At 57.0% G+C, this 115,343-nt stretch carries 99 protein-coding genes, 7 tRNA genes and 1 pseudogene (2 of these 107 cut by a window edge); 74 read left to right on the forward strand and 33 right to left on the reverse strand.

What is annotated here, in order from left to right:
• Together tcuB and IAE27_RS10710 are read left to right on the forward strand one after the other, a co-directional pair.
• Positions 1-382: the 3' end of a tricarballylate utilization 4Fe-4S protein TcuB gene (gene tcuB / locus IAE27_RS10705; protein ID WP_023320572.1), read on the forward strand. 758 nt of this gene lie to the left of the window's left edge; only the last 382 of its 1,140 coding nucleotides appear in the window; its start codon lies off the left edge, out of view; the stop codon is at positions 380-382.
• Positions 383-436: 54 nt separating this feature from the next.
• Entirely contained in the window at positions 437-1,732 is a 1,296-nt protein-coding gene (locus IAE27_RS10710; RefSeq protein WP_070557477.1) for an MFS transporter, read from the forward strand.
• A gap of 53 nt (positions 1,733-1,785) precedes the next feature.
• On the opposite strand, the gene chiQ is transcribed toward IAE27_RS10710, so the two are convergent.
• From chiQ to nagE, 4 genes are all read right to left on the reverse strand, one after another.
• Positions 1,786-2,118 carry a ChiQ/YbfN family lipoprotein gene (gene chiQ / locus IAE27_RS10715; protein ID WP_004100227.1) on the reverse strand — a complete coding sequence of 111 codons (333 nt, stop codon included), beginning with the start codon at positions 2,116-2,118 and terminating at the stop codon, positions 1,786-1,788.
• Between the two features lie 47 nt (positions 2,119-2,165).
• On the reverse strand, positions 2,166-3,569 hold the full coding sequence (gene chiP, locus IAE27_RS10720; RefSeq protein WP_004100225.1) for a chitoporin ChiP: 1,404 nt from the start codon (positions 3,567-3,569) through the stop codon (positions 2,166-2,168).
• A gap of 437 nt (positions 3,570-4,006) precedes the next feature.
• The gene (gene glnS / locus IAE27_RS10725) at positions 4,007-5,674 is read right to left on the reverse strand and encodes a glutamine--tRNA ligase (protein ID WP_017146347.1); all 1,668 of its coding nucleotides are present in this window, start codon (positions 5,672-5,674) and stop codon (positions 4,007-4,009) included.
• A gap of 178 nt (positions 5,675-5,852) precedes the next feature.
• Positions 5,853-7,805 carry a PTS N-acetyl glucosamine transporter subunit IIABC gene (gene nagE / locus IAE27_RS10730; RefSeq protein WP_004100222.1) on the reverse strand — a complete coding sequence of 651 codons (1,953 nt, stop codon included), beginning with the start codon at positions 7,803-7,805 and terminating at the stop codon, positions 5,853-5,855.
• Between the two features lie 312 nt (positions 7,806-8,117).
• Here nagE and nagB point away from each other — a divergent pair, with 312 nt between their 5' ends.
• From nagB to IAE27_RS10790, 12 genes are all read left to right on the forward strand, one after another.
• Positions 8,118-8,918, forward strand: a complete 801-nt coding sequence (gene nagB / locus IAE27_RS10735) for a glucosamine-6-phosphate deaminase (RefSeq protein WP_004100220.1) — start codon at positions 8,118-8,120, stop codon at positions 8,916-8,918.
• Between the two features lie 60 nt (positions 8,919-8,978).
• The gene (gene nagA / locus IAE27_RS10740) at positions 8,979-10,127 is read left to right on the forward strand and encodes an N-acetylglucosamine-6-phosphate deacetylase (RefSeq protein WP_154022721.1); all 1,149 of its coding nucleotides are present in this window, start codon (positions 8,979-8,981) and stop codon (positions 10,125-10,127) included.
• Between the two features lie 7 nt (positions 10,128-10,134).
• Positions 10,135-11,355, forward strand: a complete 1,221-nt coding sequence (gene nagC, locus IAE27_RS10745) for a DNA-binding transcriptional regulator NagC (protein ID WP_004100216.1) — start codon at positions 10,135-10,137, stop codon at positions 11,353-11,355.
• A 45-nt stretch (positions 11,356-11,400) separates the two neighbouring features.
• A complete protein-coding gene (locus tag IAE27_RS10750) occupies positions 11,401-12,153 on the forward strand; it encodes an HAD-IIA family hydrolase (RefSeq protein WP_004100215.1) in 753 nt (250 codons plus the stop codon).
• 278 nt (positions 12,154-12,431) lie between these two features.
• A complete protein-coding gene (gene asnB / locus IAE27_RS10755) occupies positions 12,432-14,093 on the forward strand; it encodes an asparagine synthase B (RefSeq protein ID WP_004100213.1) in 1,662 nt (553 codons plus the stop codon).
• Positions 14,094-14,324: 231 nt separating this feature from the next.
• A tRNA-Met gene (locus tag IAE27_RS10760) sits at positions 14,325-14,401 on the forward strand.
• A gap of 8 nt (positions 14,402-14,409) precedes the next feature.
• Positions 14,410-14,494: transfer RNA gene (locus IAE27_RS10765), tRNA-Leu, on the forward strand.
• A 35-nt stretch (positions 14,495-14,529) separates the two neighbouring features.
• Positions 14,530-14,604: transfer RNA gene (locus tag IAE27_RS10770), tRNA-Gln, on the forward strand.
• Positions 14,605-14,638: 34 nt separating this feature from the next.
• Positions 14,639-14,713 (forward strand) — tRNA-Gln (locus tag IAE27_RS10775).
• 21 nt (positions 14,714-14,734) lie between these two features.
• Positions 14,735-14,811 (forward strand) — tRNA-Met (locus tag IAE27_RS10780).
• 44 nt (positions 14,812-14,855) lie between these two features.
• Positions 14,856-14,930, forward strand: a tRNA-Gln gene (locus tag IAE27_RS10785).
• A gap of 94 nt (positions 14,931-15,024) precedes the next feature.
• A tRNA-Gln gene (locus IAE27_RS10790) sits at positions 15,025-15,099 on the forward strand.
• Between the two features lie 108 nt (positions 15,100-15,207).
• Here the strand turns inward: IAE27_RS10790 and ubiF are convergent.
• Complete coding sequence (gene ubiF / locus IAE27_RS10795) at positions 15,208-16,383, reverse strand: 3-demethoxyubiquinol 3-hydroxylase (RefSeq protein ID WP_105889917.1); 1,176 nt, start codon at positions 16,381-16,383, stop codon at positions 15,208-15,210.
• Positions 16,384-16,591: 208 nt separating this feature from the next.
• Between ubiF and miaB the strand changes: the two genes are divergently transcribed.
• The 11 genes from miaB to IAE27_RS10850 all read left to right on the forward strand — a co-directional run bounded on the left by miaB (position 16,592) and on the right by IAE27_RS10850 (position 29,597).
• Entirely contained in the window at positions 16,592-18,016 is a 1,425-nt protein-coding gene (gene miaB / locus IAE27_RS10800; protein WP_154022723.1) for a tRNA (N6-isopentenyl adenosine(37)-C2)-methylthiotransferase MiaB, read from the forward strand.
• A gap of 143 nt (positions 18,017-18,159) precedes the next feature.
• A complete protein-coding gene (locus IAE27_RS10805; protein ID WP_004100205.1) occupies positions 18,160-19,206 on the forward strand; it encodes a PhoH family protein in 1,047 nt (348 codons plus the stop codon).
• A complete protein-coding gene (gene ybeY, locus IAE27_RS10810; protein WP_004100202.1) occupies positions 19,203-19,670 on the forward strand; it encodes an rRNA maturation RNase YbeY in 468 nt (155 codons plus the stop codon). Before IAE27_RS10805 ends, ybeY begins: the two co-directional genes overlap by 4 nt.
• A 98-nt stretch (positions 19,671-19,768) precedes the next feature.
• Positions 19,769-20,647 carry a CNNM family magnesium/cobalt transport protein CorC gene (gene corC / locus IAE27_RS10815; protein WP_017146349.1) on the forward strand — a complete coding sequence of 293 codons (879 nt, stop codon included), beginning with the start codon at positions 19,769-19,771 and terminating at the stop codon, positions 20,645-20,647.
• A gap of 22 nt (positions 20,648-20,669) precedes the next feature.
• Complete coding sequence (gene lnt / locus IAE27_RS10820) at positions 20,670-22,208, forward strand: apolipoprotein N-acyltransferase (RefSeq protein ID WP_070557474.1); 1,539 nt, start codon at positions 20,670-20,672, stop codon at positions 22,206-22,208.
• A 366-nt stretch (positions 22,209-22,574) separates the two neighbouring features.
• Complete coding sequence (locus tag IAE27_RS10825) at positions 22,575-23,486, forward strand: amino acid ABC transporter substrate-binding protein (RefSeq protein ID WP_004100196.1); 912 nt, start codon at positions 22,575-22,577, stop codon at positions 23,484-23,486.
• Positions 23,487-23,648: 162 nt separating this feature from the next.
• Positions 23,649-24,389, forward strand: a complete 741-nt coding sequence (locus IAE27_RS10830; RefSeq protein WP_004111387.1) for an amino acid ABC transporter permease — start codon at positions 23,649-23,651, stop codon at positions 24,387-24,389.
• Positions 24,389-25,063 carry a glutamate/aspartate ABC transporter permease GltK gene (gltK, locus tag IAE27_RS10835; protein WP_004100190.1) on the forward strand — a complete coding sequence of 225 codons (675 nt, stop codon included), beginning with the start codon at positions 24,389-24,391 and terminating at the stop codon, positions 25,061-25,063. The genes IAE27_RS10830 and gltK overlap by 1 nt, the downstream gene beginning before the upstream one ends.
• On the forward strand, positions 25,063-25,788 hold the full coding sequence (locus IAE27_RS10840; protein WP_004100186.1) for an amino acid ABC transporter ATP-binding protein: 726 nt from the start codon (positions 25,063-25,065) through the stop codon (positions 25,786-25,788). Before gltK ends, IAE27_RS10840 begins: the two co-directional genes overlap by 1 nt.
• 296 nt (positions 25,789-26,084) lie before the next feature.
• On the forward strand, positions 26,085-27,755 hold the full coding sequence (locus IAE27_RS10845) for a ShlB/FhaC/HecB family hemolysin secretion/activation protein (RefSeq protein WP_047720152.1): 1,671 nt from the start codon (positions 26,085-26,087) through the stop codon (positions 27,753-27,755).
• Between the two features lie 63 nt (positions 27,756-27,818).
• Entirely contained in the window at positions 27,819-29,597 is a 1,779-nt protein-coding gene (locus IAE27_RS10850; protein ID WP_200092411.1) for a filamentous hemagglutinin N-terminal domain-containing protein, read from the forward strand.
• 358 nt (positions 29,598-29,955) lie between these two features.
• Here IAE27_RS10850 and IAE27_RS10855 read toward each other — a convergent pair whose 3' ends face one another.
• Positions 29,956-30,438 (reverse strand): zinc ribbon-containing protein, encoded by a 483-nt coding sequence (locus IAE27_RS10855; RefSeq protein WP_004100180.1) that lies wholly within the window; start codon positions 30,436-30,438, stop codon positions 29,956-29,958.
• A gap of 226 nt (positions 30,439-30,664) precedes the next feature.
• Between IAE27_RS10855 and leuS the strand changes: the two genes are divergently transcribed.
• The 15 genes from leuS (at position 30,665) to lipA (ending at position 46,055) form a co-directional block, all read left to right on the forward strand.
• Positions 30,665-33,247: a leucine--tRNA ligase gene (leuS, locus tag IAE27_RS10860; protein ID WP_108704074.1), complete on the forward strand. Its 2,583-nt coding sequence runs from the start codon at positions 30,665-30,667 to the stop codon at positions 33,245-33,247.
• Positions 33,248-33,261: 14 nt separating this feature from the next.
• Complete coding sequence (gene lptE / locus IAE27_RS10865; RefSeq protein WP_004100169.1) at positions 33,262-33,843, forward strand: LPS assembly lipoprotein LptE; 582 nt, start codon at positions 33,262-33,264, stop codon at positions 33,841-33,843.
• On the forward strand, positions 33,843-34,874 hold the full coding sequence (holA, locus tag IAE27_RS10870; RefSeq protein ID WP_023320564.1) for a DNA polymerase III subunit delta: 1,032 nt from the start codon (positions 33,843-33,845) through the stop codon (positions 34,872-34,874). Before lptE ends, holA begins: the two co-directional genes overlap by 1 nt.
• Positions 34,867-35,517 (forward strand): nicotinate-nucleotide adenylyltransferase, encoded by a 651-nt coding sequence (nadD, locus tag IAE27_RS10875; protein ID WP_004111375.1) that lies wholly within the window; start codon positions 34,867-34,869, stop codon positions 35,515-35,517. The genes holA and nadD overlap by 8 nt, the downstream gene beginning before the upstream one ends.
• A gap of 46 nt (positions 35,518-35,563) precedes the next feature.
• Positions 35,564-36,193, forward strand: coding sequence for an adenosylcobalamin/alpha-ribazole phosphatase (locus tag IAE27_RS10880; protein ID WP_154022725.1), 630 nt, complete (start codon positions 35,564-35,566; stop codon positions 36,191-36,193).
• A 222-nt stretch (positions 36,194-36,415) separates the two neighbouring features.
• The gene (gene rsfS, locus IAE27_RS10885) at positions 36,416-36,733 is read left to right on the forward strand and encodes a ribosome silencing factor (RefSeq protein WP_004100162.1); all 318 of its coding nucleotides are present in this window, start codon (positions 36,416-36,418) and stop codon (positions 36,731-36,733) included.
• Between the two features lie 3 nt (positions 36,734-36,736).
• Positions 36,737-37,204, forward strand: a complete 468-nt coding sequence (gene rlmH / locus IAE27_RS10890; RefSeq protein WP_004100160.1) for a 23S rRNA (pseudouridine(1915)-N(3))-methyltransferase RlmH — start codon at positions 36,737-36,739, stop codon at positions 37,202-37,204.
• Positions 37,205-37,231: 27 nt separating this feature from the next.
• Positions 37,232-39,133, forward strand: coding sequence for a peptidoglycan DD-transpeptidase MrdA (mrdA, locus tag IAE27_RS10895; protein ID WP_004100158.1), 1,902 nt, complete (start codon positions 37,232-37,234; stop codon positions 39,131-39,133).
• Positions 39,133-40,245, forward strand: a complete 1,113-nt coding sequence (gene mrdB / locus IAE27_RS10900; protein ID WP_004100156.1) for a peptidoglycan glycosyltransferase MrdB — start codon at positions 39,133-39,135, stop codon at positions 40,243-40,245. Before mrdA ends, mrdB begins: the two co-directional genes overlap by 1 nt.
• Positions 40,246-40,255: 10 nt before the next feature.
• Positions 40,256-41,356 carry an endolytic peptidoglycan transglycosylase RlpA gene (rlpA, locus tag IAE27_RS10905; RefSeq protein WP_004100155.1) on the forward strand — a complete coding sequence of 367 codons (1,101 nt, stop codon included), beginning with the start codon at positions 40,256-40,258 and terminating at the stop codon, positions 41,354-41,356.
• 142 nt (positions 41,357-41,498) lie between these two features.
• A complete protein-coding gene (gene dacA / locus IAE27_RS10910) occupies positions 41,499-42,698 on the forward strand; it encodes a D-alanyl-D-alanine carboxypeptidase DacA (RefSeq protein ID WP_004100154.1) in 1,200 nt (399 codons plus the stop codon).
• Between the two features lie 106 nt (positions 42,699-42,804).
• The gene (gene ybeD / locus IAE27_RS10915; RefSeq protein ID WP_004100153.1) at positions 42,805-43,068 is read left to right on the forward strand and encodes a DUF493 family protein YbeD; all 264 of its coding nucleotides are present in this window, start codon (positions 42,805-42,807) and stop codon (positions 43,066-43,068) included.
• 100 nt (positions 43,069-43,168) lie between these two features.
• A complete protein-coding gene (gene lipB, locus IAE27_RS10920; protein ID WP_004100152.1) occupies positions 43,169-43,813 on the forward strand; it encodes a lipoyl(octanoyl) transferase LipB in 645 nt (214 codons plus the stop codon).
• A 135-nt stretch (positions 43,814-43,948) separates the two neighbouring features.
• Positions 43,949-44,902 (forward strand): YbeF family transcriptional regulator, encoded by a 954-nt coding sequence (locus IAE27_RS10925; RefSeq protein ID WP_032727949.1) that lies wholly within the window; start codon positions 43,949-43,951, stop codon positions 44,900-44,902.
• Between the two features lie 187 nt (positions 44,903-45,089).
• Positions 45,090-46,055 carry a lipoyl synthase gene (gene lipA / locus IAE27_RS10930; RefSeq protein ID WP_004100150.1) on the forward strand — a complete coding sequence of 322 codons (966 nt, stop codon included), beginning with the start codon at positions 45,090-45,092 and terminating at the stop codon, positions 46,053-46,055.
• A gap of 224 nt (positions 46,056-46,279) precedes the next feature.
• Here lipA and tatE read toward each other — a convergent pair whose 3' ends face one another.
• Both tatE and IAE27_RS10940 read right to left on the reverse strand, forming a co-directional pair.
• Positions 46,280-46,483, reverse strand: a complete 204-nt coding sequence (gene tatE / locus IAE27_RS10935; RefSeq protein WP_004100149.1) for a twin-arginine translocase subunit TatE — start codon at positions 46,481-46,483, stop codon at positions 46,280-46,282.
• A gap of 127 nt (positions 46,484-46,610) precedes the next feature.
• A complete protein-coding gene (locus IAE27_RS10940; protein WP_004100148.1) occupies positions 46,611-47,399 on the reverse strand; it encodes a deaminated glutathione amidase in 789 nt (262 codons plus the stop codon).
• Positions 47,400-47,490: 91 nt separating this feature from the next.
• On the opposite strand from IAE27_RS10940, the gene crcB reads away from it, so the two are divergent.
• Positions 47,491-47,874, forward strand: coding sequence for a fluoride efflux transporter CrcB (crcB, locus tag IAE27_RS10945; protein ID WP_004100147.1), 384 nt, complete (start codon positions 47,491-47,493; stop codon positions 47,872-47,874).
• A 57-nt stretch (positions 47,875-47,931) separates the two neighbouring features.
• Here crcB and cspE read toward each other — a convergent pair whose 3' ends face one another.
• Positions 47,932-48,141 carry a transcription antiterminator/RNA stability regulator CspE gene (gene cspE, locus IAE27_RS10950; RefSeq protein ID WP_004100146.1) on the reverse strand — a complete coding sequence of 70 codons (210 nt, stop codon included), beginning with the start codon at positions 48,139-48,141 and terminating at the stop codon, positions 47,932-47,934.
• Positions 48,142-48,336: 195 nt separating this feature from the next.
• Positions 48,337-48,912: a lipid IV(A) palmitoyltransferase PagP gene (gene pagP, locus IAE27_RS10955; protein ID WP_200092412.1), complete on the reverse strand. Its 576-nt coding sequence runs from the start codon at positions 48,910-48,912 to the stop codon at positions 48,337-48,339.
• Between the two features lie 292 nt (positions 48,913-49,204).
• On the opposite strand from pagP, the gene dcuC reads away from it, so the two are divergent.
• The 4 genes from dcuC (at position 49,205) to uspG (ending at position 52,659) form a co-directional block, all read left to right on the forward strand.
• Positions 49,205-50,578 (forward strand): anaerobic C4-dicarboxylate transporter DcuC, encoded by a 1,374-nt coding sequence (gene dcuC / locus IAE27_RS10960; RefSeq protein ID WP_004100144.1) that lies wholly within the window; start codon positions 49,205-49,207, stop codon positions 50,576-50,578.
• A 92-nt stretch (positions 50,579-50,670) separates the two neighbouring features.
• On the forward strand, positions 50,671-51,465 hold the full coding sequence (gene rna, locus IAE27_RS10965) for a ribonuclease I (protein WP_032727948.1): 795 nt from the start codon (positions 50,671-50,673) through the stop codon (positions 51,463-51,465).
• A 155-nt stretch (positions 51,466-51,620) separates the two neighbouring features.
• The gene (gene rnk / locus IAE27_RS10970) at positions 51,621-52,031 is read left to right on the forward strand and encodes a nucleoside diphosphate kinase regulator (RefSeq protein ID WP_070557469.1); all 411 of its coding nucleotides are present in this window, start codon (positions 51,621-51,623) and stop codon (positions 52,029-52,031) included.
• A gap of 199 nt (positions 52,032-52,230) precedes the next feature.
• Entirely contained in the window at positions 52,231-52,659 is a 429-nt protein-coding gene (uspG, locus tag IAE27_RS10975) for a universal stress protein UspG (RefSeq protein WP_004100140.1), read from the forward strand.
• A 76-nt stretch (positions 52,660-52,735) separates the two neighbouring features.
• On the opposite strand, the gene ahpF is transcribed toward uspG, so the two are convergent.
• On the reverse strand, positions 52,736-54,301 hold the full coding sequence (gene ahpF, locus IAE27_RS10980) for an alkyl hydroperoxide reductase subunit F (protein ID WP_154022726.1): 1,566 nt from the start codon (positions 54,299-54,301) through the stop codon (positions 52,736-52,738).
• Between the two features lie 244 nt (positions 54,302-54,545).
• Positions 54,546-55,109: an alkyl hydroperoxide reductase subunit C gene (ahpC, locus tag IAE27_RS10985; RefSeq protein WP_002894394.1), complete on the reverse strand. Its 564-nt coding sequence runs from the start codon at positions 55,107-55,109 to the stop codon at positions 54,546-54,548.
• A gap of 403 nt (positions 55,110-55,512) precedes the next feature.
• Here ahpC and dsbG point away from each other — a divergent pair, with 403 nt between their 5' ends.
• The 4 genes from dsbG (at position 55,513) to IAE27_RS11005 (ending at position 59,310) form a co-directional block, all read left to right on the forward strand.
• On the forward strand, positions 55,513-56,259 hold the full coding sequence (gene dsbG, locus IAE27_RS10990; RefSeq protein WP_049127428.1) for a thiol:disulfide interchange protein DsbG: 747 nt from the start codon (positions 55,513-55,515) through the stop codon (positions 56,257-56,259).
• A gap of 198 nt (positions 56,260-56,457) precedes the next feature.
• Positions 56,458-57,369 carry a DNA-binding transcriptional repressor CitR gene (gene citR / locus IAE27_RS10995; protein WP_070557468.1) on the forward strand — a complete coding sequence of 304 codons (912 nt, stop codon included), beginning with the start codon at positions 56,458-56,460 and terminating at the stop codon, positions 57,367-57,369.
• A 103-nt stretch (positions 57,370-57,472) separates the two neighbouring features.
• On the forward strand, positions 57,473-58,696 hold the full coding sequence (locus IAE27_RS11000; protein ID WP_032704826.1) for a phosphoadenosine phosphosulfate reductase: 1,224 nt from the start codon (positions 57,473-57,475) through the stop codon (positions 58,694-58,696).
• Positions 58,681-59,310: an IbrB-like domain-containing protein gene (locus tag IAE27_RS11005; RefSeq protein ID WP_004100133.1), complete on the forward strand. Its 630-nt coding sequence runs from the start codon at positions 58,681-58,683 to the stop codon at positions 59,308-59,310. Before IAE27_RS11000 ends, IAE27_RS11005 begins: the two co-directional genes overlap by 16 nt.
• On the opposite strand, the gene IAE27_RS11010 is transcribed toward IAE27_RS11005, so the two are convergent.
• The gene (locus tag IAE27_RS11010) at positions 59,311-60,456 is read right to left on the reverse strand and encodes a pyridoxal phosphate-dependent aminotransferase (protein WP_162556139.1); all 1,146 of its coding nucleotides are present in this window, start codon (positions 60,454-60,456) and stop codon (positions 59,311-59,313) included. It lies immediately after the preceding gene.
• A gap of 188 nt (positions 60,457-60,644) precedes the next feature.
• On the opposite strand from IAE27_RS11010, the gene mtnC reads away from it, so the two are divergent.
• Both mtnC and IAE27_RS11020 read left to right on the forward strand, forming a co-directional pair.
• On the forward strand, positions 60,645-61,334 hold the full coding sequence (gene mtnC, locus IAE27_RS11015; RefSeq protein ID WP_004100131.1) for an acireductone synthase: 690 nt from the start codon (positions 60,645-60,647) through the stop codon (positions 61,332-61,334).
• The gene (locus IAE27_RS11020; RefSeq protein ID WP_004111302.1) at positions 61,331-61,873 is read left to right on the forward strand and encodes a 1,2-dihydroxy-3-keto-5-methylthiopentene dioxygenase; all 543 of its coding nucleotides are present in this window, start codon (positions 61,331-61,333) and stop codon (positions 61,871-61,873) included. Before mtnC ends, IAE27_RS11020 begins: the two co-directional genes overlap by 4 nt.
• Before the next feature lie 184 nt (positions 61,874-62,057).
• Here IAE27_RS11020 and IAE27_RS11025 read toward each other — a convergent pair whose 3' ends face one another.
• Positions 62,058-64,367 carry a molybdopterin-dependent oxidoreductase gene (locus IAE27_RS11025; RefSeq protein ID WP_154022727.1) on the reverse strand — a complete coding sequence of 770 codons (2,310 nt, stop codon included), beginning with the start codon at positions 64,365-64,367 and terminating at the stop codon, positions 62,058-62,060.
• A gap of 410 nt (positions 64,368-64,777) precedes the next feature.
• On the opposite strand from IAE27_RS11025, the gene IAE27_RS11030 reads away from it, so the two are divergent.
• From IAE27_RS11030 to IAE27_RS11050, 5 genes are read left to right on the forward strand one after another with little or no spacing between them, the layout of a single operon-like run.
• Positions 64,778-65,758: a sugar ABC transporter substrate-binding protein gene (locus IAE27_RS11030; RefSeq protein ID WP_004111301.1), complete on the forward strand. Its 981-nt coding sequence runs from the start codon at positions 64,778-64,780 to the stop codon at positions 65,756-65,758.
• Between the two features lie 44 nt (positions 65,759-65,802).
• Complete coding sequence (locus IAE27_RS11035; RefSeq protein WP_187326135.1) at positions 65,803-67,308, forward strand: sugar ABC transporter ATP-binding protein; 1,506 nt, start codon at positions 65,803-65,805, stop codon at positions 67,306-67,308.
• Positions 67,305-68,291, forward strand: a complete 987-nt coding sequence (locus IAE27_RS11040; protein WP_135800766.1) for an ABC transporter permease — start codon at positions 67,305-67,307, stop codon at positions 68,289-68,291. The genes IAE27_RS11035 and IAE27_RS11040 overlap by 4 nt, the downstream gene beginning before the upstream one ends.
• Entirely contained in the window at positions 68,291-69,292 is a 1,002-nt protein-coding gene (locus IAE27_RS11045) for an ABC transporter permease (protein ID WP_200092414.1), read from the forward strand. Before IAE27_RS11040 ends, IAE27_RS11045 begins: the two co-directional genes overlap by 1 nt.
• 11 nt (positions 69,293-69,303) lie before the next feature.
• Positions 69,304-70,248, forward strand: a complete 945-nt coding sequence (locus IAE27_RS11050) for a carbohydrate kinase family protein (protein ID WP_200092416.1) — start codon at positions 69,304-69,306, stop codon at positions 70,246-70,248.
• Between the two features lie 38 nt (positions 70,249-70,286).
• On the opposite strand, the gene IAE27_RS11055 is transcribed toward IAE27_RS11050, so the two are convergent.
• Genes IAE27_RS11055 through IAE27_RS11065 form a run of 3 tightly spaced genes read right to left on the reverse strand, consistent with a single transcriptional unit; the run spans position 70,287 to position 73,445 of the window.
• Positions 70,287-71,315 carry a 2-hydroxyacid dehydrogenase gene (locus tag IAE27_RS11055; RefSeq protein ID WP_004100117.1) on the reverse strand — a complete coding sequence of 343 codons (1,029 nt, stop codon included), beginning with the start codon at positions 71,313-71,315 and terminating at the stop codon, positions 70,287-70,289.
• Positions 71,312-72,808 carry an FGGY-family carbohydrate kinase gene (locus IAE27_RS11060; protein ID WP_070557459.1) on the reverse strand — a complete coding sequence of 499 codons (1,497 nt, stop codon included), beginning with the start codon at positions 72,806-72,808 and terminating at the stop codon, positions 71,312-71,314. The genes IAE27_RS11055 and IAE27_RS11060 overlap by 4 nt, the downstream gene beginning before the upstream one ends.
• Before the next feature lie 25 nt (positions 72,809-72,833).
• Positions 72,834-73,445 (reverse strand): methylthioribulose 1-phosphate dehydratase, encoded by a 612-nt coding sequence (locus IAE27_RS11065; protein WP_004111298.1) that lies wholly within the window; start codon positions 73,443-73,445, stop codon positions 72,834-72,836.
• Between the two features lie 518 nt (positions 73,446-73,963).
• Here IAE27_RS11065 and codB point away from each other — a divergent pair.
• The 7 genes from codB to IAE27_RS11100 all read left to right on the forward strand — a co-directional run bounded on the left by codB (position 73,964) and on the right by IAE27_RS11100 (position 82,528).
• Positions 73,964-75,226, forward strand: coding sequence for a cytosine permease (gene codB / locus IAE27_RS11070; protein WP_070557458.1), 1,263 nt, complete (start codon positions 73,964-73,966; stop codon positions 75,224-75,226).
• A 2-nt stretch (positions 75,227-75,228) separates the two neighbouring features.
• Entirely contained in the window at positions 75,229-76,464 is a 1,236-nt protein-coding gene (locus IAE27_RS11075) for a PucR family transcriptional regulator (protein WP_004100108.1), read from the forward strand.
• The gene (gene codA / locus IAE27_RS11080) at positions 76,461-77,699 is read left to right on the forward strand and encodes a cytosine deaminase (protein ID WP_004100106.1); all 1,239 of its coding nucleotides are present in this window, start codon (positions 76,461-76,463) and stop codon (positions 77,697-77,699) included. The genes IAE27_RS11075 and codA overlap by 4 nt, the downstream gene beginning before the upstream one ends.
• Before the next feature lie 145 nt (positions 77,700-77,844).
• On the forward strand, positions 77,845-78,834 hold the full coding sequence (locus IAE27_RS11085) for a LacI family DNA-binding transcriptional regulator (RefSeq protein WP_024273902.1): 990 nt from the start codon (positions 77,845-77,847) through the stop codon (positions 78,832-78,834).
• Positions 78,835-78,955: 121 nt separating this feature from the next.
• The gene (locus IAE27_RS11090; protein ID WP_154022730.1) at positions 78,956-79,765 is read left to right on the forward strand and encodes an inositol monophosphatase family protein; all 810 of its coding nucleotides are present in this window, start codon (positions 78,956-78,958) and stop codon (positions 79,763-79,765) included.
• A gap of 107 nt (positions 79,766-79,872) precedes the next feature.
• Positions 79,873-81,234, forward strand: a complete 1,362-nt coding sequence (locus tag IAE27_RS11095) for an MFS transporter (RefSeq protein ID WP_004100101.1) — start codon at positions 79,873-79,875, stop codon at positions 81,232-81,234.
• 25 nt (positions 81,235-81,259) lie between these two features.
• Complete coding sequence (locus IAE27_RS11100; protein WP_154022731.1) at positions 81,260-82,528, forward strand: histidine-type phosphatase; 1,269 nt, start codon at positions 81,260-81,262, stop codon at positions 82,526-82,528.
• Between the two features lie 49 nt (positions 82,529-82,577).
• Here IAE27_RS11100 and mtnA read toward each other — a convergent pair whose 3' ends face one another.
• Complete coding sequence (mtnA, locus tag IAE27_RS11105; RefSeq protein WP_200092418.1) at positions 82,578-83,606, reverse strand: S-methyl-5-thioribose-1-phosphate isomerase; 1,029 nt, start codon at positions 83,604-83,606, stop codon at positions 82,578-82,580.
• A 102-nt stretch (positions 83,607-83,708) separates the two neighbouring features.
• On the opposite strand from mtnA, the gene mtnK reads away from it, so the two are divergent.
• Complete coding sequence (mtnK, locus tag IAE27_RS11110) at positions 83,709-84,908, forward strand: S-methyl-5-thioribose kinase (protein ID WP_154022733.1); 1,200 nt, start codon at positions 83,709-83,711, stop codon at positions 84,906-84,908.
• A 227-nt stretch (positions 84,909-85,135) separates the two neighbouring features.
• Here the strand turns inward: mtnK and IAE27_RS11115 are convergent, their stop codons facing one another.
• From IAE27_RS11115 to IAE27_RS11130, 4 genes are all read right to left on the reverse strand, one after another.
• On the reverse strand, positions 85,136-86,377 hold the full coding sequence (locus IAE27_RS11115) for an LVIVD repeat-containing protein (protein WP_004100095.1): 1,242 nt from the start codon (positions 86,375-86,377) through the stop codon (positions 85,136-85,138).
• A 75-nt stretch (positions 86,378-86,452) separates the two neighbouring features.
• Positions 86,453-87,517, reverse strand: coding sequence for a sugar ABC transporter substrate-binding protein (locus IAE27_RS11120; protein WP_004100093.1), 1,065 nt, complete (start codon positions 87,515-87,517; stop codon positions 86,453-86,455).
• 20 nt (positions 87,518-87,537) lie between these two features.
• Positions 87,538-88,536, reverse strand: a complete 999-nt coding sequence (locus IAE27_RS11125; RefSeq protein WP_004100091.1) for an ABC transporter permease — start codon at positions 88,534-88,536, stop codon at positions 87,538-87,540.
• Positions 88,533-90,035 carry a sugar ABC transporter ATP-binding protein gene (locus tag IAE27_RS11130; RefSeq protein ID WP_004100089.1) on the reverse strand — a complete coding sequence of 501 codons (1,503 nt, stop codon included), beginning with the start codon at positions 90,033-90,035 and terminating at the stop codon, positions 88,533-88,535. Before IAE27_RS11130 ends, IAE27_RS11125 begins: the two co-directional genes overlap by 4 nt.
• 160 nt (positions 90,036-90,195) lie before the next feature.
• On the opposite strand from IAE27_RS11130, the gene IAE27_RS11135 reads away from it, so the two are divergent.
• From IAE27_RS11135 to IAE27_RS11140, 3 genes and pseudogenes are all read left to right on the forward strand, one after another.
• Positions 90,196-91,284, forward strand: coding sequence for an oxidoreductase (locus tag IAE27_RS11135; protein WP_070557454.1), 1,089 nt, complete (start codon positions 90,196-90,198; stop codon positions 91,282-91,284).
• 187 nt (positions 91,285-91,471) lie between these two features.
• Positions 91,472-91,763: pseudogene (locus tag IAE27_RS29595) on the forward strand (type II toxin-antitoxin system RelE family toxin).
• Positions 91,744-92,148, forward strand: a complete 405-nt coding sequence (locus tag IAE27_RS11140; RefSeq protein ID WP_004100084.1) for a helix-turn-helix domain-containing protein — start codon at positions 91,744-91,746, stop codon at positions 92,146-92,148. Before IAE27_RS29595 ends, IAE27_RS11140 begins: the two are co-directional and overlap by 20 nt.
• On the opposite strand, the gene IAE27_RS11145 is transcribed toward IAE27_RS11140, so the two are convergent.
• Both IAE27_RS11145 and cstA read right to left on the reverse strand, forming a co-directional pair.
• Positions 92,145-92,342 carry a YbdD/YjiX family protein gene (locus IAE27_RS11145; RefSeq protein WP_004100083.1) on the reverse strand — a complete coding sequence of 66 codons (198 nt, stop codon included), beginning with the start codon at positions 92,340-92,342 and terminating at the stop codon, positions 92,145-92,147. The genes IAE27_RS11140 and IAE27_RS11145 overlap by 4 nt on opposite strands.
• A gap of 55 nt (positions 92,343-92,397) precedes the next feature.
• Positions 92,398-94,503: a pyruvate/proton symporter CstA gene (gene cstA / locus IAE27_RS11150; RefSeq protein ID WP_016809302.1), complete on the reverse strand. Its 2,106-nt coding sequence runs from the start codon at positions 94,501-94,503 to the stop codon at positions 92,398-92,400.
• Between the two features lie 39 nt (positions 94,504-94,542).
• Between cstA and IAE27_RS11155 the strand changes: the two genes are divergently transcribed.
• Complete coding sequence (locus IAE27_RS11155; protein ID WP_049594335.1) at positions 94,543-94,764, forward strand: hypothetical protein; 222 nt, start codon at positions 94,543-94,545, stop codon at positions 94,762-94,764.
• A 103-nt stretch (positions 94,765-94,867) separates the two neighbouring features.
• On the opposite strand, the gene entH is transcribed toward IAE27_RS11155, so the two are convergent.
• From entH to entC, 5 genes are read right to left on the reverse strand one after another with little or no spacing between them, the layout of a single operon-like run.
• Complete coding sequence (entH, locus tag IAE27_RS11160; protein WP_023329428.1) at positions 94,868-95,281, reverse strand: proofreading thioesterase EntH; 414 nt, start codon at positions 95,279-95,281, stop codon at positions 94,868-94,870.
• Positions 95,282-96,037 carry a 2,3-dihydro-2,3-dihydroxybenzoate dehydrogenase EntA gene (entA, locus tag IAE27_RS11165; protein WP_070557452.1) on the reverse strand — a complete coding sequence of 252 codons (756 nt, stop codon included), beginning with the start codon at positions 96,035-96,037 and terminating at the stop codon, positions 95,282-95,284.
• The gene (gene entB / locus IAE27_RS11170) at positions 96,037-96,888 is read right to left on the reverse strand and encodes an enterobactin biosynthesis bifunctional isochorismatase/aryl carrier protein EntB (RefSeq protein WP_064345022.1); all 852 of its coding nucleotides are present in this window, start codon (positions 96,886-96,888) and stop codon (positions 96,037-96,039) included. Before entB ends, entA begins: the two co-directional genes overlap by 1 nt.
• Before the next feature lie 13 nt (positions 96,889-96,901).
• Positions 96,902-98,509 (reverse strand): (2,3-dihydroxybenzoyl)adenylate synthase EntE, encoded by a 1,608-nt coding sequence (gene entE / locus IAE27_RS11175; protein ID WP_070557451.1) that lies wholly within the window; start codon positions 98,507-98,509, stop codon positions 96,902-96,904.
• Positions 98,510-98,518: 9 nt separating this feature from the next.
• Positions 98,519-99,694: an isochorismate synthase EntC gene (entC, locus tag IAE27_RS11180; protein WP_004100073.1), complete on the reverse strand. Its 1,176-nt coding sequence runs from the start codon at positions 99,692-99,694 to the stop codon at positions 98,519-98,521.
• A gap of 333 nt (positions 99,695-100,027) precedes the next feature.
• Here entC and fepB point away from each other — a divergent pair, with 333 nt between their 5' ends.
• Positions 100,028-100,987, forward strand: coding sequence for a Fe2+-enterobactin ABC transporter substrate-binding protein (fepB, locus tag IAE27_RS11185; RefSeq protein ID WP_023320536.1), 960 nt, complete (start codon positions 100,028-100,030; stop codon positions 100,985-100,987).
• Between the two features lie 230 nt (positions 100,988-101,217).
• Positions 101,218-103,359: a glycosyl hydrolase family 18 protein gene (locus IAE27_RS11190; RefSeq protein WP_115239834.1), complete on the forward strand. Its 2,142-nt coding sequence runs from the start codon at positions 101,218-101,220 to the stop codon at positions 103,357-103,359.
• Positions 103,360-103,818: 459 nt separating this feature from the next.
• Here IAE27_RS11190 and entS read toward each other — a convergent pair whose 3' ends face one another.
• Positions 103,819-105,060, reverse strand: coding sequence for an enterobactin transporter EntS (entS, locus tag IAE27_RS11195; protein ID WP_004100070.1), 1,242 nt, complete (start codon positions 105,058-105,060; stop codon positions 103,819-103,821).
• 112 nt (positions 105,061-105,172) lie between these two features.
• Here entS and fepD point away from each other — a divergent pair, with 112 nt between their 5' ends.
• Genes fepD through fepC form a run of 3 tightly spaced genes read left to right on the forward strand, consistent with a single transcriptional unit; the run spans position 105,173 to position 107,960 of the window.
• The gene (gene fepD / locus IAE27_RS11200) at positions 105,173-106,180 is read left to right on the forward strand and encodes a Fe(3+)-siderophore ABC transporter permease (RefSeq protein ID WP_017146382.1); all 1,008 of its coding nucleotides are present in this window, start codon (positions 105,173-105,175) and stop codon (positions 106,178-106,180) included.
• A complete protein-coding gene (fepG, locus tag IAE27_RS11205; RefSeq protein WP_162556090.1) occupies positions 106,177-107,169 on the forward strand; it encodes an iron-enterobactin ABC transporter permease in 993 nt (330 codons plus the stop codon). Before fepD ends, fepG begins: the two co-directional genes overlap by 4 nt.
• Complete coding sequence (gene fepC / locus IAE27_RS11210) at positions 107,166-107,960, forward strand: iron-enterobactin ABC transporter ATP-binding protein (protein WP_016807587.1); 795 nt, start codon at positions 107,166-107,168, stop codon at positions 107,958-107,960. Before fepG ends, fepC begins: the two co-directional genes overlap by 4 nt.
• 97 nt (positions 107,961-108,057) lie before the next feature.
• On the opposite strand, the gene entF is transcribed toward fepC, so the two are convergent.
• Genes entF through fes form a run of 3 tightly spaced genes read right to left on the reverse strand, consistent with a single transcriptional unit; the run spans position 108,058 to position 113,380 of the window.
• Positions 108,058-111,939: an enterobactin non-ribosomal peptide synthetase EntF gene (gene entF / locus IAE27_RS11215; protein WP_154022141.1), complete on the reverse strand. Its 3,882-nt coding sequence runs from the start codon at positions 111,937-111,939 to the stop codon at positions 108,058-108,060.
• Between the two features lie 10 nt (positions 111,940-111,949).
• The gene (locus tag IAE27_RS11220) at positions 111,950-112,153 is read right to left on the reverse strand and encodes an MbtH family protein (protein ID WP_017146385.1); all 204 of its coding nucleotides are present in this window, start codon (positions 112,151-112,153) and stop codon (positions 111,950-111,952) included.
• Positions 112,154-112,180: 27 nt separating this feature from the next.
• Positions 112,181-113,380, reverse strand: a complete 1,200-nt coding sequence (gene fes, locus IAE27_RS11225; protein ID WP_004111260.1) for an enterochelin esterase — start codon at positions 113,378-113,380, stop codon at positions 112,181-112,183.
• A 318-nt stretch (positions 113,381-113,698) separates the two neighbouring features.
• Between fes and IAE27_RS11230 the strand changes: the two genes are divergently transcribed.
• Positions 113,699-115,343: the 5' portion of a TonB-dependent siderophore receptor gene (locus IAE27_RS11230; protein ID WP_004111258.1), read on the forward strand. 605 nt of this gene lie beyond the right edge of the window; only the first 1,645 of its 2,250 coding nucleotides appear in the window; it begins with the start codon at positions 113,699-113,701; its stop codon lies beyond the right edge, outside the window.

Consider the following 115,343-nt stretch of genomic DNA (forward strand, 5'->3'; position numbering starts at 1 on the left):
CTGGGAGGCCCCCTACCCTTTCTTCAGCGTACCGGTTGTACTGGGCACGCTCGGCGGTATCGGCCTGCTGGTCGGCCCGGCGGGTTTGCTATGGCTAAACCTGCGCCGCTCGCCGCTGCACGGCGATGCGCGGCAAAAGCCGATGGATCGCGGCTTTATTCTGCTGCTGTTTTTGACCAGCCTGACCGGACTGGCCCTGCTGGCAGGGCGCGATACCTCGTGGATGGGCGTCCTGCTCGCCATTCATCTCGGCGTTGTGATGGCGCTGTTTTTAACCCTGCCATACGGAAAATTTGCCCACGGATTTTATCGCTGTGCGGCGTTACTCAAGTGGGCAATTGAGAAACGGCGCGGAAAACAGGCGGCAGTCGCAGGCGACTAGTCCGCTCATCTTACCTCTATAAAAACAAGATAAAGACAATGGAGAGCAACCCCTATGACGCAATCATCATCGCGCGCCGGTACCTTCGGCGCTATTCTCCGCGTGACCAGCGGTAATTTTCTCGAGCAATTCGACTTTTTTCTGTTCGGTTTTTACGCCACCTACATCGCCAGAACGTTCTTTCCGGCGGAAAGTGAGTTTGCGGCGTTAATGCTCACCTTCGCCGTGTTTGGTTCGGGCTTCCTGATGCGCCCTATCGGGGCGATAGTGCTGGGGGCCTATATCGACAGAATCGGGCGGCGTAAAGGGCTGATGGTGACGCTGGCGATTATGGGCTGCGGGACGCTGCTGATAGCACTGGTCCCCGGCTATCACACCATCGGCGTTCTCGCCCCCATTCTGGTATTAGTCGGCCGTCTGCTGCAGGGATTCTCAGCGGGCGTAGAGCTCGGCGGCGTGTCGGTCTACCTGTCGGAAATCGCCACCCCGGGGAAAAAGGGGTTCTATACCAGCTGGCAATCCGCCAGCCAGCAGGTGGCTATCGTGGTCGCGGCGCTGATTGGCTACGCGCTAAACGAAACGCTTGGCCATGATGAGATCGCCGAATGGGGCTGGCGTATCCCCTTCTTTATTGGTTGTCTGATCATTCCGCTGATTTTTGTACTGCGGCGTTCGCTACAGGAAACCGAAGCTTTCCTGCAGCGTAAACATCGTCCTGATACCCGAGAAATCCTGAGCACGATTGTAAAAAACTGGCGCATCATCTCGGCGGGCACCTTACTGGTGGCGATGACCACGACCACTTTTTACTTTATTACCGTTTATACCCCAACCTACGGGAGAGCCGTGCTGCATCTGAGCGCTCGCGATAGCCTGCTGGTCACCATGCTGGTCGGTATCTCTAACTTTATCTGGTTACCGATTGGCGGGACAATTTCTGACAGAATAGGCCGTCGTCCGGTGCTGATGGGCATCACCCTGCTGGCGCTGCTTACCACCTGGCCGGTGATGCACTGGCTCACCGCCGCGCCGGATTTTACCCGTATGACGCTGGTCCTGCTCTGGTTCTCGTTTTTCTTCGGTATGTATAACGGCGCGATGGTCGCGGCGCTGACCGAAGTGATGCCGGTCTACGTCCGCACCGTGGGCTTTTCGCTGGCCTTTAGCCTCGCCACCGCTATCTTTGGCGGCCTGACGCCGGCTATTTCCACCGCGCTGGTCGAGATCACCGGGGATAAAAGCTCGCCGGGCTGGTGGCTGATGTGCGCTGCGCTATGCGGACTTGCCGCAACCGCCATGCTCTTTACTCGCCTGAGCCGCAGCTATCAGCCAGCAGAAATACCCCGCTAAAATAGCCGCGGGCGGAGTTTACGCTCCGCCCGCTTTGCCTATCTCCGCCTGGATTAACGGGGCGTATTGTTGCTGCGGATCTCTTTCCAGAGCTGGTCGCAGCGCGCCTGCACGGCCTGATCGTTACCGGTTTTGCGCGCCTGGATACACTGTTGATAGTCCAGCACCCGCACGCTTTCCTGGGTGGCGAACTGCTGGTGCTGTTTCTCTTGCTTAAGCACGTTCAGTACGCTCTGACAGGCTTCAACCTTATCCGGGTTCCCCTCCGCGCTAGTAATGCAGGCGCTGTAGGCGTCTCTCAACTTTGAGTCTTCTTTCGGCGCTGGCGACTGCGTACAGGCAACCAGACCTGTTGCCATAATGGCGACAAGCAGTAACTTCTTCATAATCAACCTCGGGATATTGCGGCAGGCTCACGCCCGCCGCTCAGGCATCAGAAAATGGTGAACGGTGCGATAACCATGAACTTCACGTCGCGCTCATCCTGGAAGATGTTACCGTAACCGCCGCTCCAGCTCGGGATATCGGAGTGGTTGTCGTATTGCGTAAAGTGGAGTTTGAACAGCGTGCCCTTCGCGCGCCCTTCCTGAACGGTATACATGGCGTCCAGGCTATAGGCGGACTCTTCCAGGCGTTTATCCGGGTTGTAGTAGGCATCAGGCGAGGACATTCTGCCCGGCTTCGCATCCCAGGCATATACATAGGATGCGCCAAAGGCCCAGCCCGGCATGTTCCAGTTCTTCATGTCATACATCGCGCCGAAGAACACCGCTTTTTCACCGTTGGCGTTGAAGTCCGAGCGGTTATCCCACCAGATATCCAGCCGACCGTTAGAAGAGGCGTAGGTTGGCGTCATACGCTGCAGGAAGTAGCCCTGCTGGCCGTCAGCTTTAACCCAGGTTCCTTCCAGACGCAGGTCCAGCACGTCGGCCACCTTATAGCCAAAGGTCAATGCCTGCAGCCACGCGGTGCCGTCATAAATATCGTTAGCCCCGCCGTTGCTGACTTTATCGCGGGTGCCGTAGAACTGATAGCTGGTGGTTAACGGCGTGCCTGCAACATCAAATTTATAGCTGGCTTTGGCAAAATACTGGTCGATGTAACCCTGGGCCTGACCAAATGCTGCTTCCAGCACCAGGTCGTTTTTAAAATCATATTTGGCGCCGAGAGAGTGAAGGTAATCCACCTTGGTTTTCTTATCGTTCTGGTAAAACTCATCCATCTCAATATGCCACGGCGCTTTATACTCGTTCGTCCACATATAGGAGAAACTCAGCGCGCCCGCGTCGCCATAGTCAAAATTAGCGCCGGCTTCCGCGCCCTGATAGGTGCCGGGCATAAAGCTCCAGTGCGGAGCCAACAGCGTTTGGCCGGTTGGCTGAATATAGCCCGCGCGCGCCCACGCCGGACCAAATTTAAATTTTGCGGCAGCTTTATACAGGCTGATCCCGCTCTTATCGCCGGAATAGTCTTCGTCGTAGGTTTTATTGCGCGAGGAGAAAGCGATTTCGTTCGGGTGACCGCTCTCGCTGCTTTCGCCCATTTCGATGGCGGTAAAGGCAGCAACGTCAATGCCGAACATATCGGCGGCGTAGCCGGACTGGAAGTCGAGGTTGGCGTTCCAGGTAGAGTGCGACAGGTTAGTTTTATATTTGTCGCCGTCGGTCACATCTTTACGGTCGCGTTCACGTTGCCAGTAATAGATGCCGCCGGTTAACGTTGAATCATCAATGAACCCTTCTGCTTTTGCATCCGGCACCATTGCAAATCCTGACAGGGCTGTGACACCGGCAATAGCCAGCGCCAGCGTACTACGTTTGCCACTAAACGTACGCATATGCATATCCTCTTTGACGTTTTAAAAGTGCGGTTACCAGGGGCAACACGCAAAAAATAAAATAAAAATACTTTAAAAGTGGTGCGGTAAAAATTCGCATAACCACTGGCTATAGACTATTTTTCGTGACGCGAATTATCAATCTCTTTCGCCGACCAAAGATGAAGATTATGACAAAGCGCACATAATTTATGTCTTTTTGTTTCAGTCTTAGAAGTCACACATTTAGCGGGGGAAGTGCTTGCAAAAACTGACAAAATTAAGAGAAATGAAAGCGATTACATATTTCCAGGGGATAAAGAGAAAGGGTTAAAAATCGCGTTTATTACAATCTGTAAACAAGATTAATTCGCATCGCGAAAATATGAGATTTTAATTCTCTGATTCTGAATAAAAAAAACGCCGCTGTAAGCGGCGTTGTCCTTCGCGGCGGAGAATTACGCGCCGGCTTTTGCCCATGTATCGCGCAGACCGACGGTGCGGTTAAACACCAGATTGGTTGCGGTTGCATAGCGGCTATCCAGGCAGAAATACCCTTCGCGCTCGAACTGATACGCTTTTTCCGGCTGCGCCTGCGCCAGGCTTGGCTCGGCAAAACCCTGTTTGATAACCAGCGATTCCGGGTTCATCACCGAGAGGAAATCCTCCGCCGCGCCCGGGTTCGGTACGCTGAACAGGCGATCGTACAGACGGATTTCGACCGGCAGCGCGTGCGCCGCGCTCACCCAGTGAATCACGCCCTTCACCTTGCGGCCGTCGGCCGGATCTTTGCTCAGGGTGTCGGCATCATAGGTACAGAAAATCGTGGTGATATTGCCTTCCGCATCTTTCTCCACGCGCTCCGCTTTGATGACGTAAGCATTGCGCAGGCGAACTTCTTTGCCCAGCACCAGACGCTTGTACTGCTTGTTCGCTTCCTCGCGGAAGTCGGCGCGATCGATCCAGATTTCGCCGCTGAACGGCACCTCGCGGCTACCCATCTCCGGTTTATTGGGATGATTCGGCATAGTGACGATTTCGCTGCCGCCCTGCGGATAGTTTTCGATCACCAGCTTAACCGGGTCGATAACGGCCATGGCACGCGGAGCATTTTCGTTCAAATCTTCGCGGATGCAGGATTCCAGGGCAGCGATTTCGATAGTGTTGTCCTGCTTGGTCACGCCGATGCGTTTGCAGAACTCACGGATAGACTCTGCGGTATAGCCGCGACGGCGCAGGCCGGAAATGGTCGGCATACGCGGGTCATCCCAGCCTTCGACGTGTTTTTCCGTCACCAGCTGATTCAACTTACGCTTGGACATCACGGTGTATTCAAGGTTGAGGCGCGAGAATTCATACTGACGCGGATGCACGGGAATGCTGATGTTATCCAGCACCCAATCGTACAGGCGGCGGTTATCCTGAAACTCGAGAGTACACAGAGAGTGGGTAATTCCTTCCAGCGCATCGCTGATGCAGTGGGTAAAGTCGTACATCGGGTAGATGCACCACTTGCTTCCGGTCTGATGGTGATCGGCAAACTTAATACGGTACAGTACCGGATCGCGCATCACGATAAACGGCGAAGCCATATCGATTTTCGCGCGCAGGCAGGCTTTACCCTCGGCAAATCCACCGCTACGCATTTTTTCAAACAGCGCCAGGTTCTCTTCCACGCTGCGATCGCGATACGGGCTATTTTTACCCGGCTCTTTCAGGGTGCCGCGGTACTCACGGATCTCATCTGCTGACAGTTCATCAACGTAGGCCAGGCCTTTATTGATTAATTCAACCGCATACTGGTGCAGCTGATCGAAATAATCAGACGAGTAGCAAACATCCCCGGACCAGTGGAAACCTAACCACTGCACGTCGTTTTTAATCGACTCAACGTATTCGATATCTTCTTTCACCGGGTTGGTGTCATCGAAACGCAGGTTGCATTGGCCCTGGTAATCCTGAGCGATACCAAAGTTCAGGCAAATGGATTTTGCGTGGCCAATGTGCAGATAGCCGTTCGGTTCCGGTGGAAAACGGGTATGAACGGTGGTGTGCTTACCAGTAGCCAGATCTTCATCAATGATCTGACGAATAAAGTTAGTCGGGCGGGCTTCTGCCTCACTCATCGTGGGTTCCTCAAAGCGTAAACAACGTATAACGGCACATGATCTTACAAGCAGGGCGTAGAGACAACTATTAGTTACGCAAAATACGTATCAGAAGGAGATTATGGGGTTGTTTGCGGTAAAAAAAAGCGGCGCAGGTTTCGCTGCGCCGCCGAGGCATAAACGCCACTCAGGAGTCTTATTTGCCTTTAATTTCGTACAACGGCGTCTGGCCCGCTACAACCTTGCCGGTTGCCTGGATAACCAGCGCGCTGTAGTCGTCGCTGTTGCTGCATACGACCGGGCTAATCATCGAACGTGCGTTAGCGTTCAGGAACTCAAGATCCAGTTCCAGAATCGGCTGACCCGCTTTCACTTCCGCGCCCTCTTCCACCAGGCGTTTAAAGCCCTGGCCGTTAAGCGCAACGGTATCGATACCCATATGGACGACGATTTCCGCGCCGTTTTCCGTCTCCAGACAGAAAGCATGGTTAGTGTTGAAAATCTTCACTACGGTGCCCGCTGCCGGCGCAACAACAATCTTATCGGTCGGTTTCACCGCCACGCCGTCGCCGACGGCTTTGCTGGCGAAGGCTTCATCCGGCACCTGCTCCAGGGCCACAATGTCGCCAGTAATCGGCGAAACCAGCGCTTCGACGGTTTTCGCGTTAGCGACGGCCTGCGGTTTAGCGGCCGGAGCGGCTGCGGGCGCGCTGTTTGAAGTCGCTGCTGCTGCGGCAACCGGGCCGCGGGCAACCACTTTCTTCATTTCATCACCGACGGATTCGGCTTTCGCACCGACGATAACCTGGATGGTCTGCTTGTTCAGTTTAACCACACCGGAAGCACCGAGGCGCTTACAGGCCGCATCGTTTACCAGCGCGGAGTCCGCAACGGTCAGGCGCAGGCGGGTAATGCAGGCATCGATCGCTTTCAGGTTATCGGTACCGCCAACCGCCGCAATGTAGTTGGTCGCCAACTGGGTTAAGCCCTCTTCGGTATTGCTGTTGGCTTCTTCAGTGACCACATCATCCACTTTATCTTCACGACCCGGCGTTTTCAGATTGAACATGCGGATTACCGCGCTGAACAGCAGGAAGTAGATAACGAAGAAGACAACACCCATCACAATCAGCATCCAGACGTTCTTGCTGGCTGCCGGCAGGCTGTACATCAGAACATAGTCGATAGCGCCTGCAGAGAAAGAGAAGCCCGCATGGATACCCAGCGCCGTCGCAACGAACAGGCTGATGCCGGTCAGGATAGCGTGCAGGAGATACAGCAGCGGCGCCAGGAACATGAACAGGAATTCCAGCGGCTCAGTCACACCGGTCAGGAATGCGGTGATGGCAACCGACAGCAGCATACCGCCGACCATAGGACGACGCTCTTTAGGCGCCGCGAAGTACATCGCCAGCGCCGCGCCCGGCAGACCGAACATCATGATCGGGAAGAAGCCGGACATGAACATCCCCGCGGTGCCGTCACCGGCATAGAAGCGGTTGATATCACCGTGGAATACCGCGCCAGCAGCGTTAGTGAACTCACCAATCTGGAACCAGGCGATGGTGTTCAGCACCTGGTGCAGACCCGTCGGGATCAGCAGACGGTTGATGAAACCAAAGATACCGGAGCCGAGCGCGCCCGCGCCGACAATCCATTCACCACCAGCATGGATGGCGTTCTGCACCGGCGGCCAGACGTAGCCGAAGATGGCTGCCAGTACCAGACAGAAGAAGCCGGTTGCGATCGGCACAAAGCGTTTGCCGCCGAAGAAGCTCAGGAAGTCAGGCAGTTTGATGCCCGACCAGCGGTTATACACGGCGCCGCCGACCAGACCGGTAATGATACCTGCCAGGACGCCCATGTTGATGGCCGGGTTGATGGTGACCATCGCTTTAGTCAATACGAAGTAACCTACCGCCCCCGCCAGCGCTGCGGCACCGGCGCTGTCTTTCGACCAGCTGGATGCAACACCGATAGCGAAAATCAGCGCCAGGTTATCAAAGATTGCCCCGCCCGCCTGCGCGATAAACGAAATGTTAAGCAGATCGGGTTGCCCGAATCGCAGCAGCAGCGCCGCGACCGGCAGCACTGCGATAGGGAGCTGTAACGCCCTACCGAGTCGCTGGAAAAAACCTAAAATATTCATCTTATTCCCCCTATGAGACCCCGTTGAGGCTCATTAAAGCCACTTTATTATTGTGTAACCTGGTTAAATTTTTAACTTACCTGCAAAGTGTCTGAAAAATTAATTCGTCTCGCAAATTAAATGGCTATTTTTTGTGACAATAGTCACCAAATATCGTATTCACCTCCGCCTTTGACTGGCTAACAACGAAAACTTATTTTATCATTCAAAAAATCAACACGGATTGACCCCGGTCGGCGCAGTAACTGCAATACTCTTACTAGTATGCTGGCGCCAATCCGCCAGGTTCTAATTTAACTATTGAGGTGAACAATGAGACTGATCCCCCTGGTAACTGCTGAACAAGTCGGTAAATGGGCTGCCCGGCATATCGTTAACCGCATCAACGCGTTCAAACCGACTGCAGACCGTCCGTTTGTCCTCGGTCTGCCTACCGGCGGTACGCCTCTGACCGCTTATAAAGCGCTGGTTGAGATGCACAAAGCAGGCCAGGTTAGTTTTAAGCATGTTGTGACCTTCAACATGGATGAGTACGTTGGTCTGCCGAAAGATCACCCGGAAAGCTATCATAGCTTTATGCACCGCAACTTCTTTGATCACGTTGATATCCCGGCGGAAAATATTAATCTGCTGAATGGTAACGCGCCGGATATTGATGCAGAATGCCGTCGTTATGAAGAAAAAATTCGTTCTTACGGTAAAATCCACCTGTTTATGGGCGGCGTGGGTAACGATGGCCACATCGCTTTTAACGAACCAGCCTCTTCTCTGGCTTCACGCACGCGTATTAAAACCCTGACCCACGATACTCGCGTAGCGAACTCCCGCTTCTTCGACGGCGACGTTGATCAGGTGCCGAAGTACGCGCTGACCGTTGGCGTGGGCACCCTGCTGGACGCGGAAGAAGTGATGATTCTGGTACTGGGCCATCAGAAAGCGCTGGCGCTGCAGGCGGCGGTTGAAGGCAACGTTAACCATATGTGGACTATTACCTGTCTGCAGCTGCATCCGAAAGCCGTTGTGGTCTGCGATGAGCCGTCCACCATGGAACTAAAAGTTAAGACCCTGAAATATTTCAACGAATTAGAAGCTGAAAACATCAAAGGTCTGTAATGTAGTCTCGTCCCGCGGCTGCCCCCGCGGGACAATCATTTTTGATAACCGGGGGTCGTAATGTATGCATTAACCCAAGGCCGGATTTATACCGGTCATGAAATTCTGGATGACCATGCGATTGTTATCGCCAATGGCCTTATCGAACGTATCTGTCCTCAAACAGAGCTGCCAACCGGTATCGAACAGCGCTCGGTTGATGGTGCAATCCTTGCCCCCGGTTTTATCGACATCCAGCTTAACGGCTGCGGCGGCGTGCAGTTTAACGACACGGCGGACGCGGTGACCGTTGAAACGCTGGAAATTATGCAGAAAGCCAATGAACGCTCCGGCTGCACCAGCTATCTGCCCACCCTGATTACCGCCAGCGATGATCTGATGAAGCAGGGCGTGCGCGTGATGCGTGAATACCTGCAAAAACATCCTCACCAGGCGCTGGGTCTGCATCTTGAAGGCCCGTGGCTGAATATTGTTAAAAAAGGCACCCACAATCCGGACTACGTACGTAAGCCGGATGCCGCGCTGGTCGATTTCCTGTGTCAAAACGCGGATGTCATCACCAAAATCACCCTGGCGCCGGAACGCGTGGAACCAGAAGTTATCCGTAAACTGGTCGCGGCAGGCATCATCGTTTCCGCCGGTCACTCCAACGCGACGCTCAAAGAAGCAAAAGTCGGCTTCCGCTCCGGCATCACTTTCGCTACCCATCTGTTTAACGCCATGCCGTATATCACCGGCCGCGAACCGGGTCTCGCCGGCGCGATTTTCGACGAGCCGGATGTCTACTGCGGTATTATCGTCGATGGTATGCATGTCGATTACGCTAACGTTCGCCTCGCTAAACGCCTGAAAGGCGATAAGCTGTGTCTCGTTACTGATGCAACGGCTCCGGCAGGCGCCAATATTGAGCAGTTCATTTTTGCTGGTAAAACAATATACTACCGGAACGGCCTGTGCGTAGATGAGAACGGTACCCTCAGCGGGTCTTCATTGACCATGATTGAAGGGGTGCGTAACCTCGTTGAGCATTGCGGCATCGCGCTGGACGAAGCGTTACGTATGGCAACGCTCTACCCTTCCCGTGCGATTGGCGTAGACAAACATTTGGGCTGCATTGCCCCGGGGATGGTCGCTAACCTGACCGCATTTACCCGCGACTATAAAATCACCAAGACCATCGTTAATGGTAACGAGGTCGTCACTGAGTAAGTAAAGTATGACAGCAGGCGGACAGGCTCAAATTGGTAACGTCGATCTCGTAAAACAGCTGAACAGCGCGGCCGTTTATCGGCTCATCGATCAGCACGGCCCCATCTCGCGTATCCAGATTGCGGAACAAAGCCAGCTTGCCCCTGCCAGCGTAACGAAAATTACGCGTCAGCTTATTGAACGCGGGCTGATCAAAGAAGTCGATCAGCAGGCCTCCACCGGGGGCCGCCGCGCTATCTCCATCGTTGCTGAAACCCGCAGCTTCCACGCCATCGGCGTACGCCTGGGCCGCTATGACGCCACCCTGACGCTCTATGATTTGAGCAGCAAAACGCTTGAAGAAGAGCACTACCCGCTGCCGGAAAGAACCCAGGAAACCCTGGAACACGCGCTGCTAAATATCATTGCCGCCTTTATGGAGCGCTGCCAGCGTAAAATCCGCGAACTGATCGCCATCTCGGTGATCCTGCCGGGACTGGTCGATCCGGAAAGCGGCGTCATTCGCTACATGCCGCACATCCAGGTTGAAAACTGGGGTCTGGTCGAAGCGCTGGAAAAAAAGTTTAAGGTCACCTGTTTTGTCGGTCACGATATCCGTAGCCTCGCGCTGGCGGAGCACTACTTCGGTGCGAGCCACGACTGCGAAGACTCCATTCTGGTGCGCGTACACCGCGGAACCGGCGCGGGGATCATCTCCAACGGGCGGATTTTTATTGGCCGTAACGGTAACGTCGGCGAAATCGGCCATATTCAGGTCGACCCCTTAGGCGAGCGCTGCCACTGCGGTAACTTCGGTTGTCTGGAGACCGTCGCCGCCAACGCGGCAATTGAACATCGCGTTCGTCATCTGCTGGAACAGGGTTATCAGAGCAAAATCTCCCTCGATGACTGTACGATCAAAACAATCTGTAAAGCCGCGAATAAAGGCGATGCGCTGGCCTGCGAGGTGATCGAGCACGTTGGCCGTCATCTGGGTAAAACTATCGCCATCGCCATTAACCTGTTTAATCCGCAAAAAGTGGTGATTGCCGGTGAGATCGTCGAAGCGGAAAAAGTGCTGTTGCCGGCTATTGAAGGCTGCATTAACACCCAGGCGCTGAAGGCATTTCGTAAAAATCTGCCGGTGGTCCGTTCTACGCTCGATCATCGTTCTGCCATCGGTGCTTTTGCTCTGGTCAAGCGCGCGATGCTTAACGGGATCCTGCTCCAGCGTTTGCTGGAAAGCTAAAGCCGCTTTATAGTTTCGCCTTTCTTTAACGATGTCGGACAGTCCATGACCATTCAAAACGTAATTTGTGATATTGACGGCGTGCTGATGCACGACAATGTGGCCGTACCGGGCGCCGCCGAATTCATCAAGCGCATTCTCGAAAAAGAGATGCCGCTGGTGATGCTGACTAACTACCCTTCGCAGACTGGCCAGGACCTGGCGAACCGCTTTGCGACCGCCGGAATTGATGTCCCTGATACCGCCTTTTATACCTCAGCGATGGCCACGGCGGATTTTCTGCGCCGTCAGGAAGGTAAAAAAGCCTATGTGGTCGGCGAAGGCGCGCTGATTCACGAACTGTACAAAGCCGGCTTTACCATCACTGACGTCAATCCTGATTTCGTTATCGTCGGTGAGACCCGATCCTTTAACTGGGAGATGATGCATAAAGCGGCGTTTTTTGTCGCCAACGGCGCGCGCTTTATCGCCACTAACCCTGATACGCACGGCCGCGGCTACTATCCGGCCTGCGGCGCGCTGTGCGCCGGCATCGAGAAAATCTCCGGGCGTAAGCCGTTCTATGTCGGTAAACCAAGCCCGTGGATCATCCGCTCCGCGCTGAATAAAATGCAGGCGCATTCGGAACAAACGGTTATCGTCGGCGATAATCTGCGCACGGATATTCTGGCGGGCTTCCAGGCCGGTCTGGAAACTATCCTGGTGCTTTCGGGCGTTGCCACGCTCGATGATATCGACAGCATGCCGTTCCGCCCCTCATGGATTTACCCTTCCGTTGCGGAAATTGATATTTTCTGAATAAAACCACGTCTCATGACGTGGTTTTTCTCTTTTAAAGCCCCAAAAAAGCCCTTCATCTAATAAAAAAGCCTCATTATTAAATATCATTCAATGAAAGCGCTTAAAACATGCTCTTTTTTCACTATTCAGCAATCGTCATTGCATTATTTCCTTTTCCAGCCGTAAAACCCTTGCGCCCTCCGCCCCTTTGCGGCATTTTCTTAAGCACGCACCAGGGCTTCGCAACGAGACGAAGCCTGCACAACATCAAATAAGACAGGGTAACGGAGAAGGCTATGTGTTCGATTTTTGGCGTACTGGATATTAAAACTGACGCAGGCGAGCTGCGTAAAAAGGCACTGGAACTCTCCCGCCTGATGCGCCACCGCGGCCCGGACTGGTCCGGCGTCTATGCCTGCGATAAAGCCATTCTGGCGCATGAACGCCTGTCAATCGTTGACGTGAACGCCGGCGCACAGCCGCTGTATAATGCCGCAAAAACGCACGCGCTCGCCGTCAACGGGGAAATCTACAACCATCAGGCGCTGCGCGCGGAATACGGCGATCGCTATGCCTTCCAGACCGGTTCCGACTGCGAAGTCATCCTCGCGCTGTATCAGGAAAAAGGTCCGGACTTCCTCGACGATCTGCAGGGAATGTTTGCTTTCGCGCTCTACGACAGTGAAAAAGACGCGTACCTGATTGGTCGCGACCACATCGGGATTATCCCGCTGTATATGGGCCACGACGAACACGGCAACTTCTACGTCGCTTCAGAAATGAAAGCGCTGGTACCGGTCTGCCGCACGATTAAAGAGTTCCCCGCAGGCAGCTACCTGTGGAGCAAAGATGGCGAAATTCGCCAGTACTATCAGCGCGACTGGTTCGACTATGACGCGGTGAAAGACAACGTCACGGACAAAAACGAGCTGCGTCAGGCGCTGGAAGAGTCGGTGAAAAGCCACCTGATGTCCGATGTTCCGTACGGCGTACTGCTCTCCGGCGGCCTGGACTCATCGGTAATTTCCGCTATCACCAAGAAATTTGCCGCCCGCCGCGTCGAGGATCAGGAAAAATCCGAAGCCTGGTGGCCGCAGTTGCACTCCTTCGCCGTTGGGCTGGAAGGCGCCCCCGACCTGAAAGCCGCGCAGGAAGTGGCTAACCATCTGGGTACCGTGCATCACGAGATCCACTTTACGGTCCAGGAAGGGCTGGACGCGATTCGCGATGTTATCTATCACATTGAAACTTACGATGTCACCACCATCCGCGCTTCGACGCCGATGTATCTGATGTCGCGTAAAATCAAAGCGATGGGCATCAAAATGGTGCTCTCTGGCGAGGGTTCTGATGAAGTGTTCGGCGGCTATCTCTATTTCCATAAAGCGCCAAACGCCAAAGAGCTGCACGAAGAGACGGTACGCAAACTGCAGGCGCTGCACATGTTCGACTGCGCCCGTGCGAACAAGGCGATGTCCGCCTGGGGCGTTGAAGCCCGCGTGCCGTTCCTCGATAAGAAGTTCCTTGATGTGGCAATGCGTATCAACCCGCAGGATAAAATGTGCGGCAACGGTAAAATGGAAAAACATATTCTGCGCGAATGTTTTGAATCTTATCTGCCAGCAAGCGTCGCCTGGCGGCAGAAAGAGCAGTTCTCTGACGGCGTCGGTTACAGCTGGATCGACACCTTAAAAGAGGTGGCCGCTGAACAAATTTCCGATCAGCAGTTGGAAACGGCCAGCTTCCGCTTCCCGTACAACACGCCATCGTCGAAAGAAGCCTATCTGTATCGTGAGATCTTTGAAGAGCTCTTCCCGGTACCGAGCGCCGCAGAATGCGTGCCTGGCGGCCCGTCCGTCGCCTGCTCCTCCGCAAAAGCGATCGAGTGGGATGAATCTTTCAAAAAAATGAACGATCCGTCCGGACGCGCGGTGGGCGTACACCAGTCGGCCTACTAAGCCTCGTTTTTTGCCAAACGGACTCTTCGGAGTCCGTTTTTACTTTGAGCCTTATTTAAGCCGCTAAAAACGATAAATAACCAATAATTGCCGATTATTGCGCCACGCTGTTCGCAACCTAACCAAACAGTTACTTTCAGCCCATTTTCAATGAAAAAGAGGTTGACGCTTCAAAGCTCAATACGCATAATGCGCCCCGCAACGCCGATAAGGTAACGCGAAAAAAAAGATGGCTACGTAGCTCAGCTGGTTAGAGCACATCACTCATAATGATGGGGTCACAGGTTCGAATCCCGTCGTAGCCACCATCTTTTTTGCGGGAGTGGCGAAATTGGTAGACGCACCAGATTTAGGTTCTGGCGCCGCAAGGTGTGCGAGTTCAAGTCTCGCCTCCCGCACCATTTACTCGTTCGCGTTGTAAGTAAAAGTTTTTTGTTGGGGTATCGCCAAGCGGTAAGGCACCGGTTTTTGATACCGGCATTCCCTGGTTCGAATCCAGGTACCCCAGCCATATTTTCGATGTTTGCGGTTCACCGCGACGGTATTGGGGTATCGCCAAGCGGTAAGGCACCGGTTTTTGATACCGGCATTCCCTGGTTCGAATCCAGGTACCCCAGCCATCGAAAATAGAATACGTATCTGGCTACGTAGCTCAGCTGGTTAGAGCACATCACTCATAATGATGGGGTCACAGGTTCGAATCCCGTCGTAGCCACCATATCAAGGAATTATTGATTCAGTTCGATAAATCCAGAAAGAAATTGGGGTATCGCCAAGCGGTAAGGCACCGGATTCTGATTCCGGCATTCCGAGGTTCGAATCCTCGTACCCCAGCCAATTTCAAAAGACGCTCGCTTCAGAGGAGCGCTTGTTGAAGTCTCTCCAGGCTGTGATTAAGTCTGACTTCAGCACAAGATAGCCAAAATAAAATTGGGGTATCGCCAAGCGGTAAGGCACCGGATTCTGATTCCGGCATTCCGAGGTTCGAATCCTCGTACCCCAGCCAATAAACAGCAAAAAGCTCGCTTCGGCGAGCTTTTTGCGTTCTGGTATTTCGGTGATACCGGCGGAACTTCCCGACCCGGCCGCATCTACGGCAGCCGGGCCGCTAACGTTACAACCCCAACGCGTATTTCAACGCCTGACGCTTCAGTCCGCCAGCGCGCTCGGCCGCCATCAGCCCAATATTTCTCAGTATCCGCACCGGTGGCAAATCGTTGCTAAATCCGGCGTAAAACAGATCCATCCCCGACTGCATAATAAAGTTGTCCGCCTGACGGCGCGTCTGGTAGCGCTTGAGCACCGGTAGGCTGGCCCACTCTTCGCCGTGGGCTTTTGCCCTGGCCAGGACATCCAGCAGCGCATCGACATCGCGATAGCCCAAATTGACCCCCTGCCCCGCCAGCGGATGAATGGTGTGCGCAGCATCGCCCACCAGCGCCAGCCCAGGTTTGACATACTGCAATGCATGGCGACGGGTCAACGGAAACGCGCCCGCGCTTAGCGGCGTCATCTCTCCCAGCCGCGCCGGGAAGTGGCGAATAATTTCCTGCTGTAGCTGAGCCATGCTCATGCCCTGCAGCTGGCGAATCCTCGCCGGCGTGTCGTACCACACCAGCGAAGCCCAATGGTCGAACAGCGGTAAAAACGCCCGTGGCCCCGCAGGGGTGAACTGCTGCCAGGTACTATCTCCGGGATCCTCCGCGCACTGCACGCTGATTAACATACAGGATTGTTGGTACTGCCAGGCATGGATACCGATTCCTGCCAGCTGCCGCACCTGTGAACTGGCGCCGTCCGCGCCCACCACCAGCCGTGCATCAAGCTGGCTGCCATCGGTCAGCGTGACCGAAGCGTGCGTCTCTGCGCGACGCATCTCCTGAAGCGATGTGCCCACCCGCAGGGAGATGTTCTCGTGGGTCTCCAGCGCCTGCCATAGGGCACGCTGCAGGACGTTATTCTCTACCATATAGCCCAGTTCCGGCAGCTTCAGCTCCGCGGCGTTAAACACCACATGCGCGCTTTCCCACTCCCAGGTCTCGAGCTGGCGATAGGCATGGGCGCGCATGGACCGCACGCTATCCCAGACGCCCAGGCCTCTCAGCAGCCCTACCGATGAGGCGCCGATCGCCGAAATACGCACGTCAGGCGTGGAAGAAGCGTCAAAAGCCGGCGGCGCGTTTTTTTCAATGACCGTCACCGTAAAGCCCTGCTGCGCCAGGCCTAGCGCCAGGGCGCCGCCGACCATCCCGCCGCCAACGATAACGACATCTGTTGCATGAATTGTCATGGCTATTATCCTTAAACCCGAATCTCCTCAGTTTACCGGATTTTTATTCGGCTTGCGGTGATTACGGTCGTACTGGTCAGGGCGCGGTCAAAGCATTACAATACGCGCCCTGCAATCCTGGCTTTATATCCGTCACCCTTCACATTGCAGAGCAACATCCGGTGAAGACGCTGACTTTGGGTATACCTAATTAAGCATGAGCAAGTCGATGACAAAAAAACTCCATATTAAAACCTGGGGCTGTCAGATGAACGAATACGATTCATCAAAGATGGCCGATCTGCTGGATGCCACCCACGGGTATCAACTCACCGAAGTGGCGGAAGAAGCGGATGTGCTGCTGCTCAATACCTGCTCAATCCGTGAGAAGGCTCAGGAAAAAGTTTTCCATCAGCTAGGACGCTGGAAGCTGTTAAAAGAGAAGAACCCCAACCTGATCATTGGCGTTGGCGGCTGCGTGGCTTCTCAGGAAGGCGATCATATTCGCCAGCGCGCCCACTATGTCGATATTATTTTTGGGCCGCAGACCCTGCACCGTCTGCCGGAAATGATCAACTCGGTACGAGGCAACCGCAGCCCGGTCGTCGATATCAGCTTCCCGGAAATCGAAAAGTTCGACCGCCTGCCGGAACCGCGCGCCGAAGGCCCAAGCGCCTTTGTTTCCATCATGGAAGGCTGCAATAAGTACTGCACCTACTGCGTGGTGCCTTACACCCGCGGTGAGGAAGTGAGCCGCCCAAGCGACGATATCCTGTTTGAAATCGCCCAGCTTGCGGCTCAGGGCGTACGTGAAGTCAACCTGCTCGGGCAGAACGTGAACGCCTGGCGCGGGGAAAACTACGACGGCACCACCGGTAGCTTTGCCGATCTCCTGCGTCTGGTTGCGGCGATCGACGGTATCGACCGGATCCGCTTTACCACCAGCCACCCCATCGAGTTCACCGACGATATCATCGAGGTTTACCGCGATACGCCGGAGCTGGTCAGCTTCCTGCACCTGCCGGTACAGAGCGGTTCCGACCGCGTGCTGAACCTGATGGGCAGAACCCATACGGCGCTGGAATATAAAGCGATTATCCGTAAACTGCGCGCGGCGCGTCCGGATATTCAGATCAGCTCCGACTTCATCGTCGGCTTCCCTGGCGAAACCACCCAGGATTTCGAGCAGACCATGAAGCTGATTGCCGATGTGAATTTCGACATGAGCTACAGCTTCATCTTCTCCGCGCGTCCGGGAACGCCGGCGGCCGATATGGTCGACGATGTACCGGAAGAGGATAAGAAGCAGCGTCTGTATATTCTGCAGGAGCGCATCAACCAGCAGGCGATGGCCTGGAGCCGCCGTATGCTCGGCACCGTGCAGCGCATTCTGGTGGAAGGTACCTCACGCAAGAGCATCATGGAGCTGTCTGGCCGCACCGAGAATAGCCGCGTGGTGAACTTCGAAGGCTCGCCTGAGATGATCGGTAAGTTTGTTGATGTCGAGATCACCGACGTCTGGACAAACTCCCTGCGCGGTAAAGTGGTGCGCACAGAGGACGAAATGGGTCTGCGTATCGCGGAAACCCCGGAGTCGGTGATTGCCCGTACCCGTAAAGAAAACGATTTGGGCGTCGGTATCTACCAGCCATAATCCGTTCAGGCCTGCCGCTCCGGCAGGCCTTGTATTTCCTCTCCTGAACCCAATATCTACAGCGATGCTTGCGCCATATTCCGATGACGTGAATAATTTCCTGACCGGCTACCCTCCGGCTATCAATGTATAAGAGGAACAGTTTGAATACAGACACTCGCGAAATCACCCTTGAGCCCGCGGACAACGCCCGTCTGCTGAGCCTGTGCGGCCCGTTTGATGACAACATTAAACAGCTGGAACGCCGTCTCGGCATCGAGATTAACCGTCGTGACAACCACTTTAAACTGACCGGCCGGCCGATTTGCGTCACCGCAGCGGCGGATATCCTGCGCAGTCTGTACGTTGATACCGCGCCGATGCGCGGCGAAATTCAGGATATTGAACCGGAACAAATTCATCTGGCGATCAAAGAAGCCCGCGTGCTGGAGCAGAGCGCCGAAAGCGTGCCGGATTACGGCAAGGCCGTGAATATCAAAACCAAGCGTGGCGTGATTAAGCCGCGTACGCCGAATCAGGCTCAGTACATCGCCAATATTCTTGACCATGATATTACCTTCGGCGTCGGCCCTGCCGGGACCGGGAAAACCTACCTGGCGGTCGCCGCAGCGGTAGACGCGCTGGAGCGCCAGGAGATCCGCCGTATTCTTCTGACCCGTCCGGCGGTTGAGGCCGGCGAAAAACTGGGCTTCCTGCCCGGCGATCTGAGCCAGAAAGTGGACCCGTACCTGCGGCCGCTGTACGACGCGCTGTTTGAGATGCTCGGCTTCGAGAAAGTTGAAAAGCTGATTGAGCGCAACGTGATTGAAGTCGCGCCGCTGGCCTATATGCGCGGCCGTACGCTGAACGATGCGTTCATCATTCTTGATGAAAGCCAGAACACCACCATCGAACAGATGAAAATGTTCCTGACTCGTATCGGCTTTAACTCTAAGGCGGTCATTACCGGCGACGTCACGCAGATTGACCTGCCGCGCAGCACCAAATCGGGCCTGCGCCACGCAATTGAAGTGCTGGCAGAAGTCGATGAGATTAGCTTCAACTTCTTCCATAGCGAAGACGTGGTGCGCCATCCGGTGGTTGCCCGTATCGTTAACGCCTATGAAGCCTGGGAAGAAGCAGACCAGAAACGTAAAGCAGAGCTGGCCGCCGAGCGCAAACGCGAAGCCCAGGAACAGGAGCATAAATGAGTCAGGTCATTCTCGATTTACAGCTGGCTTGCGAAGATAACAGCGGAATGCCGGATGAAGCCCTGTTTCAGCGCTGGGTCGATAGCGTTATTCCGCAGTTCCAGGAGGAGTCGGAACTCACGATTCGGCTGGTTGATGAAGCGGAAAGCCACGAGCTGAATCTGACCTATCGTGGGAAAGATAAACCGACTAACGTGCTCTCTTTCCCCTTCGAAGCGCCGCCCGGCATCGAAATGCCGCTGCTTGGCGATCTGGTCATCTGTCGTCAGGTGGTCGAGCAGGAAGCGCAAGAGCAAGGTAAACCGCTGGAGGCGCACTGGGCGCATATGGTCGTCCACGGTAGCCTGCATCTTTTGGGCTATGACCATATTATTGATGAAGAAGCGGAAGAGATGGAATCCCTCGAAACGGAGATAATGCTTGCTCTGGGCTATGAGGATCCGTACATTGCCGAGAAGGAATAACCTGTTGCCGGCTTTGCCGGCGACTGGCCGCTATGCCGGGCGCTGAGTATACGCGTGACGAGCGACTATTTAACCAACATGAGAACCCATACGACGCCATGAGCGACGACAATTCACACAGTAGCGACACAGTAAACAGCAAAAAGGGATTCTTCTCCCTGTTACTCAGCCAGCTTTTTCACGGGGAACCGAAAAACCGTGATGAACTGCTGGCGCTGATCCGTGATTCCGGGCAAAACGACCTTATCGACGAAGATACGCGCGATATGCTCGAAGGGGTAATGGATATCGCCGACCAGCGCGTCCGCGACATCATGATCCCCCGCTCGCAGATGATTACCCTGAAACGCAACCAGACGCTGGACGAGTGCCTCGATGTGATCATCGAATCCGCCCACTCGCGTTTCCCGGTGATCAGCGAAGACAAAGATCACATCGAAGGGATTCTGATGGCCAAAGATCTGCTGCCGTTTATGCGCAGCGATGCTGAAGCCTTCAGCATGGAAAAAGTGTTGCGCCCGGCGGTTGTCGTGCCCGAAAGCAAGCGGGTTGACCGCATGCTGAAGGAGTTCCGCTCCCAGCGTTATCATATGGCTATCGTTATCGATGAGTTTGGCGGCGTCTCGGGTCTGGTGACCATTGAAGATATCCTTGAGCTGATCGTCGGTGAGATAGAAGACGAATATGACGAAGAAGAAGATATCGATTTCCGTCAGCTGAGCCGCCATACGTGGACGGTACGCGCGCTGGCCTCAATCGAAGACTTCAACGAAGCCTTCAGCACCCACTTCAGCGATGAAGAGGTTGATACCATCGGTGGTCTGGTGATGCAGGCCTTTGGCCATCTGCCCGCCCGCGGCGAGTCTATCGACATTGATGGTTACCAATTCAAGGTCGCAATGGCCGACAGCCGACGTATTATTCAGGTACACGTAAAGCTTCCTGATGATGCCCCGCAGCCGAAGCTGGAAGACTAATCCAACGGGACGATTAACCTAAATGGTATTTGCCTCTCTCATTGAACGCCAGCGCGTACGCCTGCTGCTGGCGCTTTTATTCGGAGCCAGCGGAACGCTGGCTTTTTCACCTTATGACATCTGGCCGGCGGCGATTATTTCGTTAATCGGCCTGCAGGGCTTAACCCTCAACCGCCGTCCAGTGCAAAGCGCCGCGATCGGCTATTTCTGGGGCTTAGGGCTGTTCGGCTCCGGTATTAACTGGGTCTACGTGAGTATCGCGCAGTTCGGCGGTATGCCCGGGCCGGTCAACGTTTTCCTGGTCGTTCTGCTGGCCGCCTATCTCTCTCTGTACACCGGATTATTTGCCGGTATTCTTTCGCGCCTGTGGCCAAAAACCAGCTGGGTACGCGTTGCCATCGCCGCCCCGGTGATATGGCAGGTTACCGAGTTTCTGCGCGGCTGGGTGCTGACCGGCTTTCCGTGGTTACAGTTTGGCTACAGCCAGATCGACGGTCCGCTCAAAGGGCTGGCGCCCGTTATGGGCGTCGAGGCGATTAACTTCCTGCTGATGATCGTCAGCGGTTTGCTGATACTGGCTATCGTGCAGCGCAGCTGGAAGCCGCTGGTCGCTGCCGGCGTGCTGTTCGCCCTGCCCTTCCCGCTGCGCTATATTCAGTGGTATCAGCTGCTGCCGGAGCGCGCGACCACGGTTTCGCTGGTACAGGGAGATATCCCCCAGGCGATGAAATGGGACCAGGATCAGCTACTCAATACCCTGAAAACCTATCTGGATCTCACCCAGCCGCATATGGGCAAATCGCAGCTGATCGTCTGGCCGGAGTCGGCGATACCGGATCTGGAAATTAATCAGCAGCGCTTCCTCAGTATGATGGATGACCTGATGCGGTCGAAAAACAGCTCGCTGATTACCGGCATCGTCGACGCGCGCCTGAACGCACGTAATCGCTACGATACTTACAACACCATTATTACGCTGGGCAAAGATAACCCGTACAGCTACGACTCAAAGAATCGCTACAACAAGAACCATCTGGTGCCGTTTGGCGAGTTTGTGCCGCTGGAATCGATTCTGCGTCCGCTGGCGCCATTCTTTGATCTGCCAATGTCCTCTTTCAGCCGCGGTCCGTACGTGCAGCCGCAGCTGGTGGCGCATAACATGCGACTGACGGCGGCTATCTGCTACGAGATCATCCTTGGCGAGCAGGTGCGGGATAACTTCCGCCCGGACACGGATTTTCTGCTAACCATCTCTAACGACGCGTGGTTCGGTAAATCTATCGGCCCGTGGCAGCATTTCCAGATGGCGCGTATGCGCGCGCTGGAGCTGGCCCGTCCGCTACTGCGTAGCACCAATAACGGCATTACCGCGGTCATCGGCCCGCGTGGTGAAATTCAGGCAATGATCCCGCAGTTCACCCGCGCCGTGTTAACCAGCAAAGTGACCCCAACGACAGGACTGACGCCGTACGCTCGTACGGGAAACTGGCCGCTGTGGGCGTTAACTATCCTGTTCGGTTTTGGCGCCCTGCTGATGAGTCTGCGCCAGCGCCGTCAATAATTCCTCCTTTCTCTTCTACCGCGGCGGCTTTCGTCGCCGCGGGCATCTCTTCCTTTCGTTGCATATTGGCACGGCCATTGCTTAATAAATTCCTGTAGCAACGCGATCCTGAGGGGTACAACCCGGTTGCACCACCACAGATCATCAGGCAGCGCTATTTTGGTGCAATGGGGGATTTTTGCCTTTAAATGGTGCGGTGCGCCTCGCAAAAACCAACAATATAGCAGCAAAATCTTTACATTAAGCCAAACTAAATGCTAACAAACACATACAAATGCTGCACGCAAAGACGGCAGCCATAAAAAGCACACACATTCACAATGGGTATCAATAGCGTTTAACGACGCTGAGGATAAGGAGTCGGATATGCAATTACGTAAACTGGCCGCAGCGATGCTGGTCATGGGACTGACCGCCGGCGCGGCGCAGGCAGAAGACGCAGCAGCAACCACCGGCCAGAGCACTCTGGATAAAATCGCCAAAAACGGCGTCATCGTCGTTGGTCACCGTGAATCATCCGTTCCATTTTCTTACTATGACAACAAGCAGCAGGTCGTAGGCTACTCCCAGGACTACTCAAATGCGATCGTTGATGCCATCAAGAAAAAGCTGAACAAACCGGATCTGCAGGTGAAGCTGATCCCGGTTACGTCTCAAAACCGTATCCCGCTGCTGCAAAACGGTACCTATGATTTCGAATGCGGTTCCACCACCAACAACCTTGAACGTCAGAAACAGGCGGCCTTCTCCGACACCATTTTCGTTGTCGGTACCCGTCTGCTGGTGAAAAAAGGCGGCGCGATTAAGGACTTTCCGGACCTGAAGGATAAAGCCGTCGTCGTCACCTCCGGAACTACCTCCGAAATTCTGCTGCATAAGCTGAATGACGAGAAAAAAATGAACATGCGCATTATCAGTGCTAAAGATCATGGCGACTCTTTCCGTACCCTGGAAAGCGGACGCGCGGTGGCCTTTATGATGGATGACGCGCTGCTGGCGGGCGAACGGGCGAAGGCGAAGAAGCCGGATAACTGGGAGATCGTCGGCACGGCGCAATCCCAGGAAGCTTACGGCTGTATGCTGCGTAAAGACGATCCGCAGTTCAAAACGCTGGTCGATGAGACGGTAGCCCAGGCGCAAACCTCCGGTGAAGCCGAAAAATGGTTCGACAAGTGGTTTAAAAATCCTATTCCGCCAAAGAACCTGAATATGAATTTTGAACTCTCTGACGAAATGAAAGCGCTGTTCAAATCACCTAACGACAAAGCTCTTAACTAATTAAAAAAACAAGGGGCAGGAACTCCTGCCCTCCCGATTGTTGCTACGGCGCGGACAGACTATACGGCGGCTGGTCGTTCCCCAGCGGCCGCGAATACCGAAACAGGCTGAGCAACAATCTTCGAGGGTAGCGCTGCTACCCTTTTTTTCCAGGAGTCATGTATGTCAATAGACTGGAACTGGGGGATATTCCTGCAACAGGCCCCGTTCGGCAATACTACCTATTTAGGCTGGCTATGGAGTGGTTTTCAGGTCACCGTTACGCTGTCAGTCACGGCCTGGATTATCGCCTTCTTCGTAGGCTCGCTATTCGGTATTCTCCGTACCGTCCCTAATCGTCTACTCTCGACTATCGGTACCTGTTACGTTGAGCTGTTCCGTAACGTTCCGCTTATCGTGCAGTTTTTCACCTGGTATCTGGTGGTGCCTGAACTGCTGCCGGAAAATATCGGCATGTGGTTTAAGTCCGAGCTGGACCCTAATATTCAGTTTTTCGTTTCTTCGATGCTGTGTCTGGGATTATTTACCGCCGCTCGCGTCTGCGAACAGGTTCGTTCCGGCATCCAGTCCCTGCCGCGCGGCCAGAAAAATGCCGGGCTGGCGATGGGGCTGACGCTACCGCAAACCTATCGTTACGTGCTGCTGCCCAACGCCTATCGCGTTATCGTGCCGCCAATGACCTCTGAAATGATGAACCTGGTAAAAAACTCGGCCATCGCTTCCACCATCGGACTTGCCGATATGGCCGCGCAAGCGGGTAAGCTGCTGGACTACTCGGCCCATGCCTGGGAATCGTTTACCGCCATCACCCTCGCCTACGTCTTTATCAACGCCGTCATCATGCTGATCATGTACGTGGTCGAACGTAAGGTCCGCCTGCCGGGCAATATGGGGGGTAAATAATGTACGATTTTGACTGGAGTTCTATTATCCCTTCCATGCCATACCTGCTGGCTGGACTGGTCATCACGTTAAAAATCACCGTGACCGCGATTGTTATCGGGATTGTCTGGGGGACGATTCTGGCCGTGATGCGCCTGTCGAGTTTCCTGCCGCTGGCGTGGTTTGCCAAAACTTACGTTAACGTCTTCCGTTCTATTCCGCTGGTAATGGTACTGCTGTGGTTTTATCTGATTGTCCCGGGCTTCCTGCAGAACGTGCTTGGCCTGTCGCCGAAAACCGATATCCGGCTGATTTCGGCGATGATCGCCTTTTCCATGTTTGAAGCGGCTTACTACTCGGAAATCATTCGTGCCGGTATTCAGAGTATCTCCCGCGGCCAGTCCAGCGCTGCGCTGGCGCTGGGCATGACCCACTGGCAATCTATGAAGCTGGTGATCCTGCCGCAGGCGTTTCGCGCCATGGTACCGCTGCTGCTGACTCAGGGCATCGTCCTGTTCCAGGATACCTCGCTGGTTTATGTCCTGAGCCTGGCCGACTTTTTCCGCACCGCCTCGACGATTGGCGAACGTGACGGAACCCAGGTGGAGATGGTGCTGTTCGCAGGCGCCGTATATTTTGTTATTAGCCTCAGCGCATCGCTGTTGGTCAGCTGGTTGAAGAAAAGGACTGTGTAATGATTACCCTGAAAAATGTTTCAAAATGGTATGGTCACTTTCAGGTGCTGACCGATTGCTCCACGGAAGTGAAAAAAGGCGAAGTGGTGGTGGTCTGCGGGCCTTCGGGTTCGGGTAAATCAACGCTGATTAAAACCGTCAACGGCCTGGAGCCCATCCAGCAAGGTCAAATCATCGTCGACGGCACCACCGTCAACGATAAAAAGACCAATCTCGCCAAACTGCGCTCGCGGGTCGGGATGGTATTCCAGCATTTCGAGCTGTTCCCGCACTTATCGATTATTGATAACCTCACCCTGGCGCAGGTTAAGGTGCTCAATCGCGATAAAGCAGCTTCTCGAGCAAAAGGGCTAAAGCTGCTGGAACGCGTGGGGCTTTCCGCCCATGCTGAAAAATTCCCCGCTCAGCTCTCGGGCGGCCAACAGCAGCGCGTGGCCATCGCTCGCGCGCTGTGCATGGACCCCATCGCCATGCTGTTTGATGAACCCACTTCCGCGCTTGACCCTGAGATGATTAACGAAGTGCTGGACGTTATGGTTGAACTGGCGAATGAAGGGATGACCATGATGGTGGTTACCCATGAAATGGGCTTTGCGCGTAAGGTCGCCAACCGGGTCATCTTTATGGATGAAGGTAAAATAGTCGAAGACGCCGATAAAGAAGCGTTTTTTGCTAACCCGCAATCAGAACGCGCCAAAGACTTCCTCGCCAAAATTCTGCACTAGGTTCTGCGGCGCGCACGATATCACCGTGCGCGCCTGCTGCCCTTCTCCTTTCAATCGCTCCATCTCAAGGCGTCAGCTTCACAACGTGAAGTAAATATTTCACAAAGAATTCAGGGGCGGGTGAATGGATAAACCGCCACGGCATCGTTAGCATACAGCCTCTTGTAATAATCCCCCGGAGTATGAATTATTTAAAAATAATATTTCAATCGACTTGCTATACGTCGCTGGCTATTTCCGACCGCGCATAGCTATTAATAATAATCTCACTCAATGAAACAAACGGATATTGCTTCATGTGGACTAATACCAACAGCCTGGCCATTATTTTGTGTTTAAATCTGCTCACCTGTTTTACTGCCCGCGCGGGTATTGAGGCCGCAACGGTAAACCAGGTTGAACAGGATAAAGCCCGTGAAAGCGCATTAATGCCCCATCAGCAGCAATACCAATCCTCTCGTAGCCATGTAAAAACGCAAACTTTAATATTTCCCGAAGAAGCGACCTGCAGATATATCACGCAAGTTGATATTGCCTCCGAGGACAAAGCAAAAACCACCGCCCTCCTCGGAAAGATCGCCTCCCAGGCGATTGGCCATTGTTTAGGTGTGGAAGGAATTCGTCTGCTGACGACCGCTTTGCAAAATGAGCTGATAACGCAAGGGTATATCACTTCCCTGATCGATGTTCCGTCCCAGTCATTAGAAGGCGGCATTCTGAAGATAACGCTTGTTTATGGCAAAACGGGGCATATTGCTTTTGCGCCGAATAGCGCCACGACGAACCTGTGGACCTCGATGCCCACGCATACCGGTAAGATCCTGCGCCTTAGCGATCTTGAACAAGGGATGGCTAACCTGCAACGCCAGCCTGGCGCCAGCGCCCATATGAAACTGCGGCCGGGGGAACATATCGGCGAGAGCGATATTGAAATCGCCCGCGTAACGGATAAACAGTGGCAGGTTGGCGCCTGGCTTGATGATGCCGGTAGCCGCGCCAGCGGGCGCTATCAGGGCGGCGGCGCGCTGTACCTGTACGATTTATCCTCACTGAACGATATTCTGTCCATCTCGGCAGGCGGCGACGTTGAATTCAACCAGCATAACGACGGCAACCATAACGGCAACCTTTACTACTCCGTACCTTTTGGTTACTGGTCATTGAGCATGTACGGCTCCTACAGCCAGTACCGCCAGCTGTTTAAAGGAAGATGGTCAAGCATCGATTATAAAAGTAAAAACCGTTATTACAGCGCGACCCTTAGCCGCCTGCTTTCACACACCCGACAGCAAAAAACGACCGCCGATCTGCGCATAGCGAAAAGCAGTTCACACTACTTTTTTGGCGGCGATGAGCTTTACGTTATGCGCAAACAGAATCCGGTCTGGGAATTTACCCTGCGCCACCAGCGCTATTTTAACAATAAAATTGTCGACGCCAGCGTGGGTATTCAGCGCAGCCTTCCGTGGCTCAGCTCCGTGCCTACGCCAGAGGAAAAAGCCGGTTTATACAGCCGCCATTCGCGCGTCGTGCATGCCGATATTCAGGCATTAATGCAGTTTGCCGCAACCGGCGATAAATTTAGCTGGATGCCGCGTTTCCATGCCCAGTTCAGCCCGGATATATTATCTTCGGACAACCAGTTTAATATCGGCAATCGCTGGACGATTCGCGGTTTTGACGGCGAAAATACGCTATCGGCCAATCAGGGCTGGTACTGGCGTAACGATTTTAGCTGGAATATACCTACTGCCGACCGGCAGCTATATCTTGGCCTCGATTTCGGCAGAATCATCGGCAACGAGCGCGCGCAGCAAGGGAAAAGCCTTTCTGGCGCAGTCGGCGGGATCCGTGGAGAAATAGCATCAACGCAATATGACTTTTTTATCGGCACGCCTATCAGTAAACCTGATGACTTTCATAGCGATGCCATGAATATGGGTTTTTCATTACAGTGGAGGTATTAGTTTTCATCCGCGCATTACTGCTATTTACTGATTCATCTTTTTATATTTAAAGGAATAAATTACATGTTTAAATTCAAGGTTTCATATGTTGCGCTGGCGGCAGCGCTAAGCTCATCCGTTGTTTATGCCGACCCGTCAAGCTATACGCATAGGTCAGGGGCAAATGTTATTGATATTGAAGCGCCTAATGCCGCAGGCGTCTCGCATAACTTATATCGCGAATTCAACGTCGGCCCTAACGGCACTATTTTAAACAACAGCGCCAGCGACGTGAACCACAGCACTCACGGTAATATCGCAAAGAATAATAATCTGACCAACGGCAGCGCTTCCGTTATTTTGAATGAAGTGACCTCCAATAAAATGAGTAACCTGCAGGGCTTTATCGAAGTTAACGGGCAAAAAGCCGATGTCGTGATCGCCAACTCCAACGGCATCACCTGCTCCGGGTGCAGTTTTATCAACACCAACAAAGCGGTACTCACCACGGGCCAGGTCAACCTGAGCGATACCGGGGCGATTGATAGCTATACGGTCACACAAGGGAAAATCACCATCGGTGATAAAGGTATGGATGCCTCTACTAACTATGCCGCCCTGCTTGCGGATGCCATTGCGATTAACGGCAGCGTAACTGCCGCCAATGCTACATTGGGTGCGGGTAACTTCACGTTTGACAATAAGACCGGGAAAATAGCTACCCTTGGGAGAACAGCAACGGTTATGCAAATGATCTTTCCGGAATACAGCATCGATATCAGTAACCTGGGTGGAATCAAGGCCAATAGTATTAGCATGGTGGGTAATACCTTAGGTCTTGGCGTGCGTAATAAAGGCACTATTACCGCAAATGCCGCGCTCGCCATGACCAGCTATGGTTCTCTGGTTAATGAAGGGGCCATCAACGGGAATGGTCTTATGACAAATATTGTTTCAGCATTGGATATGAAAAATACGGGTACGATTAAAAGTACCGCTTACGTTACACAACTCAGTAGCATGGATACCCTAACCAATGATGGCACTATTTCCAGCAGCCAGGGGTTAGCGATTAGCTCGACGGGTAACCTGGTTAATACAGGTACCATTAGCGGAACTAAAGCATTATCCGTAGCCAGCAATGGCGATATCACTACTCGCTATGGCTCATATATCCTATCCGATGGCCAGTTAGACGTGTCCGCCAAAAATATCAACAACGGCGGTTCAATCCGGGGTAATGTCACGAACGTTGCCTTCAGCGGCGATAACCTCAACGTTACCGGCAATATCTGGGGCTACTCCAGCCTCAACGTGAAATCTGTAAAGGATGACCAAATCAATTCCGGGAAAATATATAATTCAGGACGGATTTCAGGCAATGACGTAACGATTACCACTAATGGAAATTTGGATCAGGAGGGTAATGTTGTTGGTCAAAACTCGTTATCGATTAAAAGTAATGCTATAGATAATGTTTATTATATTTATGGAAAGTCATTAAATATAGAAAGTAATTATGTTCGCAACAGAGCAACAATCGATGGCTATAATAACAATATCGCCGCTGCCAACGGCATACTTAATGAAGGTCAGCTTTCTGCGAGTGGAGATTTATCTTTAAAAACGCTAAATCATGCTAACATTACCAATTACAATACTATCAAAGCCAACGGCAACCTGACGATATCCACAGGAACAGTCAAAAATGGCGGCTATCGCTGCGGATTTTTTTATCTGGCAACCTGCGGTAAGGGCTCTATTTCCGCTAACAAACTGGTCCTTAATTCTTCTCATAACTACGCCTATGAAATGGGCGGGCAACAGCAGTATAAATATGCTGAAATAAATACTATTCGTTAAAAAATAAGCGATGCGCTGGTAACGGCGCATCGCCAATAATTAACCACAACAGGCCACGCCTTGCATCAGGCAAAGCCCATCCACCTTTAGCAAGCGATCGCCATCATCATCTCGTGCATCGAGCATCTTATTGCAAACTAATTTGGTCAAAAGAATATGCGGTGATACCTGCGATGGGCTGCACGATAATCTGTAGCTGGCTAAGTGAAAAAATGAGTGGCACACCAGTTGAGATAAAAAAGATGAACGACGTATTCTTAAAACGGAAGCCAATATATAACTGATATTGGCTAAAAAATTTACAATTAATCATTTTTAATCGGGCCCGATGCAATAATTATGCACCAGACCCGATCGATCAGGGCTCGAACGGGCGACGCTGGAACTGATCGTGCCCGCATTTTGGACAACGCGGCAGCACGTCCGGCGTATAAACCGGCAGATGGTAATGACACTTCTCACAGACCAGATTGCCGAGCCCAACCACTTCGCCGCTGTGATAAACGCCGTGGTGGCTGAGATCCTGGAACACTTCGCGCCACTCAAGCTGGGTTTTGTCGGTGATATCCGCCAGCTCCTGCCACAGACTCTCCTTAATCACGCGCATAAAGACGCTATCGGTGAGCTCCTCCTGACTCTCTTCATAGCTGAGCGCAAACTCTTCCAGATCGCGTCTGACGGCGCGAATAACGTTGTCGATTTCACTCTGCGTTAACTCACCGGACTGGCTAATCCTTACCCTGGCCTGCTCCACCAGCGCGTCGATATCGCGTTCTCCATTGCGTAAACGCTCGCTGAGCGTCGACACCAGCTCTCGGTAAAACTGAGCTACCTTGTTCATCTTTTCGCCTCCGGTGTGGTTAACTTCTTCTAATGATAGACGTTATCTGCACATAGCTCTGCCCGTCATGCCACAGAGTCGTGAAATATTCTCTGGCGCTTTCCTCGCGGTAAGTGTGTGAAAGGCTGTTTTGACGTTGGCGTTTGGGCTATGCTATGCCGATCTGAAATAACACATCCATTGGCTACATTTTGTAGCTGTATTGAAAACAGGACCACTGGCTGCCATGCAAGAGCAATACCGCCCGGAAGAGATAGAATCAAAAGTCCAGCAACACTGGGACGAGAAGCGCACCTTTGAAGTTACCGAAGACGAGAGTAAAGAGAAGTATTACTGCCTGTCGATGCTTCCCTATCCTTCTGGTCGACTACACATGGGCCACGTGCGCAACTACACCATTGGCGACGTAATTTCCCGTTACCAGCGCATGTTAGGCAAGAACGTGCTGCAGCCTATCGGCTGGGATGCGTTTGGCCTGCCTGCGGAAGGCGCGGCGGTGAAAAACAACACAGCTCCGGCACCGTGGACATACGACAATATCGCCTACATGAAGAATCAGCTGAAAAAGCTGGGCTTTGGCTATGACTGGAGCCGCGAAGTGGCGACCTGCACCCCGGAATACTACCGCTGGGAGCAGAAGTTCTTCACCGAGCTGTATAAAAAAGGCCTGGTCTACAAAAAAACCTCCGCGGTGAACTGGTGCCCGAACGACCAGACCGTTCTGGCGAACGAGCAGGTTATCGACGGCTGCTGCTGGCGCTGCGATACCAAAGTTGAGCGTAAAGAGATCCCGCAGTGGTTTATTAAAATCACCGCTTACGCTGACGAGCTGCTGAACGATCTTGATAACCTGGATCACTGGCCGGATACCGTGAAGACCATGCAGCGTAACTGGATTGGCCGCTCCGAAGGCGTCGAAATCTCCTTCGATGTTAATGACTACGCCGACAAGCTGACCGTCTACACCACCCGCCCGGACACCTTTATGGGCTGCACGTATCTGGCCGTGGCGGCGGGTCACCCGCTGGCGCAGCAGGCTGCGGCGAACAACCCTGCACTGGCATCATTTATCGACGAATGCCGCAATACCAAAGTTGCCGAGGCCGAAATGGCAACTATGGAGAAAAAAGGCGTCGATACCGGTTTTAAAGCGATTCATCCGCTGACCGGCGAAGCGATCCCGGTCTGGGCGGCAAACTTTGTCCTGATGGAGTACGGCACCGGCGCGGTAATGGCCGTTCCGGGTCACGATCAGCGCGACTACGAGTTTGCCAGTAAATACGGTCTGAAGATCAAGCCGGTCATTCTGGCCGCCGACGGTTCCGAACCGGATCTCTCCGAACAGGCGCTGACCGAAAAAGGCGTGCTGTTCAACTCTGGCGAATTCGACGGTCTGGATCACGAAGCTGGCTTTAACGCCATCGCCGATAAGCTGGCTTCACTTGGCGTCGGCGAACGTAAAGTGAATTACCGCCTGCGCGACTGGGGCGTTTCCCGTCAGCGCTACTGGGGCGCGCCGATTCCAATGGTGACGCTGGAAGACGGTACCGTAATGCCGACTCCGGAAGATCAGCTGCCGGTAATTCTGCCGGAAGATGTGGTCATGGACGGCATCACCAGCCCCATTAAAGCCGATCCTGAGTGGGCGAAAACCACCGTAAACGGCCAGCCGGCGCTGCGTGAAACCGATACCTTTGATACCTTCATGGAATCCTCCTGGTACTACGCGCGCTATACCTGCCCGCAGTACGACCAGGGCATGCTGGACCCGGAAGCGGCGAACTACTGGCTGCCGGTGGATATTTATATCGGCGGTATCGAACACGCCATCATGCACCTGCTGTACTTCCGCTTCTTCCACAAGCTGATGCGCGACGCGGGCATGGTTAACTCTGACGAACCGGCAAAACAGCTGCTTTGCCAGGGCATGGTGCTGGCGGATGCCTTCTACTACGTTGGCGCGAACGGGGAACGTAACTGGGTCTCTCCGGTTGACGCGATCGTTGAGCGCGATGAGAAAGGCCGCATTGCGAAGGCGAGAGATGCTGAAGGCCATGAGCTGGTCTATACCGGCATGAGCAAGATGTCCAAGTCGAAAAACAACGGCATCGACCCGCAGGTCATGGTTCAACGTTACGGCGCCGATACCGTGCGTCTGTTTATGATGTTCGCCTCGCCGGCTGACATGACGCTGGAGTGGCAGGAGTCCGGCGTGGAAGGAGCCAACCGCTTCCTGAAACGCGTCTGGAAACTGGTTTACGAGCATACCACGCAGGGTGAAGTTGCCGCGCTGGATGTTGCCAGCCTCAGCGAAGATCAAAAAGCGCTGCGCCGCGACGTACACAAAACGATCGCTAAAGTGACCGATGATATCGGCCGCCGTCAGACCTTCAATACCGCGATCGCGGCGATTATGGAGCTGATGAACAAGCTGGCGAAAGCGCCGCAGGAAAGCGAACAGGATCGCGCGCTGATGCGTGAGGCTCTGCTGGCGGTCGTTCGCATGCTCAACCCGTTCACCCCGCACGCCAGCTTTACCCTGTGGCAGGAGCTGGGCGGCGAAGGCGATATTGACAACACGCCGTGGCCGGTTGCGGACGAAAGCGCTATGGTTGAAGACACCACGCTGGTTGTCGTCCAGGTAAATGGTAAAGTTCGTGGTAAAATTACCGTTGCGGTAGATGCAACCGAAGAGCAGGTGCGCGAGCGTGCGGCTCAGGAGCATCTGGTCGCGAAATATCTCGACGGTGTGACCGTGCGTAAAGTGATCTACGTTCCGGGTAAACTGCTCAATCTGGTAGTTGGCTAAGCGCGGGAGGAAGCGTGCGATATCTGGCAACATTGTTGTTAACTCTGGCGGTGTTAATCACCGCCGGTTGTGGCTGGCACCTGCGTAGCACTACGCAGGTTCCGACCGCAATGAAAACCATGATCTTCCAGTCGGGCGATCCAAATGGTCCATTAAGTCGCGCTGTCCGTAATCAGCTGCGCCTGAACGGCGTCGAGCTGGTTGATGCCAGTACGCTGCGCAAGGATATCCCTTCCCTGCGTCTGGAGTCATCGTCCATTCAGAAAGACACGGCATCTATTTTCCAGGATGGCCGTACTGCTGAATATCAGATGGTGATGACGGTGAATGCCAGCGTCCTGATCCCTGGTCATGATATCTATCCCATCACGACCAAAGTCTACCGTTCGTTCTTCGATAACCCGCAGGCGGCGTTAGCGAAAGATGCCGAGCAGGACATGATCATTCAGGAAATGTACGACAAAGCAGCCGAACAGCTGATCCGTAAGCTGCCGAGCGTACACGTTGCGGATGTCGAAGCTACCAAAGAGGATGAGAAGCCGGTGAACGCCGCTTCCACCTCCGGCAATCGCGTCTCCACCACGCTGGGTAACTGATGATTCGGTTGTACCCGGAACAGCTCCGCGCGCAGCTCACTGAAGGGCTGCGCGCGGCCTATCTGCTGCTTGGCAACGACCCGCTGCTGTTGCAGGAAAGCCAGGACGCCATCCGCGAAGCCGCTGCCGCCCAGGGCTTTATCGAACACCATACCGCCAGCATTGATGCCAGCACCGACTGGTCTGCCCTTTTCTCCCTCAGTCAGGCGATGAGCCTGTTTGCCAGCCGCCAGACGCTGCTGCTGATCCTGCCGGAGAACGGCCCCAATGCGGCAATCAACGAACAGCTCGCCACGCTTGTCAGCATGCTGCATGACGATCTTCTGCTGATCGTGCGCGGCAATAAGCTGACGAAAGCGCAGGAGAACGCCGCGTGGATCGCCGCTCTTGCCAGCCGTGCCGTTCAGGTTAGCTGTCAGACGCCGGAATATGCCCAGCTGCCGCGCTGGCTTGCCGCGCGCGCAAAGCAGCATCATCTGCAGCTTGATGACGCAGCCAGCCAGCTGCTGTGCTACTGCTATGAAGGCAATCTGCTGGCGCTGGCGCAGGCTCTGGAGCGCCTCTCGCTACTGTGGCCGGACGGTAAACTGACCCTGCCGCGCGTTGAGCAGGCAGTCAACGACGCCGCGCATTTCACGCCTTATCATTGGGTTGATGCGCTGCTGGCGGGTAAAAGCAAACGCGTCCTGCACGTTTTGCAACAGCTGCGGCTGGAAGGCAGTGAACCGGCTATCCTGCTGCGCACCCTACAGCGTGAACTGCTGCTGCTGGTCAACCTGAAGCGGCAATCAGCCCATACGCCGCTGCGTACCCTGTTTGACAAGCATCGGGTGTGGCAAAACCGACGCCAGCTGGTCAGCGACGCGCTGGCCCGCCTGAGCGCCGACCAGCTGCGCCAGGCCGTCACGTTGTTGACCCGCGCCGAGCTCACCTTTAAGCAGGATTACGGGCACTCCGTCTGGCCCGAGCTGGAAAGTCTCTCTTTGTTGCTCTGCCATAAAGCGCTGGCAGACGTTTTTATTGATGGTTGATATGACTCAGTTACAGGCGATGTACGGCGGCACCTTCGATCCGGTGCATTACGGTCACCTCAAACCGGTGGAAATTCTGGCCAACCAAATCGGCCTCAATCGCGTCACCATTGTGCCTAACAACGTGCCACCGCATCGCCCGCAGCCCGAAGCGACCAGCGACCAGCGACGGCATATGCTGGAACTGGCTATCGCCGATAAGCCGCTGTTTATCCTCGACGATCGTGAACTTAGGCGCGATACGCCGTCCTATTCTGCGCAGACCCTGCGCGAGTGGCGCCAGGAGCAGGGGCCGGGACGGCCGCTGGCGTTTATCATAGGCCAGGATTCGCTGCTGACTTTTACCTCCTGGCACGACTATGCCAGCATCCTTGATAACGTTCATTTGATCGTCTGCCGACGCCCCGGCTACCCGCTGACGATGGCGTGCGAGCAGGATCAGCAGTGGCTGGACAAGCATCTCACCCATGACGTCGAGCGGCTGCATAGCGCCCCGGCAGGCGTTATCTACCTGGCCGAAACGCCGTGGTTTGATATCTCAGCAACCCTTATTCGCCAGCGTCTGGAAGCAGGCGAGTCCTGCGCGGACATGATGCCGGAAAGCGTGCTTGAGTATATCCACCAGCAAAAGCTTTACTGCTAGCCTGGCAGCCAGGACGGTCTCAGAGACGCCTTTCGAGAGGGTCATCATGAAATTATGGTTAGTTCGGCATGGCGAAACCGAGGCCAACGTCGCAGGTCTCTACAGCGGGCATGCCCCCACTGCGTTAACGGAACGTGGAATCAGACAGGCCCAAACGCTCGGACAGCGTCTGCATGCCGTTCCGTTTGAGCGCGTGTTTTGTAGTGATCTTGAGCGCACCCAGCGCACGGCCAGCCTGCTGCTGGGGGAACGGAGCATCCCCCGCCATACCTTCGCTGAGCTCAATGAAATGTTCTTCGGCGACTGGGAAATGCGCCACCATCGCGATTTGCAGCATGAAGATGCTGAAAACTACGCCGCCTGGTGCGCCGACTGGCAGCATGCGGCGCCTACCAACGGAGAGGGCTTTCAGGCCTTTTCCGAGCGCGTTTGCCGCTTTACTGCCACCCTCTCTCAGTATCAGGAACTTAATCATCTGCTGATCGTCGGTCACCAGGGGGTTCTGAGCCTGTTAATCGCTCATCTTCTGCACATGCCGGCTTCGGCGATGTGGCACTTTCCCATCGAGCATGGCGCGTGGAGCCTGATCGATCTCCTGCCTGAATTCACCACGCTGCGGGTGCTAAATAGCCGGGCCGTTTGGCTGGCGGAAGAAGAATTGCGCGCAGACCATTGACAGTGCAAAGCAGGCTGCTATTCTCCGCAGCCAGGCTGTATCCGCCATTTGAACTTTGCAGAAATTGTTTTACAAAAATGGCGATGCAATCATCGGCGATGGATGGGATGATAGCCGCCTTCACCGCCCGTTTATCGACATTTATCCCGACTTTGCCAACAGTTCGGGTATACTGTCAGGCTGTTTATTGTTTTTCACTCTTCACACACCCAGGGGGAACTCTTGCAGGGTAAAGCACTCCAGGATTTTGTTATCGACAAAATTGATGACCTGAAAGGTCAGGACATCGTTGCCATTGACGTTCATGGCAAATCCAGCATTACAGATTGCATGGTCATCTGCACAGGCACTTCCACGCGCCATGTTATGTCCATCGCTGACCACGTCGTGCAGGAGTCTCGCGCCGCCGGGATGCTGCCGCTGGGCGTTGAAGGCGAAGCCGCCGCGGACTGGATCGTGGTCGATCTCGGCGACGTTATGGTTCACGTCATGCAGGAAGAGAGCCGTCGTCTGTACGAGCTGGAAAAACTCTGGAGTTAACGCGTGAAGCTGCACCTGGTAGCCGTTGGCACCAAAATGCCGGACTGGGTTCAGACCGGCTTTAGTGAATATCTGCGCCGTTTTCCAAAGGATATGCCGTTCGAACTGGTGGAAATCCCCGCCGGTAAACGCGGCAAAAACGCCGACATCAAACGCATTCTTGAAAAAGAGGGCGAAATGATGCTGGCGGCAGCAGGCAAAAACCGCATCGTCACCCTGGATATTCCGGGGAAACCGTGGGATACGCCGCAGCTGGCGCGCGAACTGGAACGCTGGAAACAGGATGGCCGCGACGTCAGCCTGCTTATCGGCGGCCCGGAAGGCCTTTCACCCGCCTGCAAAGCGGCGGCGGAACAAAGTTGGTCGCTCTCAACGCTCACCCTACCTCACCCGCTGGTTCGCGTACTGGTGGCCGAGAGTCTGTATCGGGCGTGGAGCATTACCACCAACCACCCTTACCACCGTGAGTAATGATGACCAGGGTAGACTAAGCAGCGAATGAAATTACAGAATTCTTTCCGCGACTATTCGGCTGAATCCTCGCTGTTCGTGCGCCGGGCGCTGGTCGCTTTTTTGGGGATTTTGCTGCTTACCGGCGTACTGATCGCCAACCTTTATAACGTGCAGATTGTGCGTTATACCGACTATCAAACGCGTTCAAACGAAAACCGCATTAAACTGGTCCCGATTCCGCCGAGCCGCGGCATTATCTACGATCGCAACGGCACGCCGCTGGCGCTTAACCGCACGATTTACCAGCTGGAGATGATGCCGGAGAAGGTCGACAACGTTCAGCAAACGCTGGATGCGCTGCGCGACGTTATCGATCTCACCGATGACGATGTGGCGAACTTTAAAAAAGAGCGCGCCCGCTCGCATCGTTTTACCTCCATTCCGGTCAAAGTTAACCTCAGCGAAGTGCAGGTTGCCCGTTTCGCGGTCAACCAGTACCGCTTTCCCGGGGTGGAAGTTAAAGGCTATAAGCGCCGCTACTATCCCTATAACTCCGCTCTGACCCACGTTATCGGCTACGTCTCTAAAATTAACGATAAAGACGTCGATCGCCTGGATAAAGAGGGCAAGCTGGCTAATTATGCCTCCACGCACGATATCGGCAAGCTGGGGATCGAGCGCTACTACGAAGATGTCCTGCACGGGCAAACCGGCTATGAAGAGGTTGAAGTGAACAACCGCGGCCGCGTGATTCGTCAGCTCAAAGAGGTGCCCCCGCAGGCCGGGCGCGATATCTATTTAACGCTCGACCTTAAGCTCCAGCAGTATATTGAAACCCTGCTCGCCGGCAGCCGCGCGGCGGTCGTCGTCACGGACCCGCGAACCGGCGCTATCCTCGCGCTGGTTTCGACGCCAAGCTACGACCCTAATCTGTTCGTTGACGGTATTTCCAGCAAGGATTACTCCGGACTCCTCAACGATCCTAATACGCCGCTGGTCAACCGCGCGACCCAGGGCGTTTACCCGCCGGCTTCGACGGTTAAGCCATACGTTGCGGTCTCAGCGCTCAGCGCCGGGGTCATAACCCGCAACACCAGCCTGTTTGACCCCGGCTGGTGGCAGCTTCCCGGCTCGGAAAAACGCTACCGTGACTGGAAAAAGTGGGGCCACGGCCATCTGAATGTCACCAAAGCGCTGGAAGAGTCCGCCGATACCTACTTCTATCAGGTTGCCTATGATATGGGCATCGACCGCCTGTCTGAGTGGATGGGTAAATTCGGCTACGGCCACTATACCGGCGTTGATCTGGCGGAAGAGCGCTCCGGTAATATGCCGACTCGCGAATGGAAGCTCAAGCGCTTCAAGAAACCGTGGTACCAGGGCGATACCATCCCGGTCGGGATCGGACAGGGCTACTGGACCGCAACGCCTATTCAGATGAACAAGGCGCTGATGATCCTGATTAACGACGGAGTAGTTAAAGTACCGCATCTGCTGCAAAGCACGGTGGAAGACGGTAAACCGGTTCCCTGGGTTCAGCCGCATGAACCGCCGGTCGGAGACATTCACTCTGGTTTTTGGGAAATCGCTAAAGACGGGATGTATGGCGTAGCCAACCGAGGCAACGGTACCGCGCATAAATACTTTGCCAGCGCACCGTATAAAATCGCGGCCAAGTCAGGTACCGCCCAGGTCTTTGGCCTGAAAGCCAATGAGACCTATAACGCGCACAGAATCGCCGAACGCCTGCGTGACCATAAACTGATGACGGCGTTTGCCCCTTACAACAACCCCCAGGTTGCCGTAGCCATTATTCTTGAGAACGGCGGCGCAGGTCCGGCAGTCGGTACCATTATGCGTCAGATTCTCGATCATATAATGCTGGGCGATAACAACACCAATCTGCCGACTGAAAATCCGGCGGTAACGGCTGGGGAGGATCAATAATGACTGATAATCCGAACAAAAAATCGCTATGGGATAAAATCCACCTCGATCCCACCATGCTGCTTATCCTGCTGGCGCTGCTGACCTACAGCGCGCTGGTTATCTGGAGCGCCAGCGGTCAGGATATGGGCATGATGGAGCGTAAAATCGGCCAGATCGCTATGGGGATTGTTATTATGATCGTCATGGCGCAAATCCCGCCGCGGGTCTATGAAGGCTGGGCGCCCTATCTCTATATTTTCTGTATTATTCTGCTGGTGGCGGTTGATGCCTTCGGCGCCATTTCCAAAGGGGCGCAGCGCTGGCTGGATCTCGGCATCGTCCGCTTCCAGCCGTCGGAAATCGCTAAAATAGCCGTACCGCTGATGGTGGCGCGCTTTATCAACCGCGACGTGTGTCCGCCATCGCTGAAAAATACCGCCATCGCGCTGGTGCTGATTTTCCTGCCCACGCTGCTGGTCGCCGCGCAGCCTGACCTCGGAACCTCGATTCTGGTCGCCCTGTCCGGTCTGTTTGTCCTGTTTCTCTCTGGCCTGAGCTGGCGTCTGATTGGTATTGCGGTGGTGCTGGTCGCCGCCTTTATTCCGATCCTCTGGTTCTTCCTGATGCATGACTATCAGCGCCAGCGCGTAATGATGCTGCTCGACCCGGAAACCGATCCGCTCGGCGCGGGTTACCACATTATTCAGTCAAAGATCGCTATCGGCTCCGGCGGGTTGCGCGGTAAAGGCTGGCTGCACGGTACCCAGTCGCAGCTGGAGTTTCTGCCAGAACGCCATACCGACTTTATCTTTGCGGTACTGGCGGAAGAACTGGGGCTGATTGGCGTACTGATCCTGCTGGCGCTGTATATACTGCTTATCATGCGCGGACTCTGGATCGCCGCCCAGGCGCAAACCACCTTTGGCCGAGTGATGGCCGGTGGTTTAATGTTGATTTTATTCGTTTATGTCTTCGTAAATATTGGTATGGTAAGTGGTATTTTACCGGTGGTGGGGGTACCTTTGCCGCTGGTCAGCTACGGGGGCTCTGCCCTAATCGTATTGATGGCCGGGTTTGGTATCGTCATGTCGATCCATACTCACAGAAAAATGTTGTCGAAAAGCGTGTAAGGGGTTCGCGATGCGTAAGCAATGGCTGGGGATCTGCATAGCAGCAGGGCTGCTGGCGGCATGTTCGGGTGAAGACGTTCAACAGAAAACGGTCAGCACTCCACAGCCGGCCGTTTGCAATGGCCCAACGGTGGAGATTAGCGGCGCCGATCCGCAGTACGAAACGCCTAACGCCACGGCGAATCAGGATTATGAACGCGACGGCAAAAGCTACAAAATCGTTCAGGATCCGTCCAACTTTACCCAGGCAGGTTTCGCCGCTATCTACGACGCCGAGCCCAACAGCAATCTGACCGCATCGGGAGAAGCGTTCGATCCTACGCAGCTCACCGCTGCCCATCCTACGCTGCCGATCCCAAGCTACGCGCGGATCACCAACCTGGCGAACGGCCGCATGATCGTCGTGCGCATCAACGATCGCGGGCCTTACGGTAACGATCGCGTGATCTCACTGTCGCGCGCCTCAGCCGATCGTCTGAATACATCAAATAATACCAAAGTACGTATCGACCCTATCATCGTCGCACCGGACGGCTCGCTTTCCGGGCCGGGCATGGCCTGTACGACGGTAGCCAAACAGACCTACGCCCTGCCGGCGCGCCCGAATCTTGACGGCGACGGCAGCGCGGCGATGGGGCAACCCGCGCCAACTGACGTGCACGCCATCAGCAACGCAACGCTGAAGCCGGAAGATAGCACCGGCGCACCGGTCAACAGCGGCGGTTTTCTCGGCGCGCCGACGCCGCTGAATAACGGTGTGCTGGAAGGCAGCGAGCCCGTGGTGCAAACCGCGCCGGTTACCGCGCCGGGTTCTGTTCAGGGAAGCGTAGCGCCCGCCGCCGTCGCGACCGCAGCAGTGACGCCAGCCGCAGCGGCAAGCGCCAACGGCGATTTCGTCGTACAGGTCGGCGCCGTCAGCGACCAGTCCCGTGCGCAACAGTACCAGCAGCGTCTGAGTCAGCAATTTTCCGTTCCGGGCCGCGTCATGCAAAACGGCGCGGTGTGGCGTATCCAGCTTGGCCCATTCAGCAGCAAAGCGGAGGCTAGCACGATCCAACAGCGCCTGCAAAGCGAAGCTCAGCTGCAATCATTTATTACTCGCGCCAACTAAAGGCATTGGTCCAGCCGCCCCGGTTCATTGCGTATGACAAAGTCATTAACAAAGTCGTACGCAATGTCGGATGCTGGTTCGTAGTGCATTTGTTATAGTAAGGCACTTTTTTAACTCCATCACGGATGCCGTTGTTCAGACCATGAAGACCTCTTTTACCGCTCGTTTACTCGTTACGGCGCTCTCCGTGGCAGCGCTGTCCTCCGCTGCCCGCGCCGATGACCTGAATATCAAAACTATGATCCCAGGCGCCCCGCAGATTGACGCCGAATCCTGGATTCTTATCGATTACAACTCAGGCAAAGTGCTGGCGGAAAACAACGCTGACTCCCGTCGCGACCCGGCAAGCCTGACTAAAATGATGACCAGCTATGTCATTGGTCAGGCCATGAAAGCGGGCAAATTTAAAGAGTCCGACCTGGTCACCGTAGGCAACGACGCGTGGGCAACCGGTAATCCGGTGTTCAAAGGTTCTTCGCTGATGTTCCTCAAACCGGGTATGCAGGTGCCGGTATCCCAGCTGATCCGCGGTATCAACCTGCAGTCGGGCAACGATGCCTGCGTGGCGATGGCCGACTACGTCGCCGGTAGCCAGGACGCCTTCGTCAGCCTGATGAACAACTACGTTAACGCGCTGGGCCTGAAGAACACCCATTTCCAGACCGTTCACGGCCTGGATGCCGATGGTCAGTTCAGCTCAGCGCGCGACATGGCGCTGATTGGCCAGGCGCTGATTCGCGATGTTCCAAACGAATACACCATCTACAAAGAGAAAGAATTTACCTTCAACGGTATTCGTCAGCTCAACCGCAACGGCCTGCTGTGGGATAACAGCCTCAACGTCGACGGCATTAAAACCGGCCACACGGATAAAGCGGGCTACAACCTCGTGGCATCGGCAACTGAAGGCCAGATGCGCCTCATCTCCGCCGTGATGGGCGGTCGTACCTATAAAGGACGCGAGTCCGAAAGCAAAAAGCTGCTGACCTGGGGCTTTCGCTTCTTTGAAACCGTTAACCCGATTAAAGCCGGTAAAGAATTCGCCTCTGAACCTGCCTGGTTCGGCGATAGCGATCGCGCCTCTCTCGGCGTGGATAAAGACGTTTATCTGACGATTCCTCGCGGTCGGATGAAAGATCTGAAAGCCAGCTACGTGCTGAATAATGCCGAGCTGCACGCGCCGCTGCAGAAAAACCAGGTTGTGGGCACCATTAACTTCCAGCTTGATGGCAAAACCATCGATCAGCGTCCGCTGGTGGTCCTGCAGGAAATCCCGGAAGGCAATTTCTTCGGTAAAATCATTGATTACATTAAATTAATGTTCCATCACTGGTTTGGTTAAAAACCGAACGCTTGAAAGTGTGATTTACATCCCCATATACTAGATATCCTGATAACTCCCACACGTCGTGGGAGTTATTATTTTTTGTTGTAACACCGGAGCTGACATGAAAACCAAACTTAACGAACTGCTTGAATTCCCTACCCCATTTACTTACAAAGTAATGGGACAGGCGTTGCCGGAGCTGGTTGACCAGGTGGTTGAAGTGGTACAGCGCCATGCACCAGGTGATTACTCTCCGACGGTAAAACCCAGCAGCAAAGGCAACTACCACTCTGTCTCTATTACCATCAATGCAACCCATATTGAGCAGGTAGAAACTCTCTACGAAGAGCTGGGCAATATTGAAATCGTTCGGATGGTGCTGTAAATCTCTTCCCCTGACCCGGCGTCCACGCCGGGTCATTCTCGCTTTCTCGCTGTGATATACTTCCCCACTCAAATCATTCTCTCTCTGCGGAGACGTTGTTTTGCAGCACAATAAAATTCTCATCCGCCAGCTCGGCCTGCAACCTTACGAACCTGTCTCGCAGGCAATGCACGAGTTTACCGACACCCGCGACGAGACTACGCTGGATGAAATCTGGCTGGTAGAGCACCATCCCGTATTCACTCAGGGGCAGGCAGGCAAAGCCGAACATGTTCTCGTTCCCGGCGAAATCCCGGTGATTCAGAGCGATCGCGGGGGGCAGGTCACCTATCACGGTCCCGGCCAGCAGGTGATGTACGTTCTGCTGAACCTGAAACGCCGTAAGCTGGGGGTGCGCGAGCTGGTCACGCTTCTGGAGCAAACCGTCGTGAACACCCTGGCGGAATATGACATCGAATCACACCCGCGCGCCGATGCTCCCGGCGTCTACGTGGGCGATCGGAAAATCTGCTCTCTGGGTCTGCGCATTCGTAGGGGTTGCTCATTCCACGGCCTGGCGCTAAATATCAACATGGATCTGTCGCCGTTCCTGAGAATTAACCCCTGCGGCTATGCCGGAATGGAGATGACGCAGATGCGTCAGTGGCAGCCAGATGCCCAGCCGGAAAACGTATCGCCACGTCTGGTCGCTCATCTGCTGGCGCTCCTGAACGATCCGCCATCGGAATACATTTTATCCCGTTAGCCATCACGTCCCGTTGCCGCGGGACGTCTCGTTTTTCCTCGGGCCGGATTAAGCCTTTTATTTGCAATCTATCATCACTAATAAAATAAATGTGACCGCTATAATGGTGCTAATTATCACTAGCGGAAATAAAGAGTGGACGACAATAACTCTCAGGCAGAATCAGGCGATCGGCTTGACGATCGCCACGGTCGGCAGATGTTTCGCATTCTGCGTACGATAGACCTCAATTTACTCACTATTTTTGAAGCGGTTTACGTCCATAAAGGCATCGTTAACGCGGCAAAGGTACTCAATATCACGCCGTCGGCGATAAGCCAGTCAATCAACAAGCTGCGCGCGCTCTTCCCTGACCCGCTATTTATTCGTAAGGGACAGGGCGTGACCCCCACGGCCTACGCTACGCATTTGCATAAGCATATTAGTCAGGGGATGGAGGCGTTTCTCAACGCGCTGGATCTCACCGGCAATACGCAGCGGGAGCGGGTGATAACGATTGCCACTTCCCCGGCTATTGGCGCGTTAATCATGCCGGTTATCACCCAAAAACTGCGGGCCGTCTTTCCCCAGATACTGCTGCACAATATCGCTATCAACGACGCAGTCAGTCAGCTAAACCAGCGTCAGGTGGACCTGCTTATCGACAGCTATCCCCACAGCGGGCAGACGATTACGCACCATGTGCTTTACCAGGACAGCGTGCACATCTTCTGCCGGGCAGGACATCCGGCTCTCGCCTTGCCTGCAACCGCAGATAATCTTAGTCAATATGAATTCGCTCTGCTGCAGCCAGAGGGGCAGCGCTACACCACCATCCTGCGTCGCCTGCAGGAACACCTCGGCGAACGCCGCTGCGGTTTTAGTAGCTACAATCTGTTAACTCAGGCGGCGCTGGTCAGCGAAAGCGATATGCTGGGGCTGATAACTTCCGGGATGTTTTCTCTGGTTGACAGAATATGGCCTTTGAAAATGATCGACTTCGCCCCTCTGCGCGAAGAAAGAATTGATATTGCGTTGCACTATAACAAGCTCAGCGCGCAGGAACCCTTGTTGAAAGAGATCGTCGGGACAATTCGTCAGGCTTTCTAGTCGATAAGGCACGTGTGGGAAAAGCATAAAACAACAACTATTTTACAATTTGCCCGGCAAGCAGGCTGCTTTATGCCCCGTATCAATGATATACTGCCTGCGTTTAATTCAAAAATAGTTGATAAATGCAACATTTACTTGAATTGATTCGCTTTCCTTCGTCACTCGCAACTGGAACACGCACGCTATGAGTAAACCCATTGTGATGGAACGCGGTGTTAAATACCGCGATGCCGATAAAATGGCCCTTATCCCGGTGAAAAACGTGGCAACTGAGCGTGAAGCTCTGCTCAGAAAACCGGAATGGATGAAAATCAAACTTCCGGCTGACTCGTCCCGTATCCAGGGGATCAAGGCAGCGATGCGTAAGAACGGCCTGCACTCCGTGTGCGAAGAAGCCTCTTGCCCTAACCTCGCGGAATGTTTTAACCACGGAACGGCGACCTTTATGATCCTGGGCGCCATCTGTACCCGCCGTTGCCCGTTCTGCGATGTTGCCCACGGACGCCCGATAACGCCGGACGCCAACGAGCCGCAAAAGCTGGCGCAAACCATCGCCGATATGGCGCTGCGCTATGTGGTTGTAACCTCCGTGGACCGCGACGATCTGCGCGATGGCGGCGCTCAGCACTTTGCCGACTGCATCAGCGCGATTCGTGAAAAAAGCCCGACGATCAAAATTGAAACTCTGGTGCCGGACTTCCGCGGCCGTATGGATCGTGCGCTGGAGATCCTCCAGGCCACGCCGCCTGACGTGTTTAACCATAACCTGGAAAACGTTCCGCGCCTCTATCGTCAGGTTCGCCCTGGCGCCGACTACAACTGGTCCCTGAAGCTGCTGGAGCGCTTTAAAGAAGCGCACCCGGAGATCCCGACGAAATCGGGACTGATGGTGGGTTTAGGCGAAACGAATGCTGAAATCATTGAAGTCATGCGCGATCTGCGCCGCCACGGCGTGACGATGCTGACTTTAGGCCAGTATCTGCAACCGAGCCGCCACCACCTGCCGGTACAGCGCTACGTGAGCCCGGATGAATTCGAAGAGATGAAAGCCGAAGCGATGGCAATGGGCTTTACCCACGCCGCCTGCGGACCCTTTGTTCGTTCGTCCTATCATGCCGACCTGCAGGCCAAAGGCATGGAAGTGAAGTAATTCCTGTTGCGACCGCGGCGTTATATTTGTAGCGCTGCGGTCTTTCCTGCCACTCATTTTGCTCGCCAATAATAAAACCCAACGCGGTAACAGTTAGTTGCATCTTTTTAAGCAAAATCCGTGCAGATGACAAAAAGAGGCCGCAGCGCTATCGCTGCGGCCTCTTTGCCGACGCGGTTTCCCCGTCGGTAGCGAGCCTCCTTCACCAGGAAACTCGTCGCGAATTACTCTTTATGAGAGAGCTTCTGCGCCGGAGCCTCTTCGGCACTGGTCTTTTTCGCACTATCATCGTCATCGCTCATGGCTTTTTTGAAGCCTTTGATAGCCGAGCCCAGGTCTCCACCCAGCGTGCGTAACTTTTTGGTACCAAACACCAGGATAATCAGCGCTGCGACTACCAGCAGTTTGGTAATACTAATCTCACCCATAGCTAACCTTCTTCTCTAATACAAGCTGCGAATACGCCATCATACACGCATACAATTAACGGCTATTTGACGCGCGGACACAATAGCAATCTGTAACAAGGTGAATCAAGCCTTGTTTAAAAAAACGTCATAATAATTGCGGTGGCGCAAAGCGACGATTCTGCAGCACCGGCAGGCGCTCTCTTACCTGCTGAATATAATCGGTTGAAAGCTCCGCGAAAATCAGCTGCGGCTGCTCCCCTGCCCCGGCAATCGTCGTTCCTAAAGGATCGACAATTCGACTCTGACCAATATTACGCGTTCCGCATTCCCCCGCAGCGACAATATAGCAGGTGGTATCCAGCGCCCGTGCCGCCAGCAGAGTCGCCCAGTGATGCTCTTTCAGCGGCCCTTTTACCCACGCGGCGGGCAGGACAATAAGCTGCGCGCCGCTGAGCGCTAAGGATAGCGCCAGCTCAGGAAAGCGTAAATCGTAACAGGTCATTAACCCGACTCGCATCCCGTCGACCTCAATGAGCGGCGGAATTTGCTGACCGGCATCGACCAGCCGGGATTCCTGAATATTGAAAGCATCATACAAATGCAGTTTCTGATATTGCGCAATAATTTTCCCGTGACGTAACGCCACCAGCGTATTCGTTGCCCGCCCTTCTGCAGAAGGCACGTGCAGGGTCAGCACCGTCGTCAAGGGACTGTTTTCGCTTTCCGCCAGCAGAAGCTGTAAAAAACCGCCGTCCAGCTGCTGGGCGGACTTGACTGATAAATCCGCATCGGCGTCGTTTCGCGCCAGCAACGCCTCGGGTAGCACCAGAAGCGTTGCTCCGCGCTCCCCGGCCTGACGCATCATGCTCACGCAGGTCTGAGCATTGACCGTCCAGTCCGGCGTTACGGCAAATTGTCCGGCAGCAACAAGCATCTTTTCTCTCCCGTCAGGTAATTCATAGCCAGCAAGGTATTTCGCGCGCTACACTCGAAGTTTAGTCGCAATCAATAAGCAGAGAACAATCGTGTTGCAACTCCTTTTGGCTGTATTTCTTGGCGGCGGCACCGGCAGCGTTTTGCGCTGGTGGCTGGGTATGAAGTTTAACCCCATGCACCACGCTATCCCCATTGGTACTCTCACCGCTAACCTGCTAGGGGCATTTATTATCGGGGCCGGTCTGGCCTGGTTTAATCGCCTGACGGACGTCGATCCGATGTGGAAGCTACTCATCACTACCGGCTTTTGCGGTGGGTTGACCACCTTTTCCACATTTTCCGCTGAAGTGGTGTTTTTGCTGCAGCAGGGGCGCGTTAGCTGGGCGCTGCTGAACGTTTTCGTCAATCTGTTAGGTTCATTTGCCATGACGGCCGCTGCGTTCTGGCTGTTTTCGCAAGCCGCCAGCCGCTAGACGCAGGCAAAAAAAAACCCGCTGAGAGCGGGTTTTTATATTCTGCTGACGCGTTGCTTAGATAGGCATTACGTTTGCAGCAGAAGGGCCTTTGGCACCGTTAGTGATTTCGAACTCTACGCGCTGACCTTCAGCCAGAGTTTTGAAACCGTTGGACTGGATTGCAGAGAAATGTACGAATACATCTTTGCTGCCATCTTCCGGAGTAATGAAACCGAATCCTTTGGACTCATTAAACCACTTAACGTTACCTTTAATCTTAGACATCAAAATTACCTTTATATGAAAAAATCGACACTAATACTGTGTCGGGTATCAGTACACCAATTGTGGTACCTTTTGTCCAGCGCAACTTTGCTAAAAAGTGATAAAAGTCTCTATCTTTTTGGGCAGGGTTCACTTTAGTCTTTGTTTTTCCTCAAGACAGCCTGCTTATCTCTTTTATTGCTATGGAAAATCGCCTCAAAACTGAATGCGTGCCCATGCGAAGTAAACGTTTCCGTTGTTATAGGTGCCGGGAATATAGGTCATCTGGAAGGTGGCCGGGCCGTAGCCGATGGAAGCCAAAGGCAGCACTACCGGGATCGGGATATATTTCCAGTTGTCACGCGCCGTGACGCCGAGCGTATAGCCTAAGCCAAGATGGAAATTATCATCTGCCAAAGGTCGCCAGGTCTTCTCCCAGCCATAGCCGCCGATGGGCTCCCACTTATTATAAGAATCCTTAAAAGCCATCAGATAGATGCCATGCCAGTTCCCTTTATCATCCCAGCGTGAAACGCCAAAACCGGCACCCCAGGGGCGCTCGTTGTACCTGTCGGTTTTCTCCTTGTCATAGGCAAAACGCGCATGACAGGTCACCGCAGGGATATAAAGATCGTAGTGCTCAGGCTCATTCCAGGTCTGCGCAACGTTATCAGTCAGCGTGTTGTAACCATCGCGAAGCGTCGAGCTGAACGAAGCGTTAGCAGAAGTAGACGACAGCAGCAGCCCCAGGCACCCAAGAAAAAAACCTATAAATCGACGATGCATTAACACTTTTCTCTTACCAGTATCATTTTTTGAGCGGGTTAAAATAGCAAGGATAAGCTTAATACTTCCTTAACGAAATTAGGCAAACTCTTGATTTGCCCGCTACAAAAAATCTGAAAAACTCTCCGCGCGGTTTTGCCGGTTACGCCAGTAAAGCCCAACCATCCAGGGATTCTCATCGATTTATTGATTTGCATCAGCGAGTTTTGCCCGTTTTTTAGGCACATTCCCTCACTAAATTTTTCCTTCGCTTTATTTATCAGTAGATTCTTTGGGTTAATGGTTTAGGGGTTTAAGAATGCTTACGCTAGTAGAGATCCTGATTGGGATTGTGGTCATTGTGGGCGTCGCCCGCTATATCATTAAAGGTTATTCCGCCACCGGAGTGCTGTTCGTCGGTGGCTTAGTATTACTCATCGCCAGCGCGCTAATGGGGCATAAGATTTTACCTGGCGACGCAAAGAGCACCGGCTACTCTGCTACCGATATCGTTGAGTATATTAAGATACTGCTCATGAGCCGCGGCGGCGACCTCGGCATGATGATCATGATGCTCTGCGGTTTCGCCACCTATATGACGCATATTGGCGCCAACGATATGGTCGTCAAACTGGCCTCAAAACCGCTGCGCTATATTAACTCCCCTTATCTACTTATGATCGCTGCTTATTTCGTGGCCTGCCTGATGTCGCTGGCTGTTTCCTCAGCCACCGGCCTGGGCGTCCTGCTGATGGCCACGCTGTTCCCGGTCATGGTCAACGTTGGTATCAGCCGCGGCGCCGCCGCCGCAATCTGCGCCTCTCCGGCGGCGATTATTCTCTCCCCGACTTCCGGCGACGTCGTGCTGGCCGCCAAAGCCGCCGAAATGCCGCTGATTGACTTTGCTTTTAAAACCACGCTGCCTATCTCTATTGTGGCGATTATCAGCATGGCGATTGCTCACTTCTTCTGGCAGCGCTATCTGGATAAGAAGGAAAACGTCGCGCATGAAATGCTTGATGTGAACGAGATCACCACCACCGCCCCTTCTTTCTACGCCATCCTGCCGTTTACGCCGATAATCGGGGTGCTGATTTTTGATGGCAAATGGGGTCCGGAGCTGCACATTATTACCATCCTCGTACTCTGCATGCTGCTGGCGGCAGTTCTGGAATTCTGCCGCGGCTTTAATACTAAAAATGTGTTTAATGGGCTGGAAGCGGCATATCGCGGGATGGCCGACGCCTTTGCCGGTGTGGTGATGCTGCTGGTCGCCGCTGGCGTCTTTGCGCAGGGGCTGAGCACCATTGGCTTTATTAACGGCCTGATCTCCATTGCAACTTCTTTCGGCTCCGCCAGTATTATTCTGATGCTGGTACTGGTCATTCTGACCATGCTGGCGGCGATGACCACAGGCTCTGGTAATGCCCCCTTCTATGCTTTCGTTGAGATGATCCCGAAGCTGGCGCACTCGTCCGGCATTAACCCGGCTTATCTTTCGATCCCGATGCTGCAGGCGTCTAACCTTGGCCGAACCATTTCTCCGGTCTCCGGCGTCGTGGTCGCCGTGGCCGGTATGGCAAAAATTTCGCCGTTCGAAGTGGTGAAACGCACCTCTGTCCCGGTACTGGTTGGTTTATTAGTGGTTATTATCGCCACCGAAGTCCTCGTTCCCGGTAGCGCAATCCGCTAACGCTGAAACCGTGTGAAAAGGCGCCTGCTGGCGCCTTTTTTATGCTTTAATAACTCAAAGTTATTAATGACCATTCGTCATCAGGAATAAAAATGTTCAGGAAGGATTTCGTCGCTCTCGCTCTTTTGCTAAGCGCTTCTCAGGTCAGCGCCGATCCGCTGATCGCAACGCAATACGGCGATTTCGATCGCTACGTGCTGGCCCTTTCCTGGCAAACGGGGTTTTGCCAGAGTATGCAGGACCGAAACCGCAGCGAGCCGGAAGAGTGCCGCCTGCAGCAGGAACCAGACAACAAAGCCGATTTTCTCACCGTTCACGGCTTGTGGCCAGGCCTGCCCAAGTCTATCGCCGCGCGCGGAGTGGACGAACGCCGCTGGATGCGTTTTGGCTGCGCGACCCGCCCTGTTCCCAATATGCCTGAAGCGAAAGCCGGGCAAAAATGTCGGGCGGCTGAAACCGGCCTTTCGCTGGAAATGGCGAATAAGCTTAACGGCGTGATGCCGGGATCCGGCGGCAATTCATGTCTTGAGCGTTATGAATACGCCAAGCACGGGGTTTGTTTTGGTTTCGATCCTGACAGTTATTTCGGCACCATGGTGCGCCTGAACGGCGAGATTAAACAAAGCCCCCTTGGTCATTTCCTGGCCAGTCACTATGGGCAGACCGTTAGCCGGGATGATTTCAACGCCGCGGTCGCAGAGGCCTATGGAAATCAGAACGTTAAGGCTTTCAAGTTAACCTGTAACGGCAATCCCGCCTATCTGACCGAGATGCAAATTTCCATCAAAGCGGCGGCCATCAACGCGCCTCTCGCGGTAAATTCATTCTTACCTCAGCCTCATCCCGGGAACTGCGGTAAACAATTTCTGCTGGATAAAGCCGGCTAAGTTTCATACGATTTAACTATTGTTCGTTGATGAATGTGCGTTTAATCACTTCAAACCATCCGCAAGTCTCAGTATGATGAGAGAACATTAACCCTTGCCATTTTCGGTGAGGGTTTTCTTTTACGGACAGGTTCCTGGATAACATGGAGTATGAGATGACCAGACCCGCAATCATCATTAATGAACTGGATGCAGAACGCATCGACAGGCTGCTGGAACAACCGGCATTCGCTAACTCGCCGGTAGCGGACGCACTGAACGACGAGCTTGACCGCGCGCAAATGCTGGCTCCGGAAGCCATGCCGCATAATGTTGTCAGCATGAATAGCCAGGTGAGATTCCGCGATTTAACCACCGGCGAAGAGCGCATCCGCACGCTGGTTTTCCCGGCTCAGGTGACCGATAGCGCCACCCAGCTCTCGGTTATGGCGCCGGTTGGCGCAGCGTTGCTGGGGCTCAAGGTCGGCAGCGCCATTCACTGGGAGTTGCCCGGCGGCACCTCAACGCATCTTGAAGTGCTGGAACTGCTATACCAGCCGGAGGCCGCAGGCGATTTTCACCGTTAATCTCCCCGCTGCCTGAAGCGTTTCGCGCTTTATCCAGAGGATGTCGCTACATCCTCTTTCTGCACCTTCTCCTCCACGCCTCTCTTTTGACAAACTTTTACGCCACCCTCTAACCGATCTGACAATTTTGCGACCTGAATGGCACAATATTTTCCTATAATGTGTTGATATAAAAGCAGACGAACAAGGAGGAATGCATATGTATAAAACAATCATTATGCCCGTTGATGTCTTTGAAATGGAGTTAAGCGATAAAGCCGTTCGCCATGCGGAGTTTTTAGCCCAGCAGGACGGGGTTATCCATCTTCTCCACGTACTGCCCGGTTCATCAAGCTTTACCATGAGCCGGTTTACCGCCGATCTGCGCCGCTTTGAAGAGCATTTGCAGCATGAAGCAGAAACGCGCCTGAAAACAATGGCCGGGCATTTCAGCATTGACCCGTCGCGAATCAAAATGCACGTTCGCTTTGGCAACGTGCGCGATATGGTCAATGAACTGGCCAATGAAATTAAAGCCGACGTAGTGGTGATAGGCTCGCGTAATCCGTCTATCAGCACGCATCTGCTCGGCTCCAATGCCTCAAGCGTGATCCGCCATGCGCATATTCCGGTGATGGTGGTGAGATAGCGTCAGAGAGCTAAAAAAAGAGGCTACCCAGGGGTAGCCTCTTTGCTGTGCAGGTTCGGTCTTACTTTATTATGAATTATGCCGTTTTAGTGCGGATCAGATAATCAAACGCGCTCAGAGACGCTTTTGCACCTTCGCCGGTAGCGATAATAATCTGCTTGTACGGTACGGTTGTGCAGTCCCCCGCCGCGAAGACGCCCTTCACGTTAGTTTCACATTTCGCATCAATGATGATTTCACCCATGCGGTTGCGCTCAATCGCTCCTTCCAGCCAGTTGGTATTCGGCAGCAGGCCAATCTGTACGAAGATCCCCGCCAGCGCGACGTGATGCTCATCGCCGCTCACGCGGTCACGATACTGCAGGCCGGTCACTTTACTGCCATCGCCCACCACTTCTGTGGTCTGGGCATTGAGGATAATATCGACGTTCTTCAGGCTGCGGACTTTATCCTGCAGAACCTGGTCGGCCTTCATTTCCGGCGCGAATTCAAGCAGCGTTACATGTTCAACAACGCCTGCCAGGTCGATGGCCGCTTCCACACCGGAGTTACCGCCGCCGATAACCGCCACGCGCTTACCTTTAAACAGCGGGCCGTCGCAGTGCGGACAGTAGGTTACGCCCTTCGTGCGATACTGATCTTCACCTGAAACGTTCATGTTACGCCATTTCGCACCGGTGGCAATGATAACGCTACGCGCTTTCAGCACCGCGCCGGAGGCGGTTTCAATCTGGTGCAATCCGCCTTCAACCGTCGCAGGAATCAGCCTGGAAGCGCTTTGAGAATCAATAACATCAACATCGTATTCGCTGACGTGCGCTTTTAATGCGCCAGCCAGTTTCTGACCTTCGGTCTTCGGTACCGAAATATAGTTTTCGATATCAACAGTATCCAGCACCTGGCCGCCGAAGCGTTCACCCATCAGACCGGTACGAATGCCTTTACGCGCTGAGTAAACGGCAGCCGCTGCGCCTGACGGGCCTGAGCCGACGATTAAGACATCATAGGATTCACGTTTATTCAGCTCTTCCGCCGCACGTTTTTCCGCACCGGTATCCACTTTGGCCACAATTTCAGTCAGCGTCATGCGACCCTGGCCAAACTCTTTACCGTTCATGAATACCGCCGGTACGCCCATCACGTTGCGTTCGGTGATTTCATTCTGATAAGTGCCGCCGTCAATCGCCGTGTGCTTGATACGCGGGTTCAGTACCGCCATCAGGTTCAACGCCTGAACCACATCCGGGCAGTTATGACATGAAAGTGAATAGTAGGTTTCAAATTCAAAATCACCGTCGATATTGCGGATCTGCTCCAGCAGGCTCTGGGCTTCTTTTGACGGATGGCCGCCGGTCCACAGCAGAGCCAGAACTAAAGAGGTGAATTCATGTCCCAGCGGAGAGCCGGCAAAGCGCGGCCCCTGGCTGGAGCCTGGGTTGGTAATGAGGAATGACGGCTTACGCACCGCCAGGCCGTTATCTTCTTTGAAGGTGACTTTATCTGACAGTTCAGCAATTTCAGCCAGCAGTTCCCTGATTTCTGCCGATTTAGCGCCGTCATCCAGCGTGGCAATCAGCTCAACAGGTTTGGTCAGCTTCTCAAGATAGGCCTTGAGCTGGGTTTTCATGTTGGTGTCGAGCATTTTTATCTCCTGGGCTTAAAACATCATCATGCAAGCGGCCTCGTTCAGGCAGCCTGAATGCGCTTGCATCATGGTGTTGGAATAAAACGGGCGCAGATGCGCCCAGATATTACTACGCAATTTCCTCAGCATTTCGCGCAAGAACAAGGCGGCTAGCCTGAGAATCCCCGGAAGCTTACCTCAGTAAGTGACCGGGGTGAGCAGGCGACGCCAACGCAGCAATTGCGTGAAAGGAGACGGAAATTTAGATTTTGCCGACCAGGTCCAGAGACGGAGCCAGAGTCGCTTCACCTTCTTTCCATTTAGCCGGGCAAACTTCGCCAGGGTGAGAAGCTACGTACTGAGCTGCTTTGATTTTACGCAGCAGGTCAGACGCGTCGCGGCCGATACCTTCAGCGGTAACTTCGATAGCCTGGATGATACCCTGCGGGTCAACAACGAAGGTTGCACGATCTGCCAGACCTTCATCTTCACGCATGTTGTCGAAGTTACGGGTCAGGGCGCCAGTCGGGTCGCCAATCATCGCATATTTGATTTTAGCGATGGTTTCAGAGCTGCTGTGCCACGCTTTGTGGGTGAAGTGGGTGTCGGTAGAGACGGAGTAAACGTCTACGCCCAGCTTCTGCAGTTCTTCATAATGATCTGCCACGTCGCCCAGTTCAGTCGGGCAAACGAAGGTGAAGTCAGCCGGGTAGAAGAAGAAGACGCTCCAGCGGCCTTCAGTATCTTTCTCGGTTACTTCGATGAATTCACCGTTTTTGAATGCCTGGTTTTTAAAAGGTTTGATTTTGGTATTAATTAAGGACATCTATACTTCCTCCGTGTTTTCGTTGAGGTCTAAGTTAACGAATTTTTCCTGACTCGACCAATGCGTTTGCATTATCGAATCAATAAGCGTTATCTAACAACCGGAACAAGACAACTTTGTGAACCTGTCAACGCGATGGCAAACTTCTGTCGCGTTTCGCATTATATGCGCTGAAAAGTAAAAAGGCCGCCCTCGCAGGCGGCCCCGTTACCTGAAACACCCGCAGGTAGGTTCAGCGCCAGTAGCTGGCAATGTGTTGCGCTCTACACCTTAATGTAACAGCTCAGGGATTACATCACCCACAGAACGAAAGGGCAATCCGCGCGGCCGCAGGTCTTACCTATGGCTGTAATAGGTTTTACCGCTACACTTACTCTTCTCTTTGATTTTACAAGGCATAATCATGTTAAAACGACTGTTCTTTCTGAGCTTATTACCTTTTTACTGCTCTGCAGATGAGCTTCCCGCCCCCGTAAAAGCGATAGAAAAACAGGGAATTACCATTATTAAACCCTTCGAGGCGCCCGGAGGGATGAAAGGCTGGTTAGGGAAGTATCAGGATATGGGCGTCGCCATCTACCTCACGCCGGACGGCAAACACGCCATCTCGGGCTATATGTACGACGAAAGCGGTACTAATCTTAGCGAACAACTCTTCCAGCAAGAGCTCTATACCCCCGCGGGCCAGGAGATGTGGAAAAAGCTGGAAAGCGCTCGCTGGCTGCTTGACGGTAACGAAAACGCGCCGACGATTCTGTACGTTTTTGCCGATCCCTTCTGCCCCTACTGCCAACAGTTCTGGCAACAGGCTCGTCCGTGGGTAGAATCAGGGAAAGTTCAGCTGCGCACCCTGCTGGTTGGCGTCATAAAACCGGAAAGTCCCGCAGCCGCGGCGGCCATCCTGGCCAGCAAAGACCCGGCGAAAACCTGGCATCACTATGAGCAGTCTGGTGGCAAAGCAGCGCTAAATATTCCCACCAGTATTCAGCCAGAGCAAATGAAGATACTTAATTTCAACCAACAGCTGATGGACGAACTCGGCGCCAGCGTCACCCCTGCTATTTATTACATGAATAAAGAAAATATGCTGCAACAAGCGATCGGGCTTCCAGATAAAGAAAAACTACAGATTATGATGGGGGCAAGATAAGCATTTATAAACTAACTCTTCCGCCGGGTTTAGCAGTACACAAAAGGATCTGGCGGAATGCGCTGCTGTAGTATATATTTAGATAAACTTAATAAGTCATTAGCAATTAATAATAAAAAATGAATAATCACGTAATGTATATAATGCAGACATATAATAACCTCTTTTTTTACTCGCCAGCTTAACAGGACGTTGAAAATGGCTAATCTTTACGATCTCAAGAAGTTCGATCTGAACCTACTCGTTATTTTCGAATGTATTTACCAGCATTTAAGTATCAGTAAGGCTGCAGAAACGCTATTTATTACGCCGTCTGCGGTAAGCCAGTCGCTTCAGCGGCTACGCAACCAGCTCAACGATCCGCTATTCGTGCGCTCAGGTAAAGGGATTACCCCAACTACCGTCGGCGTTAATTTGCATCACCACCTGGAAAATAACCTTAATCAGTTAGAACAAACCATCAATCTCACCAATCGTTCTGAATTAAGGAAGCGCCTCGTTGTCTATGCGCCGCAGCTTTTTATAACGCCCAAAACCACCAGCCTGATTCATATGTTATTAGATGATTCAAATCTGCAGGTTGAACATCATGATCTGCTCGCTTCAGGTGAATCGATAGAGAGTTTGTTATCCTACCGGAAGGCCGATCTGATATTTAGCACCACGGCGCTGTCATCACGAGCGACCGTCTGTAAACGCATTCAGGAGCTGGACATTTCATTAGTGTGTAATGAAAACCATCCGCGACTGGCGTCGCTAACGACGACAAAAGCCATCATGCAGGAACGCTTCACCTATTATATTTGTAACGATCAGGGAACAAAATCCTTTCAAAGCCAAACCGCAGGTATGCTTTCTGACAGAAAAATCGCTTTCAGCAGCGATTCATACATAGCCATTCTTAATGTTATTCAACAAACTGATATAATTGGTTTCGTCCCGACATGTATTTTAGAACATATTAGTTTCCAGAATAAATTTAAAATCATTGAAACGCCTTTCAAAATTCCATCTATCAATATTTATATGATTTACAACCGGGTGAATCTTGACGACCCCAACTTCGCAAGTTTTATCGAAGAGTGTGAAAAGAATAATATTATTGAATAGTTAAATCGATTTCATTGAATTCATGAATGACAACTAATCTCTTGATTAAGAAACGAATATGATATAAGTACACAGTCTCTTTGGCATTAAAGGAATAATGGCTGTGTCTTTTATTAAAATTCCATTACCAGAATCTGTTCTGCAAGCCAGTCAGCAAAGAATAGAGTGGGTTATGGAAAACTTCTCCCGCGTTTGCGTCTCTTTTTCTGGCGGTAAAGATTCAACAACCATGCTGCATCTCACGGCGCAGCATGCCCGCCAGGCAGGTAAAAAGATTTGCGTCCTGTTTATTGACTGGGAAGCGCAGTTCTCCTGCACCATTGCTCATTGCGAAAAGATGCGCGAGGAGTATCGCGACGTTATCGAGCAATTTTTCTGGGTGGCGCTACCTCTCACCACTCAGAACTCGCTAACCCAGTTCACGCCGGAGTGGCAGTGCTGGGAACCCGGCGCCCCCTGGGTGCGCCAGCCGCCGGAGGATGCCATCACCGATCCCGACTATTTCCCGTTTTATCAACCTGGAATGAGTTTTGAAACCTTCGTCCGCGAATTCGCCGATTGGTTCTCGCAAAATCGTCCGGCCGCGGTAATGGTCGGCATCCGCGCCGATGAGTCGCTTAACCGGTTTATCACCATCTCCTCGCAGCGCAAACTGCGCTTTGCCGACGACAAACCCTGGACCACGTCGGCGCCGGGCGGACACGCCTGGTATATCTATCCCATCTATGACTGGAAAACCGCCGATATCTGGACCTGGTTCGGCAAAAGCGGTCTTTCCTATAACCCGCTCTATAACCTGATGTATCAGGCGGGGGTACCGCTGCGTTATATGCGCATCTGCGAACCCTTTGGCCCGGAGCAGCGCCAGGGGCTGTGGCTCTACCACGTCCTGGAGCCTGAACGCTGGGCCGCCATGTGCCAGCGCGTCAGCGGCGTTCACTGCGGCGGGGTTTACGCCGGTCACGACAATCAGTTCTACGGCCATCGAAAGCTGGATAAACCCGAACATCATACGTGGAAAAGCTACGCCCTGTTTTTACTCGACAGCATGCCGGAGAAAACGGCGGAGCATTACCGCAATAAAATCGCCGTCTATCTCCACTGGTATCAAAAAAAGGGCATGCTGGATATTCCTGACACCCAGCCGGCGGATATTGGCTCCAAAGACGTCCCGTCCTGGCGGCGCATCTGTAAAGTGCTGTTAAACAATGATTACTGGTGCCGCCAGCTCTCTTTCAGCCCAACCAAAGCGACTCAATATAAACGCTATCGCGAGCGGATGAATAAAAAGCGCCAGCAATGGGGAATACTATGCAACGACAATTAATCCAGGAAATAGAACGCTATCTGCAATCGCTGGAAAATGAAGAAGAAAAGATTACTGCGCTTAACGCCTTTCGCCAGATTCTGCATGAATATAGCCCCTTCAAATCCCAACCGGTTGATTGCGTACTGTGGGTAAAACAGGAAGCCGTTTCGCCTAATGATTACAACCCAAATAACCTTGCGCCACCGGAAAAACGCCTGTTGTTCACCTCGCTGGAGACGGATGGCTTCACCCAGCCTATCGTGGTGCTGAAACAGGGGCGGGAGCGCTATTCGATTGTCGATGGTTTTCATCGTCATGAACTGGCCAACGGTAAGGCGGCGCTGAAAAAACGGCTGAAAGGCTATCTCCCCGTCACCTGTCTGGAAAGGAGCAGCGCCAGGCGTGATTCACTGATGGCCGCCACCATCCGCCATAACCGAGCGCGCGGGCGTCACCAGATTCATGCGATGTCGGAAATCGTTCAGGAACTGGCGCGTCTCGGCTGGACCGATGAGAAAATCGGCAAAGAGTTAGGGATGGACGCCGACGAAGTATTACGCCTGAAGCAAATCAACGGTCTGGTGGAGATGTTCGGCGACCGTCAATTTTCTCAGGCGTGGACCGTTAAATAACTACAGACGGCACAGGCGTTCCGCAGCAGCCAGCAGCGTGGCTGGCTGTTTGGCGAAGCACAGGCGTATCAGCTTATGCGGGAACGGATCGGCACAAAACACCGACAGCGGGATCGCCGCGACGCCGATCTCGGTGGTGAGCCAGCGGCAGAAGTTGACATCATCCAGATCGGAGACTGCGCTGTAGTCCGCCAGCAGGAAGTAGGTCCCTTCGCAGGGCAAAATTTCCAGACGGCTGGAACGCAGCGCATCAATAAACAGGTCTCGACGCTCGCGGTAAAACGTCGGCAGCTGGCGATAATGCTCCGGCTCGCTGCGCAGCATATCGGCGATCGCCAGCTGAGCGGGGGTGTTGACGGCGAAGGTCAGATACTGATGCACTTTACGCAGCTCAGCGCTGATAGCGGCAGGCGCCACGCAGTACCCCACCTTCCAGCCGGTCATATGAAACGTTTTACCGAATGAAGAGACCGCCACCGCGCGCTCGCGCAGCTGCGGATGCGCCAGCACGCTGGCATGCCCTTCGGCAGCAAAGCAGATATGTTCATAAACTTCATCGCTAAGTACGTAGATTTCGCGATCGGCAATCGCCTGCCACAGCGCGGCAAAATCTTCACGCTGCCACACCGTCGCTGACGGGTTGTGCGGCGTATTGAGAATAACCAGACGAGTTTTGTCGCTGAGGGTAGCGGCGAACTGCTGCCAGTCAACGCGAAAATGAGGCGGCTGCAGAGCAATGCGCTTCAGCACGCCGCCCGACAGCTCAACCGCCGGGGCATAGCTATCGTAGCTGGGGTCAAAGCAAATGACTTCGTCGCCGGAACGTACCAGCGCGGTAATCGCCGCATACAGCGCTTCCGTCGCCCCGGCGGTGACGGTTACGTCGCTATTGGCATCGGGGCGATAGCCGTACAGCTCTTCGGTTTTATCGACAATCGCTTCGCGTAGCGCGGCGACGCCGGTCATCGGCGCGTACTGATTGGCCCCCTGCGCGACGTGATACGCCAGACGCTCCTGCAGATAGCGCGGGCCATCAAAATCCGGAAAACCCTGCGACAGATTAATCGCCTGATGCTGCTGGGCCAGGGCGCTCATCTGGCTAAAGATAGTGGTGCCCAGTGAAGGGAGTTTACTCTCAGGAATCAGTGGCTTATTGCTCATTCTTTTTGTACCGTCTGTGATGCTGTTGTTGAAGCCACTATAACACGATGTTAATATTTGGCAATCAAGACGCTTAGACGTCTAAATGATAATGTTATTTCGCTTAGGCTTTAATAACAGCTCTCAACACAACGCCACCGTCAGCACGACCCACCGCTCACTCTGGAGAACTCATGATCCGCGCTATCGTGACCGATATTGAAGGCACCACCAGCGACATACGCTTCGTCCACAACGTCCTGTTCCCGTACGCCCGCGAACGTCTGGCCGGTTTTGTGACCGCTCAGCAGTTTGGCGAGCCGGTCAAGACCATTCTCGATAACCTGCGCCAGGAGATCGCCCAGCCGGCGGCTGGCGCCGAACAGCTTATTGCTACCCTGTTCACGTTTATGGATGAAGACCGCAAATCCACCGCCCTCAAGGCGCTCCAGGGGATTATCTGGCGCGAAGGCTACGTCAACGGCGACTTCACCGGCCATCTCTATCCGGACGTTTTGCCGGCACTGGAAAAATGGAAGTCACAGGGTATTGATTTATATGTATATTCCTCAGGCTCTGTCGCTGCGCAGAAATTGTTATTTGGCTACAGCGATGAAGGTGATATTACTCATCTGTTCAACGGCTATTTTGACACCCTGGTAGGGGCCAAGCGTGAAGTACAGTCCTACCGCAATATTGCTGAACAACTGGGACAGCCTCCTGCCGCCATCCTGTTTTTGTCCGATATCCATCAGGAGCTGGATGCCGCTGAAGAGGCCGGTTTCCGTACCCTGCAGCTGGTACGCGGCGACCGCGACCCGGCCAGCCATCATCCGCAGGTTCAGCGTTTCGACGATATTCACCCGGAGCAGATCCCAGCATGAGCGCATTAACCATATTTTCCGTAAACGACCCGCAAAACTCTCTCTGGCACAGTACTAACGCCGAAGAGATCCAGCAGCAGCTCAACGCTAAAGGCGTGCGTTTTGAGCGCTGGCAGGCCGACCGCGATTTAGGCGCGGCGCCAACGTCTGAAGCTGTCATTGCCGCCTATCAGCACGCGATTGATAAGCTGGTTGCAGAAAAGGGCTATCAGAGCTGGGATGTGATTAGCCTGCGCGCCGATAATCCGCAGAAAGAGGCGCTGCGGGAGAAGTTTCTCAATGAGCATACCCACGGAGAAGACGAAGTGCGTTTCTTCGTCGAGGGCGCCGGTCTGTTTTGCCTGCATATTGGCGACGAGGTGTTCCAGGTTCTGTGTGAAAAGAACGACCTGATTTCGGTCCCGGCGCACACGCCGCACTGGTTTGATATGGGCTCGGAACCCAACTTCACCGCCATCCGTATCTTCGATAATCCGGAAGGCTGGATTGCCCGGTTTACCGGCGACGATATTGCCAGCGCCTACCCGCGGCTGGCGTAACGCGCCTTATCCGGGCTACCGATCTGCAGACAACTGTGAACATGTAGCCCGGGCAGGCGCCCTGCGCCGCCCCCCGGGAGCAGAACGCAGCGTGGCTGAATTTCCCGGAGGCGATGCTGCGCATCTGTCCGGGCTACCCGCCCGCGGAGGGCTTCGATTCCGTAAGCCGGGAATTACCGGGCGCCTAACCCTCAATAAACCTCGGCGGATCGAAAGCGGTCACCGGCGGCAGCGCGTCCCGCCACGGTTCGATCTCCACCCAGCAGCTTTGAGCGCTACAGCCCTGCCCCAGGCGCGAGCTGCCGCGATCCTCGGTTAACACGTTGGGATTGCCGTGCTTATCCAGCGAGCCTTTTTCATTCGGGTCCAGCGGATCGTACCAGGCCCCGGTCGACATCTGCACCACTCCCGGCAAAATCTGCTCGCTGAGATGCACGCCGGCGAGAATCGCTCCGCGCGCGTTAAAGACCTTGACCACGCTGCCTTCGCTGATGTCCCGCGCCTGTGCATCCTGCGGATGCATCCACAGCGGCTCGCGTCCCTGAATTTTCGTCGCCCGGCTGACGCTTCCGTGATCGTACTGGCTGTGCAGGCGGGTGCGCGGCTGGCTGGAGAGCAGATGCAGCGGCCAGCGCGCAGCTTCCTGCCGCTGCCAGGCCGCTTCCTGCTCATCCCACCACGGATGGCCCGGGCACTCGCGATAGCCAAAGCCGGCAATGGTTTCTGAAAAGAGCTCAATCTTGCCGGAAGGCGTAGAGAGCGGATAGCGCTGCGGGTCGGCGCGAAAATCCGCCAGAAAAACCTGCGGCTGCTCAGGCGCGCTGTACTCCAGCACTCCCTGCTGCCAGAACGCCTCAAATGACGGCAGCGTAATCCCCTCTTCCTGCGCGCGCGGTCGCGAGGCTTCGTAAATCTCCCTCAGCCACTGCCCGGCATCGCGCCCCTCGCTAAAACGTTCGCCGCAGCCCAGCCGTTCGGCAAGATCGCAAAAGATGGCGTAATCATCACGCGCGTCGCCCACCGGCGGGATCTGTGCGCTCATGGCGATCATAAAACCGTCGTGACCGCCGCTGCCAATATCTTCCCGCTCCAGCGACGTGGTGACCGGCAGGACGATATCGGAAAATTTAGCCTGCGCGGTCCAGTACTGTTCGTGCACCACCACCGTTTCTGGTCGCCGCCAGGCTTCGCACAGGCGGTTAATATCCTGATGATGATGAAACGCGTTGCCGCCGGCCCAGTAGACGAGGCGGATGTCGGGATAGCGCAGATGCTGGCCGTCAAACTCATACGCTTCGCCCGGATGCAGCAGCATATCGGAGAGGCGCGCCACCGGAATCACCTGGTTCACCGCGTTCTCCCCGGCGGGAAGGCGCGGCCCGGAAAAGGCCTTACGCCCCGCCCCCGCCAGATTGGTGCAGGCATAGCCAAATCCCAGCCCGCCGCCCGGCGTACCGATTTGCCCCAGCAGCGCGGTGAGCGCCACCGTCGCCCAGTAGGCCTGCTCGCCCTGGCGCGCCCGCTGAATCGACCAGGAGATATTGACCATCGTACGCTGGCTGGCCATCTCACGCGCCAGCGCGACAATCCGCTGCGCGTCAATACCGGTTATCGCCGCCGCCCACTCCGGCGTTTTTGCGACGCCATCGCTCTCCCCCATCAGGTAGGCGCGATAAGGTGCGAAACCTACGGTATGGCTGGCGATAAAACCGCTGTCGTAGAGGGATTCATTAATCAGCACGTAGCACAGCGCCAGCAGCAGCGCGGTATCGGTTCCGGGACGGACGGCGAGCCACTCGGCGCTCTCCACGGCGCTCAGATCGTTGCGCACCGGGCTAATATTGATAAAGCGTGTCCCCTGCGCCTGCATCTTTTCCAGCCAGTATTTCAGCATATGGTCGTTGGCGCCGCCGCCGTTGACCTGCGCATTACGCAGCGGCAGGCCGCCGAATGCGACGAACAGCTGGCACTCCCGCGCCAGCTCGGAAAAATGGGTATGCTGACGGTGCAGCGGGCTCAGCGGCCCGAGAATATGCGGCAGGATACGCTCCCCCGCCGCGCTGCTGTAGGTATTAGTGCTGGCGGTATAACCGCCAAAGCATTTGAGGAAACGGTGCAGCTGGCTTTGCGCGTGGTGAAAACGGCCGGCGCTGGCCCAGCCATAGGAACCGCCGAAAATCGCCTCATTGCCGCAGCGCGCTTTAACCGACTGCAGCTCGCGGGCCAGCAGATCGAGCGCCACTTCCCAGCTCACCTCAACAAACGGCTCTTTACCGCGCCCGTCGCGGGAAGCCGGGCCATTTTGCAGGTAGCCGGCGCGTACCGCCGGACGCCGAATGCGCGTCTTGCTGGTGACCGCATCGGGGAGCGACTGACCAATGCGCGAGGGATTTTTATCCCAGGGCACCGGCGTCACCGCCTCAATTTTGCCGTCACCGGCCTGTACCCGCCAGGTTCCCCAGTGCATTACGGTCAGATTATGTTGTTTTCTCATGCGGTTTTTTCTCACCTGCTAACGGCCGCTATAATAAAGCGTGCGAATCCTGGGAATAAAATACGTATCACCATACAATCTGCTGCTGAGAAAGGATTTTCCACGCAGAATAGTTCTACGCTATTCCGGGATGCGATATATTACAGCGACAGAATAATTTTAATTAAGCAGCAATCTTTATTTGAATAAATAAGAGTTGCAAGCAAATTAAGCCCACAAAATAAAAAGGGATTAAGCTGCATCATGAAATATTTTCAGGTTACAGATAACAAATTTACGTTTTCCTCAGGCAAATCTGCGATATAACATTGTTGATATAACTTAGACATATTTTGTATTTGAGGTTGTGTAGTTGTTGTTGTCATGCTACTGCTCCGCACAACCACCTCCATTACAGGACCATAATAAGAATGTCGCAGAAAAAGAAATTATTGCCCATCGCGCTGGGCCTGCTCTCGCTTGCCTCCGTTAACGCTCTGGCAGCAGAGGCTTTATCGCTTCAGGGAAAAACCATCGGTATTGCCGTCGTCGGCACGCAGCACTTCTGGGATCGTGAAGCCTATAAAGGCGCCAGCGAAGAGGTTGAGAAACTGGGCGGTAAAGCGATCGGCGTCGACGGCGGACGCGATAACCAGGTTCATGCTAATAACCACGATATTTTACTGTCGCGTAAAGTTGATGCGGTAATTAGCATTCTGGGCGACAGTTCCGTTGAGCCTAAATTTAAAGCGCTGCGCGATGCCGGCATCCCGGTATTTACCGTTGACCATGTCTCAAAATACTCGGTCAATAACACCACCTCCGATAACTACACGCTGGGGTCAACCATTGGTCGCTATATGGCCGATGAACTGGGCGGCAAAGGCAACGTGGCGGTATTTAACGCATTCTCCAGTTCCCTGCGTATTTGCGGGATTCGTTACGACCAGTGGAAATATGTCCTTAAGGATTACCCGGATATTCATATTATTCAGCCAGAGCTGGCCGAACAGTTCGCCAACTCGCCGGAAGATGCGCGGAAGAAAACCCTCGAACTGCTGAGCCAGTATCCGAAAGGCAAACTCGATGCGATTCACGTTGCCTGCTGGGATCAGCCGGCTATCGGTATTGTCCAGGCGCTGGAAGAGACCGGCCGCGATAAAGACGTCAAGGTTACCGCTATTGATGCTGGCCCGGAGACGCTGGAGATCATGGCCGAGCCGGGTAGCCCGCTTGTCGCCAACGTCGCCCAGCAGCCGCACCTGATCGGCCAGACTTCAGCCGATAACGTCGCTCGCTACTTCGAAAAACAGAAGCTGCCGCTGCAAACCTTTATCCCGGTGGTCCCGGTGAAAGGCCCGCAGGAGGCGAAAGCGGTCTACAAACAGCTGGGATATGGCGAACTGCAGTGATCACTCAATCCTCCGGCGGGGCGAATCCCGCCGCTGGTCTGGCGATGAACCAGATCGGCAAAAGCTTTGCCAACGTGACTGCATTAAATGCGGTCACGCTGCTTCTGAATCCCGGTGAAATTCACGGTCTGATTGGCGAAAACGGCGCGGGAAAATCGACGCTGATAAAAATCCTCGCCGGGGTCTACCAGGCCGATAGCGGCAGCGCCACCCTTGACGGCGCGCCGCTGCCGCTTGGCAATCCAGCGGCGATTGAAGCGCTGGGTATCCGCGTCATTCACCAGGAGCTCAATCTGATCCCCCACTTTACGGTGGCGGAATCGGTGTTTCTCGGCCAGGAGTACCGCACCCGCTGGGGCGCGCTGGACCGGCGGCGGATGAATGCCGCCGCCGAAGCGTTTTTCCGCGACAGCTGGCAGCTGGACATCAATCCCCGCCGCCTGATTCGCGACCTCAGCCTCGCCGAACGCAAGCTGGTGCAGATCGCCAGGGCGCTGATTGACGGCGCGGCAAAGCTGGTGGTCTTTGATGAACCCACCGCGCCGCTGGAAGCGCAGGAGGCCAGCCTGGTTTCCTCAGCGATTTTGCGCCTGCGGGAGCAGGGAATCGGCATTCTCTATATTTCCCACTACCTCAACGAAATCGCCGCCCTCTGCGATCGCGGCACGGTACTGCGTAACGGCGAGGTCGTTGGCTATCCCGACCGGGCGCTGCTGCAGGACACCGACGCGCTGATTAAAATGATGGTCGGTCGCGACATCGAACAGCTCTATACCCCGCGCCAGAGCAGCGCTCAACGGGTAGATGCCGCCGCGCCGGTTCTTTCGGTTCGCCATCTCAGCGACGGCGTCCATCTGAATGATATTACCTTTGATATTCAGCCGGGCGAGATCGTCGGCGTCGCCGGCCTGCTGGGCGCCGGGCGCGACGTACTGGTCGATCTGCTTTATGGGCTGCGCCGCGCGCGCAGCGGCACAATAAGCATCGACGGCCAGCCGAAGCGGCTGCGCACGCCGTATCAGGCCACCCGAGCGGGGATGGCGCTGGTGCCGCGCGACCGCCGCCATCAGGGGCTGATTCTCCCCTTCTCCACCGCCGACAATATCAATCTGGCCTCGCTAGCGGAGACCGCCACTTTCGGCTGGGAGCATCGCGGCCGGGCGCTGGCAAAAGCGCGCAGCTGGATTGAGCAGCTCTCCATCCGCCCTGGCCGTCCGGAGCTGCCGGTGCGCTTTATGAGCGGCGGCAACCAGCAAAAGGCGATACTTGCCCGCTGGCTCGGCACCAATGCGCGGCTTTTTATTCTTGATGAACCCACTCTCGGGGTGGATATCGGCGCGCGCAGCGATATTTATCAGCGCACCCGCGAGCTGGCGGATCGCGGTCGCGGCGTGCTGGTCTCATCCAGCGATGCGCCGGAGCTGCTCGGCCTTTGCGACCGCATCCTGGTGATGTGGCGCGGCGAGCTGGTGGCCAATCTCCCGACCCGGGGGCTGACGCTGGACGCGCTGCTGGTGACGATTAACGGTGGACAGGAACAACAGGTATGAGTGCAGATATTCAGCGCCGCCCCCTTCCGGGCATCACGACGCTTATCGAAAAATTCCCCCTGATTCTCTTTTTTGCGCTGCTGGTCTGGCTCAGCCTGCAGTCGCCTTTCTTTTTAAGCTGGCAGAATATCAGCATGATGCTGGTGCAGAGCGTGCCGCTGGCGATCCTCTGTTTCGGCCTGGTCTGCGTGATTGCCGTCGGCGGCGATGACGTGGTTTCCGGCGGTATCGATCTGTCGCTGCCCGCCATCGCGGTGCTCGGCGTCGCGTTACTCAGCCTCGGTATGGCGGAGTGGAACACCCCTTACCTGGCGCTGATTCTGCTGCTGGTCGCCGTGAGCCTGGCCTGCGGCGCGGTCAACGCCGTGCTGGTGCTGGCGGCAGGCCTGCCGCCGCTGCTGGCGACCCTGTCGACCTCGGTAGCCTTCACCGGCCTGACCGACCTGCTGACCGGCCAGCGACGCATCGCGGTAAGCGACCCGCTGATGGTGGCCTTTCGCGATAACGCTCTCTTTGGCATTCCCTGGCCGCTTCTCTATCTGCTGGCGGTCTTCGCGCTGTTTCAGCTTTTGCTCCACCACTCCCGCTTCGGCCAGCATTTACAGGCGGTGGGCGGTAACCGCGATATGGCGCAGATGAGCGGGCTCAACATTCGCCGTTTAACCCTTCTCGTCTGGCTGCTGGCGGGCCTCGCCGCCGGTCTGGCGATTTTACCGCTGCTCAGCCAGGGCTCAGGCAGCTCGAGCGGCACGGCGACGCCGCTGCTGCTGGAAACCGTCCTTGCCACTTTTATCGGCGCGGCGTTCTCGCGGCGTCGCGTGGTCACCATCTGGGGAGCGCTGCTCGGCGCGGTGCTGGTCAACGCGCTCTCTAACGGGCTCGGCCTGCTGGGAGTAAATATTTTCTGGATGGGCGCGATCAAAGGCGGCCTGATCCTCGTGGTGCTGGCGGCGTCAGCGGTCAGACATAAAGGAGGCAACTGATGAGCCAGATGACGCTCAAGACCCCCTCTTCGGGACAAACCGGCAGCAGCCCGCTGGCGTGGCTATCACGGGCAGGGTTCGGCATCATTACCCTGCTGGCGATTGCCCTGTTCGGCTGGGCGAACCCGGTATTTCTGACCTTCGACAACTGGGCCAATTTGCTGCAGGGCAGCGCGATTCTGCTGATCGTGGCGATGGCGATGACCCTTATCGTTAGCGCCGGAGCGATTGACCTCTCCGTCGGCGTGGCGCTGGATTTCGGCGCCGCCTTTGCGCTGGTGGCGCTGAAAACCTGGCACCTGCCGTGGCAGGCGGCGGTGGGCTGCGCGCTGCTCGGCGGGGTGATTATCGGCCTGCTGAACGCCTTCCTGATCCTTGTCTGCCAGATTCGCCCGTTCCTCGCCACCCTCGGCACCTGGTTTATCGCCAGCAGCGCCGAGCGCATCTATACCGACGGCGGCGGCTCTATCTCCTACCGCCGGATGGCGCCGGAGTATCACGATCTGGCCGTCGGCACCGTCGCCGGAATTCCGACGCCGGTGGTGATAGTTCTGGCGCTGTGGTTGGCGGCCTGGCTGCTGACCGAACGCACGCTGTTCGGCAAGTACGTGCGCGCTATCGGTCAGAACGGCGAAGCGGCGCGTATCGCCGGGATCCGCGACCGCCGGACCATGCTGTGGGTGCTGGTAGCGGCCTCCGCGCTGTGCGCCGTCGGCGGCGTCATTCTCTCCGCCAACCTGCGCCAGTTTACGCCGCTGGCCGGCCAGGCCTACCTGATGGATGCCATCGCTGCGGTCTTTATCGGCACCGCCTTTAACCGGCTGGGCCGGGTCAGCATTGCCGGCACCCTCGGCGGCGTGCTGTTCCTCGCCATTATTGATAACGGCCTGAACCTGATGGGGCTGAACTACCTGGTGAAAGATGCGCTGGTTGGCGTAATCCTGGTGGTGGCGCTGGCCCTCTCCTTCTGGCAGGCGCGTTTGCGCCAGACCCACCGTTAAGCGGAGCACCTATGGCAGCTTTTGACGCCGTCTTTGTCGGCCTGACTATTCTGGATATCGCCGGTCGCCCGGTGATCGACATCCCGCCGCGTGGCGGGGTGGCCTTTATCGAACAAATTCGTCTGAACCCCGCCGGAACCGCCGCCGGAGCCAATATTAATGCCGCTAAGCTGGGCATTCGTACCGCCGCGGTGGCCTGCCTCGGCGAAGATGAAAAGGCCGATTTTATACTCGCCAGCTATGCGCGGCTGGGAATCGACTGTTCGCTGGTCCAGCGTACCGCGCAGCAGGAAACGTCGGCGACGATCCTCCCTATCCGCCCCAACGGCGAGCGCCCGGCACTACACTGCCGGGGCGCTTCCGATACGCTTTTTATCCGCGAAGAGGAGTTTGATGCCGTCCTCGACTGCCGCTTCCTGCACCACGGCGGCACCGGCCTGCTGGCGGCGATGGATCGCGGGCAGAGCGCCCTTCTGCTGCAAGCGGCGAAGGCTCGCGGCGTCACCACCAGCTTCGATTTGATTGCCCCCAATGAATATACCCTGGAACTGCTGCGCCCGCTGCTGTCGTCGGTGGACTACTTTATGCCCTCCCTTGAAGAAGCGGCGTATCTCTCCGGGGAGACCCAGCCGGAAGCGATCGCCCGCTTCTTTTTTGCCCTTGGCGTCGGGACCTGTATTTTGAAGGACGGCGAGAACGGTTCCTGGCTGCTGACCCGCAACGGCGCCGTTGAACATATCCCGGCGTACCGGGTCGATGCCGTGGATACCACCGGCTGCGGCGACAGCTACTGCGGCGGCTTTATTGCCGCGCTGGCCCGCGGGCTAAGCGTCAGACAGGCATGCGAGGTGGCTTCCGCCGTCGCCGCGCTGGTGGCGACCGGGATGGGGTCGGATGCCGGGGTGGTGGACTGGCCGCATACCCGGCAGTTTATGGCGGCAAACCGGCGCGGTTAACAAGCTTCGCCGCCGCATCGCGCGGCGGCAAAAGCCGGTTAACGCCACTGATAGAGCAGCGGCTCGCCGGCGACATAGCGCTGAAGGTCGGCGGCAATCATCGCCGTATGCTTAGCGATGCTCTCCCGCGTCGCCCCGGCAATATGCGGGGTGATAATGACGTTATTCAACTCGGTGACAAACGGATGATCGCGCCACAGCGGCTCGCGATGGTAGACATCCAGCGCCGCGCCGCCCAGCGGGCCGTGGCGCAGCGCATGAATCAGCGCCTCTTCATCCACGACCGCCGCGCGCGAGGTATTAATCAGCAGCGCGCCCGGCTTCATGCTATTCAACAACGCCGCGTTCACCAGGCCATCGCTGTGCGGGCCGCTGCTCAGATGCAGACTTACGATATCCGCCTCGCGGAACAGTCCCTCAAGGGTCGTTTTTTGCAGCCCCGGCTCGTTAATCTCTTCGGCGGCGACAAACGGGTCCACCACCAGCACCGCCATGCCAAAGGCGCGAGCGATGCGCGCCACGCGGCGGCCAATATTACCGTAGCCAATCAGCCCCAGGGTTTTGTTACGCAGCTCGCTGCCTTTAAACACTTCGTAAGGGCTTTGCGGACTGACGTCCCACACCACATCGCGGCGCAGTCCGCTCTGGGTGGCCTGCGCCGCGTTTTCGGCGTGGGTGAATTCGCCGCGCTTCAGCGCCGCGTGCGATTGCGGAATATGCCGCGCCAGGCTCAGCATCAGCCCCAGCGTCAGCTCGGCGGCGGCGTCCGCGTTACGCCCCGGCGTATAGAGCACGCGGATACCGCGCGCCAGGGCGGCTTTGGTATCGATGTTCACCGGATTGGCGCGCGTGCAGGCGATCACCTGCAGACGCGGACAGGCGGCGATCACCGCTTCCGTCACCTCATCGTAGCTGGTCACCAACACCTCGGCGTCGTGGGCCAGCTCGATCAATTGGTCTGCGCTCAGCTTTGGCTTGCCCAGCGCCCAGCCTTCCACCCGCAGTTCGCCCAGTTGCTGAAAAGCGCTGAGGTCGCCGGCGTGTTCGGCGGTAAAAACAATTTTCATATGCGTTGTTCCTGAGAAATACGTTGAAGCGCCTCGCGGCGGGCGTGCCACACCGGCAGCATCTGTTCGCGCAGCAGGCGATAAACCGGATAGAGCGCGACGTAGCGGCTGTGCGCCTGCGGATGGGGCCGATAGTGGGTCTGCTCCAGCGCCGGATAGCGGCTGAGGGCATCAACGCTGCGCGCCGCCAGAATCGCCGCACCGCGCGCGCTAAGCTCGTTGAAAGTACTGGAAACCACCGTTCTGCCGGTACAGTCGGCAATAATTTGCAACCAGGTCGCTGAAGCCGCGCCGCCGCCGGTCAGGTACAGTTCGCCGCCCTGCGGGTAGCCCTGAAGCGAGTCGACGATAGCGTAAGCCAGACCTTCAAATACCGCCCGCTGCAGCTCTGCGCGGGTAGTGTGCTGGCTAATGCCGAAATAGCCTGCCCGCGCCTCGGGGCTGAAGAACGGCGCGCGTTCGCCGTTGAGATAAGGCTGCCAGAAGACGCCGCCGCTGCCCGGTTCAACGCTGGCGATATGCTGTTCCAGCTGCTGTAAATCCGGATCCAGCGAAATCTGCTGCTGGAGCCAGTCGATGTTCGGCGTCCCGGCCTGCATCGGAAAAAGGTTAATAAAGCTGCCCGCTTCGGTGTGGGTAACGTAGCGCGTCCCCTCATTGACCGTCTGGCGACCGTGACAGACGATGCCGGTGCAGCAGGTGGTGCCGAGAATAGTATAAATGTCGCCATCATTGACCGCGCCGCAGCCCAGCGCCGCGCTGCAGACATCCAGCGCGCCGGCCGCTACCGGTGTGGCAGCGGGAAGCCCGGTCAGCGCCGCGACCTCTTCACGCAGCGCGCCAGCCTGCGCGTCCGGCGCCAGCAGCGGCGGAAACAGAGGTTGTAAATCTGCCAGCCCCATCTCGTTGAGCACCACCGCGGATAGCTTCCCGCTCTGCTGATTCAGCAAAGAGGTGCTGGCATCGGTGAGATCCAGCGCCGCGACGCCGGTGAGGCGAAAGCGGATCCAATCCTTGGCGAAGAACAGATAGCGGGCCGCCGCCAGCCGCTCCGGCTGATGATGCTTGAGCCAGCGCAGCTGCATGCTGGTGTTGCAGGGCTGAAGATGGGTACCGGTATCGTCAAAGAAACGGCGGTCAAAACCGGGGCGGCTGAGGAGTTCGTTCATCAGTTCCCGGCTGCGGGTGTCGCTCCACAGGATACCCGGCCCGACCGGTTCGCCCTCGGCGTCGCAGAGCCAGACACCCTCCCCCTGCCCGGCGAGGCCAATGGCTCGTAAACGCCCGTTTTGCAGCGCCGGATGCCGCGCGATATCGCGCAAAATCGCCACCACCGACTGCCACAGCTGGGCCATATCCTGTTCGGCTTCACCGTTGGCCGACAGGCGCGGGCCGGTGTTCTGCGCCGCGCTGGCGCACGCCTGAAAATGTTGATCAAACAGCACCGCCTTCACGCGCGAAGTGCCGATATCAATTCCGAGATAAAAATCCATGCCTGACCCGTTGATGGAGGGAAATTTAGTCGCGCTCGTAGCGGCGGCGCATCAGCTCGCATTCGAAAAGAAACTCCAGTCCTTCCAGCTGGCGACGGGCTTCGGGAATATCTTTGCCCCAGCAGGTCAGGCCGTGGCCGCGCAGCAGGAAGCCGTAGCGCAGCGGGTGGGTCTGCGCATAATCTTCAATGCGCGCCGCCAGGGCGTCGATATCCTGGTCGTTATCAAAAATGGCGACCGGCACGGTATCAAGATGGCTGTGCTGGCCGGCCAGGGTTTTCTGCATCTCATAACCCTGTAGCGCCAGGGTGGCGCTTTTTTCAATCCGCGACAGCACGGTCGCGTTGACGGTATGCACATGCAGTACGACATTCGCTTCCGGGAACAGGCGATACACCAGGGTATGCAGGCCGGTTTCAGCTGAGGGTTTACGCCCGGAAGGCGCTTTATTGCTGGCGATCTCCACCTGCAGGAAATCCTCCGTCGTCAGGCTACCTTTATCGCGCCCCGACTCGCTCAGCCAGCACCAGGTCTCATCCTGACGCACCGACATATTGCCGCCGGTAGCGGGCGCCCAACCTTTCGCACCGATCCAATGACAGGTGGTGACCAGTTGCGCGAGTCTTTCTTGCCACATAGCAGTTCCTTAGTTTAGCGATGTTGTATTTAGCCGTCTAAATGGCTATTTACCCGATACTAACACCGCCGACGTAAGCGAACAATATTTCAGGAAAGACTTACATTGAGAATGGTTATATCAGAAATGCATATGTAATTACGATTTTTAACAACAATACAACTACACATTTTCATGACGCCAAAATTACCGGCTGCGGAGTGTTAAAAAGATGGCTAATCGTTCCAGCGGGAAAAGGCGCAAAATTGACATCATTTGTCGATTCGGCACGGTCTTTCAGGGCGGATGAGGCGCCAGCCGCTGCCCGGTATTTATGCGGCTACCGTAGCCAACCCCCGCGCCCCGCGATGGTGCAAAACATGGCACTGTGCACAGATTGATGGCAATCGACGACCGAGAAATACGATTTTATGTGCAGATTGCCCACCCTCTTGTGTTATGCCTGCCTTGATTTTTTTGGCATACCTCTTGCTACCCATCAGCCATCGCTATTCGGATAGCCACTCAGAGGTTCCACCATGTCAAACAGCAATGATTTTCCACTCGTCGAAGCGCCCGCTTCCGGGCGCAAGGGCGTATTTTCCATCTCGATGGTTCTGTTCAGCTTTACCTTTTTCACCGGCACCATGTTCGCGGGCGGCAAGCTGGGCGTCTCTTTCTCCATCGTTAACCTGCTGTGGATTGCGGTAATCGGTAACTTTCTGCTGGCTCTGTACGCCGCGTCGCTCGGCTGGATTGCCGCGCGCAGCGGGTTAAATACCGTGCTGATGGGGCGTTTTTGCTTCGGGGAAATCGGCAGCAAGCTCGCCGATTTTATCCTCGGTTTCGCCGAGCTGGGATGGTACGCCTGGGGTACGGCGACGGTCGCCATCTCGCTGGTCAAAATCCTCGCCCTTCCTGAGGCGCTGACGATTCCGCTGATGATCCTGTTCGGTATCCTGTTCTGCGTCACCGCGCTGGTGGGCTACAAGGGGCTGGATGCGCTGTCGCGCGTATCGGTGCCGCTGATGTTTATTCTGCTGGTGGTGTCGATGTACCTTGCCGCCCATCACGCCGGCGGCTGGCAGGCGATGACCCAAATCCGACCCGGCGAAACCATGAGCTGGTCTGCGGCCATCACCATGGTATTCGGCACCTTTGCCAGCGGCGCGACCCAGGCGACCAACTGGACGCGGCTGGCCAACTCCAGCCGTACCGCCATCGTCGCCAGCATGAGTAGCTTCCTGATCGGCAACGGGCTAATGATTATCGCCGGCGCCTGGTGCGCCATCGTTTACCAGCAGGCTGATATCGTGGAAGTGCTGATTTTGCAGGGGCTGTCGGTCGCCGCGGTGGTGATGCTGTGCCTCAATCTGCTGACCATTCAGGGGCCGACGATTTATAACGTCTCGGCGGCGGCCTGCCATCTGCTGCGCAGCGAGCGTCGCCGCACCCTGACCGTAGTCGCCGCCGGAGTCGGCATTCTGCTGGCCATTGGCGGTATGTATGAAATGCTGATTCCTTTCCTGGTGCTGCTGGGCAGCATCATTCCCCCCATCGGCGGCGTGATCCTCGCCGACTACTGGTTTTATCGCGGCGGCCGCTACCCGCTGCTGCACACCGCCCGTTTGCCGCGTTTTAACTGGCTGGGGCTTAGCGCCTACGCCGTGGGCGCGGTGGTGGCCTACCTCTCGCCGTGGATCGCCCCGCTGGTCGGTATCACCGTTTCCGCGCTGGTCTATATCGCGCTGACTCGTCTGAGCAAACGCCAGCCCGCCGCTGATTCCGTCGTGGAACAGTAGTCATGAGTCTGACGGTGGGCGAAATCCTCGCCCTTGATGGGCTTTCCGCCATGCGCCTGCGCGCCGGTAAGCAGGGGCTACAGCTGGCGGTGCGCTGGTACTACGTGGCGGAAAATGAAAATATCGCCGAATGGATTATGGGCGGGGAGCTGGTGTTCATCACCGGGATCAACCATCCCCGCGATGAAGACAACCTGATCCATTTGCTGATGGAGGGCAAGCAGCGCGGGATTGCCGGGATGGTGATCCTCACCGGCGATGCGTACATTCAGGCGATCCCGCCGCGCCTGATTGCGCTGGCCGATGAACTGGGCATACCGCTGATCGAACAGCCCTATCTGCTGAAGATGGTGATCGTGACCGAACGCATCGGTACCGCGCTGGTGCGCAGCGAAAACGCCCTGCAATCGCAGCGCGATATTCTGCTGCAGCTGTTAACCGGCGACTTTCCCGACCTGCAAATTCTGCATCAGCGCGCGCTCCACCAGCAGCTGGACTTTACCCGGCCGCTGCGGGTCGCGGCGCTGCGGCTGGAAGGTATCCAGCGCCTGTTTCGTCAGTTTCCGCCGGAGCAGGCCGAGGCCTGGCTGCAGCAGGCCCGCCGCACCGTACGCCAGCGCCTGCAGCAGCAGCTCAATCAGCAGGGCAATCCCTTTCCGCTGGTCGAGCGCGGCAATATGTTTCTCTTCCTGCTGCCGGATGAAGAGGGCGAGTTTTATCAGCAGAAAACGTGGCTCCAGACGTGGCTGCATGCGCTGGCGGAGGGCGACGACGGGCTATCGCTGCTGTGCGGCCTTTCGGCGCCGGTGCAGCAGCTACAGGAATATCAGCGCGCGCTGTCGCAGGCCCGTCAGGCGCTGGACCTCAGCGATAGCCTGCGTCCGGCCCAGCGCATCAGCGACTACCAGCAATTGGGTTTTATCAAGCTGCTCTCCGCCGTCGGCGACCCAGGGCTACTGAGCGATTTTATGCACGATACCCTCGGCTGTCTGATCGAACCCGATCGCAAAAGTCCATGGCTGCTGATGGAGACGCTGGAAACGCTGCTTCAGGAGAGCGGCAACGTGGTCCGGGCCGCCGAGCGGCTGGGTATCCACCGCAACACGCTGCATCAGCGTATCCAACGCATTGAAAAGCTGACCCGCTATCCGGTCAGCCATCCGCAATTTCATCTCAACGCCTCGGTCGCCCTGGCGATCTGGCGTATGTCGCAAAACCATTTACGGGAACAACCATGAAAATTATCAACGCGCGTCTGCGCCAGCAAGAAGCGCTTTATACCCTTGAGCTAGAGGACGGTCTGTTTAAGAGCATCACCGCGCAGACCGCCGTGCAGACGGCTGACGCCGACGATATCGACGCAGAGCAAAAGCTGGCGATCCCGCCGTTCGTCGAGCCGCATATTCATCTCGATGCCACCCTGACGGCGGGCGAGCCGGAGTGGAATATGAGCGGTACCCTGTTTGAGGGCATCGCCCGCTGGAGCCAGCGTAAAGCAAGCGTCACCGTCGAAGATACCCGCCAGCGGGCGCTGAAAACCATCGGCATGCTGCGCGACAACGGCGTGCAGCACGTGCGTACCCACATTGATGTTACCGACCCTTCCCTGACCGCCCTTGAGGCAATGCTGAGGGTGAAAAAGGAGGCGGCTCATCTTATCGATCTGCAGATCGTCGCCTTCCCGCAGGAGGGCATTGAGTCCTTCCCCGGCGGACGCGAGCTGATGACCCGCGCCATAGAAATGGGCGCCGACGTGGTGGGCGGTATCCCGCACTACGAAAACACCCGCGATAAGGGCGTCAGCTCGCTGGTTTTTCTGATGGACCTGGCCCAGCGCCACGGCTGCCTGGTGGACGTGCATTGCGATGAAACCGACGATCCGCAGTCGCGCTTTCTGGAGGTGCTGGCGGAAGAGGCCCGGGTGCGCGGCATGGGCGCGCAGGTCACCGCCAGCCATACCTGCGCTATGGGTTCTTACGATAATGCCTACTGCTCGAAGCTGTTCCGCCTGCTCAAAGCGTCGGGCATCAACTTTATCTCCTGCCCGACCGAAAGCATTCACCTGCAGGGGCGCTTCGACAGTTGGCCGAAACGCCGCGGCGTGACGCGGGTGGCGGAGCTGGACCGCGCCGGGATCAACGTCTGCTTCGCCCAGGACTCCATTCAGGACCCGTGGTACCCGCTGGGCAACGGTAACATCATGCGCATTCTCGACGCCGGGCTGCATATCTGCCATATGCTGGGATACGAAGATTTGCAGCGCTGCCTCGATCTGATTACCGATAACAGCGCCCGCACGCTGTGTCTCGGCGATAACTACGGTATTGCCGAAGGGCGCCCGGCGAACCTGCTGATCCTCGATGCGGAAAACGACTATGACGCGCTGCGCCGCCAGGCAAAAGTGCTGACCTCCATTCGTCACGGCAAAATCATTTTGCAGCGCCAGGCGGAGCAGATTCGCTATCCGGCATAAGCCTGACGTTGGCGCGGTACCTGTGCCGCGTCAACCCGCTGCTCGCCGGAGGATTTATGTGGTACCTTCTTACTACTTTTTCCGTGCCGACGATGGGCTCCTGCGTCGGCGCGGGCTCACTGAGGACAACCCGTACCCTGATACTATGAGCGAAAAAAAATGGATTAAGGCAGAGGACGTTGCCCGGCTCGCTGGCGTCTCCCGTTCCGCAGTTTCCCGCACCTTTACCCCCGGCGCGTCGGTGGCGGAAAAAACCCGCCAGAAGGTTCTCGCCGCGGCGGAAACGCTGGGCTATCAGGTGAATATTATCGCCCGCACGATGAACACCGGCAGCAGCAACTTTATCGGCATCGTCACCGCCGGATTTGATAACCCGTTCCGCAGTAAGCTGCTGTCGCCGCTGGTCCACCAGTTGGCGCTCAACGGTTTTATGCCGCTGCTGATGAACGCCGACGATCCGCAGCAGCTCGCCCCGTCGCTCAGACAGTTGCTGAGCTATCACGTCGCAGGCGTCATTATTACCTCCGGGGCGCCGCCGCTGTCGCTGGCGGAGGAGTATCTGGAGCGAAAAATCCCGGTCACCCTTATCAACCGCCACGCCGACCTGGCCGGCTGCGATCGCGTGTGCAGCGACAACGCGCAGGGCGCGAAGCTGGTCGCCGACCTGTGTACTCAGCGCCAGTGGCGCCAGGCCGGGTTTATCGGCGAAAGTCTGGATAACTTCAGCACCCGCCAGCGCTACGAAGCGTTTGTTGCCCATAGCCAGGGCATGGAGATCGCCGCGCACTTCTGCGATAGCAGCGGCTATCAGGCGGGATTTGCCGCCGCCAGACAGCTGCTTGCCGCGCATCCGCAGCTGCAGGCGCTCTTCTGCGCCACCGATATGCTGGCGCTCGGCGCCCTGGACGGTCTGCGGGCAGACAACCCCGCCGCTTCGCTACCCGCTATTATCGGCTTCGATGATATCCCGCAGGCGGACTGGCAGCCCTATCAGCTGACTACCGTGCAGCAAAATACTGCCCTGCTCGCCCACCATGCGGTGGATCTGCTGGTCACGCGGATCGCCAAATTCAGTCTGCCGTCACGCCATCGTGAAGTGCCGGTGAAACTGATCGTTCGTCAAAGTGCAAAATGAAAAATTCATTTTATGCTGGAGCGATCACAGAATAATTTTTTTAATCCATCCACACTCATTTTGCCCTTCGGGGCTGTTTTTTTCAGGCAAATTGCACACGTGTGCAAAATAGGGAGTTACGATGAAATCACTGGAATTACATGAACTGCAGGCCCGCTACCGCCTGGCCTGCGAGCTGGCGCAGGCCGGCGCGGAACTGGCGTTCGAATTCTATCAGCAGCGCGACCGGCTGGCGGTGGATCATAAAGGCGATGACCTGCAGGACGTGGTCAGCGTCGCCGATAAACAGGTCGAAGCGTTTGTGAAGCAGCGCATTATGGACGCCTTCCCGCAGGACGGCTTTCTCGGCGAAGAGAGCGGAACGCAGATGCCGGACGCCCGCGTCCTGTGGGTTGTCGATCCTATCGACGGCACCAGCTGTTTTCTTAACGGCCTGCATACCTGGTGCCTGTCGCTGGCTATCGTCGCCGACGGGGAACCGGTTATCGGCGTGGTGTACGACCCCAACCATCGCGAGCTGTTCCACGCCATGAAAGGCCAGGGCGCATGGCTTAACGATGCGCCTGTCGCGCCGCATCCGGGTGCGACGGTCAAAGAGGGAGTGATGGGCGTCGGCACCTCGCACCGCGTGACGCCTGCGCTCTTTCTGCCCTTCCTCGATGCGCTGCTGAGCGACGGCGGGATGTTTATCCGCAACGGCTCCGGAGCGCTGATGAGCGCCTGGGCGGCGGCAGGCAGGCTTATCGGCTACTACGAACCGCATATGAACCCCTGGGACGGGCTGCCGGGGCTGGTGCTGATGCGCGAAGCGGGCGGCCTTAGCAACGATTATCTGGCAAACGACGGGATTCGTCACGGCAACCCGCTGCTGCTGGCCAGCAAGACGCTCTACCCACAATTAAAAAACATGCTTTGTCACCCATTACCTTAACCGTATCGGGTCAGGCTTTATCTGATTATGTACTCTACACAACGACGATAAACCTCACGGACGAACCACACTAATCAGTCAGGCCTCCGACCTTCGGAGATACCATTATGTCTGGAAGAATTATCGCATTTTTTCGCGCTTCGCCGCCCAAAGCGGGCGGAGAGTTCGATGAGCGGCGCTTTCGCAGCGTGCGCTGGCAAACCTTTATTACCATGACCCTGGCGTACGTCACGTTCTACGTTTGCCGGCTGTCGTTCACCGTCGCCAAAAGCGCGCTGGTGGAACTCGGCATAACCCCAACGGAGCTGGGCATGATCGGCTCAACGCTATTTTTCAGCTACGCCATCGGCAAGCTGGTCAACGGCTTTATTGCCGATCATGCCAACGTAGTGCGCTACATGAGCCTCGGGCTGCTGCTAAGCGCCGGAATGAACCTGATGATGGGGATGACCAGCAACGCCATGCTGCTGGCAATCTTCTGGGGGATTAACGGCTGGGCGCAGTCGATGGGCGTTGGCCCGTGCGTGGTATCGCTGGCGCGCTGGTACGGCTGTAAAGAACGAGGCACCTTTTACGCGATCTGGTCGACGGCGCATAACATCGGCGAAGCGATGACCTATATGGTGATCGCCGCGGTGATTGCCGGATTCGGCTGGCAGATGGGCTACCTGTCGACCGCCGCGCTCGGCGCCGCCGGGGTGGTGCTGATGCTGTTGTTTATGCGTGACTCGCCGCAAAGCTGCGGCTTCCCGCCCATCAACGTCATTCGCGATGAACCGCAGGAGGAGACGGAAGCCCGCGGCTCGGTATTTAAAAACCAGCTGCTGGCGCTGCGTAACCCGGCCCTGTGGACGCTGGCCCTGGCCTCGGCGTTTATGTATATCGACCGTTACGCGGTGAACTCGTGGGGGATCTTCTTTCTGGAACAGGATAAAGCCTACTCTACTCTCGAAGCGTCCGGGATTATCGGGGTCAACGCTATCGCGGGTATTGCCGGAACCATTATCGCCGGGATGCTCTCCGACCGCTTTTTCCCGCGTAACCGCAGCGTGATGGCCGGGTTTATCAGCCTGCTCAACACCGCCGGCTTCGCGCTGATGCTCTGGTCGCCGCACGGCTACTACACCGATATTCTGGCGATGATTATCTTCGGCGCCACCATCGGAGCGTTGACCTGCTTCCTTGGCGGACTGATCGCGGTCGATATTTCATCGCGTAAAGCCGCGGGCGCCGCGCTCGGCACTATCGGTATCGCCAGCTACGCGGGGGCGGGACTCGGCGAGTTTCTCACCGGCATCATCATCGATAAAACCTCGATGATCGAAAACGGCAAAACGCTATATGACTTCAGTACGCTGTCGCTGTTTTGGGTAGGCACCGGCCTCGTGTCCGCGCTATTCTGTTTTACCACCGCTGCGATTGTCGCCAGGCGACACGCGATAGAACGTCAGACCTCATTCTCGTCATAACCTTTTAACTTATAAGGAAGATTTTATGATGCCTGTACGACATCAGGTTTTGCTACGCCTGCTGCTTGCCTGCGCTCTGCCGCTGCTGGCCGCACCGGGCCATGCCGCCACGCAGTATGCGCTGGAAAAAGTGGTTGAACTCAGCCGCCACGGCATTCGTCCGCCGACGGAGGGCAACCGGGAGGCCATCGAAGCCGCGACCCAGCGTCCGTGGACGCAGTGGACCACCCACGACGGCGAGCTGACCGGCCACGGCTATGCCGCCGTCGTCAATAAGGGGCGCGATGAGGGCGCGCGCTTTCGCCAGCTGGGGCTACTGACGGCGGGCTGCCCGGCGAGCGGTGAGATTTATGTTCGCGCCAGCCCCCTGCAGCGTACGCGGGCCACCGCCCAGGCGCTGGTGGACGGCGCCTTTCCCGGCTGCGGCGTGATGATTCATCACGTCAGCGGCGACGCGGACCCGCTGTTTCAGACCGACAAATTTGCCGTCACGCAAACCGATCCCGCCCGCCAGCTGGCGGAAGTGAAGAAGAAGGCCGGCGATCTGGCGCAGCGTCGGCAGGCGCTGGCTCCGGCAATTCAGCTGCTGAAAAACGCGGTCTGCGTACCCGATAAGCCCTGCCCGGTGTTTGATCTACCGTGGCAGGTGGAGCAGAGCAAAAGCGGCAAAACCTCGATTAGCGGACTGAGCGTGATGGCCAATATGGTTGAGACGCTGCGTCTGGGGTGGAGCGAGAACCTGCCTCTCAGCCAGCTGGCGTGGGGCCATATTACCCGTTCCAGCCAGATAACCGCCCTGTTGCCGCTGCTGACGGAGAACTACGATCTCAGCAACGATGTGTTTTATACCGCGCAAAAACGCGGCTCGATTCTGCTCAACGCCATGCTTGAAGGGGTAAAAGAGGGCGCCGCGCCGAACGTGCGCTGGCTGCTGCTGGTGGCGCACGATACGAATATCGCCATGGTGCGGACGTTAATGGACTTTAGCTGGCAGCTGCCAGGGTACAGCCGCGGCAATATCCCGCCGGGCAGCAGCCTGGTACTGGAACGCTGGCGCGATACCCGCAGCGGTCAGCGCTACCTGCGCGTCTACTTCCAGGCGCAAAGTCTGGACGATTTGCGCCGCCTGCAAACGCCGGATAGCCAGCATCCGCTGCTGCGCCAGGAGTGGCGTCAGGCGGGCTGCCAGACGACCGATGTCGGGACGCTGTGCCCTTACCAGGCGGCGCTGACCGCGCTGGGCCGCAATATCGATCCGCAGTCCGCTCCGGCGGTGGAGATGGTGCTGCCATAAATAAGTAGAAGGCGAAGCTTTGGCGGTCGCTTCGCTTTTTGGCTCAGGTTCAGGCTTTTTCTGGTTTGAACGCCCCGGCGGCGACCTGCTCCGGGGTGACCACGCCGCTATCCAGCACCCAGCCGCTGACTAACGTTGCGGGCGTGACGTCGAACGCGGGATTGTAAACCGCAGCCTCTTTCGGCGCCCACTGCACCGCGCCAAAGCTGCCGGCGACGCCGGTGACTTCGGCGGCTGCCCGCTGCTCAATCGGGATCGCCGCGCCGTTCGGGCAATGGCGATCCAGGGTAGTTTGCGGCGCGGCTACGTAAAACGGGATCTGGTGATATTTTGCCAGAACCGCCAGCGAATAGGTGCCGATTTTATTGGCTACGTCGCCGTTGGCGGCAATACGGTCAGCGCCCACCCAAACCGCGTCGACCTTGCCCTGCGCCATCAGGCTGGCGGCCATCGAATCGGTAATCAGCCGATACGGCACCCCCAGCTCACCCAGCTCCCAGGCGGTCAGGCGTCCGCCCTGCAACAGAGGGCGCGTTTCATCCACCCAGACGTTTGCCACTTTCCCCTGCTGATGCGCCAGCGCAATCACTCCCAGCGCGGTGCCGACGCCCGCCGTCGCCAGGCCGCCGGTATTGCAGTGGGTCAACAGGCGGCTACCCGGCGTCACCAGCGCGCTGCCCGCCTCGGCGATGCTGGCGCAAAGCTGTTTATCCTCGGCGATCAGGCGCAGCGCTTCCGCTTCCAGCGCCTGCGGATAGTGCTCCTCCGCCAGCGCCAGCTTCATGCGATCCAGATTATTCATCAGGTTCACCGCCGTTGGACGCGCGGCGCGCAGCGTCTCCAGCGCCTCAGATAGCGCATCGCGGGTCAGACCGCGCCGCGCCAGCAGCGCCAGCAGCAGGCTGGCGGACAGGCCAATCAACGGCGCGCCGCGTACCCGCAGGGCGTGAATATGGTCCACCAGCAATTCGACGTTATCCGCCGCCAGCCAGCGTTTTTCCTGCGGTAAGGCCTGCTGGTCAAGAATAAAGAGCTGATTTTCGCTTACCCGCAGGCTGGTGCTCTGTAGTGTCTGCATTTAGTTAAATCCCTGTTGCGTTGTTGTATCACATTGTGTCAGGATGAAATCCAGAAGTATAGACGTCTGAACGGCTTAATCAGAATTTTGAGGATCGAGGCAATGTCGCAATACCATACTTTCACGGCCAGCGATGCGGTGGCTTACGCCCAACAATTTGGCGGTATCGATAATCCGACAGAACTGGTGTCCGCGCAGGAAGTGGGCGATGGCAACCTCAACCTGGTGTTTAAAATTTTTGATACCGAGGGCGTGAGCCGGATTATCGTTAAGCAGGCGCTGCCCTACGTGCGCTGCGTAGGAGAGTCCTGGCCGCTGACCCTTGACCGCGCGCGCCTTGAGGCGCAAACCCTGATGGCTCACCATCAGCACTGCCCGCAGCACACGGTGCGGATTGTGCATTTCGATCCCGAGCTGGCGGTGATGGTGATGGAAGATCTTTCCGATCACCGCATCTGGCGCGGCGAGCTGATTAACAACGTTTACTACCCGCGCGCCGCCAGCCAGCTGGGGGAATACCTGGCCCAGGCGCTGTTCCACACCAGCGACTTTTATCTGCATCCTCACGAGAAAAAGGCCCAGGTGGCGCAATTTATCAACCCCGAGATGTGCGAAATTACCGAGGATCTGTTCTTTAACGATCCGTATCAGGTTCATGAGCGCAACAGCTATCCATCAGCGCTGGAAACCGACGTCGCCGCCCTGCGAGAAGATGCCCAGCTGAAGCTGGCGGTGGCCGCGCTCAAGCACCGGTTCTTCTCCCATGCCGAAGCGTTACTGCATGGCGATATTCATAGCGGCTCAATTTTCGTCGCCGAAGGCAGCTTTAAGGCCATCGACGCCGAGTTCGGTTTTTTCGGCCCGATTGGCTTCGATATCGGCACCGCCATCGGCAACCTGTTGCTCAACTACTGCGGCCTGCCGGGGCATCTGGGCATTCGCGATGCCGCCGCCGCTCGCGAACAGCGCCTCAACGATATACAACAGTTCTGGACCACCTTTGCCGAGCGTTTCCAGGCGCTGACGGCGGAGAAATCCCGCGACGTGGCGCTGGCCTGCCCCGGCTATGCCTCCGCGTTTCTGAAAAAAGTGTGGGCCGACGCGGTCGGCTTCTGCGGCACCGAGCTGATTCGCCGCAGCGTCGGGCTATCACACGTGGCGGATATCGACGCTATCCCGGACGAAGCCATGCGTCATGAATGCCTGCGCCACGCCATCACCCTGGGTAAAGCGCTGATTGTGATTGCCGATCGCATCGACAGCGTGGATGAGCTGATTGCGCGAATTCGCCAGTACGGTTGAATCTCCGTCCAGCCTTTCCCGGCTCGCGCTGCGCTTAGCCGGGCTACGAGTGCACCGCCGTCTGTGGGCCGGTAGCCCGGACAGGCGCGTCAGGCGCCGCCTCCGGGTATTGGCCTCTTTCCCCGGAGGCGATGCTTCGCATCTGTCCGGGCTACGGGGGCACCACCGTCTGTAGCCCGGTTAAGGCGTTTGCGCCGCGACCCGGGAAGGCAACAACCCACCATCCCCTACCCCAAATACTCAATCACCGACAGCCCGCCGTTATAGTCGGTGCTGTAGATTATTCCCTGAGCGTCGACGAACACATCGCAGGACTGGATCACCCGCGGACGACCGGGGCGGGTATCCATCATTTTCGCCGGCGCGGCGGGCACCAGCGCCCCGGTTTCCACCGGCCGATAAGGGTTGGAAATATCGTAAGCGCGAACGCCCGCGTTCTGATAGGTGGCGAAAATCAGCGTTGAGCTGACAAAGCTGCCGGGGCGATTCTCATGCAGGTTATGTGGACCGAAGTGCGCACCTTTCGCCACGTAATCAGCTTCATCCGGCTGCGGGAAAGTGGCGATACTCACCGGATTCGTCGGCTCGCGAATGTCGAACAGCCAGATCAGCTTCTCCCCATCCTGCTGGTTATCCAGTACCGCCTCATCAAGCACCACCAGCAGATCCCGGTCCGGGAGCGGCAGCGCGGTGTGGGTACCGCCGCCAAACGGCGGGCTCCAGTTACGGTGGCTGATTAGCTTCGGCTGAGAGCGATCCTGCACATCGAGCAGGGTCAGGCCGCCGTCGCGCCAGCTGCCGTAGGCGGTGTCGCCGGCGATAATCGCGTGATGCAGGGCATAGCGCTTACCTTCCGGCCACTGCGCGGTCTCCCCCGCCGCCTGGTTCATCCCCGGCAGCCACCAGCGCCCGGCAACTTCCGGCTTACGCGGATCGGCCAGGTCGATAGTCAGGAAAATATAGTCGCTAAAGCCGTCAATCAGCGCGGAAACGTAGGCCCAGCGCCCGCCGACGTACCAGATTCGGTGAATACCGATGCCGTTAAGCGACAGAAAGGCGATCTCTTGCGGTTTATCCGGGGTGGAAATATCAAAAATCCGCAGCCCGGCGCTCCAGCCCTTCTCCCGTACGTCGCTAACCGTCTCGCCCACCGAACGGGTGTAATAAACCTTCTCGTCGGCGAAGCGGGCATCGGCGAACAGATCCCGGGCGTTGATCACCAGCAGCAGATCGTCGTGCGCCTGTAAATGGACGTTCCAGGTACCGGGTGGCGCGGCGATGTAATTGACCGTTCGCGGATTTTTCGCGTCACGTACGTCCACTACGGAAAAGCCCTGCGATACCATATGGCCAATATAGGCATAACCACGATGTACCATCAGCTGGACGCCGTCCGGGCGTCCTCCCTGATCGCTATGTCCAATCAGCCGCATATTGCGGCTGTATTCCGGGCGCGGTAATTCAGCCACATAACCTCCTGTTGCCGGGCAGCGCTGGTTCCCCTCTACCGCTGGCAGAGGATACCTGACAGCCGCCGGACGCTATTATTTGTTTTTCGCTTCGAGAGTGGCAAACCACGGGGCGATAAAGTCTTCAGTCTGGCCCCAGCCTGGAATAATTTTACCCAGCGAAGCGACGTTGACCGCTCCCGGCTGCGCCGCCAGCAGCGCCTGCGGAATCGCCGCCGCTTTAAAGTCGTAGGTTGCGGGGGTTGGTTCGCCGGCAATCTTATTGGCGATCAGACGCACGTTAGTGGCGCCGATAAGTTTCGGATCCACCGCTACGCTCACCTTCCACGGACTGCCGGATTCGCGCATCAGCTGCAGATCCTGGTTAGAAATATCGATGCTGTAGAGTTTGATCTCGCTGCGACCGTTCTCTTTCAGCGCTTTATAAGCGCCCTGGCTGAACGCGTCCCAGGTTCCCCAGATAGCATCAATTTTACCTTTCGGGTATTTCGCTAAGATCGCCCCAACCTTGTTGGCCGTATCGCCCTGCACATCGGATGAGACGGCGCCGATCGATTCCAGCTCTTTGATGCCGGGATTTTGTTTAAGCAGCGTCTGATAAGCCGCCTGGCGACGCTCCATCGGCGGGAAACCCGCGACCCACAGTTTGACGATATTGGCTTTGCCGTTGAAATCTTTCACCAGTTGGCCAAAGGAGAGCTCGGTCAGGGAAGCGTCATCCTGCTGGGTGACGGTGACGCCCGGGATCTGACCGTTTACCGCGGTATCGAAGACCGAGACTTTGATCCCGGCGTCCACCGCTTTTTTCACCAGCGCGGTGGCGTAGGGATCGCGTCCCTGAGAAAGAATAATGCCGTCGTATTTCTGGCTAATCGCCTGGTTAACGAAGTCCTGGAATTTGGCGTCATCACCGTTGCTGAGAAAGGTGCTGATTTTAAAGCCGAGCTTTTTGCCCTCCTGGACCGCTCCGGAGACAAACTGGGTGGTGTTATCGTCGGAGCCCAGGTTGCGGATCACCGCAATGCGAATCGGCCCGCTATGGTCGGCGATCGCTGTCGGAAGCGGCGCCGGGGTTTCAGCAAAAGCTGCCGTCGCGTTAAACAATCCCAGCGCGATGAGTGAAAGCGTTATCTTTTTCATAGTGTTTACCCTGTAAAATTTTAGGTACGGCGCTGAAAATAGGTCAGTGCGAGCGCGCCAGCCAGCACCAGCCCTTTAATAATGTCCATCGCGTAATAGGGAACCGAGAGCATCACCAGTCCATTGGAGAGCACGCCTAAAATGACCGCCCCCACCAGCGTACCGAGCGCGTTCGGCTTACCGGAACCGGCCAGCGAGAAGCCAATCCACGCCGCCGCCACCGCATCCATCAGATAGCCGCCGCCGGCGTTCACCTGCGATGAGCCGATGCGCGACGCCAGCAGAATGCCGCCGAGCCCCGCCAGCAGGGAGGCGATCACGTAAGCGGCGACTTTGTACCGGGTGATCCGCAGACCCGAGAGGCGCGCCGCTTCCGGATTGCCGCCGATGGCGTACATCCGCCGGCCGTGAGTGGTCAAGGAGAGCGCCAGCTGGGCGACAACGGTCACCACCAGCATAATGATGACTATCGTCGGTACCTGTCCGAGCGAACCAAACGCCGCCGGAATCGCGCCTTCCGCCATATCGCCGCTCGGCAGCACCATATTTTCGGTGATCGAACCGCCGTAGCTGTAAGTCATCGCCACGCCCTGAATCACGAACAGGCTGGCAAGCGTCGCCAGCATGTCGGGTATACGCAGGATCACGATCAGAAACGCGTTGAACAGCCCCACTAAGGTACAGAGCGCGAGGGTGACAAGAATTGCCTCGGTGGTGCCGAAGCCGTGCCAGACAAACAGCGAAATCACCAGCGCATTGGCCAGCGAGGCGGTGGAGCCTACGGACAAATCGAAGCCGCCGATGGTCAGGGATATCGATACGCCGATAGCGATCACCGTCACGATGGCGATAGATCGCAGGATATTGATGATGTTAAACGGGTCGAGGAAGTTGTCCGATGCCAGACCAAAAACGGCGATCAGCAGGACGACGGTCAGCAACATGCCCCATTTGTAGAGAAAATCGAAAAATCGCTGACGGCCAGAAACCGCCGCGTTAACTGCCAGGGCTTTACTCACGCTGCTGCTCCTCCGGTGGAGTAATAAAGAATGTTTTCTTCCCGGGCCTCCGCGCCCGCAATTTCCGCCACGATGCGTCCGTCCCACAGCACGCAGATGCGATCGCACAGGCCGACCAGCTCGGCGAATTCGCCCGAGGCGTAAATCACCCCTTTGCCTTCCCGCGCCAGGCCGTCGATCACATTGAATAAATCCGTTTTGGCTTTGACGTCGACCCCTTTGGTCGGCTCATCGAAAATCAGGACGTTGGCGTTGCCGCGCAGCCATTTGCCAATCGCTACCTTTTGCTGATTACCGCCGGAGAGCCGGCGCAGGCTCTGCGCCGGGCCTGAAGTCCGAATGCCTACACGGGCAATCACCTCTTCCGCCCAGCGCCAGGCCTGACGATGACCAAACAGGCTCCAGCGGGAGAAGCTGCTATCGGCGCTGACCGCCAGATTCATCGCCACCGGCTCCTCGATAAAAATGCCCTCCTTGCGCCGCTCTTCCGGCACCAGCGCCAGGCCGCGCGCTACCGAGTCCGCCGGGTCGCGCGGTCGCCACGGCTGGCTATTCAGTTCGCCGCGCGTCAAACGACTTTTGCTGGCGCCAAACAGCGCCTTGCACAGTTCGGTTTTGCCGGCGCCCGCCAGTCCGGCGATCCCCAGAATCTCTCCCTTGCGCAAACGCAGGGAGATATCCTGCAATAACCCTTCGTCGTGCAGCCCTTCCACCTGTAGCAGCACCTCATCGCTATGGGGCGGCCGCTTCGGCGGGAAGATATCGCTCAGCTCATGACCGAGCATTCTCTCGACGATCTGTTCGCCGCTGAGATCGGCCATCGGCCCGCTCTCAATCAGTCGGCCGTCGCGCAGCACCGTCAGGGTGTCGCAAACGGCTTTTAATTCATGAATGCGGTGCGAGATGAACACAATGCCAAGGCCCTGCTGTTGCAGGCGGCGAACCACCGCAAACAGGCGCTCGCTTTCGTTTTGGTCCAGCGGCGCGGTTGGCTCATCGAGGATAAGAAAGCGGCAGTGATGCGACAGGGCGCGAGCCAGCAGTATTTGCTGTTTTTCCGCCAGCGTGCAGCTGTCGATGGAGCGGCGCACATCGAGGCTGACGTCAAGCTGAGCCAGCGCCTCGCGCGCCAGCTGGCGCAGCCGTCCCCAGCGGAAGGCGAGCCCCGGTTCCGCCAGCCTGTCGAGCATGATATTTTCCGCGATGCTCAGGCCCGGAACCAGCGCCACGTCTACCTCCTGCTGCACCAGATGAATCCCCAGCTGTTTAGCATCGCGCGGCGAGCGAATGCTCACCGGCTGGTTGTTAATCACCACCTCGCCTTCGTAATGGGCGTGGGTGCCGCACAGCACCGCCATTAGCGTGGACTTGCCTGCGCCGTTAGCGCCGGTCAGCGCATGCACCGAGCCCCCTTGCAGGGTAAAAGCGACGTTGCTGAGCGCCCGAAAGCCGGAAAAGGCCAGGCTAATATTTTGCATCTCAAGGCGATTGCCGGTCATCCCCTGCACCCTGTCGATTAATCTTCTGATTTAACGAATTTTTCATAGCTGCCCTTGACTGACAAATGCATAAAAGGCATAAGATAAAGCGAAATAATATTAGCCATCTGGATGTCCAGACATAACATCGGGTTAGCGAAACAGAACAAGGACAGCATGAATGAGTCATAGCGATATCCGCGTGGTCCCCGGCCCCGCCAACTACTATTCCCATCCCGGCAGCCTTGCCCGGCTGCAGGATTTTTATAGCGAAGAACAGCTTTCACGCGCGGTGTGGGTTTACGGCGAGCGGGCTATCGCAGGCGCCCAGGCTTTTTTGCCGGCAGCGTTTAACGCTCCCGGAGCCAAAAAAATCCTCTTTAAAGGCCACTGTAGCGAAAGCGATGTCAGCGAGCTGGCCCGCGCGTCCGGCGACGATCGGTCGGTGGTGATTGGCGTAGGCGGCGGCGCGCTGCTGGATACCGCGAAGGCGCTGGCCCGACGCCTCGGCCTGCCGGTGGTGGCTATCCCCACCATCGCCGCCACCTGCGCGGCCTGGACGCCGCTGTCGGTGTGGTATAACGATGCCGGTCAGGCGCTGCAGTTTGAAATCTTCGACGATGCCAACTTTCTGGTACTGGTGGAGCCGCGCATTATTCTTAACGCGCCGGCGGAATATCTGCTGGCGGGCATCGGCGATACGCTGGCGAAATGGTATGAAGCGGTAGTGCTGGCCCCGCAGCCGGAGACGCTGCCGCTCACCGTGCGCCTTGGCATCAACGGCGCGCTGGCCATCCGCGATGTACTGCTGGAAAGCAGCGAAACCGCGCTGGCCGACCAGCAACACGGCGAGCTAACCCAGGCTTTCCGCGACGTCGTGGATGCGATCATCGCCGGCGGCGGTATGGTCGGCGGGCTCGGCGAGCGCTATACCCGCGTCGCCGCCGCCCATGCGGTGCATAACGGGCTGACGGTACTGCCGCAGACCGAGAAGTATCTTCACGGGACCAAAGTCGCCTACGGTATTCTGGTCCAGAGCGCCCTGCTCGGCCAGGACGACGTGCTGGCGCAGCTGGTGCAGGCGTATCAGCGCTTTAATCTGCCAACCACCCTGGCGGCGCTGGAGGTGGATATCAATAACCGCGAACAGCTGAATAAGGTGATTGCCCATACCCTGCGCCCGGTGGAGTCTATCCATTTTCTGCCGGTTGAACTGAACGGAGAAACCCTGCGCGCCGCGTTTGAAAAAGTCGAACGTTTCGCCGGTTAACCCCTCCGTTTTATTCGCCTCTGCCGCCCGGCGGAGGCGCTTTCGAGCCGCCTCGCAAAGCCGATTTTTCTGCCTTCGCCAGATGACGATTCTGCGTTAGGGTACCCTCATAAGAAAATAGCAAATTTATCTTATAAACTTATTATTTTCTTATATTCAACTGAGGTGTACAGTGGAGGTACATAGCATGCTCATCTGGTCAAAAGTGGCAAAAAAGGAACTGGCAAATATCGATTATCGCTATCAGCAGAGAATCAAAAGCAGGCTAGCTGATTTAGGTGACCGTACGGCTCCTCGGCCCGATGTCAGAAATTATCTAAACCAGAGAATCATTACCGTCTTCGGGTAGGGGATTAGCGGATCATTTTCACACGTCAGGGGCTGACGCTGAACGACCTGTTTATCGTATCCGTTAAGCGCAGAACCTCACAACCTATTTGCATGAGGAGAATTTGCCATATGGCTGTTCAGATAATTAAGGATGATGAAGGGAAAGCGCAGTACGCGGTGATCCCCTACGACGAATACTTCCAGATGTGTTTGCAGCTAGCCGAGCTGGATGATGAAACGGAAGCCGATCTTGAAGATATTCCGGTAGAACACGATATCTACGACAACGTGATGCTGCCGGGTGACGTCTGCGACATCATGGATAAAGAGAAAGTCAGCCTGCAGGCGGCCTGGCGCATTCTGCGCGGCCTGTCGCAGCAGGAGGTGGCCAATAAGCTCGGGATTAGCCAGTCTGCGGTTTCCCAGCTAGAAGCTATCGACTCCCGCCCGCAAAAGCGCACTCGCGAAAAGCTGGCGGCCATTTACGGTTGTACGCAGGAGCAGATCAGCCTGTATCTGCCGAAAGAGGGTTAACAGCACTTCGCGCCGCCTTTACCGCCGTAGCGTGCGTCCTGACGTTCGCGGAAAAACTCTTCGTAGGTCATCGGCGTTTGCTCGGGGTGGGTCACGCGGATGTGCTCCACGTAGTTGTCGTAATCCGGGACGCCGATCATCATCTTCGCCGCCTGGCCCAGATATTTTCCTGCTTTCGAAAGGGTATCAAACATTTCCAACTCCGCTAACCGCCCTCCTTCTCATGAAGGAGGGCAATAAAATGACGCTTTAATGGGCGCGTTTCGCCTGAGTGACCAGGCTTTCAGCATCAGCTGGCATCGCCTGGTAAGGGGTCTCTTTCGCCGTCGGTTTGTCCTCTTTCAACGCCGCCAGCGCGGTCTTAATTGAGAACAGCGCCAGAACCACCACCACCACCATGAAGAAGATGGTCAGCCCGGCATCCAGACGGTTGTTAAACACCAGTTGCGCCAGCTGCGACTCGGTGTACTGCGGCGGAATATTGCCGCTGTCAATCATCGCCTGGAACTTGTTGGCAATCGCCAGGAAGCCCACTTTGGTATCGGTGCTGAACGACTTCTGCCAGCCCGCGGTCAGGGTACAGATCAGCAGCCAGGAGGTTGGCAGCAGTGCGACCCAGGCATAACGCTGGCGCTTCATCTTAAACAGTACCACCGCGCAGAGCATCAGCGCCATCCCTGCCAGCATCTGGTTGGCAATACCAAACAGCGGCCAGAGGGTGTTGATGCCGCCAAGTGGGTCAACTACACCCTGATGCAGGAAGTAGCCCCAGGCCAGCACGCACAGCGCGGTCGCAAGAAGGTTCGCCGGCAGGGAGCTGGTTTGCTTGAGCCCCGGGCTGATCACCCCAAGCAGATCCTGCAGCATAAAGCGCGCCGCCCGCGTGCCGGCATCCACCGCGGTCAGGATAAACAGCGCCTCAAACAGAATCGCGAAGTGGTACCAGAAAGAGACGTCCATCAGGCCGCCCAGCGAACCGTGGAGGATATAGGCCATGCCCACCGCCAGCGTCGGCGCGCCGCCCGCGCGTGAAATAATCGACTGTTCCCCTACCTCATTGGCGATCTGATTGAGCGTATCCGGGGTGACGGTAAAGCCCCAGCTACTCACCACCTGCGCCGCCGACGCCACCACATCGCTCACGCCCGCCGGAGCCAGCACCGCCATTGGGCTGTTCATCGCGAAGTAGACGCCCGGGTCGATAATACAGGCCGCCACCAGCGCCATGATCGCTACGAAGGACTCCATCAGCATGCCGCCGTAGCCGATAAAACACGCCTGGCCTTCGTTGGCCAGCATTTTCGGGGTGGTGCCGGAAGCGATCAGGGCATGGAAGCCGGAAACCGCGCCGCAGGCGATGGTGATAAACAAGAACGGGAACAGGCTGCCGCTCCATACCGGCCCGGTGCCATCGATAAATTTGGTCAGCGCCGGCATCGTCAGCGTCGGACGCATGATCAGAATCCCAATCGCCAGACCGACGATGGTGCCGATTTTCAGGAAAGTAGAGAGGTAGTCGCGAGGCGCCAGCAGCAGCCAGACCGGCAGTACGGCGGCGATAAACCCGTAGCCCACCAGAATCCAGGTAAGCTGTACGCCGGTGTAATCAAACCACGGCGCCCAGGTCGGGCTTTCCGCCACCCAGCCGCCGGAGATGATGGCGAACACCAGCATCACCAGACCAATCACCGACACTTCGCCAATGCGCCCGGGGCGCAGATAGCGAATATAAATGCCCATGAATATCGCCAGCGGGATGGTGAAGGCCACGGTGTAGGTGCCCCACGGGCTGTGGGTCAGCGCTTTCACCACGATCATCGCCAGCACCGCAAGGATAATAACCATGATCATAAAGCAGGCCACTAGCGCCAGCACCCCGGCGGTCGGGCCCATCTCCTCTTTCACCAGCTCGCCGAGCGAACGTCCGTCGCGACGGGTTGAGACGAACAGCACCATAAAGTCCTGTACCGCCCCGGCCAGCACCACGCCCGCCAGGATCCAGATCATTCCCGGCAGATAGCCCATTTGCGCCGCCAGCACCGGGCCAACCAGCGGCCCTGCGCCGGCAATAGCGGCAAAATGGTGGCCGAACAGCACTTTCTTATCGGTCGGAACGTAGTCAAGGCCGTCGTTGTGACGCACCGCCGGAGTCATGCGCGTCGGGTCAACCGCCAGCACGTTTTTGGCGATATACAGGCCGTAGAAGCGATAGGCGATCAGATAGACGCAGACTGCCGCGACGACAATCCATAGCGCGTTAATCTGCTCACCCCGGTTTAGCGCGATATAGCCCAGGGCAAAGGCTCCGATAACGGAGAGCAGTGTCCAGATGAGGTATTTCCCTGAATTATTCATCATTGTGTTCCACAGGTAGGGTAATCAGGATGTTACAATTTGTTTCTAGAACACAATACGAGTTTTAACAACTCTGAAACGTTGCAGATGTCGCCTGACGGCAAGGATTTATCTCACATTGCAAGCGAGATCACTTCTGGCAGGAAAATGGATGAAAACGGGGAGGGATATTCTGTAACTGCATCGCAGGTTGTTTCCCCGGAGGCGGCGCTTGACGCGCCTGTCCGGGCTACCGGCCCGCAGACGACGGTGAACCCGTAGCCCGGTCAGCGCAGCGCCACCGGGAAGAAGCCGCACCGATGTATTCATCGCGGCGCATCCCCGGGTTGCGGCGTAAACGCCTGACCCGGGAACAGGCTATGCCTCAGCCGAGGACCGCCGTGCCCAGACGGCAGGTGCAGCAGCGCCGTCCTCGCTCGTCGAATATCGCAATTTCCCAGCTCTGGCCCTGACGTCCGAGATGCAGCGCCCGGCATTCGCCGCGGACTTTACCGCTGGAGACCGCCCGGTGATGGGTGGCGTTGAGCTCGGTCCCCACCACGCACTGTCCCTCTGCGGTCATCAACCATCCGGCCATCGAGCCGAGGGTTTCCGCCAGCGCCGCGGAGGCCCCGCCGTGCAGCAGGCCAAACGGCTGATGCGTTCGCGCGTCGACCGGCATTTCCGCCTCCAGCACGCCCTCCTCAAGGCGGGTATAGACGATGCCCAGATGGGCCACCATCGTATTGCTGCTGGTGGCGTTAAGCTCATCCAGCGTCAGCTGACGTTTCCAGGCCATTTATGCCCCCAGCGTCGAGCCGCCGTCCACCACGATATCCTGCAGCGTGATATGGCTGGCGTGAGCGGAGGCGAGGAACAGAATGGTATTGGCAATCTCCTGCGGGCGGGCGATTTTACCCAGCGGAATCCCCAGCTTAAACTGCTCGCCGAAGCCGCGAATGCGCTGCTGCTCTGCATCATCGCTCACCCACAGCGTCCGCTGCATATCGGTGTCGGTAGAACCAGGAGAAACCAGATTACAGCGTACGCCGCTGCCCGCCAGCTCCAGGCCGACGGTCAGCGCCAGGCTCTTTAGCGCCGCCTTTGATGCGCCGTAGGCGCTCATGCCGATGCGCGGGGTATGCGCAGCGTCGGACGCCACGGTCACAATCGCCCCGCCTTTCTGGCGGCGGAACTGCGCCATCGTCTGCTGGAACAGGTTAAACGCCCCGCCAACGTTGACGGCAAAGGTCTGCTGCCAGTCTTCAAGGCTCAGCGCATCGGTCGCCCCCATCCGCAAAATACCGGCCGCATTAATCAACACATCCAGCCGATCGATCCCTGCCAGCAGGCGGCCGCATACCCGCGCCACCTGCTGCGCGTCGGCGACGTTCAGCGTCTCGGTGGCAAACGGATAGCTTTCACCGTCGAACGCCAGATCAAAACCGGTTACCTGCGCGCCGGCCTCAACGAACGCCAGCGCGGTAGCGTAGCCGATCCCCTTACCCGCGCCGGTGATCCACACGGTCTGGCCGTGAAAATCGAGCCCGTTCATTATTTCACCTCGCGAGAAAGCAGCGCCCACCAGGCATCGATGGTCGGTTTTTTCGCCAGCACCACGAAGTCAATATCGCCGTGCACTTTACGCCAGCGCGCGGCGAGCGCCATCATGCGTACCGAATCCAGGCCGTAGTCGATCAGATTTTCGTCATCCATCGGCTCATCGGATTCATCGAGCAGCGGCAGCACCAGCGCGCGCAGCGCCGCTTTCGATGCAGGCAGCGGCAGCAGCTCTTCCGTCATCACCACGCGACCGGAGCGACCCGCCACGTAGTTGAGCGCCATCAGATGCTCCTCGCGGCTGAAATCAGCCAGCGCATCGGCAACGAAAAATGGCTTAATATCGCGCATAAACGCGTCAGTCGCGGTGGTCATGCAGCCGATATGGGCGTACACGCCGGTGATAATCAGCTGATCGCGCCCCGCCTCTTTCAGTATCTCCTCCAGCGGCGAGCGGTGAAACGCGCTGTAGCGCCACTTCACCAGTACGGTATCGTTGTCGTCCGGCGCAAGCGCGGCAATAACCTGCTGCTGTTCCGGAGACCGGGTCAGACCCGGCCCCCACATGTCGTTCAGCAGCGCGCGGTCTTCATCGCTCTGCTCTTTCGGCTGAGCGGTGTAAAAAACCGGAATATTATTCTGTTTGCAGAACTCGCGCAGAGCGGCGATGTTGGCCACCACTTTCTCCATCATCGCGCTGTTTTCGCCCCAGAAATTAAGGAAATACTCCTGCATATCGTGGATCAGCAGCGCGGCACGGGACGGCTCAAATGCCCAGTTCACTTTGTTCGCCGGGATATCGCTGGCTTCCGGCAGCGCGTAAGCCTGTAATTCAGGGATTGCCATTCTGTCTTCTCCTTCAGCCCAGCTTGCGTTCAGCCAGCCACTGACGTAATTGTTTTTTATCGACTTTGCCCACCGGCGTCAGCGGCAGCGCATCAACGCACTCCACGCGGTCCGGCAGTTTAAATTCTGCGACCCCTTGTTCCCGCAGGAAGCGGCGTACCGCCACCGCGCGCAGAGGTTCTTTTACCACCAGATATGCGCAGCTCTTTTCTCCCAGCAGGCTATCTTCCATGCTGACCAGCGCGACGTGGATCACCGCCGGATGGCGCAGCAGCAGGTTTTCGATCTCTTCCGCCGCGATCTTCTCCCCGCCGCGGTTGATCTGATCTTTTTCCCGTCCCTGCACGGTGATATAGCCGTCTTCATCGATCGAGATCAGATCGCCAGAACAGTAGAAACCGTCGGCATCAAAGGCTTCGGCATTATGCTGCGGACTCTTGTAATAGCCGCGGAAGGTGTAAGGACCACGGGTCATCAGCCGTCCGACTTCGCCCCGCGGCAGCGGATTGCCCTGCGCATCGGCCACCCACACTTCATCGTCCGGACACATTGGGCAACCCTGAGTATTGATAATGCGCTCGGGGCTATCGTTGAGGCGGGTATAGTTCACCAGCCCCTCCGCCATGCCGAAGACCTGCTGAAGCTGACAGCCGATTTCCGCCGGAATACGCGCCGCGAGCGTCGCGGACAGGCGCGCCCCGCCAACCTGCAGCAGCCGCAGCGATTGCAGGCGGGCGTTGCTGCCGGAATCATGGATCTCCTGCAGCCACAGGCTGACCGCAGGCGGAACCAGCGAGGTCAGGTTAATCTGGTGTTTTTCAATCAGCGGGAAGCAGAGTGTGGCGCTCGGATCGTGCGCCAGTACCACCACGCCGCCGGCGAGGAAGACGCCTAATGAACCAGGCGAACTCATCGCGTAGTTATGGGCGGCGGGAAGCGCGTTCAGGTAGCGCGTTTCGGCGCTCACGCCGCACAGCTCGTTGCTGCGGCGAATGCTGTAGTCGTAGTCGTTATGGGTACGCGGGATGAGCTTCGGCGTACCGGTGCTGCCGCCGGAAAGCTGGAAAAAGGCCACTTCGTCGGCAGGCGTTGGTCCGGCAATGAAATTATCGCCAGGCCGCTCAATGGCTGCCGTCAGGCTCCGTTCGCCGCTGTCGTTGAGCAGCAGAGCCACGCGTATCGACGGATGCTGGCTGACAAAATCATTCAGAAATTCGTCATCGGCAAACAGCGCGTGTTCGCGATCGGCAATCAGCAAGGCGGGTTCAATCTGGGCGGCGTAGGCGTTGAGCTCGCTACGCTGATGGCTGAACAGCGCATTCACCGGCGCCACGCCGATCCGCAGCAGCGCGAAAAACGTCAGATAAAATTCCGCGACGTTGCCCAGCTGCACCAGCGCCGTTTCGCCGCGCTTCAGGCCCTGACGCTGCAGCGAGGAGGCGAGATTATCAACCAGGCGGTTGAACTCACGATAACTGTAGCGTTTGTCGCCGTCGATAATGGCGGGAGCATCGTTTTCGGCATGACGGGTAATCAGGTTAGTCAGCGGCAGATCCTGCCAGTAACCTTTTTGCCGATAGCGGGCCGCGAACGCTTCCGGCCAGCGGGTAAATTCGATCATCATAGTCCCTTATTGCAAGCCGAATACGTTCAGCATGGTGGTCAGTTTGACGCCGGTTTCGCGCCACTCGCCTAGCGGCGAAGAGGCCGGGACGATCCCTGCGCCTGCAAACAGCCGCAGCGTGCGTTGATGCAGGCGCGCGCAGCGGATGGTGACCACCCACTCGCCGTTGCCTTCATCATCGCACCAGCCGACGATACCGCCGAACAGCTGGCGATCGAACGGCTCCAGTTCGTTAATCAGGCGTTTTGCCGCCTGATGCGGGAAGCCGCTCAGCGCCGGGGTGGGATGCAGCAGACAGGCCAGCGACATGGCATTCTCGTTTGCCAGCGCGGCGCCCTGAATCTGCGTCGCCAGATGCCACAGGGTCGGCGTGGTGATCAGCTGCGGAGAATCCGGCAGGCTTAGCTCGCTGCTGCGCGGTGCCAGTACGGCCTTCATCGCCTGGGTCACCAGCTCATGTTCATGGCGGTCTTTTTCCGACGCCAGCAGCTTGTGCCCCGCTTCGCGGTCCAGCACATCGTCCGGCTGACGGCGGGCCGAACCGGCCAACGGCAGAGAGTAAAAATGCGCCCCTTCTTTACGTAACAGTAGCTCCGGGCTAGCGCCCAGCAGCACGCCGCCGTCCGAAAGCGGCACGTGGAAGTTATAGCTGGCGGGGTTCTGGGCAATCAGGCGCTCCAGCAGCGCACCGCTATCAACCCGCTCACGGGTGGTGATATCAATCAGGCGCGACAGGACCACTTTGTCCACTTCCGGCGTCGCGGTCAGGGCCGCCGCGCGCGTCACCATCGCCATGAAGGTGTCCTGTTCGGGGATCTCCCGGCGCTGAATCACGTCCATGGGCTGCAGCCCCGACGCATAGCGCGCGGAGTGCTGCTTTTCTGGTCGGGAGAAGGTTTCCCAGCTTGTGGGTATAAACAGCTCGGACGGCTCGCTGGTATCAAACGGAATGGCGCCGACCATTATCGGCTTAGCGATCCCGGCAGCCCGCGCCGCTGTAAAGGCGGCGGCCATTTTGTGCTGGAATTCCCCATCCAGATTTTCGCCATCGGCGGCAGGATGAGAAAACCGACTAAAGCAGCCAGCGGTGGTGAAACTGCGGTACGGCGACATAAAGAAGAAGCTTTCCGGCGGCAGAGTCATTTTTTTCTCCCGTACTTCCTCAGCCAAAGACGTTTCCATATCATCCTCCAAAAAAACGATAAAGATATTACGAATAATTATCATTTATATTTTGGTTGGGTAACCTAAAAGGTATTGCGCGCTATGTCAACCGTACAGGTAGCATGTTGTGCGACTTAGGCTTGCATCCACGCGGCGCAAAGCTGAAAATGAGAAGCATTCATCACAGATTGCCGGTCACGTGCGTTTTTCCGGGAGCGCTTCGCCTGATGATGTTATGACGTTTACAGGCCGGGTAAGGCGCAAGCCTCCTCCCGGCAGAAAGGCGGGCATCGTCGCTGGCAAAGATCTGTTTTCAGCTCATTTATCACCACTTAATCAGGATGCGAATACGTGAATTTCTCCACCTTTTGCCGCCGTACCCTCCTCGCCAGCGGTCTGGCGATTTTAGGAATTAGCTCAGCGCTGGCGGCAGACTGGCCGCGGCAGATAACCGACAGCCGGGGAACGCACACGCTGGAAAGCCAGCCCCTGCGAATTGTTTCCACCAGCGTGACGCTGACCGGCTCACTACTGGCGATTGACGCGCCGGTAGTCGCCAGCGGCGCCACGACGCCGAACAACCGCGTCGCCGACGGTCAGGGATTTTTACGTCAGTGGAGCGATGTGGCGAAAGCGCGGAAGCTGTCGCGCCTCTACATTGGCGAACCGAGCGCTGAGGCCGTCGCTGCGCAAATGCCGGATCTGATTCTGATTAGCGCCACCGGCGGCGATTCGGCGTTGACGCTCTACGACCAGCTTTCCACCATCGCCCCAACGCTTGTCATTAACTACGATGACAAAAGCTGGCAGGCCCTGCTGACCCAACTGGGGACGATCACCGGCCATGAAAAACAGGCGGCAGAGCGAATTGCGGAATTTGATACTAAGCTGGCGGCGCTGAAAGAGAAGATGAAGCTGCCGCCGCAGCCGGTCACCGCGCTGGTCTACACCGCCGCGGCCCATAGCGCCAATATCTGGACGAAAGAGTCCGCTCAGGGGCAGATGCTTCAACAGCTGGGCTTTACCCTTGCCGATCTGCCCGCCGGTCTGCATGCCAGCCAGAGTCAGGGGAAACGTCATGATATCGTGCAGCTGGGCGGTGAAAATTTAGCCGCCGGACTTAACGGTCAGAGCCTGTTCCTGTTCGCTGGCGACCAAAAAGACGCCGATGCGATTTACGCCAACCCGCTGCTGTCGCATCTGCCCGCAGTCGAAGGTAAACGCGTTTATCCGCTGGGAACGGAAACCTTTCGCCTGGATTATTACAGCGCCGTACTGGTGCTGCAGCGCTTAGCCGCGCTCTTTGCTTAAAGCTCTTCTCCCGGCGCGGGTCGCCGGGATCTCATCGCGCATCACTCCTCACATCATCTCTTTGTTATAAAAGCTTATTTTCCCTCACTGAACCTCATCAGTCTCATCGCCGCCTCAGCCAAAATATCATCGTCGCCGGTGTTGTTTTGTGATTAGCCCTGGCCGCCGCGTTGCCCGATTATCTGCCCCACACCGCTTGAGGTGGGCATTCAACACAGAAGGAAATTAACGTGGCAACAAGCAAATTGATTAAGGGCGATACGCTGACCGAAACCAGCAACGCCGCAGACGGCTTTAACCCGGCAACCGAAGTGAGCAACTACAGCTATACCTCCGCTCGCGTCGCCAAACCGGTCTATAACAAATACAAAGCCTCAACCAGCAAACCGAAAGTCTTTGGTTACTACACCGACTGGTCTCAGTATGACGGACGTCTGCAGGGCGGCGATGCGAAAGATAACCGCGGTCGCGGCTACGATCTGACTAACGTCTCCCCTACGGCTTACGATAAAATCATCGTCGGCTTCGTCGGCGTCACCGGCTTCCATAAAGTGGATGGGATGTACCGCGATGTGGTTGCCGAAGCCGCCGAGCAGTGCGGAAAAGTCAAATATGAGCCGACCTTCCTCGACCCGTGGGGCGATTTCCAGTCCTACGTTAACGTTGGCCACTCCGTCAGCGGCTGGGACGTCGATCCGAAAACCGTCACTCAGGCGAATACCAAAGGTCTGCTCGGCGGCCTGCGCGATCTGCAGGCCAAAGCGAAGCAGCAGGGTCACGATCTGGTGCTGTCCATGAGCATCGGCGGCTGGACCATGAGTAACAGCTTCCACGAAACCGCAGCTTCTGATTCCGCCCGTAAAACCTTCGCGAAAGGCGTGGTAAAACTGTTCAAACAGTTCCCGATGTTCAGCGAAGTGGATATCGACTGGGAATACCCGAACGCGGAAGGCGCGGGCAACCCTTACGGCCCGGAAGACGGCGAAAACTATGCGCTGCTGATCGGCGAGCTGCGTAAGCAGCTGGATTCCGCCGGTCTGAGCAACGTCAAAATCTCCATTGCCAGCTCCGCGGTAGTGAAGACCTTCGATTACTCCAACGTGAAAGCGCTGCTGCAGGCCGGTCTGTACGGCATCAACGTGATGACCTATGACTTCTTCGGTACGCCGTGGGCGGAAACCCTGACGCATCACACCAACCTGAACGCGCTGGAAGAAGGCGGCTGGGCGGTCAATACCATCGTCGACCATCTGCTGGCCGAAGGCTTCCCGTCAGACCGCATTAATATTGGTTACGCTGCCTACAGCCGTAACGGCCGCAATGCAGAGCTGGAATCTCTGTCTCCGCTCAAGGGTACCTATAACCCGGGCACCGGCACCACCGTGGGTACCTTCGAGTCGGGTACCACCGAATGGTATGACACCATTTATAACTACCTGGATCTGGAAAACCAGAAAGGCCGTAACGGTTTCAACGTCTATACCGACCAGGTGGCCAACGCGGATTACCTCTACAATCCGGAAACGAAGCTGTTCATGTCTCTGGACACCCCGCGTACGGTGAAAGCCAAGGGCGAATACGCCGCCAGCCTCGGTCTGGGCGCGCTGTTCACCTGGACTATCGACCAGGACAACGGCGTGCTGGTGAACGCCGCGCGTGAAGGTCTGGGCTATGAAATGGCCTCTGAAGTTATCGATATGGAGCCGTTCTATTTCGAAGGCATCAACGTCGAACCGACGGATGAAGCGGATGAAACGGATGAAAATGAGGAAGACGACGTTCAGCCTGAACCGGCGGTCAACCACGCGCCGAAAGCAGCCATCGAACTGATGGTGGTTGGCGGCTCCCGCGTGCGTCTTTCCGGCGAAAAATCCTCGGATGAAGATAGCGACGACCTGTCCTTCAGCTGGGGCGTGCCTGCGGCGATCGCCGTGGCGGATAAAACCGCCGCCGTCATCGAGTTCGACGTCCCGAAAGTGAGCGAAGATACCGAGTTCACCTTTACTCTGTTCGTACGCGATACCTGGGGTGAGCCGTCAACGCAGCAGCGCTTTGTGCTCTCCGTCGTCGCCGCTACCCAGAGCGATGACAGCGAAGACGAGTCGGAAGACAAGAACGATGATGAGCCGGCGGACGACCAGGATAACAGCGATGATCAACCTCAACCGGCGGATGATGATGTAGTGCCGTCAGACGAAACCACGCCTTATCCGCTGTGGAATGCCAGCACCGTGTATGGCGGCAACTGGGGTACCTTTGAAACCGTCAGCTGGAAAGGCCATAACTACCAGGTGAAATGGTGGTCTCAGGGCAATCAGCCGGACCTGAACTGCGGCCAGTTCCAGGTGTGGACCGACCTCGGCGCGTACTAAGCCTTAATCGTCACTGACGAGTGATAGCCAGCCCCGGAGCCATCCGGGGCTTTTTATTGGCGCTCTTTTCGGTTTACCCGGTGGCGCTAGCGGGCTACTTCAAGTCGATAGCCTGGGATGCGCCAGGATGAATACATCGGTGCGGCTTTTTCCCGGGTCGCGCTGCGTTTACCCGGGCTACGAGTCCACCCCCGTCTGCGGGCCAGTAGCCCGGGTCAGGCGTTTACGCCGCAACCCGAGGAGGTGCCGGGATGAGTACATCGGTGAGGCTTCTTCCCGGGTCGCGCTGCGCTTACCCGGGCTACGGGTAACGCGCCGTCTGTGGTTCCGGCCAACTCACCGTCGTCTGCGGTGTGCTTCCCCGGTGGCGCTGCGCTGACCGGGCTACGGGTTCACCGCCGTCTGCGGGCCAGTAGCCCGGACAGGCGCGACGCGCCGCCTCCGGGAAGACCAGCGGAACTAGCTTTCGCTGACCGTCTCCGGGCGCTGAAAGCGGCGCAGCTCGCGTAGCAGCCCGACCAGCGCTACGCCCACAATCACCAGCGCCCAGCCGCTGGCGCTCGCCGAAGCGGCCGGCGTCAGAATCGCGCCCAGACCGCCCAACAGCGCCGCGCCTATCGCATCGCCGGTCACGTTCTGCGCGGTCCACAGCCCGTTGATGCGCCCGAGCATATTCTCCGGGGTTTGCGTCTGGATCAGCGTATATTGCAGCAGCGAGCTTATTGCGCTCAGCCAGCCAAACAGCGCTAGGCACAGCGCGCCCAGCTCCCACACCGGCATCAGGCTGAACAGCGCAATCGCCACAAACGAGCCGACGGTGGTCGCCAGCATCAGCACGCCGGGCTTCGCCGTCTGCGCCAGCTGTCCGCTGGTCAACGCGCCGAACGCCGCTCCCAAAGGGATCGCCGCGTACAGCAGGCCAATCTGCGACGCCGACATCTGCCAGCTTCCGGCCAGCGCCGGATAGAGCACGCGCACCGCGCTGGCCATCGTCAGCAGTCCGCCAAGCAGCGCAATGCCGCCGATAAGCGGACTGTTAAACAGAAACTTCAATCCCGCGTTCAGCGATTTTAGCGGGTGCTCGCGCGGCTGCGGCGGCGGTGCCAGCCTCGGCAAACGCAGCAGGGTCAGCGTCGTTATAAAAGTACCTGCCGCCGCCAGCCCGTAGTTCCAGGCCACGCCGCCGGTTGCCAGCAGCAGACCGCCGATCATCGGTGAAATGACCGATCCCAGCCGCACCGTCAACATAGTGATCGCCCCGGCCTGCATCAGATTTTCCCGGCCAACCAGCGCCGGGGTCGCCGCCAGCAGCGCGGTCACGCCGATTGAGGCAAACAGGCCGTCCCAGATGCCCAGCAGATAGATAGCGATGAGCGACGGTTCCGGCAGCATGGCGTTGAGGCACAGGCCGACGAAGCCGATGCCGCAGGTGCCGCGCGCCAGCAGGATCAGACGCTTACGCTCATAGCGGTCGGCAAGCACGCCGCCGATCATCAGACCGACAAACATCGAACCGCCGGTTAAGGTGACCGACAGCCCCACTTGCCAGGTCGAATGGGTCATCATCTGGATCTGTACCGGGATCGCCACGCCCAGCAGGCCAAGCGACAGAATTGAGATAAAGCGGGCGATAAAGACGGCGCGAAAGGCCGGGTGGGTTTTCAGCAAGCTGAGATTCAGCAGCCAGGATTGTCGGTTCATGACAGCGCCTTGTTATTATTTTCCATACCATTTTTATGGGTGCACATGCTAACATAACTGGATAGAATCGATAACGATAATTACTATCATTATCATGTCAGGGATGTAAGCCATGTCGTCTTCAACGACCGCGGCGCGCGCCTTTGCCGTGCCGGGTCTTTTAATCGTGTTAATCATTGCGGTTGCGCTCAGCCTGCTGATCGGCGCCAAACCCCTACCGTTTAGCGTCGTCATCGATGCTTTCGCCGGCACCTGCCAGAGCGCCGATTGCACCATCGTCCTTGATGCCCGACTGCCGCGAACCCTTGCCGGGCTGCTGGCCGGCGCCGCGCTGGGCCTGGCCGGAGCGCTGATGCAAACGCTGACCCGTAACCCGCTGGCGGATCCGGGGATCCTCGGCGTCAACGCCGGCGCCAGCTTCGCTATCGTGCTGGGTGCGGCGCTGTTTGGTATCTCCTCGCCGCAGGAGCAGCTGCTGATGGCCTTTTGCGGCGCGTTCGGCGCCTCGCTGCTGGTCGCCTTTACCGGCAGCCAGGGCGGCGGCCAGCTGAGCCCGGTTCGCCTGACCCTCGCGGGGGTCGCCCTGGCGGCGGTGCTGGAAGGCCTTTCCAGCGGTATCGCCCTGCTCAACCCCGACGTCTACGATCAGCTGCGCTTCTGGCAGGCGGGTTCGCTGGACGTGCGCACCCTGCAAACCCTTAAAATTGTCCTGATCCCGGTACTCATTGCCGGCCTGGTGACGCTATTGCTGAGCAGGGCCTTAAACAGCCTGAGCCTCGGTAACGATACGGCCACCGCGCTCGGCAGCCGGGTGGCACGTACCCAGCTCATCGGCCTGCTGGCGATTACCGTCCTGTGCGGCAGCGCCACGGCGGTGGTCGGGCCCATCGCCTTTATTGGCCTGATGATGCCGCATATGGCCCGCTGGCTGGTGGGCGCGGATCATCGCTGGTCGCTACCGGTCACCCTGCTGGCCACCCCTGCCCTGCTGCTGTTTGCCGACGTGCTGGGCCGTCTGCTGGTCCCCGGTGAGCTGCGGGTTTCGGTAGTCAGCGCCTTTATCGGCGCGCCGGTGCTGATCTGGCTGGTCCGCCGCCAGCCGCGCGGAGGTGGAATGTGATGGCCCCGTCCCGCCGCCTGATGTTTAGCTGCCTGCTGCTGCTGATCGCCAGCGCCCTGGTCTCTCTGTGGGGGCTCGGCACCGGCCTGGTACCGTTAAGCGTTGAACAGGTTATCTCCGCGCTGCTCGGCGATGCGCCGCGCAACATCACCCTGGTGGTGACCGAGTGGCGCCTGCCCCGCGTGCTGATGGCGCTGCTGATCGGCGCCGCCCTCGGCGTCAGCGGCGCGATTTTCCAGTCGCTCACCCGCAACCCCTTGGGTAGCCCGGACGTGATGGGTTTTAACACCGGGGCGTGGAGCGGCGTGCTGGTCGCCATGGTCATGTTCGGCCAGAACCTGGCGGCCATCGCCGCGGCGGCCATGGCTGGCGGGATCCTCACCGCGCTGGTGGTCTGGATACTGGCGTGGCGCAACGGGATTGAAACCTTTCGCCTGATTATTATCGGCATCGGCGTCCGCGCCATGCTGGTAGCATTCAATACCTGGCTACTGCTGCGCGCTTCGCTGGAAACCGCCCTCTCCGCCGGGCTGTGGTATGCCGGCTCGCTTAACGGACTGACCTGGGGAAAAACCTCGCCCTCCGCGCCGCTGATTCTCTTGATGCTGGTTTGCGGGGCGCTGCTGGCGCGGCGCATGCGGCTGCTGGAGATGGGTGACGATACCGCCTGTGCGCTGGGCGTGCGGGTTGAGCGTTCGCGCCTGCTGATGATGCTGGTCGGGGTGGTACTGACCGCCGCCGCCACCGCGCTCGCCGGGCCGATTTCATTTATCGCCCTGGTGGCCCCGCATATCGCGCGCCGCCTCAGCGGTACCGCGCGCTGGGGGCTGACTCAGGCGGCGCTGTGCGGCGCCCTGCTGCTGGCCATCTCCGACTACGCCGCGCAGCGTCTGTTTATGCCCTATCAGTTACCGGTGGGCGTGGTGACCGTCAGCATTGGCGGCATCTACCTCATCGCGTTGTTAATTCAGGAGTCCCGCAAAAAATGACCGCTGTTACCTCCCGTTTGCGCGGCGATCGGCTGACCCTGGCGTACGGCAAAAAGACCATCGCCGAATCGCTGAACGTCACCATTCCCGATGGCCACTTTACCGCGATTATCGGCCCCAACGGCTGCGGTAAGTCGACCCTGCTGCGCACCCTGAGCCGCCTGATGACGCCTACCAGCGGTCATGTCTGGCTCGACGGCGAACAGATCCAGCATTACGCCAGTAAAGAGGTGGCAAAGCGCATCGGCCTGCTGGCGCAGAACGCCACCACGCCGGGGGATATAACGGTTCAGGAGCTGGTCGCCCGCGGCCGCTATCCGCACCAGCCGCTGTTTACCCGCTGGCGCAAAGAGGATGAAGAGGCGGTCACCAGGGCGATGAAGGCCACCGGCATTACCGACCTCGCGCAACAAAGCGTCGATACGCTCTCCGGCGGCCAGCGCCAGCGGGCGTGGATCGCCATGGTGCTGGCCCAGGAAACGGCGATTATGCTGCTGGATGAGCCCACCACCTGGCTGGATATCAGCCATCAAATCGATCTGCTGGAGCTGCTGAGCGAGCTGAATCAGGAAAAGGGCTATACGCTGGCGGCGGTGCTGCACGACCTGAATCAGGCCTGCCGCTACGCCACCCACTTGATTGCCCTGCGCGACGGTAAAATCGTCGCCGAGGGCGCGCCGAAGGAGATTGTCAACGCGGCGCTGATCGAGAAGATTTACGGCCTGCGCTGTACGATTATTGAAGATCCGGTGGCGCATACGCCGCTGGTAGTGCCGCTGGGTCGCAAGTAGAAATTCCCGGCTCGCGCTGCGCTTAGCCGGGCTACCCAATCTGGCACAAACGGTAGCCCGGGTAAGGCGTCAGCCGCAACCCGGGAGTTCATCTTCCCTAACCGAGTATCTCCCTGACCACCGGACCGATCGCTTCAAAAGCCTGCGGAGAGATAATATCCACGTGGGCGCAATCCTGGCTAAACACCTCCAGCTCGCCGATCCACGGCCCCCACACCACCTGCGGGTCCATCCCGGGTTGCCGGGTCTTCTCCGCCACGAACAGCGTCGCCTTACCGTCAAACTTCGCGCTGTGCGCGGTAGTCAGCAGGCGCACCGCATCGGCATAGTTGCCTTCAATCACGCTGAACAGCTCGCCGGAAGCCTGCCCCTGCTGGGCGGCCAGAAACGCCTCACGTTCGCGGGCAATTTCCGCCAGCACCTCAGGATCCAGACCGTTCGCCTCTTTCTCCGCCCAGTTCTGCGTCTCGGGCGGCCAGGTATCCAGCAGCCCGAGGAAGGCCACCGCTTCGCCGCGCTGGCGTAAACGGGCGGCAATTCCCTGCGCCAGGGTACCGCCGAGCGAATAGCCAAACAGATAGTACGGGCCGCGCGGCTGCTGCGAAAGCAGGGTTTGCAGATGATGTTCGCATACCGCATCCAGATCCGCCGCCGTCGCCATCGGCCCCTGCGGTCGCGGCGACTGAATGCCGACGATCGACCAGCGCGGGCTTAAATAACGCGCCAGCACGCTGAACTGCCAGGCAAAACCGGAAGCCGGATGGAAGCAAAACAGCGTCGGGCCGTCGCTCTCGCGCAGCGGCAGGACCGCGTCGAAGCCCAGCCGTTGCGCCTGCTCATCGCTCAGATCCGATGCCAGCAGCGCGCTCAGCTTGCCGACGGAAGAAGCGACCATTATCTGGCCAGGCGTCACCTGGCGTTCCAGTTCGCGGCTCAGCAGCGCCGCCAGGCGCATCGCCAGCAGCGAATGGCCGCCAAGGGCGAAGAAATCGGCATCGATGTCGTTTACCTCACAGCCGAGCAGCTGGCTGAACGCTGCGGCAACGGCAGTTTCCACGCCCGGCTCCGGCGGACGTCCGCTGCGCTCACTGCTCAACGTGGGTAACGGCAGCGCTTTACGATCCAGCTTGCCGTTGGCGCTTAGCGGCAGCGCCGGCAGCTGAATCAGCACCACCGGCACCATATGCGGCGGTAGCTGTTCGCCAAGCTGCGCTTTGAGCGCGGCGGTGTCCAGCGGCAGACCGGAAGCAGAAACCAGATAGCCCACCAGCTGACGGGCATCGCCGCCGGTCGCCGCCGCCTGGTTGAAGACGCAGGCGTGAGCCACCGCCTGCGCAACGTCCGGCAGCGCAGATAGCGCGCGGTCAATTTCGCCCAGCTCAATTCGCTGGCCGCGTATTTTTAGCTGGTCGTCGCTGCGTCCGAGATACTCGACCGCGCCGTTATCCAGCCAGCGGGCAACATCGCCGGTGCGGTACATCCGCTCGCCCGGCGCGTAGGGGTCGGCAATAAAGCGGCTGGCGGTCAAATCGGGACGCCCCAGATAGCCCTGCGCCAGCTGAATGCCGGTCAGGTAGAGATCCCCCGCCACGCCCGGCGGTACCGGGCGCATGGCGGCATCAAGGATGCGCAAGCCGGTATTCCACACCGGCCAGCCAATCGGTACGCTGGCACCGGTGACTGCCGCCAGTTCGGGCCCGCAGGCCGGATACCAGCTGACGTCCACCGCGGCTTCCGTCGGGCCGTACAGGTTATGCAGCGGCGCGCCGGTGAGTTGCTCCCATTCACGGCATAGCGCCGTCGGCAGCGCCTCTCCGCTACAGAATACCCGGCGCAGGGTTTGACAACAATCGACGTTTTCCGCCTCCAGCGAGGCAACGAACGCCGCGAGCATCGACGGCACAAAGTGAGTCGTTGTCACGCCGTAGCGGGCAAAAAACTGCTGCATCGCCAGCGGGTCGCGGTGGGCTTCCGGCTCGGCCATCACCAGCTGCGCGCCGGCGATAAACGGCCACCAGAACTCCCATACCGAGACATCAAAGCTGCACGGCGTTTTCTGCGCCACCACATCCTCAGCACAGAGCGGATAGTGGTCCTGCATCCACAGCAGGCGGTTGACGATGGCGGTCTGCCCGACCATCACCCCTTTCGGTCGCCCGGTGGAGCCGGAGGTAAAGATGATATACGCGGTATGCTCCGGCTGCGAGAGCGCCAGCGGCGCGGACTCGCCCGCCGCCAGCGGCTGCTGGTAGCAGAGGCTTTCCAGGCCGGGAATATCGCTAAAGCGCGCCAGCTGATCCTCGGAGGTGATCAGCAGCGACGGACGGGCGTCTTGCAGCATCATCCGCAGGCGGTCGTCGGGATAGCCGGTATCCAGCGGCAGCCACGCGGCTCCGGCCTCAACAATGCCGTGCAGCGCCAGCGTCAGGAACACCGAACGCGGCAGCGCGACCGCCACGCTATCGCCCGGTTTGACGCCCCGTGCGCGCAGACGCTCGGCCAGCGCTACCACCTGCTGGCGCATCTCACGGTAGCTAAACTGCCAGCAGCCATCCGCCAGCGCCGGGGCATCCGGGGTTTTTGCCGCCTGCGCCGCCACCAGCGCGCTCAGGGTGGTGAGCGGCAGGTCGACAGCGGTCGCGTTCACCTGCGCCAGGCGTTGGTTTTCCGCCGCCGACAGCATATTCGCCTCGCCGCAGGGCAGAGTGGGATTATCGGCAAACTGAGTCAGCAAAGAAGATAGACGGGCGATATGCCCGCGCAGCGTCTGCTCATCATATCGCTGCTTGTTCGCCAGCACCTCCAGCGATAGACCGCCGGTTTCATCCGGGAAGAGCGCCAGCTCCAGGTCATTGACCGGGCCGGTGGCCAGGGTGTGGGTAATCGCCTGTACGCCGTCGATATCCAGCTGATAGTCGAAGACTTTAATATTGAGTACCGGGCCAAACAGCGGTTCATCGCCCGCCGCCCTGCCGCTGTCGCGGACAATCTGTTCGGCATCATAGCGCTGGTGGCGGCGCATTTTCTTGAGCTGTCCGGCAAGACGCATGGCCAGCTCCGCCAGCGTTTCCCGGGCGTCAATATTGACCGCCAGCGGCAGAACGTTGAGCACCGGGCCGGTAGCGGTTAATGCCGCAGAGCCCATGCGGCGCATGAAAATAAAGCCCGCGGCGTAATCCATTCGGCTGCACAGCCGTCCCAGCCACAGGGCGGTCAGCGCCAGCGCCAGATCCGCGCGCTGGCACTGCGGCGCGCCTGCCGCCAGCCGGCTAAATACGCCGGCGTCGACCTCCAGCTTCATGCGCCAGATATCGGTGCTGGTCGCCCTTCCCGCCAGCGGCGCGTCGGAAAGGGAGGCCGGAGCCGGCAGCGCCTGACGCTGCGCCTGCCAGAACTGTTTGTCACGCTGCCAGGCGTCGCTGCCGTAGTAGCGCTGGTACTCTTCCACCACCTCGGCAAACGGAGTGAACGGCGAAGCTGGCGTCTCTTCGCCGCGCTGCCATGCGCGATAAATCGCGGCGATCTGGCGGGTAATGGCCGGGAAACTGAAGCCATCGACCAGCAAATGATGGTAACGCTGATACCAGTACCAGCACTTATCCCCCACCCGCAGCAGCTGATGGCAGACCAGCGGATTACCGCCGTCCACGCGCAGGTTTTGCCCGAGATCGGCCTGCATCAGCGCCAGCGCGGCAGCGTGCGGGTCGTGCGACGTGCGCAGATCCCGATAGTCCGGCTCGGCAAAATGACGATTTTCATCGACCCACTGCCAGGCTTCGCCGTTATCTTCACAAAAACGCATGCTGAGGGTGTCAGCCTGAGAGAGCCCGGTGACAATCGCCCGCCCGAGCAAGGTCGGGTCGATATCGCCGCGCAGCTCAACATAGTGGGCCACGCTCCAGGCGCCGGGCAGCGTCGAGAGGCGCTCCGCCATCCAGATCCCCGGCTGAGCCGCAACCAGCGGTAAACGTGTGGTCATTGTGGGCTCCTCAGGATGCATAGTGCGCGGGGGTAAGCGTTGACCAGTTCTCCGCCAGCCAGGCGTTGCACGCCTCTAACGACTGCGGCGGGCACTCTACCGTCCAGCCTTCCGGCAGGGCGCAGTGGTGCGGCCACAGGCTGAACTGCTGCTGGTCATTGCGCAGAATGTAATACTGCCCTTGCGGATTGTCGAAGGGGTTACTGAATTGCATATCAAATTCCTCGTAAATCGCGCTTTGCTACTCTTCACGGCCTAATGGCTGCCACAGCTGGATGAGCCCGGCCGTCAGCCCGCCGCGCCAGCAAAGCGCATCATGTCCGCCGTCAACCTGACGCCAGAAAATCGTCTGCTGTTCCAGATGCGTCAGCAGCGCCTGGTTCGCGCGAAAAATGATCGGCTCGCGAACGCCGGCCTCCAGCCAGATGCGCAGCCCCTGCGGCTGTATTTCGCCGCGGCTGAGCCGCTCAATCAGCAGGCCCGTCTGCGCGCCGCCGCGATGCGGCCACCAGTAGGAGCCAGACTGGCTGAGCACGCAGCCAAAGCGCCGGGGCCAGTAGAGCGCGGCGAACATCGCGGCCAGGCCGCCAAAGCTCTGGCCTGCCACCACGGTTCGGTCGGCGCTATCGCTGAAAGGTGCTATCCGGTGAACCATCGGCAGCAGCTCTTCCTGAACCGCCAGCCAGAACGTTTCATTGCAGGGAAGCTCTTCGGCGCGATGCTGGTTATCGATAACGTCAATCAGCAGATAAACCGCCTGCGGTAACCGCTTCTCGCGGGTTAATCCTGCTAGCGGCGCCCATACCGGCATGCTTTCTGCCCAGAACTGACCATCAAGCAAAATCGCCAGCGGGCGCGCTTGCGGCTGCGCATCGCCGGTGGCGTAAATCCATATCCGCCGACGGTTGCCGAGTCGCTGGCTCTGCCATTCAATGCAGACTGGCGGCTGATAAGGTTCATCACGCAGCGCCCAGCCGGGCTGTTCGGGGGCGTCCGGCAGCTCCAGCGCAGAGACCGCGTGGCCGCGCCCGCCCTTCCAGCTTTGCGGATTAAGCGGGTCGGCAATCGCCCGCGGCAGCAGCTTGCGCCAGCCTTCGCGCAGCAACGCGCGGTCCGGGCTGTCGCCGTTAAAAAGCTGAGGGGAAAAGTCGTCGTCCCGCGCGGAAGGAATAAAGCAGTAGCTGCCGCGCCAGGCGGCAGAGAGAGTGGTTTGCCAGCACCAGGCATCGGTACCGGGAATGCGCTGCAGCGTTTGCGGTACGGCGTTTTTATGATGGTCAGTCACGCCGGTAATATAAATCCATACCCGCCGGGTTGGCGAAGAGGCTTCGTTGCCCGCCGGATCGCGCCACCAAAAGGTCACCCGATACGCGTCGTCCACGACCTCAATTTGCGGACCGGAGATATGGCGCCACCAGTCGTCGCATCCTGTCTTATGCATTCCTTTCAACCCTATGTTTATCGTGACATTTATCAACAAACGCATTAATAAACGCAATATTTATTGATAATATTATTGATAACTATTTTCATTTGCAATAGCGTATTAGCGCGCTGTGGGAAGCGCGTCTTTTAAAAAATAAACATGTCAGAGAGAGCTTATGCAGCGCCGGGACTTTCGGGGAAACAATTTAGCCCGAAAGCCGGGTTCTGGTCAGCGACGGAGTGCCTGTGCTCTCTACCGGCAACATTGATACCGCCTCCCCTCCCGACGGGAAGGGGCCTTTGGGGAAGGCGGCGACGAAAAGCAGGATTTACAATGAATAACAGGATCAAATCCCTGGCCTTGCTGGTCAATCTGGGAATCTACGGGGCTGCTTTTCCGCTAAGCGCGGCGGAAACGGTCTCCGATAGCAAAACCGCAACCGCTGATGAAACCATGGTTGTCACCGCCGCCGAGCAGAACCTTCAGGCGCCTGGCGTATCAACCATCACCGCAGATGAAATTCGTAAACGTCCGCCTGCGCGCGACGTATCTGAAATTATCCGTACCATGCCGGGCGTTAACCTGACCGGCAACTCCACCAGCGGCCAGCGCGGCAACAATCGCCAGATTGATATTCGCGGCATGGGCCCGGAAAACACCCTGATCCTGATTGACGGCAAGCCCGTGACCAGCCGCAACTCCGTACGTTTGGGCTGGCGCGGCGAGCGCGATACCCGCGGCGATACCTCATGGGTTCCGCCGGAGCTGATCGAACGTATTGAAGTCATTCGCGGCCCGGCGGCCGCGCGCTACGGCAACGGCGCGGCGGGCGGCGTGGTCAATATCATCACCAAGAAGAGCGACGGCGAATGGCACGGTTCATGGAATACCTACATGAACGCCCCGGAGCATAAAGACGAAGGTTCGACTAAACGCACCAACTTTAGCCTCAGCGGCCCGCTGGGGGGCGATTTCAGCTTCCGCCTGCTGGGCAACCTCGACAAAACCCAGGCCGATGCCTGGGATATCAACGACGGACATCAATCCGAGCGTACCGGCGCCTATGCCAATACCATGCCTGCCGGGCGTGAAGGGGTGAAAAATAAGAATATTAACGGCGTCGTGCGCTGGGATTTCGCGCCGATGCAGTCGCTGGAGTTTGAATCCGGCTACAGCCGTCAGGGCAACCTCTACGCGGGCGATACGCAGAACACCAATACTAACGATCTGGTGAAAGAGAACTACGGGAAAGAGACGAACCGCCTCTATCGCCAGACTTATTCCGTCACCTGGAACGGCGGCTGGGATAACGGCGTGACCACCAGCAACTGGGCCCAGTACGAACGTACCCGTAACTCGCGTAAAGGCGAAGGTCTGGCGGGCGGCACGGAAGGTATCTTCAACAGCAACCAGTTCAGCGATATCGACCTCGCCGACGTGATGCTGCACAGCGAAGTCAACATCCCTCTGGATCTGGTGTTTAACCAGAACCTGACGCTGGGCTCCGAGTGGAATCAGCAGCGGATGAAGGATTTGGCGTCAAATACCCAGACCTTTATGGGCGGCGATATCGACGGCTATGACAGCACCGGCCGTAGCCCATACTCGAAGGCCGAGATCTTCTCCCTGTTTGCCGAAGACAACGTGGAGCTGACCGACACCACCATGCTGACGCCGGCGCTGCGTTTCGATCATCACACGATCGTCGGCAACAACTGGAGCCCGTCGCTCAACTTGTCTCAGGGTCTGTGGGATGACTTCACGTTAAAAATGGGCATCGCCCGCGCCTATAAAGCGCCGAGCCTGTACCAAACCAACCCGAACTATATTCTCTATAGTAAAGGCCAGGGCTGCTATGCCAGCGGCAACGGTACCGGTTGCTACATGATGGGTAACGATGACCTGAAAGCCGAAACCAGCATCAACAAAGAGATTGGCCTTGAGTTTAAACGCGACGGCTGGCTGGCGGGTGTGACAT

This window comes from Klebsiella sp. S69, from assembly GCF_016516145.1.
Taxonomy (GTDB): domain Bacteria; phylum Pseudomonadota; class Gammaproteobacteria; order Enterobacterales; family Enterobacteriaceae; genus Klebsiella; species Klebsiella oxytoca.

Coding starts and splice junctions, on each gene's coding strand:
- IAE27_RS10710 (WP_070557477.1), top strand. CDS start 437: ATGACGCAATCATCATCGCGCGCCGGTACCTTCGGCGCTATTCTCCGC.
- chiQ (WP_004100227.1), bottom strand. CDS start 2,118: ATGAAGAAGTTACTGCTTGTCGCCATTATGGCAACAGGTCTGGTTGCC.
- chiP (WP_004100225.1), bottom strand. CDS start 3,569: ATGCGTACGTTTAGTGGCAAACGTAGTACGCTGGCGCTGGCTATTGCC.
- glnS (WP_017146347.1), bottom strand. CDS start 5,674: ATGAGTGAGGCAGAAGCCCGCCCGACTAACTTTATTCGTCAGATCATT.
- nagE (WP_004100222.1), bottom strand. CDS start 7,805: ATGAATATTTTAGGTTTTTTCCAGCGACTCGGTAGGGCGTTACAGCTC.
- nagB (WP_004100220.1), top strand. CDS start 8,118: ATGAGACTGATCCCCCTGGTAACTGCTGAACAAGTCGGTAAATGGGCT.
- nagA (WP_154022721.1), top strand. CDS start 8,979: ATGTATGCATTAACCCAAGGCCGGATTTATACCGGTCATGAAATTCTG.
- nagC (WP_004100216.1), top strand. CDS start 10,135: ATGACAGCAGGCGGACAGGCTCAAATTGGTAACGTCGATCTCGTAAAA.
- IAE27_RS10750 (WP_004100215.1), top strand. CDS start 11,401: ATGACCATTCAAAACGTAATTTGTGATATTGACGGCGTGCTGATGCAC.
- asnB (WP_004100213.1), top strand. CDS start 12,432: ATGTGTTCGATTTTTGGCGTACTGGATATTAAAACTGACGCAGGCGAG.
- ubiF (WP_105889917.1), bottom strand. CDS start 16,383: ATGACAATTCATGCAACAGATGTCGTTATCGTTGGCGGCGGGATGGTC.
- miaB (WP_154022723.1), top strand. CDS start 16,592: ATGACAAAAAAACTCCATATTAAAACCTGGGGCTGTCAGATGAACGAA.
- ybeY (WP_004100202.1), top strand. CDS start 19,203: ATGAGTCAGGTCATTCTCGATTTACAGCTGGCTTGCGAAGATAACAGC.
- corC (WP_017146349.1), top strand. CDS start 19,769: ATGAGCGACGACAATTCACACAGTAGCGACACAGTAAACAGCAAAAAG.
- lnt (WP_070557474.1), top strand. CDS start 20,670: ATGGTATTTGCCTCTCTCATTGAACGCCAGCGCGTACGCCTGCTGCTG.
- IAE27_RS10825 (WP_004100196.1), top strand. CDS start 22,575: ATGCAATTACGTAAACTGGCCGCAGCGATGCTGGTCATGGGACTGACC.
- IAE27_RS10830 (WP_004111387.1), top strand. CDS start 23,649: ATGTCAATAGACTGGAACTGGGGGATATTCCTGCAACAGGCCCCGTTC.
- gltK (WP_004100190.1), top strand. CDS start 24,389: ATGTACGATTTTGACTGGAGTTCTATTATCCCTTCCATGCCATACCTG.
- IAE27_RS10840 (WP_004100186.1), top strand. CDS start 25,063: ATGATTACCCTGAAAAATGTTTCAAAATGGTATGGTCACTTTCAGGTG.
- IAE27_RS10845 (WP_047720152.1), top strand. CDS start 26,085: ATGTGGACTAATACCAACAGCCTGGCCATTATTTTGTGTTTAAATCTG.
- IAE27_RS10850 (WP_200092411.1), top strand. CDS start 27,819: ATGTTTAAATTCAAGGTTTCATATGTTGCGCTGGCGGCAGCGCTAAGC.
- IAE27_RS10855 (WP_004100180.1), bottom strand. CDS start 30,438: ATGAACAAGGTAGCTCAGTTTTACCGAGAGCTGGTGTCGACGCTCAGC.
- leuS (WP_108704074.1), top strand. CDS start 30,665: ATGCAAGAGCAATACCGCCCGGAAGAGATAGAATCAAAAGTCCAGCAA.
- holA (WP_023320564.1), top strand. CDS start 33,843: ATGATTCGGTTGTACCCGGAACAGCTCCGCGCGCAGCTCACTGAAGGG.
- nadD (WP_004111375.1), top strand. CDS start 34,867: ATGGTTGATATGACTCAGTTACAGGCGATGTACGGCGGCACCTTCGAT.
- IAE27_RS10880 (WP_154022725.1), top strand. CDS start 35,564: ATGAAATTATGGTTAGTTCGGCATGGCGAAACCGAGGCCAACGTCGCA.
- mrdA (WP_004100158.1), top strand. CDS start 37,232: ATGAAATTACAGAATTCTTTCCGCGACTATTCGGCTGAATCCTCGCTG.
- mrdB (WP_004100156.1), top strand. CDS start 39,133: ATGACTGATAATCCGAACAAAAAATCGCTATGGGATAAAATCCACCTC.
- rlpA (WP_004100155.1), top strand. CDS start 40,256: ATGCGTAAGCAATGGCTGGGGATCTGCATAGCAGCAGGGCTGCTGGCG.
- dacA (WP_004100154.1), top strand. CDS start 41,499: ATGAAGACCTCTTTTACCGCTCGTTTACTCGTTACGGCGCTCTCCGTG.
- ybeD (WP_004100153.1), top strand. CDS start 42,805: ATGAAAACCAAACTTAACGAACTGCTTGAATTCCCTACCCCATTTACT.
- lipA (WP_004100150.1), top strand. CDS start 45,090: ATGAGTAAACCCATTGTGATGGAACGCGGTGTTAAATACCGCGATGCC.
- tatE (WP_004100149.1), bottom strand. CDS start 46,483: ATGGGTGAGATTAGTATTACCAAACTGCTGGTAGTCGCAGCGCTGATT.
- IAE27_RS10940 (WP_004100148.1), bottom strand. CDS start 47,399: ATGCTTGTTGCTGCCGGACAATTTGCCGTAACGCCGGACTGGACGGTC.
- cspE (WP_004100146.1), bottom strand. CDS start 48,141: ATGTCTAAGATTAAAGGTAACGTTAAGTGGTTTAATGAGTCCAAAGGA.
- dcuC (WP_004100144.1), top strand. CDS start 49,205: ATGCTTACGCTAGTAGAGATCCTGATTGGGATTGTGGTCATTGTGGGC.
- rna (WP_032727948.1), top strand. CDS start 50,671: ATGTTCAGGAAGGATTTCGTCGCTCTCGCTCTTTTGCTAAGCGCTTCT.
- rnk (WP_070557469.1), top strand. CDS start 51,621: ATGACCAGACCCGCAATCATCATTAATGAACTGGATGCAGAACGCATC.
- uspG (WP_004100140.1), top strand. CDS start 52,231: ATGTATAAAACAATCATTATGCCCGTTGATGTCTTTGAAATGGAGTTA.
- ahpF (WP_154022726.1), bottom strand. CDS start 54,301: ATGCTCGACACCAACATGAAAACCCAGCTCAAGGCCTATCTTGAGAAG.
- ahpC (WP_002894394.1), bottom strand. CDS start 55,109: ATGTCCTTAATTAATACCAAAATCAAACCTTTTAAAAACCAGGCATTC.
- dsbG (WP_049127428.1), top strand. CDS start 55,513: ATGTTAAAACGACTGTTCTTTCTGAGCTTATTACCTTTTTACTGCTCT.
- citR (WP_070557468.1), top strand. CDS start 56,458: ATGGCTAATCTTTACGATCTCAAGAAGTTCGATCTGAACCTACTCGTT.
- IAE27_RS11005 (WP_004100133.1), top strand. CDS start 58,681: ATGCAACGACAATTAATCCAGGAAATAGAACGCTATCTGCAATCGCTG.
- mtnC (WP_004100131.1), top strand. CDS start 60,645: ATGATCCGCGCTATCGTGACCGATATTGAAGGCACCACCAGCGACATA.
- IAE27_RS11020 (WP_004111302.1), top strand. CDS start 61,331: ATGAGCGCATTAACCATATTTTCCGTAAACGACCCGCAAAACTCTCTC.
- IAE27_RS11025 (WP_154022727.1), bottom strand. CDS start 64,367: ATGAGAAAACAACATAATCTGACCGTAATGCACTGGGGAACCTGGCGG.
- IAE27_RS11030 (WP_004111301.1), top strand. CDS start 64,778: ATGTCGCAGAAAAAGAAATTATTGCCCATCGCGCTGGGCCTGCTCTCG.
- IAE27_RS11035 (WP_187326135.1), top strand. CDS start 65,803: ATGAACCAGATCGGCAAAAGCTTTGCCAACGTGACTGCATTAAATGCG.
- IAE27_RS11040 (WP_135800766.1), top strand. CDS start 67,305: ATGAGTGCAGATATTCAGCGCCGCCCCCTTCCGGGCATCACGACGCTT.
- IAE27_RS11045 (WP_200092414.1), top strand. CDS start 68,291: ATGAGCCAGATGACGCTCAAGACCCCCTCTTCGGGACAAACCGGCAGC.
- IAE27_RS11050 (WP_200092416.1), top strand. CDS start 69,304: ATGGCAGCTTTTGACGCCGTCTTTGTCGGCCTGACTATTCTGGATATC.
- IAE27_RS11055 (WP_004100117.1), bottom strand. CDS start 71,315: ATGAAAATTGTTTTTACCGCCGAACACGCCGGCGACCTCAGCGCTTTT.
- IAE27_RS11060 (WP_070557459.1), bottom strand. CDS start 72,808: ATGGATTTTTATCTCGGAATTGATATCGGCACTTCGCGCGTGAAGGCG.
- IAE27_RS11065 (WP_004111298.1), bottom strand. CDS start 73,445: ATGTGGCAAGAAAGACTCGCGCAACTGGTCACCACCTGTCATTGGATC.
- codB (WP_070557458.1), top strand. CDS start 73,964: ATGTCAAACAGCAATGATTTTCCACTCGTCGAAGCGCCCGCTTCCGGG.
- IAE27_RS11075 (WP_004100108.1), top strand. CDS start 75,229: ATGAGTCTGACGGTGGGCGAAATCCTCGCCCTTGATGGGCTTTCCGCC.
- codA (WP_004100106.1), top strand. CDS start 76,461: ATGAAAATTATCAACGCGCGTCTGCGCCAGCAAGAAGCGCTTTATACC.
- IAE27_RS11085 (WP_024273902.1), top strand. CDS start 77,845: ATGAGCGAAAAAAAATGGATTAAGGCAGAGGACGTTGCCCGGCTCGCT.
- IAE27_RS11090 (WP_154022730.1), top strand. CDS start 78,956: ATGAAATCACTGGAATTACATGAACTGCAGGCCCGCTACCGCCTGGCC.
- IAE27_RS11095 (WP_004100101.1), top strand. CDS start 79,873: ATGTCTGGAAGAATTATCGCATTTTTTCGCGCTTCGCCGCCCAAAGCG.
- IAE27_RS11100 (WP_154022731.1), top strand. CDS start 81,260: ATGATGCCTGTACGACATCAGGTTTTGCTACGCCTGCTGCTTGCCTGC.
- mtnA (WP_200092418.1), bottom strand. CDS start 83,606: ATGCAGACACTACAGAGCACCAGCCTGCGGGTAAGCGAAAATCAGCTC.
- mtnK (WP_154022733.1), top strand. CDS start 83,709: ATGTCGCAATACCATACTTTCACGGCCAGCGATGCGGTGGCTTACGCC.
- IAE27_RS11120 (WP_004100093.1), bottom strand. CDS start 87,517: ATGAAAAAGATAACGCTTTCACTCATCGCGCTGGGATTGTTTAACGCG.
- IAE27_RS11130 (WP_004100089.1), bottom strand. CDS start 90,035: ATGACCGGCAATCGCCTTGAGATGCAAAATATTAGCCTGGCCTTTTCC.
- IAE27_RS11135 (WP_070557454.1), top strand. CDS start 90,196: ATGAGTCATAGCGATATCCGCGTGGTCCCCGGCCCCGCCAACTACTAT.
- IAE27_RS11140 (WP_004100084.1), top strand. CDS start 91,744: ATGGCTGTTCAGATAATTAAGGATGATGAAGGGAAAGCGCAGTACGCG.
- IAE27_RS11145 (WP_004100083.1), bottom strand. CDS start 92,342: ATGTTTGATACCCTTTCGAAAGCAGGAAAATATCTGGGCCAGGCGGCG.
- cstA (WP_016809302.1), bottom strand. CDS start 94,503: ATGAATAATTCAGGGAAATACCTCATCTGGACACTGCTCTCCGTTATC.
- entH (WP_023329428.1), bottom strand. CDS start 95,281: ATGGCCTGGAAACGTCAGCTGACGCTGGATGAGCTTAACGCCACCAGC.
- entA (WP_070557452.1), bottom strand. CDS start 96,037: ATGAACGGGCTCGATTTTCACGGCCAGACCGTGTGGATCACCGGCGCG.
- entB (WP_064345022.1), bottom strand. CDS start 96,888: ATGGCAATCCCTGAATTACAGGCTTACGCGCTGCCGGAAGCCAGCGAT.
- entE (WP_070557451.1), bottom strand. CDS start 98,509: ATGATCGAATTTACCCGCTGGCCGGAAGCGTTCGCGGCCCGCTATCGG.
- entC (WP_004100073.1), bottom strand. CDS start 99,694: ATGGAAACGTCTTTGGCTGAGGAAGTACGGGAGAAAAAAATGACTCTG.
- entS (WP_004100070.1), bottom strand. CDS start 105,060: ATGAACCGACAATCCTGGCTGCTGAATCTCAGCTTGCTGAAAACCCAC.
- fepD (WP_017146382.1), top strand. CDS start 105,173: ATGTCGTCTTCAACGACCGCGGCGCGCGCCTTTGCCGTGCCGGGTCTT.
- fepC (WP_016807587.1), top strand. CDS start 107,166: ATGACCGCTGTTACCTCCCGTTTGCGCGGCGATCGGCTGACCCTGGCG.
- entF (WP_154022141.1), bottom strand. CDS start 111,939: ATGACCACACGTTTACCGCTGGTTGCGGCTCAGCCGGGGATCTGGATG.
- IAE27_RS11220 (WP_017146385.1), bottom strand. CDS start 112,153: ATGCAATTCAGTAACCCCTTCGACAATCCGCAAGGGCAGTATTACATT.
- fes (WP_004111260.1), bottom strand. CDS start 113,380: ATGCATAAGACAGGATGCGACGACTGGTGGCGCCATATCTCCGGTCCG.